Origin of the sequence: Clostridium sardiniense (assembly GCF_050584765.1) — a bacterium.
Lineage (GTDB): Bacteria > Bacillota > Clostridia > Clostridiales > Clostridiaceae > Clostridium > Clostridium sardiniense_A.
This window is the reverse complement of the sequence record NZ_JBNOOR010000002.1, coordinates 587,268-702,610: the sequence shown is the minus strand read 5'-3', so window position 1 is coordinate 702,610 and position 115,343 is coordinate 587,268. Positions and strand designations below refer to the sequence as shown.

At 28.6% G+C, this 115,343-nt stretch carries 86 protein-coding genes and 1 riboswitch (2 of these 87 cut by a window edge); of the genes, 82 read left to right on the top strand and 4 right to left on the bottom strand.

Annotation, left to right across the window (positions count from 1 at the left end):
* The 6 genes from ACQPUW_RS12920 to pulA all read left to right on the top strand — a co-directional run.
* A protein-coding gene (locus ACQPUW_RS12920; RefSeq protein ID WP_430837913.1) for a LacI family DNA-binding transcriptional regulator crosses the window boundary here: on the top strand, positions 1-10 show its final stretch. It extends 1,007 nt beyond the left edge of the window; 10 of the gene's 1,017 nt are visible here — the last part of the coding sequence; the start codon falls outside the window, past its left edge; the stop codon is at positions 8-10.
* Positions 11-33: 23 nt separating this feature from the next.
* Positions 34-2,154, top strand: a complete 2,121-nt coding sequence (locus ACQPUW_RS12915; RefSeq protein WP_430837912.1) for a TIM-barrel domain-containing protein — start codon at positions 34-36, stop codon at positions 2,152-2,154.
* Positions 2,155-2,169: 15 nt separating this feature from the next.
* On the top strand, positions 2,170-3,666 hold the full coding sequence (gene malQ, locus ACQPUW_RS12910) for a 4-alpha-glucanotransferase (protein ID WP_430837911.1): 1,497 nt from the start codon (positions 2,170-2,172) through the stop codon (positions 3,664-3,666).
* 3 nt (positions 3,667-3,669) lie between these two features.
* Complete coding sequence (locus ACQPUW_RS12905; RefSeq protein WP_430837910.1) at positions 3,670-6,030, top strand: glycogen/starch/alpha-glucan phosphorylase; 2,361 nt, start codon at positions 3,670-3,672, stop codon at positions 6,028-6,030.
* An 18-nt stretch (positions 6,031-6,048) separates the two neighbouring features.
* Complete coding sequence (locus ACQPUW_RS12900; protein WP_430837909.1) at positions 6,049-8,067, top strand: amylo-alpha-1,6-glucosidase; 2,019 nt, start codon at positions 6,049-6,051, stop codon at positions 8,065-8,067.
* 94 nt (positions 8,068-8,161) lie between these two features.
* Entirely contained in the window at positions 8,162-10,177 is a 2,016-nt protein-coding gene (gene pulA / locus ACQPUW_RS12895) for a type I pullulanase (RefSeq protein WP_430837908.1), read from the top strand.
* Positions 10,178-10,309: 132 nt separating this feature from the next.
* On the opposite strand, the gene ACQPUW_RS12890 is transcribed toward pulA, so the two are convergent.
* Complete coding sequence (locus ACQPUW_RS12890) at positions 10,310-11,002, bottom strand: DUF2628 domain-containing protein (RefSeq protein WP_430837907.1); 693 nt, start codon at positions 11,000-11,002, stop codon at positions 10,310-10,312.
* A gap of 187 nt (positions 11,003-11,189) precedes the next feature.
* Positions 11,190-12,374, bottom strand: a complete 1,185-nt coding sequence (locus tag ACQPUW_RS12885; protein WP_430837906.1) for a cation diffusion facilitator family transporter — start codon at positions 12,372-12,374, stop codon at positions 11,190-11,192.
* 344 nt (positions 12,375-12,718) lie between these two features.
* On the opposite strand from ACQPUW_RS12885, the gene ACQPUW_RS12880 reads away from it, so the two are divergent.
* The 21 genes from ACQPUW_RS12880 (at position 12,719) to dltC (ACQPUW_RS12780) (ending at position 45,278) form a co-directional block, all read left to right on the top strand.
* Positions 12,719-14,017 carry a M18 family aminopeptidase gene (locus tag ACQPUW_RS12880; protein ID WP_430837905.1) on the top strand — a complete coding sequence of 433 codons (1,299 nt, stop codon included), beginning with the start codon at positions 12,719-12,721 and terminating at the stop codon, positions 14,015-14,017.
* Between the two features lie 97 nt (positions 14,018-14,114).
* Positions 14,115-14,588, top strand: a complete 474-nt coding sequence (locus ACQPUW_RS12875) for a PepSY domain-containing protein (RefSeq protein ID WP_430837904.1) — start codon at positions 14,115-14,117, stop codon at positions 14,586-14,588.
* A gap of 77 nt (positions 14,589-14,665) precedes the next feature.
* Entirely contained in the window at positions 14,666-15,343 is a 678-nt protein-coding gene (locus ACQPUW_RS12870) for a response regulator transcription factor (protein ID WP_430837903.1), read from the top strand.
* Entirely contained in the window at positions 15,336-16,427 is a 1,092-nt protein-coding gene (locus tag ACQPUW_RS12865) for a sensor histidine kinase (protein ID WP_430837902.1), read from the top strand. The genes ACQPUW_RS12870 and ACQPUW_RS12865 overlap by 8 nt, the downstream gene beginning before the upstream one ends.
* Before the next feature lie 152 nt (positions 16,428-16,579).
* Positions 16,580-17,506 carry a DMT family transporter gene (locus ACQPUW_RS12860; RefSeq protein WP_430837901.1) on the top strand — a complete coding sequence of 309 codons (927 nt, stop codon included), beginning with the start codon at positions 16,580-16,582 and terminating at the stop codon, positions 17,504-17,506.
* Between the two features lie 46 nt (positions 17,507-17,552).
* Positions 17,553-18,830, top strand: a complete 1,278-nt coding sequence (locus ACQPUW_RS12855; RefSeq protein ID WP_430837900.1) for a serine dehydratase subunit alpha family protein — start codon at positions 17,553-17,555, stop codon at positions 18,828-18,830.
* Between the two features lie 333 nt (positions 18,831-19,163).
* Complete coding sequence (locus tag ACQPUW_RS12850) at positions 19,164-27,725, top strand: GH36-type glycosyl hydrolase domain-containing protein (protein ID WP_430837899.1); 8,562 nt, start codon at positions 19,164-19,166, stop codon at positions 27,723-27,725.
* Positions 27,726-28,191: 466 nt separating this feature from the next.
* A complete protein-coding gene (locus ACQPUW_RS12845; RefSeq protein ID WP_430837898.1) occupies positions 28,192-28,749 on the top strand; it encodes a glycerol-3-phosphate responsive antiterminator in 558 nt (185 codons plus the stop codon).
* Positions 28,750-28,901: 152 nt separating this feature from the next.
* Positions 28,902-30,398, top strand: coding sequence for a glycerol kinase GlpK (gene glpK, locus ACQPUW_RS12840; protein ID WP_430837897.1), 1,497 nt, complete (start codon positions 28,902-28,904; stop codon positions 30,396-30,398).
* A 324-nt stretch (positions 30,399-30,722) separates the two neighbouring features.
* Entirely contained in the window at positions 30,723-32,153 is a 1,431-nt protein-coding gene (locus ACQPUW_RS12835) for an NAD(P)/FAD-dependent oxidoreductase (protein WP_430837896.1), read from the top strand.
* An 11-nt stretch (positions 32,154-32,164) separates the two neighbouring features.
* A complete protein-coding gene (locus ACQPUW_RS12830; protein ID WP_430837895.1) occupies positions 32,165-33,406 on the top strand; it encodes an NAD(P)/FAD-dependent oxidoreductase in 1,242 nt (413 codons plus the stop codon).
* Positions 33,407-33,686: 280 nt separating this feature from the next.
* A complete protein-coding gene (locus ACQPUW_RS12825; protein WP_221858235.1) occupies positions 33,687-34,040 on the top strand; it encodes a DUF1667 domain-containing protein in 354 nt (117 codons plus the stop codon).
* 415 nt (positions 34,041-34,455) lie between these two features.
* Positions 34,456-35,667 (top strand): D-alanyl-lipoteichoic acid biosynthesis protein DltD, encoded by a 1,212-nt coding sequence (gene dltD, locus ACQPUW_RS12820; RefSeq protein WP_430837894.1) that lies wholly within the window; start codon positions 34,456-34,458, stop codon positions 35,665-35,667.
* 108 nt (positions 35,668-35,775) lie between these two features.
* On the top strand, positions 35,776-37,296 hold the full coding sequence (gene dltA, locus ACQPUW_RS12815) for a D-alanine--poly(phosphoribitol) ligase subunit DltA (protein WP_430837893.1): 1,521 nt from the start codon (positions 35,776-35,778) through the stop codon (positions 37,294-37,296).
* Positions 37,296-38,477 carry a D-alanyl-lipoteichoic acid biosynthesis protein DltB gene (gene dltB, locus ACQPUW_RS12810; RefSeq protein ID WP_430837892.1) on the top strand — a complete coding sequence of 394 codons (1,182 nt, stop codon included), beginning with the start codon at positions 37,296-37,298 and terminating at the stop codon, positions 38,475-38,477. The genes dltA (ACQPUW_RS12815) and dltB (ACQPUW_RS12810) overlap by 1 nt, the downstream gene beginning before the upstream one ends.
* 111 nt (positions 38,478-38,588) lie before the next feature.
* Positions 38,589-38,816: a D-alanine--poly(phosphoribitol) ligase subunit DltC gene (gene dltC / locus ACQPUW_RS12805; protein ID WP_430837891.1), complete on the top strand. Its 228-nt coding sequence runs from the start codon at positions 38,589-38,591 to the stop codon at positions 38,814-38,816.
* A 472-nt stretch (positions 38,817-39,288) separates the two neighbouring features.
* Complete coding sequence (gene dltD, locus ACQPUW_RS12800; RefSeq protein WP_430837890.1) at positions 39,289-40,497, top strand: D-alanyl-lipoteichoic acid biosynthesis protein DltD; 1,209 nt, start codon at positions 39,289-39,291, stop codon at positions 40,495-40,497.
* Between the two features lie 392 nt (positions 40,498-40,889).
* Positions 40,890-42,101 (top strand): D-alanyl-lipoteichoic acid biosynthesis protein DltD, encoded by a 1,212-nt coding sequence (dltD, locus tag ACQPUW_RS12795; RefSeq protein ID WP_430837889.1) that lies wholly within the window; start codon positions 40,890-40,892, stop codon positions 42,099-42,101.
* Between the two features lie 108 nt (positions 42,102-42,209).
* Positions 42,210-43,730 (top strand): D-alanine--poly(phosphoribitol) ligase subunit DltA, encoded by a 1,521-nt coding sequence (dltA, locus tag ACQPUW_RS12790; RefSeq protein WP_430837888.1) that lies wholly within the window; start codon positions 42,210-42,212, stop codon positions 43,728-43,730.
* Entirely contained in the window at positions 43,730-44,911 is a 1,182-nt protein-coding gene (gene dltB / locus ACQPUW_RS12785) for a D-alanyl-lipoteichoic acid biosynthesis protein DltB (RefSeq protein WP_430837887.1), read from the top strand. The genes dltA (ACQPUW_RS12790) and dltB (ACQPUW_RS12785) overlap by 1 nt, the downstream gene beginning before the upstream one ends.
* 139 nt (positions 44,912-45,050) lie before the next feature.
* The gene (gene dltC, locus ACQPUW_RS12780) at positions 45,051-45,278 is read left to right on the top strand and encodes a D-alanine--poly(phosphoribitol) ligase subunit DltC (RefSeq protein ID WP_204593141.1); all 228 of its coding nucleotides are present in this window, start codon (positions 45,051-45,053) and stop codon (positions 45,276-45,278) included.
* Between the two features lie 208 nt (positions 45,279-45,486).
* Here the strand turns inward: dltC (ACQPUW_RS12780) and ACQPUW_RS12775 are convergent, their stop codons facing one another.
* Positions 45,487-45,783, bottom strand: a complete 297-nt coding sequence (locus ACQPUW_RS12775) for a hypothetical protein (protein ID WP_430837886.1) — start codon at positions 45,781-45,783, stop codon at positions 45,487-45,489.
* Positions 45,784-45,934: 151 nt separating this feature from the next.
* Here ACQPUW_RS12775 and ACQPUW_RS12770 point away from each other — a divergent pair, with 151 nt between their 5' ends.
* The 7 genes from ACQPUW_RS12770 to ACQPUW_RS12740 all read left to right on the top strand — a co-directional run bounded on the left by ACQPUW_RS12770 (position 45,935) and on the right by ACQPUW_RS12740 (position 55,313).
* Positions 45,935-46,654: a MurR/RpiR family transcriptional regulator gene (locus ACQPUW_RS12770; protein ID WP_430837885.1), complete on the top strand. Its 720-nt coding sequence runs from the start codon at positions 45,935-45,937 to the stop codon at positions 46,652-46,654.
* A gap of 138 nt (positions 46,655-46,792) precedes the next feature.
* Entirely contained in the window at positions 46,793-48,232 is a 1,440-nt protein-coding gene (locus ACQPUW_RS12765; RefSeq protein WP_430837884.1) for a glycoside hydrolase family 1 protein, read from the top strand.
* 169 nt (positions 48,233-48,401) lie between these two features.
* Positions 48,402-49,763, top strand: coding sequence for a 6-phospho-beta-glucosidase (locus tag ACQPUW_RS12760; protein ID WP_430837883.1), 1,362 nt, complete (start codon positions 48,402-48,404; stop codon positions 49,761-49,763).
* A gap of 457 nt (positions 49,764-50,220) precedes the next feature.
* Positions 50,221-51,126: a TetR/AcrR family transcriptional regulator gene (locus tag ACQPUW_RS12755; protein WP_430837882.1), complete on the top strand. Its 906-nt coding sequence runs from the start codon at positions 50,221-50,223 to the stop codon at positions 51,124-51,126.
* A 6-nt stretch (positions 51,127-51,132) separates the two neighbouring features.
* A complete protein-coding gene (locus ACQPUW_RS12750; protein ID WP_430837881.1) occupies positions 51,133-52,554 on the top strand; it encodes an MDR family MFS transporter in 1,422 nt (473 codons plus the stop codon).
* 381 nt (positions 52,555-52,935) lie between these two features.
* Positions 52,936-53,523 carry an AAA family ATPase gene (locus ACQPUW_RS12745; protein WP_430837880.1) on the top strand — a complete coding sequence of 196 codons (588 nt, stop codon included), beginning with the start codon at positions 52,936-52,938 and terminating at the stop codon, positions 53,521-53,523.
* A 401-nt stretch (positions 53,524-53,924) separates the two neighbouring features.
* Positions 53,925-55,313: an aspartate ammonia-lyase gene (locus ACQPUW_RS12740; protein WP_430837879.1), complete on the top strand. Its 1,389-nt coding sequence runs from the start codon at positions 53,925-53,927 to the stop codon at positions 55,311-55,313.
* A gap of 153 nt (positions 55,314-55,466) precedes the next feature.
* On the opposite strand, the gene ACQPUW_RS12735 is transcribed toward ACQPUW_RS12740, so the two are convergent.
* Positions 55,467-57,077, bottom strand: a complete 1,611-nt coding sequence (locus ACQPUW_RS12735) for a sigma 54-interacting transcriptional regulator (protein ID WP_430837878.1) — start codon at positions 57,075-57,077, stop codon at positions 55,467-55,469.
* A 364-nt stretch (positions 57,078-57,441) separates the two neighbouring features.
* On the opposite strand from ACQPUW_RS12735, the gene ACQPUW_RS12730 reads away from it, so the two are divergent.
* From ACQPUW_RS12730 to ACQPUW_RS12495, 48 genes are all read left to right on the top strand, one after another.
* Positions 57,442-57,765 carry a PTS sugar transporter subunit IIB gene (locus ACQPUW_RS12730; protein ID WP_430837877.1) on the top strand — a complete coding sequence of 108 codons (324 nt, stop codon included), beginning with the start codon at positions 57,442-57,444 and terminating at the stop codon, positions 57,763-57,765.
* Between the two features lie 114 nt (positions 57,766-57,879).
* Entirely contained in the window at positions 57,880-59,232 is a 1,353-nt protein-coding gene (gene celB / locus ACQPUW_RS12725) for a PTS cellobiose transporter subunit IIC (RefSeq protein WP_430837876.1), read from the top strand.
* A gap of 65 nt (positions 59,233-59,297) precedes the next feature.
* Positions 59,298-59,819, top strand: a complete 522-nt coding sequence (locus ACQPUW_RS12720; RefSeq protein ID WP_221858252.1) for a GrdB-related putative oxidoreductase — start codon at positions 59,298-59,300, stop codon at positions 59,817-59,819.
* A gap of 53 nt (positions 59,820-59,872) precedes the next feature.
* Complete coding sequence (locus ACQPUW_RS12715; RefSeq protein WP_430837875.1) at positions 59,873-60,835, top strand: N(4)-(beta-N-acetylglucosaminyl)-L-asparaginase; 963 nt, start codon at positions 59,873-59,875, stop codon at positions 60,833-60,835.
* An 82-nt stretch (positions 60,836-60,917) separates the two neighbouring features.
* Positions 60,918-62,315, top strand: coding sequence for a dipeptidase PepV (pepV, locus tag ACQPUW_RS12710; protein WP_430837874.1), 1,398 nt, complete (start codon positions 60,918-60,920; stop codon positions 62,313-62,315).
* 276 nt (positions 62,316-62,591) lie between these two features.
* Entirely contained in the window at positions 62,592-63,743 is a 1,152-nt protein-coding gene (locus ACQPUW_RS12705) for an NAD(P)-dependent malic enzyme (protein ID WP_430837873.1), read from the top strand.
* Positions 63,744-64,219: 476 nt separating this feature from the next.
* Positions 64,220-70,060: an alpha-N-acetylglucosaminidase TIM-barrel domain-containing protein gene (locus tag ACQPUW_RS12700; protein WP_430837872.1), complete on the top strand. Its 5,841-nt coding sequence runs from the start codon at positions 64,220-64,222 to the stop codon at positions 70,058-70,060.
* 211 nt (positions 70,061-70,271) lie between these two features.
* Positions 70,272-70,460 carry a hypothetical protein gene (locus tag ACQPUW_RS12695; RefSeq protein ID WP_430837871.1) on the top strand — a complete coding sequence of 63 codons (189 nt, stop codon included), beginning with the start codon at positions 70,272-70,274 and terminating at the stop codon, positions 70,458-70,460.
* 238 nt (positions 70,461-70,698) lie between these two features.
* Positions 70,699-72,297 carry a peptide chain release factor 3 gene (locus tag ACQPUW_RS12690; RefSeq protein WP_430837870.1) on the top strand — a complete coding sequence of 533 codons (1,599 nt, stop codon included), beginning with the start codon at positions 70,699-70,701 and terminating at the stop codon, positions 72,295-72,297.
* 255 nt (positions 72,298-72,552) lie between these two features.
* Positions 72,553-74,355 (top strand): EAL domain-containing protein, encoded by a 1,803-nt coding sequence (locus ACQPUW_RS12685; RefSeq protein WP_430837869.1) that lies wholly within the window; start codon positions 72,553-72,555, stop codon positions 74,353-74,355.
* Positions 74,356-74,386: 31 nt separating this feature from the next.
* Positions 74,387-75,508, top strand: a complete 1,122-nt coding sequence (gene wecB, locus ACQPUW_RS12680; protein WP_430837868.1) for a non-hydrolyzing UDP-N-acetylglucosamine 2-epimerase — start codon at positions 74,387-74,389, stop codon at positions 75,506-75,508.
* Between the two features lie 286 nt (positions 75,509-75,794).
* Positions 75,795-76,508: a LytR/AlgR family response regulator transcription factor gene (locus ACQPUW_RS12675; protein WP_430837867.1), complete on the top strand. Its 714-nt coding sequence runs from the start codon at positions 75,795-75,797 to the stop codon at positions 76,506-76,508.
* An 18-nt stretch (positions 76,509-76,526) separates the two neighbouring features.
* Positions 76,527-77,858 carry a sensor histidine kinase gene (locus tag ACQPUW_RS12670; RefSeq protein WP_430837866.1) on the top strand — a complete coding sequence of 444 codons (1,332 nt, stop codon included), beginning with the start codon at positions 76,527-76,529 and terminating at the stop codon, positions 77,856-77,858.
* A gap of 296 nt (positions 77,859-78,154) precedes the next feature.
* A complete protein-coding gene (locus ACQPUW_RS12665; protein ID WP_430837865.1) occupies positions 78,155-78,670 on the top strand; it encodes a signal peptidase I in 516 nt (171 codons plus the stop codon).
* A gap of 25 nt (positions 78,671-78,695) precedes the next feature.
* Positions 78,696-79,292 (top strand): SipW-dependent-type signal peptide-containing protein, encoded by a 597-nt coding sequence (locus ACQPUW_RS12660; RefSeq protein ID WP_430837864.1) that lies wholly within the window; start codon positions 78,696-78,698, stop codon positions 79,290-79,292.
* A gap of 25 nt (positions 79,293-79,317) precedes the next feature.
* Entirely contained in the window at positions 79,318-79,977 is a 660-nt protein-coding gene (locus ACQPUW_RS12655; protein ID WP_430837863.1) for an LPXTG cell wall anchor domain-containing protein, read from the top strand.
* Positions 79,977-80,591 carry a hypothetical protein gene (locus tag ACQPUW_RS12650; RefSeq protein WP_430837862.1) on the top strand — a complete coding sequence of 205 codons (615 nt, stop codon included), beginning with the start codon at positions 79,977-79,979 and terminating at the stop codon, positions 80,589-80,591. The genes ACQPUW_RS12655 and ACQPUW_RS12650 overlap by 1 nt, the downstream gene beginning before the upstream one ends.
* Positions 80,592-80,603: 12 nt before the next feature.
* On the top strand, positions 80,604-82,229 hold the full coding sequence (locus ACQPUW_RS12645) for a vWA domain-containing protein (RefSeq protein WP_430837861.1): 1,626 nt from the start codon (positions 80,604-80,606) through the stop codon (positions 82,227-82,229).
* Positions 82,230-82,333: 104 nt separating this feature from the next.
* Positions 82,334-83,011: a class B sortase gene (gene srtB / locus ACQPUW_RS12640; RefSeq protein WP_430837860.1), complete on the top strand. Its 678-nt coding sequence runs from the start codon at positions 82,334-82,336 to the stop codon at positions 83,009-83,011.
* Between the two features lie 449 nt (positions 83,012-83,460).
* Positions 83,461-84,171, top strand: coding sequence for a YveK family protein (locus tag ACQPUW_RS12635; RefSeq protein WP_430837859.1), 711 nt, complete (start codon positions 83,461-83,463; stop codon positions 84,169-84,171).
* 9 nt (positions 84,172-84,180) lie between these two features.
* Positions 84,181-84,831, top strand: a complete 651-nt coding sequence (locus tag ACQPUW_RS12630; protein ID WP_430837858.1) for a CpsD/CapB family tyrosine-protein kinase — start codon at positions 84,181-84,183, stop codon at positions 84,829-84,831.
* Positions 84,832-84,844: 13 nt separating this feature from the next.
* Positions 84,845-85,603 (top strand): tyrosine-protein phosphatase, encoded by a 759-nt coding sequence (locus tag ACQPUW_RS12625; RefSeq protein ID WP_430837857.1) that lies wholly within the window; start codon positions 84,845-84,847, stop codon positions 85,601-85,603.
* A gap of 29 nt (positions 85,604-85,632) precedes the next feature.
* Positions 85,633-86,280, top strand: a complete 648-nt coding sequence (locus ACQPUW_RS12620; RefSeq protein WP_430837856.1) for a sugar transferase — start codon at positions 85,633-85,635, stop codon at positions 86,278-86,280.
* Positions 86,281-86,293: 13 nt separating this feature from the next.
* Entirely contained in the window at positions 86,294-87,340 is a 1,047-nt protein-coding gene (locus ACQPUW_RS12615; protein WP_430837855.1) for a mannose-1-phosphate guanylyltransferase, read from the top strand.
* Positions 87,341-87,361: 21 nt separating this feature from the next.
* A complete protein-coding gene (locus ACQPUW_RS12610) occupies positions 87,362-88,096 on the top strand; it encodes a WecB/TagA/CpsF family glycosyltransferase (RefSeq protein WP_430837854.1) in 735 nt (244 codons plus the stop codon).
* A gap of 12 nt (positions 88,097-88,108) precedes the next feature.
* Positions 88,109-88,609, top strand: coding sequence for a hypothetical protein (locus ACQPUW_RS12605; protein WP_430837853.1), 501 nt, complete (start codon positions 88,109-88,111; stop codon positions 88,607-88,609).
* A gap of 29 nt (positions 88,610-88,638) precedes the next feature.
* Positions 88,639-89,757, top strand: coding sequence for a glycosyltransferase family 4 protein (locus ACQPUW_RS12600; RefSeq protein WP_430837852.1), 1,119 nt, complete (start codon positions 88,639-88,641; stop codon positions 89,755-89,757).
* Positions 89,758-89,766: 9 nt separating this feature from the next.
* Positions 89,767-91,134 carry a hypothetical protein gene (locus tag ACQPUW_RS12595; protein WP_430837851.1) on the top strand — a complete coding sequence of 456 codons (1,368 nt, stop codon included), beginning with the start codon at positions 89,767-89,769 and terminating at the stop codon, positions 91,132-91,134.
* An 18-nt stretch (positions 91,135-91,152) separates the two neighbouring features.
* Positions 91,153-91,989 (top strand): glycosyltransferase family 2 protein, encoded by an 837-nt coding sequence (locus ACQPUW_RS12590; protein WP_430837850.1) that lies wholly within the window; start codon positions 91,153-91,155, stop codon positions 91,987-91,989.
* Between the two features lie 50 nt (positions 91,990-92,039).
* Positions 92,040-93,158 (top strand): glycosyltransferase, encoded by a 1,119-nt coding sequence (locus ACQPUW_RS12585; RefSeq protein WP_430837849.1) that lies wholly within the window; start codon positions 92,040-92,042, stop codon positions 93,156-93,158.
* Between the two features lie 35 nt (positions 93,159-93,193).
* Positions 93,194-94,366, top strand: a complete 1,173-nt coding sequence (locus tag ACQPUW_RS12580) for a glycosyltransferase family 4 protein (RefSeq protein WP_430837848.1) — start codon at positions 93,194-93,196, stop codon at positions 94,364-94,366.
* A 61-nt stretch (positions 94,367-94,427) separates the two neighbouring features.
* Positions 94,428-95,873 carry a flippase gene (locus ACQPUW_RS12575; RefSeq protein ID WP_430837847.1) on the top strand — a complete coding sequence of 482 codons (1,446 nt, stop codon included), beginning with the start codon at positions 94,428-94,430 and terminating at the stop codon, positions 95,871-95,873.
* 2 nt (positions 95,874-95,875) lie between these two features.
* A complete protein-coding gene (glf, locus tag ACQPUW_RS12570) occupies positions 95,876-96,979 on the top strand; it encodes a UDP-galactopyranose mutase (protein ID WP_430837846.1) in 1,104 nt (367 codons plus the stop codon).
* Positions 96,980-97,021: 42 nt separating this feature from the next.
* Positions 97,022-98,041, top strand: a complete 1,020-nt coding sequence (gene galE, locus ACQPUW_RS12565; protein ID WP_430837845.1) for a UDP-glucose 4-epimerase GalE — start codon at positions 97,022-97,024, stop codon at positions 98,039-98,041.
* Between the two features lie 11 nt (positions 98,042-98,052).
* Positions 98,053-98,922 (top strand): UTP--glucose-1-phosphate uridylyltransferase GalU, encoded by an 870-nt coding sequence (galU, locus tag ACQPUW_RS12560; protein ID WP_430837844.1) that lies wholly within the window; start codon positions 98,053-98,055, stop codon positions 98,920-98,922.
* A 113-nt stretch (positions 98,923-99,035) separates the two neighbouring features.
* A complete protein-coding gene (locus tag ACQPUW_RS12555; protein WP_430837843.1) occupies positions 99,036-100,754 on the top strand; it encodes a phospho-sugar mutase in 1,719 nt (572 codons plus the stop codon).
* A 151-nt stretch (positions 100,755-100,905) separates the two neighbouring features.
* Positions 100,906-101,547, top strand: coding sequence for a VanZ family protein (locus ACQPUW_RS12550; protein ID WP_430837842.1), 642 nt, complete (start codon positions 100,906-100,908; stop codon positions 101,545-101,547).
* Between the two features lie 148 nt (positions 101,548-101,695).
* A complete protein-coding gene (locus ACQPUW_RS12545; protein WP_430837841.1) occupies positions 101,696-104,380 on the top strand; it encodes an NADase-type glycan-binding domain-containing protein in 2,685 nt (894 codons plus the stop codon).
* Between the two features lie 320 nt (positions 104,381-104,700).
* Positions 104,701-104,801: riboswitch (purine riboswitch) on the top strand.
* 64 nt (positions 104,802-104,865) lie between these two features.
* Entirely contained in the window at positions 104,866-106,176 is a 1,311-nt protein-coding gene (locus tag ACQPUW_RS12540; protein WP_430837840.1) for an NCS2 family permease, read from the top strand.
* 347 nt (positions 106,177-106,523) lie between these two features.
* Positions 106,524-108,413 (top strand): polysaccharide biosynthesis protein, encoded by a 1,890-nt coding sequence (locus ACQPUW_RS12535; RefSeq protein WP_430837839.1) that lies wholly within the window; start codon positions 106,524-106,526, stop codon positions 108,411-108,413.
* A 41-nt stretch (positions 108,414-108,454) separates the two neighbouring features.
* The gene (locus ACQPUW_RS12530; RefSeq protein WP_430837838.1) at positions 108,455-109,609 is read left to right on the top strand and encodes a DegT/DnrJ/EryC1/StrS family aminotransferase; all 1,155 of its coding nucleotides are present in this window, start codon (positions 108,455-108,457) and stop codon (positions 109,607-109,609) included.
* 11 nt (positions 109,610-109,620) lie between these two features.
* Positions 109,621-110,220, top strand: a complete 600-nt coding sequence (locus ACQPUW_RS12525) for a sugar transferase (RefSeq protein ID WP_430837837.1) — start codon at positions 109,621-109,623, stop codon at positions 110,218-110,220.
* Between the two features lie 24 nt (positions 110,221-110,244).
* Entirely contained in the window at positions 110,245-110,925 is a 681-nt protein-coding gene (locus ACQPUW_RS12520; RefSeq protein ID WP_430837836.1) for a YveK family protein, read from the top strand.
* Positions 110,922-111,602: a CpsD/CapB family tyrosine-protein kinase gene (locus ACQPUW_RS12515; protein ID WP_430837835.1), complete on the top strand. Its 681-nt coding sequence runs from the start codon at positions 110,922-110,924 to the stop codon at positions 111,600-111,602. Before ACQPUW_RS12520 ends, ACQPUW_RS12515 begins: the two co-directional genes overlap by 4 nt.
* A 65-nt stretch (positions 111,603-111,667) precedes the next feature.
* On the top strand, positions 111,668-112,654 hold the full coding sequence (locus ACQPUW_RS12510; protein ID WP_430837834.1) for an ATP-grasp domain-containing protein: 987 nt from the start codon (positions 111,668-111,670) through the stop codon (positions 112,652-112,654).
* Positions 112,655-113,326 (top strand): HAD family hydrolase, encoded by a 672-nt coding sequence (locus tag ACQPUW_RS12505; protein ID WP_430837833.1) that lies wholly within the window; start codon positions 112,655-112,657, stop codon positions 113,324-113,326.
* Between the two features lie 11 nt (positions 113,327-113,337).
* A complete protein-coding gene (locus ACQPUW_RS12500) occupies positions 113,338-114,444 on the top strand; it encodes a glycosyltransferase (protein WP_430837832.1) in 1,107 nt (368 codons plus the stop codon).
* Between the two features lie 13 nt (positions 114,445-114,457).
* Positions 114,458-115,343, top strand: the 5' portion of a protein-coding gene (locus tag ACQPUW_RS12495) for a glycosyltransferase (RefSeq protein WP_430837831.1). 143 nt of this gene lie beyond the right edge of the window; the window shows 886 of its 1,029 coding nt (coding positions 1-886); its start codon is at positions 114,458-114,460; its stop codon lies beyond the right edge, outside the window.

Below are 115,343 nucleotides of genomic sequence, written 5' to 3'. Positions count from 1 at the left end.
AAGAATATAGTTTAGAGAGAGATGTGAGAATATATGAAGATAAGAAAATTTTCTTTCGGAAAGATAGTAGATTGTAATTCTGTTATTAAGAGTATAAAAGCAGAAGATGGAAATATACCATACTTTCATAATGATAATAGTAAGTTAATACTTAAGTTAGAAAAAGAAGATTTGGTTTATGGTCTTGGCGAAAATGTTAGAGGTATAAATAAGAGAGGTTGGATATTTGAAAGTTATTGTGCAGATGATCCAAACCATTCTCAGGATAAAAGATCACTATATGGTGCTCATAATTTCTTGATTATACATGGAGTAGATAGAAGTTTTGGAGTATTTATAGATACACCATCTAAGGTGAAATTTGATGTGGGTTACTCTAAGAATGAAGAATTATATATTGAAGTAGAAGGAAACAACTATGATTTATATATAATAGATGGTGATAATTTAAATGATATTTCAATGGCGTTTAGAGAACTTATAGGAGAAAGCTATGTTCCTCCTAAATGGGCATTTGGATATCAACAAAGTAGATGGAGTTATAAGGATGAAGAAGAAGTTAGAACTCTTGGTGATAAATTTAGGGAAAAGAATATTCCTATAGATTGTATATACTTAGATATAGACTATATGGAAAGGTTTAAAAATTTCACAGTAAACAGAGAAGCTTTTCCAAACTTTGAAGATATGGTATCTGATATGAAAAAGGATGGAATAAGATTAATTCCTATAATAGATGCAGGAGTTAAGATTGAAGAGGGCTATGATATTTATGAAGAGGGTGTAGAAAAAGGTTATTATTGCAAAGATAAAGATGGAAAACCTTTTGTAGCAGCAGTATGGCCAGGAAGAGTACATTTTCCAGATTTCTTAAATAGTGAAGCAAGGCTTTGGTTTGGAAAGAAGTATAAATGGTTAGTGGATAAGGGAATAGATGGTTTCTGGAATGATATGAATGAACCAGCTATATTCTATTCAGAAGAAGGACTAAAAAAGGCTTATGAAAAAGTAGAAGAAAGTAAAAGTAAGAATCTAGATATTTATAGTTTCTTTGCATTAAAAGATGCATTTACAGGACTAAGTAATAGCCAAGCTGATTATAATAGTTTCTATCATAATATGGACGGAAATATAATAAAGCATAACGATGTCCATAATTTATTTGGTCATAATATGACAAGATCAGCAGCAGAAGGTTTAGAAAGTATTGATAGTAATAAAAGATTTTTATTATTCTCAAGAGCATCATCAATAGGGATGCATAGATATGGAGGTATCTGGACTGGAGATAATACATCACTTTGGGAGCATTTAGAGATGAATGTAAAAATGATGCCAAATTTAAATATGTGCGGTTACCTTTATACAGGAGCAGATACAGGCGGTTTTGGAGGAAATTGTACTGAGGACCTAATGAAGAGATGGTTCCAATTTAGTATATTTACTCCACTATTTAGAAATCATTCAGCTATGGGAACAAGAAAGCAAGAACCGTTTGCTTTCGGAGAAGAAACAGAGGGTACACTTAAGAAACTTATAGAATTTAGATATGGATTTATTCCTTATTTATATAGTGAATATATGAAGGCAGCAATAAATAATGAACTTATGTTTAAACCATTAAGTTTTGAGTATAATGATGAAACTTCAAGAGGAATAGAAGATCAGGTACTTCTAGGTGATTCATTAATGCTTGCACCAATTATTAAGCAAAATGCTAAAGGTAGATATGTATATTTACCAGAAGATATGCTTATGGCAAAGGTAAAATCATTAGATGAAATTAAGTATGAAGTAATGGCTAAAGGACATAATTATATAGAAGCTGATATTGATGAGTTTATATTCTTTATAAGAAAAGATAAGATGCTAGTATTAGGAGATTCAGCAAAGAATGTAGAAAGTATAAAAAATGAAGAGTTAAATGTTATAGCATTCTTAGAAGATAGAGCAAATTATATCCTTTATGATGATGATGGAATGTCAAAAGAGTATATGAAGGGTGCATATAATAACATTAATATAGAAATAAAAAATGAAGATGGAGATATTAATGTAAATTGTAAAGTTGAAGGACAAACTGATGTAAAGAAACTAAATATTACAATAATATCAAAGGATAAAGATAACATTAAAAAGAGTTATGAATTTTAGGAGGGTATAAAAATTATGAGAAAGAGAAGTAGTGGGATATTAATGCATATCTCTTCTCTTCCAGGGAAATTTGGAATCGGTTCCGTTGGAGAAGAGGCTTATGAATTTGTAGATTTTCTTGTATCAGCAGGTCAAAAGTACTGGCAGATACTACCCCTTGGTCATACTAGCTATGGTGATTCACCTTATCAATGTTTCTCAGCTTTTGCTGGAAATCCACATTTTATAGATTTTAAAATATTATGTGATGAAGGACTTCTTAAAGAGGAAGATTATATTGATAAGAATTTCGGAGATGACCAAGAAGTAGTAGATTACGGATTAATATTTGAACTTAGAAATGAAATTCTTAAAAAAGCATATGAGAATTTTAAGAGTAAAGAATTAAATGGATATCAAGAATTTAGATATAAAAGATTTAAAGAAGAAAATAAATTCTGGCTTGAAGATTACAGTACTTATATGGCTATCAAAGAGCATTTTGGCTTAGTTTCATGGCAAGAATGGGATGAAGATATAAAAAATAGAGAAGAAAAAGCTCTTAATAAGTACAAAAAAGAACTTAAAGATAAAATAGAATATTATAACTTTATTCAATTTATATTCTTTAAGCAATGGAATGAGCTTAAGGAATATGCAAATTATAATGGAGTACAAATAATAGGTGATATTCCAATATATGTTGCAGAAGATAGTGCAGATATGTGGAGTAATCCAAAGATGTTTAAGGTAGATGAAGATAATACTCCAAAATTTGTAGCAGGATGTCCACCAGATGCTTTTGCAGTAACAGGTCAATTATGGGGGAATCCAATATATGACTGGGATGCTATGGATAAAGACGGATATAAATGGTGGATACTTAGAATAAGGGAAAGCTTCAAGCTTTATGACATGGTTAGAATAGATCATTTTAGAGGGTTTGAATCTTATTGGCAAGTACCTTATGGAGATGAAACAGCAGTAAATGGAGAATGGGTTAAAGGGCCTGGAATTAAACTATTTAATGCAATTAAAGAAGCTTTAGGCGATGTAAATATAATTGCAGAAGATTTAGGATTTATGACAAATGAGGTAATAGAATTTAGAAATGAGACTGGATTTCCTGGAATGAAGGTACTTCAATTTGGATTTGGTGGAGAAGATAGCACTGATTTACCTCATAACTATATAAATAATTCTGTAGCATATACAGGAACACATGATAATGATACAGTACTTGGATGGTTTGAGAATAATACTTCAAAAAAGGAAATAAAAAAAGCAAAGAAGTACTTATCCTTAAATGAAGAAGAGGGAGTAAGTTTTGGCTTTATAAGAGGTATTTGGAGATCAGTAAGCTTTTTATCAGTAGCAACTATGCAAGATTTATTAGATCTTGGTAGTGAAGCTAGAATGAATATACCTTCAACTCTAGGTGGAAACTGGGAGTGGAGAATAAAGTCAGGACAACTAACTAATGAATTAGCAAAAAAAATATACGATTTAACAAAGTTATATGGGAGGCTATAAAAGATGAGAGAAGAATTAAAAAAGAGCATGGAAAGAGAATTGAAAATTAGATATGGGGTAGGATTAGAGGATGCAGATGCAGGACAAATATTTTCAAGTCTTTCAGCAGCTTTAATGGAAACGGTAGTAGATAATTGGAATAATACACAAGAGGTTTATGAAGAAGGTAAACAAGCTTACTATTTCTCAGCAGAATATCTAATGGGAAGAGCACTTGGTAACAATCTAATAAGCTTAGGATTATATGAAGAGGTAGAAGAGTTACTTAAAGAATTAAATATAGATATAAATGTAATTGAAGAAGCAGAAGATGATGCAGCACTTGGTAACGGAGGTCTTGGAAGACTTGCTGCATGTTTTATGGATTCAGCGGCATCAATGGAAGTACCTTTAAGAGGTTATGGAATTAGATATTCAAATGGATTATTTAAACAATACTTTGAAGATGGATTCCAATATGAATGTGCAGATAACTGGTTAACTCATGGTGATCCTTGGAGCATAAGAAAGGATAAAGATGAGGTAATAGTTAAGTTTAAGGACATGGATGTTAAAGCAATTCCATACGATACACCTATAATCGGATATAAGAGTAAAAATATAAATACTTTAAGACTATGGAAGTGTGAACCAATAGAAGAGTTTAACTTTAATGCATTTAATGAAGGCAAATATGCTAAAGCAGTTGAACTTAAAAATAAAGCAGATGATATATCAAGAGTATTATATCCAAATGATGATATGAAAGCTGGAAAGTTATTAAGACTTAAGCAACAATACTTCTTAGTAAGTGCATCACTTCAAGATATAATTAGAAATCATATAAAACTTCATGGAGAAAACTTTGATGAACTTTATAAATATCATGCAGTTCAATTAAATGATACTCATCCAGTGCTTGCAATTCCAGAACTTATAAGAATCTTAGTAGATGATTATGGATTATCTTTTGATAAAGCACTTAATATAACAAAAGGAATATTTGCATACACTAATCACACAATATTAGCAGAAGCACTTGAGAAATGGGATAATAAATTAATGGTAGCTTTATTCCCAAGAATAGTGCAAATAATCAAGATGATTGATACAAGATTTATAAAAGAATTAAAGAAAAAGGGTTACTCAAAAGAAGATATAGAAGAATTTAGAATAGTTAAAGATGGAGTAACTAGAATGGCAAACCTTGCAATTTATGTAGGATTTGCAGTTAATGGTGTTGCAGAATTACACACTGATATACTAAAAGATACTGAACTTAATAATTGGTACAAGCTATATCCAGAGAAATTCCAAAATAAGACTAATGGAATAACTCCAAGAAGATGGCTTAGATTATGTAATAGACAATTATCTTCATTTATAACAGAACTTTTAGGAGATGAATCTTGGGTTAAAGATTTAGGAAAGCTTAAAGAACTTGAAAAGTTTAAAGATGATGAAGAAGTTTTAAATAGATTCATGGAAATAAAGCATGAAAAGAAAGAAGAACTTGCTAATTATATTAAAGAAACAGAAGGAATAGATATTGATCCAGACTCAATATTTGATATTCAAATAAAGAGATTACATGAGTACAAGAGACAATTATTAAATACATTATATGTATTAGATCTTTACTATAGATTAAAGAAAAATCCAAAACTTGATATTCCAAAGACAACATTTATATATGGAGCTAAGGCATTCCCAGGATATAGAAGAGCTAAAGCTATCGTTAAGTTTACTAATGAAGTTGCAAAGCTTATAAATAATGATAAAGATATAGATGGAAAAATAAAGGTTGTATTCGTAGAAAATTATAGAGTTTCTTATGCAGAAAAGTTATTCCCAGCAGCAGATATTTCAAAGCAAATTTCAACAGCTGGTAAGGAAGCATCAGGAACAGGTAACATGAAGTTTATGTTAAATGGAACTCCTACATTTGGTACTTATGATGGTGCAAATGTTGAAATAGTTAGAGAAAGTGGAGAAGAAAATAACTTTATTTTTGGACTAAGAGTTGAAGATATAGAAGCTTTAAAAGGAAAGTATGACTGCAAGAAGTTCTACAAAAAGGATCCTTCACTTAAGAAAGTAATAGATTCACTAATAGATGGAACATTTAGTGATGGAGGAACTGGATTATTTGAGGATTTATATAATTCATTAATTGAAGAAGGCGATGGATACTTCTTATTAGCAGACTTTGAAGCATTTAAAAAGGCTGAAGATGAAGTATTTAAGGCTTATAAAGATAAGAAGAGATGGGCTAAGATGTGCTTTGAAAATACTTGTAATGCAGGTACATTCTCTTCAGATAGAACTATATTAGAGTACAGCAAAGATATTTGGGAAATTAATCAGACTGAAAATACAAAGTAGTATTTAGGAGAATTTGTTATGAGATTTGGTAAAAATAGCTGTAAAAGTTATGAAAGAGGAATTGAAAAGGAATGGATGCTTTCAAATGGAAGAAGTGCTTTCTCAGGAAGTACTATGATAGGTGCAAATAGTAGAAAGTATCACGCTATATTAATAGCAGCACTTAAATCTCCAGATGAAAGATATATGATATTACCTAAAGTTTGTGAGAAATTTATTTCAAAAGGAATAGAATATCCATTAACAACAACTAAGTATAAGGATGAAGTTATTGAAGGTTATAAAAACCTTCAAAGCTTCTCATATAACGGGATACCAGAGTATACTTACTTTGTAAATGGAACTTCAATAAAGAAGAGAGTATTCTTAGAGCGAGGAAAAAACACAGCTGTAATAGAGTATTCAATTAAAGGAAATAAAGATGGTGGAGATCTTATACTTACTCCATGGTTTTCTTTTAGAAATCCAGGAGAACCAAGCAAGGATGAAAACCTTAAATTTAATAAGAGTGATTTAGATAATGGTTTTAATCTTATCCCAGAGCTTAAAAAGGATTTAAATATAAGATTATTTGTATCTGAGGGTGAAGTATCATCCAAAGAATCTAGTATAACTTCAGAAGTTTATTATGATGTAGATAAATCAACAGGTGATAAATATTTAGATAGATATTATGTTCCAGGAGATGTAACTATTAGTATTAGACCGCATGAAGAAAGAAAAGTATATTTAGTCTGTACTATTGAAAAAGATACAGAAATTAATGCTAAGGATATAGTTAAAAAAGAAGAAGAGAGAATTGAAAGTTTAAGAAATACTTTTGATGATGATAGAGTAATAGCAAAGTATCTCCCGATATCAGCAGATCATTTCATAGTTGATAGAGATTCAATAAATAGCAAAACTGTTCTTGCTGGATACCCATGGTTTTTAGATTGGGGAAGAGATACTATGATTGCATTAACTGGTGTAGGGATGTGTACAGGAAGACTTGATGATACTAAGGATATTTTAAGAAGTTTTAGTATATATGAGAAGAATGGATTAATTCCTAATATGTTCCCTGATTTTGGACAAGAACCTTTATATAATACAGTAGATGCATCACTTTGGTATATACATGCAGTATATATGTATTTATTATATAAAAATGATTCAAAGGAATTAAACTTTGTAAAAGAAGAATTATATGGAACTATAAAAAACATTATTAAAGCATATATGGAAGGGACAGACTTCTCAATAAAGATGGATGAAGATTCATTAATTATGGCAGGGGATGGGCTAGACCAAGTTACATGGATGGATGTAAGAGTTAATGGAATAGTTGTCACTCCAAGACATGGTAAGCCTGTAGAAATAAATGCTCTTTGGTATAATGCATTAAAAATAGCATCATTACTTGGTGAAAAATTTAATGATGAAGAGTATAAAGAGTATGAAAGTCTTGCAGCAAAAGTTAAGAATTCATTTAATGAAAAGTTCTGGAATGAAGATGAAGAATGCCTTTATGATGTAGTTAATAATATAGAAAGTGATCAGTCTATAAGACCAAATCAAGCATGGGCAATATCCCTTCCATTTACTATGCTTCCTAAAGAGAAGGAAATTAAAGTAATAGAAAAGATATATGATTATTTATATACTCCTTTTGGTCTTAGAAGTTTAAGTAAAGATCATGAAGATTATAAGCCAATTTATGAAGGTAAACTTATAGATAGAGATATGGCATATCATCAAGGAACAGTTTGGTCATTCCCAATAGGAGCATTTTTAAGTGGTTATTGCAGAGTACATGAGCACTCAGAAGAAGCTATAAAGTTTGTAGATGAAGCGCTTAAAGAAATGGAGATTCATATAGAAGATCAATGTCTTGGAGGAATAGCTGAGATATTTGATGGAGATTCTCCACATAATCCTAGAGGTTGTTATAACCAAGCTTGGGGTGTTGGTGAAGTTATAAGAGTATACTATGAGTGTATAAGAGGCAATAATAAAAGATTAGGAGAAGCAAGGAAGAATATATTTAATAAATAAAATAAAGTCCTATAATCATAAAGAGTAAAAAATTTATCTAATATGATTATAGGACTTTTAGGAATAAAGAGTTTGTTTAAGGATGTGAGGGTATATGAATATAAAAGAAATATATAATATGTATAGCGGAGATGAAAAAGCCAAGTTAAGAGATATATTTAACTCAAAAGAATTTGAAGAAAAGTATGGTTATGATTTAGAACTAGGAGCGATATATTCAAAAGATAAAACTATATTTAGATTATGGTCACCAGTAGCTTCGAAGGTAACATTACAATTATTTTATAAAGATGATCAGCTGAATAAGTTATGTAAACTTAAATCTATTGAGATGGAAGAAATAGATAATGTATGGACTTTAGAGAAAAATGGAGATTTAAATAAAGTTTATTATAGATATGAAATAGAAATAGGAGATAAGGTAAATATAGTTACAGATCCTTATTCAAAAGCTGTATCTGCTAATGGAGAATATTCAATGGTAGTAGATTTAGAAGAAACCAATCCAGTAGGTTGGAATAAGGATAAAAAGCCAGAATTTAAAGATCCAACTGATGCAATTATATATGAAATGCATATAAGGGATTTTACAATAGATGATAATTCAGGATCAAATTTTAAAGGTAAATATAGAGGTGTATGGGAGTCAAATACTAAAACCGATGGTGGAATAGCTACAGGAGTAGATCACTTAAAAGAACTTGGAATAACTCATGTACACTTACTTCCAACATTTGATTATAAATCAGTAGATGAAACAAAGTTAGATGAGCCGCAGTATAACTGGGGATATGACCCAGAACATTATAATTGCCCAGAAGGTTCATACTCAACTAATCCTTTTGATGGAGATATAAGAATAAAAGAATTTAAAGATATGGTATTAAATCTTCATAAAGAAGGTCTAAGAGTAGTTATGGATGTAGTTTATAATCACACATATGAATCAGAAAATTCATTGTTTAATAAAGTAGTACCATACTATTACTATAGAGAAGATGAAAATGGAAATCTTTCAGATGGTTCAGCTTGTGGAAATGAAACTGCATCAGATAGAAAAATGTTTAGAAAGTTTATGATAGATTCAGTAGTATACTGGGCGAAAGAGTATCATATCGATGGATTCAGATTTGATTTAATGGGCTTACATGATATTGAAACTATGAAGCTAATAAGAGAAGAACTTGATAAAATAGATAAATCTATAATTATTTATGGTGAAGGTTGGACTGGAGGAGATACTCCATTAGAAGAAAATGATAGAGCTTTAAAGAAGAATACAACTCAATACGAAAGGATTCAAATAGCGGCATTTAGTGATGATATAAGAGATGGTGTTAAGGGTGATGTATTTATTGAAGAAAAGCCAGGTTTCGTAAATGGAGGAGAAGACTTTGAAGAAACAATAAAATGTGGAATAGTAGCTTCAACAAATCATGATCAAATAGATTATTCAAAAGTTATATATTCAGATGAATTTTGGGCAAATGAGCCATATCAGACAGTTACTTATGCATCAGCACATGATAACTATACACTATGGGATAAGCTTTATATAACAGCTAGTGAAGAGCCTGAAGAAGAGCGTATAAAAATGAATAAACTAATTGCCACAATAATTCTAACTTCACAAGGTATATCATTTATTCATGCAGGTGAGGAATTCTTAAGAACTAAGGTTGATGAGAATGGCACTTTAATTGAAAATAGTTTTAAATCAAGTGATTTAGTCAATAGGTTGGATTGGGGTAGAAAAGAAGAATATAAAGATGTTTTCGAATACTACAAGGGACTTATAAATCTAAGAAAAAATCATAAAGCTTTTAGAATGAACACAACTGAAGATATAAGAGAAAATTTAAGGTTTTTAGATTTTAAAGAAAATAATGTTGTTTCATATATAATAAATGGTAGTGCATTAAATGATAAATTCAAAAAGATAATGGTTATATTAAATGGTAATAAAGATGAAGTAAAAGTAAAGCTTTCAGAAGGCATATGGAAACTAATTGCTAATGGAGAAAGAATCGATGAAGATGGAATTAATGAAGATATTTGCGATGAAATAATAGTAGATGGAAGAAGTGCAAATATATTAGTTATAGAATAAATAATGCAATAAATAAGAAGTGCTACAAAATTATTAGTAAATAGTTATGAGCACTTCTTATTTTTATATTTTAGTCAAAAGAAGGGATGTTATAAAAGCAACTTTAATTAGTTTTGTAACATCCCTTTAAAATTAAACTCCAAAGAAAAATGCTCCTAGTAATGATATAAAGACTAGAACAGTTAATATTACTATGAATGCAGTTATTCCAAATAAAACTAAAGGTGCAACGAGATTAGTACCACCATTAGTACTTAAACGTAAATAAAGTGCATCAGTACTTAAATTTTTAGAGTACTTTTTAATATTTCTTATCTTAGTTAATGAATCTTTTATATATATTTGATTTGCATATACTCCAACACCTATTCTTATAGCTAAGAAAGCTATTGGTGCAAAAGAACCTAAGAGAAATGACACTCCTAAATTAATTGCAAATAATATAGCAGCAATTTTGTACATTTTCCTATATAAAAGCCAATAAACCATTAAAAAGAATGCAGCCCAATTCCAAGAAGAAAACTTTTCATTATCCTTGTACATTTCCAATTTTTCTAAATAATACTCAGTATTTTTAGGTCCTATAAATGAAACAAATTCATCGGAAGTTATTTCATCATTATTTATGCTATTTTTATAAGAATTTTGATAATATGAACTACTATCTTGTCTCTTATTAAAATCATTATAGGAAGAGTCAAATTCATTTGATGCTTCTGATTCTTTAGCTTCATCTAAATGAATACATTCTTTGTTGGATTCACATAAAGGATTATTACATTTTCCATCAGTGCTCAGTTCGCTCCCACATTTTTCACAAAACATTGAATATCCCCCTTATTCAAATGATAACAAAGTTAGTATAACACACAGAAAACTTTAAAACAATTACAAATGTTCCTTTATATGTAATTAAAACTAATCAAAAAATACCTCATTAAGTAGAGTATAAATAATCATTTAACTAGTTCTACTTAACAAGGTATACTTAACTTAATTAAAAGGAATTTAACTAATCATTACTATAATCATGATCTACTGTTATTACACAATTATAATGAGGATGAATCTCCTTTATTGACTTAATTATATCCTTCTTTAGATCTTCTTCATCCATAACTTTACATAAAGCTTTTGAATTTACTACTATATCAAATATAAGATTTTTTTCATTTCCTTCTCCAACTATTCTAAAGTCATGCATTGATTTTATTAAAGGATTATATTTAATAATTTTATTTACTTCTTTATAAGCTGCATTAACTTCATCATCTGATAAGCATATAGGATCCATGTGAATAACTAAGTAAATATTTAATTTTTTAGATATCTCTCTTTCAGCTTTATCTATAATATTATGTATTTCCATAATATCAATATCTGATGGTATTTCAGCATGAGCTGAGGCCATACATCTACCTGGGCCATAGTTATGAACTATAAGGTCATGTACACCAGTTATATTATCATAAGATAACATCATAGTTTCTATATCTTTTACAAGTTCAGGATCTGGTGCTTCTCCAAGAAGTGGATTTATAGTTTCACGAACCAAAGAGAATCCAGAATAAACTATAAATAAAGCTACAACAATACCTATATACCCATCTATAGGGAATGTAGTGAATTTAGCTGCAAGTAAAGATATAGCAACGCATGTTGATGTGAATACATCTCCTAAAGCATCAACAGAAGCTGCTTTTAGTGCAGATGAATCTATTCTATTTCCAATAAATTTATTAAATCTTGAAAGCCAAAACTTAAGAAAAATTGAAATAATAAGTAATATAAATGGAACCCATTCAAACTTTATAGGTTCAGGATTTAATATCCTTTCAAAGGATGATCTTACAAATTGTAGTCCAACTAGCATAACCATAAATGCCACTACAAGAGCTGATAAATACTCCATTCTTCCATGGCCAAATGGATGTTTTTCATCTGCTGGCATATTAGCCATTTTAAAACCAGCTATAGTTATTACGGACGATCCTGCATCAGATAGGTTATTAAATGCATCTGCCGTTACTGCAATACTAGATACCAACATACCAACAGTAAATTTAATCATAAATAAGATAAGATTAACTATTATACCGATTATTCCGCCTAAGAAACCATAATTGTTACGGACATCTTTATCCTTTGTATTTTCATTATTTTTAATGAAGGTTTTTACTAAAAGATTTGAAAGCATTGAAATTTTCCCTCCAGTTTAAATTATATAATTTATTCTAACTTACTAACAAATATTAATCAAATTTATTTGGGTAAAATTACTATTTTACATAATGAGGAATATGATGTGATATAATTACTTTATGTAGAATGTAATAATTTTATATAGTTATTGATAACATAAATTACATTAAAATATTCATATGGAAATTTGTAAATAGTAGAATTACAAAGGTAGGCCTTTATTGTAAATTAGTAGAGTTTGAATAAAGTATTAAATGAACTATCATTACATCATATATATAATTAAATATGATAGAATGTATTTAATATAAATAGTGGAAAGTGTTAGGAGGAATTAACATGGAAAAGAAATTAGCACAAGAATTAATAGATTTTTTATATGAAAGTCCAACAGCTTATCATGCTGCATATTCAGTAAAGGATATATTAGATAAAGAAGGTTTTGAAGAAATATTTGAAAAAGATTCATGGAGCCTTAAAAAGGGTGGAAAATACTATTTAGTAAAAAATAACTCAGCAGTAATAGCTTTTAAAGTTGGTAATGGAGAAATCGAAAAAGATGGATTCAGACTTATAGGAGCGCATACAGATGCACCTGGATTTAAGATAAAACCAAATGCAGAAATGAAGACAGAAGACCATTATGTAAGATTAAACACAGAAGTATATGGTGGACCAATACTTTATACTTGGTTTGATAGACCACTTGGAGTAGCTGGAAGAGTAATTTTAAAAGGAAAATCACCTTTAAAGCCAGAAGTTAAATTAGTAAACATAAATAAGCCAGTATTAATAATACCAAGTATAGCTATTCACATGAATAGAACAGTTAATGAAGGATATAACTTCAATAGACAAAAGGATACTTTACCATTAGTAGGATTTGTAAATGAAGAGTTAGAAAAGAAAGGTTACTTAATGAGCCTTTTAACTAAAGAACTTGGAGTTTCAGAAGAGGAGATATTAGATTTTGATTTATTCTTATATGAATATGAAAAAGGATGCGTAATGGGAATAAATGAAGAGTTCATATCTGCTGGAAAATTAGATGATCAATGGATGGTATTTGCAGGAATAAAAGGATTAATAAATAGTACAGATATAGATTCAACAAAAGTAATGATTTGTATTGATAATGAAGAGATAGGAAGCTTAACTGCACAAGGTGCTCAATCAAATCTTATAAGAAGAACACTTGAAAGAATTACAATTGCTTTAGGTAAAAGTACTGAAGAATTCTTTAGAGCAGTTTCAAACTCATTAATGATTTCAGCTGACTTAGCTCATGCTGTACATCCAAACTTACCAGACAAACATGATCCAACAAATAGACCATTATTAGGTGCAGGTCCAGTCCTTAAAATAGCAGCTTCAGGAAGCTACTCAACAGAAGGTGTTGCAGCTGGTATATTTGAATCAGTATGCCAAGAAGCTAATGTACCAGTACAAAAATTTGTTAATAGATCAGATGTAAAGGGTGGAACAACAATAGGACCAATGTCAGCAGCTGACCTTTGTATACCAGTTGTAGATATGGGAGCACCACTTATAGGAATGCACTCAGTTAGAGAACTTGCATCTGTTAAAGATAACTTCTATACAGTAGAAGCATTTACAAAGTTCTTTAGCTTAAATTAGTTATATTAGAAAATTCTCATTTAATTTAAAGAGTATTTTAATTTCTCCTTGATATTATTAAGACATAAACTTAATGATTTCAAGGAGGATTTTTTAAATGGATGAAAACAAAAAGAAAAATGACGTTGAATATATAGAAGCAGAAAAGGTAGAACAAGTAGAGGAAACAAATAACTCAAATAGTGAATCAAATTTTGATGATAATACAAATAAAGGTTATAAAAAAGAAGATTTACTTAAAGAGGGAAAAAACAAAGTTAAAAATGGATTTAAAAAATACAAGAAAGTATTATTTTCTCTTATTGCACTAGTTGTTGTTAGTGGAGTGGCTGCAGGTGGAATTGCATTTAAAACTATAAAAGATTCAGAAAAGTATACATTAGATCAAGCGCAAACAATTGCACTAGAGCAGGTAAAAGGAACAGTTGTTAAGAGTGAAAGAGAGATAGATGACTTACATGTAGAATATAAATTCAAAATAAAAGATGAAAAGAATATGATTCAAAAAGTGACTGTTGATGGTGAAACAGGAGCTATAATAAAAATAAGTAATCCATTAATTGAGGATTAATATGAAAGTAGAGATGGATTTAAATCCATCTTTTTTCTTTTATAAAGTAAATTTATAGGATAGGAGGATACGTAGAAATGTATAAGGTACTTATAGTTGAAGATGAAGAGAATATGGTTTCATTTATACAGATGGAATTAAAATACGAAGGATATGAAGTTGATGTTGCAAATGATGGGAGACTTGCTGTAAGTATGGCTTTAGAAAATGATTATGATTTAATCCTTTTAGATTTAATGTTACCTGGAATAAATGGATTAGAGGTTTGTAGAAGAGTAAGAAAAGAAAAGGATACTCCAATTATTATGTTAACAGCAAGAGATAGTGTTATGGATAAAGTTACAGGGCTTCAAACTGGTGCAGATGATTATTTAGCTAAGCCATTTGCTATTGAAGAATTATTAGCTAGGATGGAAGTTATCTTTAGGAGAGTTACAAAACCTAACAAAGAAGCTGAGATGAAATTTAAAGATATATCATTAGATATTGAAGGTAGAATGGTCAGAAAAGATGATGAAATAATAGAGCTTACCAATACAGAATTTCAGTTACTACTAACCTTCATGAAAAATAAAAATAGGGTTTTAACTAGAGAAGTATTATTAAATAGTGCATGGGGATATAATTCAGAGGCTGAAACTAATATAGTTGATGTATATGTTAGATATGTTAGAAATAAATTAGATAAATCAGATAAGGAGAAATATATTCAAACAGTTAGAGGCGTTGGATATGTAATGAGGGATAATGATTAAAGAGAAGTATAAAAATCTACCTATCTTTTGGAAGATAACTGTAGGCTCTATTATAATCTTTATGATATTTTTGATTTTTATAACTATAGCTCAAGCTACTGTATTCTTTGAGTGGTTTTTTGATCATAAAAATAAGTATGGAATAGATCTTAAAATATTTGAAGATATATTCGAATCTTACGGGTATTTGATAATAATTACTACAATACTTGGCCTAATAATAAGTATTATAGGAGGTCTTATTATATCTAGAGTGCTACTTAGCAATATAAGAGAACTAACTAACACAATGAAGGAAATAAAAGATGAAGGAAGACTAGATAGAAGAGTAAAGGTTAGTAATAGCAATGATGAGATATCAAAACTTGGAATAGTTTTTAATTCATTAATGGATGATGTTGAAAATTCATTTAATAGAGAAAGAAGATTTGTTCAGGATGCTTCTCATGAACTTAGAACTCCATTAACTATAATAAAAGGACATTTATCATTATTAAATAGATGGGGAAAAGATGATAAAGAAGTATTAGATAAATCAATTAGGGCAAGTAGTGAAGAAGTTGATAGGTTAATAGTTCTAGTTAATGCTTTATTAGATATTTCAAAATTAGATAAAGTTGATGAAATGATAGAAGGAAATTGTAGTATAAGAGAAGTTACTGATAGTGTATTAAATGACTTTTCAGTAGTACATAAAGATTATAACATTACTTGTAATTATAATGGTTTAACTTTATTTCCTATGAAAGATTTGCACATAAAACAGCTACTAATAATTTTAATAGATAATGCAATTAAATATTCAAAGGATAGAAAAGATATAAAAATAGAATTTGAGAATAAATGTGGATATAGTATATTAACTGTTGAAGATTCAGGAATTGGAATACCTGAAAAAGATATACCTTTATTATTTGATAGATTTTATAGAGTAGATGAATCTAGAAATAGTAAAACTGGTGGGAATGGTCTTGGGCTTTCAATCGCACAGAGAATAGTAACAATTTATGGTGGTACTATATCTGTAGAGAGTAGACCTTCAGTAGGCTCAAAGTTTACTATTAAAATTCCAGAAAACAGATAAAATGAATACTTTTTACCCCCCTAAATAAAAAATATAATAAAAGTTGAAACAATTAATTGACAATGAAAATATAGATAATTAGAATGAGTAATTGGACATAGAAATTAGAAAGAAATTTTAATTACTAATAATATTATTTAGGGGGTAAATTTATGAAAAATTACAAGGGAATATTATTTGCGATTTTAGCATCAGTAGCTTTTGGCTTAATGCCTATATTTGCTAAGTTTGCGTATATAAATGGATCAAATCCTAATACAGTATTATTCTTTAGATTTGCAATAGCATCATTAGTATTACTAGTGTATTTATTATTCAAAAAGGTATCAATAAAAGTAACTAAAAAACAATTTTTATTACTTTTTCTTACAGGGATTATAGGATATACAATAACAACTCAAACATTATTTATGTCATATAATTACTTAGGTGCAGGACTAGCTACTACATTACATTTTATTTATCCAGTCTTTGTATGTATATTGGAATATGCTTTTTTTAAGCAAAAGATGAGCAGAAGTAAGTTGATTTCATTAATATTGGCAGGCTTTGGAGTTTATGCATTAATAGCATTTGAAAATAATACGTTAAGTGCTTTAGGGATATTTTTAGCATTATTCTCAGGAATATCTTATGGAGTCAATGTAATAATGTTAGCTATGAAACAAATTGCAGATATAGACAATAGAGTAATAACAATGTATATAACATTTGGAGCGGCAGTTGGAATGTTTATATATAGTCTTATAAATGGTTCATTGATTACAAAGATTACGATTAACTTAGGTATATCATATATCTTAATAGCTGTAATATCTACAATACTATCAATGATATTACTATTAAAAGGAATAGAGATGATTGGTGCTTCTTCAACATCAATTCTTGGAACTTTTGAGCCTATTGTTAGTATAATAATGGGAATTATATTATTTGGAGAAGAGCTTACTTTTGCACTTGTTATAGGAACAGTATTAATACTGATATCAACAATTATTTTAGCTAGAGATAAATCAGGAGATGAAACTATTGAGGAAATAATTGAAGAGAAGAATCATTCTATAGGTCTTCAAGGCTAAAAGTGCTATAATTAGGTCATAACATAGGGGAAGAGGGGAACAGATTATGAGAAGAGAATTTTTAGATATATTAAGTAAAGAAATACTTCCAGCAGAAGGATGTACAGAACCTATAGCAGTAGCCTATGCAGTTTCAATTGCGGTAGAAAATTTAGATGAGAAATTAAGTGATATAGAATTATTACTTAGTGCAAATATTATAAAAAATGCTTTAGGAGTTGGAATTCCTGGAACAGGAAAAGTAGGTATAGAAATAGCAGCTGCTTTAGGTGCTATTATAAAAAAATCAGATAAGAAGCTTGAAATATTATCAGATTTTTCTAAAGAACAATTAGAAGAAGCAAATAAGATTGTGGAAGATAAAATAATTAAAGTATTTCAAAAAGATACTTCCGAGAAACTTTATATAGAAGTAATTGCAAAAGGAGAACATGATATTTCTAAGGTTGTAATTGCAAAAGATCATACTAATGTTGTATTGATACAAAAAAATGAAGAGGTTATCTTAGATAATCAAGAAGACTCATTGGAAAAAGGAAGTAAAGATTCAAGTTGTGCAAGTGGCCTATCTATTGAAGAAATATATAATTTTGCAACTAATATGCCTTTTGAAGATATAAAGTTTATATTAGAGGGCGCTAATATGAATAGAAGAGTGTCAGATGAAGGATTAAAAGGTGGATACGGTTTAGAAGTTGGAAGTAAAATAATAGAAGACAAAGGCTTTAATCTATTTACAAATAATCTGGCAAATAGAGTAATTGCAGCAACAGCAGCAGCTTCAGATGCTAGAATGGATGGATGCTCAATGCCTATAATGACGACTGCTGGATCAGGAAATCAAGGAATTGCTTGTTCAATGCCAGTAGCTGAAACTGGAAAGGTATTAGAAAAGTCAGATGAAGATATTGCAAGAGCATTAATTATAAGTAACTTAATGACTATCCATATAAAAGAGTATATAGGAAGACTTTCACCTCTTTGTGGTGCAGGTATTGCAGGGGCAACAGGTGCTTGTTGTGGTATAACATATCTTTTAGGTGGAAGTCTTACTAATCTAAAGCATGCAGTAAATAATATGATATCAGATGTTATAGGCATGATATGTGATGGTGCTAAAAGTACATGTGCTTTAAAGATTGCAACAGCAACAAATGCTGCAATTCAATGTGCAACTCTTGCAATGAATAATATATCTCCATCATCAAAGGACGGAATAATTTTTGAAGATGCAGAAGATACAATAAAAAATATTGAAGTACTAGTTAAAGACGGATTAAGCAATGCAGATAACACAATACTAAATATAATGCTTAGAAAATAATATGATTTAAAAGTTATTCACTATATAAAGACTCAGTGCATAAAACAATTTTATGTTTTATGCACTGAGTCTTATTTTTTATCCACAGATATGTTAATTAGTATTCCTTTAAATGTTAATTTATATAGATAAATAAGAGAGTATATTAATGATTTATAACGTAATTTTATATTTTCAATATTAATTTATGCAGATAAATAAGTTAAGTATAGAGAGCTTATTTATAAATAAGAATAAAACTATTTTCATAATTAAATATTTATAGGTAATTATTTTTTAGTTTTTGGTAAAAACTATTGCTACAAGTAAAACTTTGCAAAGGAGAAGATTATAGTGGATAAAAACAATTCATTAAATTGCAGAAAGAACGTCATTAATGAGCTAAAGCTTAGTTTTATGAAAATAAAAGATACTTATAAGTATATTAAAGTTTTATCAAATGAGGGTGAAGAAATAATTGGTTCTGGAGAATGGCTTTTAGATAATATCTATCTTATTGAAAAGGAATATAAGGCTATAAGGACTAATATGCCAAGAGCGTATTTTGAAAATCTTGTTATAGAGGAAGAATCAAGTGGAAGGGTTCCTAGAATATTTATATTAGCTAGAGAAATGATAAGAGAAAATAAAGGAAGGGTTACAGAGGAAGAAGCAATATCTTTTATTCTAGAAAAAAATAAAAGACTTAATATGGGAGAATTATGGGCGTTTCCATTAATGCTTAGGGCAAGTCTTATAATAAATATTTCAAAGGTTACAGATGAATTAAAGAGTATATATAAGGATAGAAAAGAGGGAAGGGAACTAGCTTATAAAGTAATTTCAGTAAAGAATAATGAAAATAGATTAAATATCTTAGAAAAAATTAATGATAGGTCAAAAGTATTTACGGAAGAATTTTATAAAGTTTTAAAAGATAACTCTATTGAAGATGAAGAAGTATATAATATTGCCGTTTCTAAAGTGGATAAAGATAAGCAAGATAAAAACTTAATAAGAAGTTCTTTTATGGAAGGTTCATTAGAGGATACTATAGGGTCATCTATAGCATCTCTTAGAGAGATAGATGGGATAAATTGGAGAAGATTTTTTAGTGAGACATCAATAGTAGAAAAAACACTTATGAAGGATCCAGATAGAACTTATGGAAAAATGGATTTTAAGTCTAAGGATTATTATCGTCATAAAATAGAAAAGATATCTAGAAAATATAAAATCGAAGAAGAGTTGATTGCAGAAAAATTAGTATTTCTTGCAGAAAGAGCAAGGGAATCAGGAAAGATTGGATGTAAAAGTCATATTGGATATTATCTAATTGATGACGGTATAAGACAATTAAATAAAGAATTAGGTTCAAGAGTAAACATAAAGAACAAATTTAGTCCAAATATGTTCTGGCTTATAAATGTGATTGGAACACTACTTATAATTTTTATTGTCTTATCTCTAGGATATTTATCAGGTATTGAATATGAAAGACATCAGTATATTTTAGCTGGAATAATACTAATTATTCCGGCAAGTGAAATAGTTGTTAATATAATAAATTGGATTACATGCAAGATGGTTCCTATGAGGCACGTTCCCAAAATAGATTTGAGGAATGGAATAGGAGAGGCTCAAAAGAGTGTAGTTATAGTTCCAACCATTATAAACTCTATAAATAGTGCAAAAGAAATGGTAAAAAAATTAGAGGTAATATATCTTGCAAATAAAGAAGATAATTTATATTTTGCAATTCTCGCAGATTTTCCAGATAGTGATAATGAAATTAAAGAGAATGATAAGATAATTAATGAAATTACAATAAGAGAAATTAATAGATTAAATAGAAAGTATTGCATAGATACAGGGGATAAGTTTTTCTTCCTTAATAGACAAAGAATATATAATTCTCATGAGGGAGTATTTATGGGAAGGGAGAGAAAAAGGGGAAAGATAATGGAGTTTATTGCACTATTAAAGGGAGAAGAAAATGAACATACCTTTAATGTTATTAGTAGTTCTGTAGAAGAACTTAGAAGTGCAAAATACATAATAACACTAGATTCTGATACTTTTATGCCAAGAGGAGTTGTTAAAAAGCTTATAGGTGCGATGATGCATCCTCTAAATAGAGCAGTATATAAAGATAATGTTGTAAAAAGAGGATATACAATAATGCAACCTAAAGTTTCTATATCTTTAGAGAGTAAAAATAAAAGTGAATTCTCAAAGATTTTTGGTGGAGAAGGTGGTGTTGATGGATATTCAACAGCTTATTCAGATACGTATCAAGATTTATTTGGTGAAGGGTCATTTACAGGTAAGGGAATAATTGATATAGATGTATTCTATAGAGTATTAAAGGATGAAATTCATGAAAATAAAGTATTAAGTCATGATTTGCTAGAGGGGTGTTATACAAGGAGTGCTTTAGTTACAGATTGTGAGTTGATTGATAACTATCCATCCTCATATCTTGCAAGTGCAAAGAGATTACATAGATGGGTTAGAGGTGACTGGCAGCTATTACCATGGTTGTTTTCATCTAAATTATCTATGTTATCAAAATGGAAGATATTCGATAACTTAAGGAGAAGCTTACTGGCACCATCACTTATGATAGGAGTTGGAATTACACTTCTTTTATTAAATAGAGGAATAGAAGTAACTATTCTTTTATTCTTGGCTTTAATAATGCCATTATTATTTACTATTACAGACTTTGTAGTTACTCCTAAAAATAAATTAATTGGAACTATAAAAACATTAAGGCAGATAGTCTTTATTATAAGCTTTATACCTTATCAGACTTATATTATGATAGGTGCTATTTTAAAAGCATTATTTAGATTATTTATTTCTAAAAATCATTTATTAGAGTGGCAAACGGCTGAAGATGCCGAAAGAACAGTTAAAAATACAATTGGATATCACTATGAAAAAATGTGGTTTTCAGTAATAGCTGGAGCATTGTTTATAGTTATTAGTTTTAGGTCATCATTAATCCTTGGAGTGATTATAAGCATATTATCTATTGTATGGATTTTATCACCTGCATTAGCATATAAGATTAGTAAAATTCATAAAGAAGAAAAAGTTAATCTAAGTGATAATGAAAGAGACTACTTAAGATGTATAAGTAGAAGAACATGGGCATATTATGAGGATTTTGTAAATAGTGAAAATAATTATTTAGCACCAGATAATTATCAGGAGAAACCTTATAAGGGAGTTGCAAATAGAACATCACCAACTAATATGGGGATGGGACTTATATCCAATATAGTTGCATATGACTTAGGATATATACCTTTTGGAGAAGTTGTAGACAGAATAGAAAATATATTAAATGGAATGAATAAACTTGAAAAATATGAAGGTCATTATTTAAATTGGTATGATACAAAAACAGCAATGCCTTTGTGGCCTAGATATGTCTCAACAGTAGATAGTGGTAATTTGTTAGGTTATTTATGGGTTTTAAAGGAGACTCTGAAAGAATATAAGAAAAAACCATTAATAAGAAAAGAAGAACTTACTGGGCTAAAAGATATTTATAGAATTTTAAAGATAGATAGTGATGCTACACTGGAGAGGCTAGATAGAGAAGACGGAAAAGAATATATTCTAGTACTTGAAGATGAACTTAAAAAAGTTAAAAAAATAAAAGAAGAAAATAAAGATAGAGATGAAGAGTTTAAGTATTGGATAGATAAATTAGAAAATGAAATCAAAACCAAAATAGACTATGCAGATTATTTTTTTGATGGAGTAAACAAAATTTTATCAGAATATTTTAAGAAAAAAAGTCCATCTCTCTTAGAGCTTAAAGAAGAGATAAAAGGAATGGCAGAATACTCAGGAGAAGACTTTAAAAATATACTAAATGAAAAGATAATAGAATTAGAAAGCTTTGAAGATAGAGTAGATAATTTAATTTTAAATATAGAAAGTATAATGGATGAAATGAATTTTTCTATATTATATCAAAAGGATAGAGAACTATTCTCTATAGGTTATAACTTAGAAGAGGATTCTTTAGGTAATTCTTATTATGATTTATTAGCATCAGAAGCAAGAATTACATCATTCTTAGCAATAGCTAGAAATGAAGTTGATACTAGTCATTGGTTTAAGCTAGGTAGAGCAATGACTAATGCATTTAGAGGAAAAAGTTTAGTTTCATGGAGTGGAACTATGTTTGAATACTTTATGCCAAATCTTTTAATGAAAAGTTATAAGGGAACACTTTTAGACTTAACTTATAGATCAGTTATAAAAGCTCAAATTGCATTTGCTAGGAAGAAAAAGGTACCTTGGGGAATATCTGAATCAGCATATTATCAATTTGATATAGGAGAAAATTATCAATATAAAGCTTTTGGAGTGCCGGGAATAGGTTTAAAGAGAGGTCTTGAAGATGAGATAGTAGTATCACCATATTCAACTTTAATGGTATTACCTTGGGCAAAAGATAGATGTATAGAAAATTTAAAGTTACTAGAGAGTCAGGGGGCATTAGGAAGATATGGCTTTATAGAAGCTATTGATTTTACTCCAAATAGAATAAATAAAATATTAAGTGAGGAAGTAATATTAGATGATCAAACTGATGAAATAGTAGAAGAATTAGAAGATAAGCAAATAAATAAGCAAGTAAAAGTAGTAGATGATTATGAAGACTATGAAGAGAATGATACAGAAGGAAAGAGTCGTAGGATAAGGTCTGGGGGTAAAAAGGTTAAATGCTATATGGTTCATCATTTAGGTATGTCGTTCTTAAGCTTAGATAATATATTAAATGATAATATACTTCAAAAGAGATTTCATGATATACCAGAAATAAAGGCAACAGAGATATTACTCAAGGAAAAAGTCCCAGAATATATAACTTTCGAAAGAGATATAGAAGTTCATCATGAAAGAAAGAGACTTGAAACAGAGGACTTTGTAAAAAGAGTATATAAAGGTGCACTAAGAGATAATCCAGAAGTTTTATTATTATCAAATGGAACATTTTCAAGTATGATCACTTTAACAGGAAGTGGTTATTCTAAAAGAGGAGAAGAGCTTCTTTATAGATGGAAAGGAGATACTACATCAGATAGTAGTGGATTATTTTTCTATATAAAGAATCTAAATTCTAATGATTATTGGAGTGCTACTTATGAGCCTTGTAAGAGTGAAGGGGAAGATTACACTGTAGAATTCTCTATAGACAAAGGCGAATTTAGTAAAAAGGAAGGCTCTATAGAAAGCAAAATGGAGATAGTTGTATCACCGGAAGATAATTTAGATATTAGAAAGATAACATTAAGAAATACTGGTGACAAAGGAAGAAGTATAGAAATAACAAGTTATATGGAGATAACCTTAGCTAGCTTTGAAGGAGATTCTGCTCATCCAAGTTTTTCAAATCTTTTTATAGAAACTGAATATGATAATGAAAGCTCTACATTACTTGGAAAGAGAAGAGCTAGAGTACCAAGTGGAAAAGTACCATACATATTCCATAAGGCAATAACATCAAGTGATTTAGAAGGTTCAGCAAGTTATGAAACATCAAGAATTAATTTTATAGGTAGAAACAGAACTTTAAAGTCGCCAGTAGCACTAGATAATGATAATTCATTAAAAAATACTGTAGGAATAGTTTTAGATCCTATCATGAGTATAAGAAATGGAATCAGATTAGATGCAAATGAAGAGAAGGTAATATACTTTATAACAGGTGTAGCTGATGATAGAGAAGAAGCTATAAGAATAGCTAATGATTATAGCGATGTTAATAGGTTAGATTCAGTATTTAGAATTTATAATAAATCAATGCAAGTACAACTTAGAAATCTTGGTATTAAGTCATCACAAGCTAATATATATCAAAGCTTAGCTTCCTATATACTTTTCTTAAATGATGGAAGAGAAGATAGAGAAGAATATATAAGAAATATAAATAAGCACCAAAAGGACTTATGGGCTTATGGAATTTCTGGAGATATAAAAATTGCTATGCTTGTTGTCAAAGATGATGATGATATAGATATTATTAGGTCAATGATAAAAATGCATAATTACTTCATAAGCAAAGGTCTTAAAGTGGATTTAATAATATATAACCAGGAAGAATTAAGTTACGAACAGCCCCTTCAAAAGAGTATATTGCAATTAATAAATACCTTAAGTGATGGTGAAATTTTAAATAAGCCAGGTGGAATCTTTATTCATAATAAAGCCAGCATGAGTGAAGAGATAAGAGATTTTATAATTGGAATTTCATCTATATATATAAATAGTGAAAAAGGAACAATATTAACTCAAATGAAAGGGTTAGAAGAAAAGCGTGAAACTACAAGAAGACATAAGGAATTATCAGAAAACAATGTAACAAAGGTAGATATACATGATAATTCTATAGGAGGTAATGGTGATTATAATTATGATTTTGATAATAAAATATCTGATAATGATTATGAAGTAGGTAACCAGCATGAAGAAAACAATGAAATAGAAGAGATAAAGAAAAATTTAGATTTCTTTAATGGTTATGGTGGATTTGATAATAGTGATGGAAGTTATGTAATAATACTTGAAGATTATAATAATACACCAGCTCCGTGGATAAATGTAATTTCTAATGAAAACTTTGGATTCCATATATCAGAGATAGGTTCATCTCATACTTGGTGTGGAAATAGTAGAGAGAATAAGATAACACCTTGGAATAATGATTGGGTTCAAGATACTTTAGGTGAAGCTATATACGTTAGAGATAATAAGGATGGCAGATATTTCTCAATAACTCCTAAACCAGTTAGGGATGAAGGGACATATATAATTCGCCATAGCTTTGGATATTCAAGTTTTAAGCATACTTCATGTGGAATTAAGAGTACAATGACAACATTCTGTCCAAAGGAAGAAAGAGTTAAAATTCAAAAAGTTATATTAGAGAATACATCAGAAGAAGAAAGAGATATATCAGTATTTTACTATGCTCAGCTGGTTCTAGGAGTTTTAAACTACCAAACGGCTAGATATATAAGTACATATAATAAGGGAAATTACATATATGGTAAAAATCCTTACTCTGAATATTTTGGAAGATTAAAAGCTTATTCAACTATATTAGGAGGGGAAAGTTTAAGTTTCACTTGTGATAGAAGAGAATTTATCGGAATTTCTGGAAGTTTAGAAGAGCCACTAGGATTAAAATATGAAAACTTACAAGAGAGTTTTGGAAGTGTTCTAGACCCATGTTTAGTTACACAATGTAATATAAAGCTAAAGCCAGGAGAAACTAAAGAATTAATTATACTTTTAGGTGAAGAGGAAGATGAGAAAGGTATAGAAAAAATAATAGAAAAGTATAATAATGTATCAAATGCTGATGAAGAGTTAGATAGAGTTAAGAAATATTGGGGTGATTTCCTAGGAAATATAAGGGTAAAAACTCAAGATAAGTCGATGGATTACTTGTTAAACGGTTGGCTACTTTATCAAAATTATAGTTGTAGATATTTAGCTAGAACTGCATTTTATCAATCAGGAGGAGCATATGGATTTAGAGATCAACTTCAAGATTCAATGTCTATAGGGCTGATAGATCCTAAGATAACTAAAGATCAAATTATAAGAAGTGCATCAAGACAATATCTTGAAGGTGATGTACAACACTGGTGGCATCCTATAATAAATAGTGGAATAAGAACAAGATTCTCAGATGATTTATTATGGTTACCTTTTGTTACAGCTGAATATATAGATTTTACTGGAGACTACAGTATATTAAATGAAAAAGCACCTTATCTAGAGGATGAACCTTTAAGAGAAGGTGAAGATGAAAGATATACTATAGTAAATCAATCAAGAACAGAAGGAACTATATATGAGCATTGTATAAAAGCTATTGAAAGAGGATTAAGATTTGGTGATCATGGAATTCCATTAATGGGTAGTGGAGACTGGAATGATGGTATGAGTACAGTTGGAAATGAAGGAAAAGGAGAGAGTGTATGGCTTGGATGGTTCCTTTATAAGATACTAACAAGTTTTGAAGAGATATGTATTCATATGAATGATAATGAAAAGAAAGATAGATATATAAAAATGAAAGAATATATTAGAGAAAATCTCGAGAAGAATGCTTGGGATGGTGGCTGGTATAGAAGAGCATACTTTGATAATGGAATGCCATTAGGATCAAGAGAAAATGGAGAGTGTAAAATAGATTCATTAGCTCAAAGTTGGTCAATAATATCAGAAGGTGGCAATTTAGATAGAGCAAAGGAAGCTATGGAAGCTGTAGATAGAAACTTAGTTGATGAAAACCTGGCATTAATAAAACTTTTGGCACCACCTTTTGCAAACTCAAAAGAAGAGCCGGGGTATATAAAGGGATATGTTGCAGGTGTTAGAGAAAATGGTGGCCAATATACTCATGCAGCAACTTGGGTTATATTAGCACTTACAAAGCTTGGGATGGGAGATAAAGCTCTTAGATACTTTGATATGATAAATCCAATAAATCATACAAATACAGAATTAGAATGTAGAAGGTATAAGTTAGAACCATATGTTATGGCAGCAGATGTCTACATAAGAGAGCCTCATGGTGGTAGAGGTGGTTGGAGTTGGTATACTGGAACAGCTGGTTGGATGTATAAAGTTGGTCTTGAGAATATACTTGGATTTAAAGTTTATAGAGGGGAAGGTTATAAAATAACTCCTTGTGTTCCTAAGTCATGGAAGGAATTTGAGATAAATATAAATAGAGAGAAAGAAGAGTATAACATAAAAGTTATAAAATCAGATAAAGATAAAATAATTATAAATGGAAAAGAAATAGACGGAGATATAATACCAAAGAATTTAGGAAAAGCTAACATAGAGTTATATTACAAGGAAAAATAAATAAAATCAGCCTCTATAGATAAAAAGAGGCTGATTTTTATAATTTAAAAGTTAATATTTTATAAACAAATAAAAAAAACTAAAATAAATATAAAAAATGAACAAAAATATAATATTAAATAAGGATAAAAAAGTAATTTTTGTTAAATGATTATCAATCATTATGTAGAGAGGTGATTAAATGAGAGAATAAAATAAATTATTAGTATATAAATAGAGGCTTTTAATTATAGGTTTATGAATATGTGAGCATGTAATTCTTGAGATAATAAGAATAAAGATAATCTCTATAAATTATTAAATAATATGAAAATATATAAAATTATAAATATTTAATAAATTATTATAGAATAAAGAAAAATGTTAAAAATTTATCTAAATTGACAGGCAATTTTTAAAGTGCAATAATAAAAATAAATGAATAGTAAACATTTACAACAAAATATATTACATAGGGGACGTATTTATGAATTTTAGTGAAGTATTATCAGATAATCCGATTATAGCAGCAGTAAAAAATTTCGAAGAACTAAATATAGCAATAAACTCAAATATTGAGGTCATATTTGTTCTTTTTGGGGATATTTTAAATGTTAAGGAAATTAGTGAGATAATAAATGATAAAAATAAGATCGGAATTGTACATGTTGATTTAATTGATGGATTAAATCAGAAAGAAGCAGCAATTAAGTATTTAAGAAAAGAAACAAAGTTTAAAGGGATAATTAGTACAAAATCTCAAGCAATAAAACTAGCAAAAGAAAACGGATTTATTGCAATACAAAGGAGTTTTGTATTTGATACTATTTCACTTAAAAATGTAAAGAATCATTTAATATCAAATATAGATGCAATTGAAATTTTACCAGGATTAATTCCTAAAGTAATTGATAAAGTATCAAAAAGTACAAATAAGCCTATTATATGTGGAGGCCTTATAGAAACAAAGGACGAAGTAATGATGGCTTTAAGTTCAGGTGCCACATCCGTTTCTACAACAAAAAGAGAAATTTGGGACATGTAGTTTAACGCATTAATTAATCGATAGCGACTTCATTAGTTAATTAATAGCAAGTAATAACTAAATAAACTAATAAGAAACAAAGATATTAATTTTAATAAGGGAAAATTAATAGGAGATTGTTAAGATAAGTATTAAGTAGAGGTGTGTGTAGAATGGAAAAGTATATTATAGCCTTAGATCAAGGGACAACAAGTTCAAGAGCTATTATTTTTGATAATGAACAAAATATATTAGGAGTTAGCCAAAAAGAAATAACACAAATTTATCCTAAAGAAGGATGGGTTGAACATAATCCAATGGAAATATGGGCAACTCAATATGGAGTTCTTCAAGAAGTTATGGCAAAAACAAATATAACTCAAGAAGAAATAGCTGCAATAGGTATTACAAATCAAAGAGAAACTACAATTGTATGGGATAAGAAAACAGGGGAACCTGTATACAATGCAATTGTTTGGCAATGTAGAAGAACAGCTGCAATTTGTGATAAGCTTGAAAAAGATGGATTAAAAGATTATATAAAAGAATCTACAGGTCTTGTTTTGGATGCATATTTTTCAGGAACTAAAATAAAATGGATTTTAGATAACGTGGAAGGTGCAAGAGAAAAGGCTGAAAATGGAGAACTTTTATTTGGAACTGTTGATACATGGCTTGTTTGGAAGCTTACTGGTGGGAAAGTTCATATAACAGATTACACTAATGCTTCAAGAACAATGCTTTATAATATAAATACATTAGAGTGGGATGATAAGATGTTAGAAGTCTTAGATATACCTAAATCAATGTTACCAGAAGTGAAAAATTCTTCAGAGGTTTATGGATATACAAATCTTGGAGGAAAAGGCGGTTTTAGAGTGCCAATAGCTGGTATTGCTGGAGACCAACAAGCAGCTTTATTTGGACAGGCTTGTTTTACAAAAGGATCAGCTAAAAATACTTATGGTACAGGATGTTTCTTACTTATGAATACTGGTGAAGAAAAGATTGAAAGTAAAAATGGACTTTTAACTACAATAGCAATTGGTATTGATGGTAAGGTACAATATGCATTAGAAGGTTCAGTTTTTGTAGGTGGTGCAGTTATCCAATGGATTAGAGATGAGCTTATGCTTGTAAATGATGCACAAGATACTGAATATTTTGCAAAGAAGGTTAAAGACAATGGAGGAGTTTATGTAGTTCCTGCATTTGTTGGACTTGGTGCACCTCATTGGGATATGTATGCTAGAGGAGCTATATTTGGATTGACTAGAGGATCAAATAGAAATCATATAATTAGAGCAGCCCTTGAATCTATAGCATATCAATCAAAAGATGTTTTATATGCTATGGAAGAAGATGCAGGCTATAAGATAGAAAGTATAAAGGTTGATGGAGGAGCAAGTAAGAATGAATTCTTAATGCAATTCCAATCAGATATAACAGATAAAGAAGTTACAAGACCAATAATAACAGAAACAACTGCCCTTGGAGCGGCTTATTTAGCAGGACTTGCAGTTGGATACTGGAAAAGTAAAGATGAGATTGCTAAGTCATGGTATGTAAGTGAGACATACAAGCCAAATTTCTGTGATGAAGAAAGAAATAAACTATATTCAGGATGGAAAAAGGCAATTGAAAGAGTTAAAGGTTGGGAAGATCAATAAAATAAATGAAAATTTATGAAAACGATTGACAAGCCTTGAAAAATGTGATAGCATATAAATATAATCAAATACAAGTGTTGAGAGAGATAGAGTCAAGCACATAAATTAAGGATTAATAATCCTTGGTTTCTGCTTGGCTTTTTTTGTTCTGTATGCTTAAAGATTCAAGTTATCTTATAGCCCTTTAAAGTTTTAGGGATAAAGAAACATCAAAGAGAAAGAGCTACAAGATAACTACTTAGAGAAGTCGCTATCGCTAAGTTAATGAATGAAATATAAAATAACTTAATTATAAGAATTTAAATAATTCTAGGAGGTTTTAGTATGTATGATGTTGCAATTATAGGAGCAGGTGTTATAGGAGCTTCAATTTGTAGAGAACTTACAAAATATGATTTGAAGGTAGTAGTATTAGAAAAAGAAAATGATGTTTCAATGGGAACATCAAAAGCAAACTCAGCTATTGTCCATGCAGGTTATGATCCAAAGATTGGAACTTTAATGGCAAAGTACAATGTAAAAGGAAATGAAATGTTTGAGGAACTTTGCAAAGAACTAAGTGTACCATTTGAGAGAAATGGATCACTAGTATTAGCTTTCTCAGAAGAAGAAATGGATCATATAAAAGAATTATATGAAAATGGAACTAAAATTGGAGTTAAGGGATTAGAAATTCTAAACAAAGAACAAATATTAGAAATGGAGCCAAACATAAATGACGATGTAGTTGGAGCGTTACATGCACCAACAGGAGGAATCGTTGGACCATATGAATATACAATAGCATTAATGGAAAACGCTGTAGCAAATGGTGGTAAGCTTGAATTAAAAACTGAAGTTGAAAAGATAGAAAAAGTAAATGATATTTTTAAAATCACTTCTAAAGATGGAAAAGTAATTGAAGCAAAATATGTAATTAATGCAGCTGGTGTTCATGCGGATGAAATACATAATTTAATAGCTAAAGAAAGCTTCAAGATTATCCCAAGAAAAGGTGAATACTTTGTAATGGATAAGACTCAAGGAGAACTAGTAAATCATACATTATTCCAAGCTCCAACAAAACTTGGTAAGGGTATATTAGTAACTCCAACAGTTCATGGAAACCTATTAGTTGGACCAGATGCAGAAGACATAGATGATAAAGATGATACTAAAACTAAAGGTGATAGATTAGACTATATTAGAAATACATCAACTAAAACAACTACTAAGGTTAACTTTAGAGAATCAATAAGAAACTTTGCAGGACTTAGAGCTACTCCAGATAGAGGGGACTTTATAGTTGAAGAAGCTGCAGATGTTAAAAACTTTATAGATGTAGCTGGAATTAAGTCACCAGGACTTTCATCAGCACCAGCAATTGCAGAAGGTGTAGTTGAAATATTAGAAAACTGTGGTTTAGATTTAAAAGAAAATAAAGATTTCAATGGTAAAAGAGAAGAAATAATATTTATGGAACTTTCACCAGAAGAAAAAGCTGAAATTATTAAAAAGGATCCAAGATACGGAAAAATAATCTGTAGATGTGAAAGCATAACAGAAGGAGAAATAGTTGCAGCTATAGAAAGATGTTTTGGAAATATAACATTAGATGGTGTTAAGAGAAGATGTAGACCAGGAATGGGAAGATGCCAAGGTGGATTCTGTGGACCAAAAGTACAAGAAATAATAGCAAGAGAATTAGGAATCAAGATGGAAGATATTCATCAAGATAAAGACGGTTCATATATATTAGTAGGAAAAACAAAGTAGGAGGGATAGCTATGTACGATTTAATAGTAGTTGGAGGAGGTCCAGCAGGACTTGCAGCAGCTTATGAAGCTTATAGTGATGGAGTAAAGAAAATTTTAATTATAGAAAGAGATAACGAACTAGGTGGTATATTAAATCAATGTATCCATAATGGATTTGGATTACATACATTTAAAGAAGAGCTAACTGGTCCTGAATATGCACAAAGATTTATCAATATGTTACAAGATACAAATGTAGAAGTTAAGCTTGGAACAATGGTACTTGATATAGATGAAGATAAAAATGTTCATGCTATAAATCCCGAAGAAGGATATGTTGTATTAAAAGGAAAAGCAATTATTCTTGCAATGGGATGTAGAGAAAGAACAAGAGGAGCAATAAATATTCCAGGGGATAGACCTTCAGGAGTATTTACAGCAGGAGCTGCTCAAAGATATATAAATATGGAAGGTTTTATGCCAGGTAAAAAGGTTCTTATACTTGGATCTGGAGATATAGGACTTATAATGGCAAGAAGAATGACACTTGAAGGCGCAAAAGTTGAGGGTGTTGTAGAACTTATGCCATATTCAAATGGATTAAACAGAAACATAGTTCAATGTCTTGAAGACTATGATATACCACTATTCTTATCACATACTGTAACTGATATAGTAGGAAAAGAAAGATTAGAAAAGGTTATTATAGCTGAAGTTGATGAAAATAGAAGACCTATTAAAGGAACTGAAAAAGAATTTGATGTAGATACATTACTTCTTTCAGTTGGATTAATTCCAGAAAATGAGTTATCAGGAAAAGCTGGAATAGAAAAAGATATGAGAACAAATGGATTAATAGTATCAGAAAGCATGGAAACATCAATAGATGGTATATTTGCTTGTGGTAATGTAGTTCATGTTCATGATCTAGTTGACTTTGTTACTCAAGAATCAAAGCATGCTGGAAAATCAGCAGCTAAATACATCAAAGATGATCTTAAAAAAGGAGCTAGCATCAAAATAATTAATGGTCAAAATGTAAACTACACTGTACCTCAAAGAGTTACTGTAGATGCAATAGATGGAAGCATGACTGTATTTATGAGAGTAAATAATATCTATCATGATAAGGCTCTAGTAGTTAGAGAAGGAGATAAGGAAATAGCTTCATTTAAGAGAAAGCATCTTGCACCATCAGAAATGGAAAAGATAATTTTACCTAAAAAGCTTTTAGAAGGAGTTAAGGGAGACTTAACAATTTCTTTAGAATAGGTTTAATAATATAGCCAATTTAGTGGTCATTTCTTAGTGGTTACTCTTTAATTAATTTAATGATGACTGAGAAAAAAACAAAAATTCCCTAAACAAATAATGATATAATAAACAATCATCCATGATAACAGTGTGCAACAACCATTTAAAATAGGATATTTTAAACTACAATTTTTTATATAAGACAAACTTATTAAGAAATGACCAATAAATATATAATTTTAGAACATGTAAATAAGGATTTAATATAAATACTATATTATAGGACGGTGAATTTGATATGATCAAAGAATTAATTTGTATAAGTTGTCCAATGGGATGTCATCTAAAAGTAGATGTAGACAATAAGACAGTAGAAGGAAACACTTGTAAAAGAGGAGAAATATATGGATTAAATGAAGTTACAAATCCAGTTAGAGTTGTTACTTCAACAGTAAAGGTAAATGGAGGAGAACTTCCAGTAATACCTGTAAAGACAAATGGTGCAATACCTAAGCATTTAAATTTTGAATGCATGGATATAATAGGTGAAACTGTAATAGAAGCTCCAGTTAAAATGGGAGATGTTATTATAGAGAATGTGTTAGGAACTGGTGTTGATGTAGTTGCTAGCAGAAATATAGAATGTGCATAATTAAATTTTAATTATTAAATACACACTAACATAAAGCGTACCTCATAAGAGCAGTTTAAACTTGTTTTAATAGACAAGTTTAAACTGCTCTTCTTTTTTATCCTCTTTCCATTAACAATTGTAACAATTTTGACTTTTTTTTGTAATTGCATGTAAAGTCTAATTCATTTATAATAAATATGGCCATTGTAGAATGTGTATAAAATAACAGAAAATTACACTAATTTGTAAATAAATAATTATAATAGTAAATATTGTGTTGATATTATTTGTACATAAAAATACTAAGGGGTTATGCTAAATAAAAAAATCTAATATTTAAAACTAACTATATAAATATTAAATTTTTTATTTATTAAAATTATAGATTAATTATAATTTGTTTTCATTAAAGTCATTAAGAGGGGAGTAGGGGATGAAGAAATTATTATACTTTATAATACCAATATTTATAGGAGGAATTTTTGCTTTTGGATTAAATAAATTTTTAGATAAAGAAATAAGTAGTTTATATCAAAGTAAAAATTTAGTTCCACTTATGGGGGAGTATGGTTCAGATGCTAAAGATACAGGAGTTGGATTAAACAATCACTTTTTATCACAAGGAGATATAATGATGATTGGCGCATCCGATTTTATACATGAAACTAGACAGCATCCTGCATATTTCTTCAATACAAATAGAACAAAAAATAGAGCATTTACAGTAGGAAGATCTCTTACGCAAGAAGCACAAGATGCAATTACAATTGGAAGTATGGATACTAATATAAAAGATAAGAAAGTTGTTTTATTAGTAGCTTTATCATGGTTTGTATATCCAGAAGGGATTAGACCTAAGGATTTCCAAGCGAGATTTTCGCCTGGACAATTCTATGCTTTTTTAAATAATCCAGAAATATCAAAAGAGAATAAAAAGAAATTAGCTGATAGAGTTACAGACCTTTTAAAAGGAAGTGATGAATATAAAGCAGAAAGATTATATGCTATGCTTTATGATTCAGATACATTTATATCTAAAGCTGAAAAGGTTGCTTTATATCCATATTTTAAATTAAGAGAGGGTATGGTTTCTTTAAAAGAAAAAGGATTATTATATAAAAGACTTAAAAAGCTAGAAGATAAGACTCCAGAGGATGGAAAACAAGGTGATCCTATAGACTGGAAGAAGGAATATGATTTAGCTGTAGCAGATGCTAAAAAAAGAGTTGGAAATAATCCATATGGCGTTGATCAGAAGTATTATGATAAAACGTTAAAACCTAAAATAAAAGAATTGAAAAATAAGTATGCAAATGTAGATGTAGAAAATGCTAAAGAGATTGATGATTATAAATTCTTCTTAGATGTATGCGAAGACTTAGGAATAGAGCCAACTATAGTTATAATACCTGGTTTACCTAAATATTATGATTATACTGGAGTATCAGCAGAAAAGAGAGACGGGCTATATAATAAAATTTCTAATCTTGCAGAAGAGAAAGGATTTAATGTAATAAATACCAGTGATAGAGCTGGAGAGCAGTATTACATGAGAGATGTTATGCACATTGGAACGAAAGGATGGTTGGATGTTAGTGAAAAACTATATAAGCAATTTAATCAAGGACAAGTACCTAGTAAGTAGTATTGTTATAACAATAATTATAATAGCAGCAATATTAATAGTAACATTTGCACCATTTAAACAAATACCATTTATTTATAACGAATTTTAATCTAAGGGGATGTTAATATGGAAATAATTAAAGGGATTAAAAAGTATGCTAAGACTAATAGAATAGCTTTAAAATGTGATGGAGAAGAATTAACATATACAGATTTAGATAGATTTTCAGAAAGTATAGGAGCATATTTAAAAGAAAATCATAATGATAATACGCCTATAGTTATATATGGAAATAAAGATAACTTAATAATGGCTTGTATGATAGGAGCCTTAAAATCAGGAAGAGCCTATGTACCATTAGATATAAGTTTTCCAGTAGATAGAGTATTAAATGTAACTGAAGAGGTTAAGCCTAAGGTAGTATTTAACTTTAGTGATTTATCAGCAGATTCTTTTGGACAAGGTGTTAAAGTAATAGACCAAGAAGAACTTGAAGGAATAATCAAAGGTTATAGAGATGAAGTGATAATGGAAGAAGCATGGGTAAAGGAAGATGAAAATGCATATATCTTATTTACTTCAGGAAGTACAGGAAAGCCAAAGGGAGTACAAATAAGTAGCAACAATTTAGATAATTTCGTTGAATGGATAAGTGAATACTTAAACATTGATGGAAGTGAAAAAGTTATAATGAATCAAGCAGCATATTCATTTGACCTTTCAGTAACAACTATATATCCAGGATTAACTCATGGTGCTACATTATTCTCATTATCAAAGAAGACTTTAGCAGACTATAAAGAGTTATTTAAGCAATTAGATGAATCAAAGATGAATATTTGGGTTTCAACGCCATCATTTGCTGGAGTTTGTGTAACTGAAGCAAGCTTTAACAGTGAAATGTTAGAGAGCCTTGAATCAATGATATTCATAGGAGAAGTTCTTCCAAAAAATCTTTCAAAAGAGCTTATGGAAAGATTCCCTAGAACAAGAGTAATAAATGGATACGGGCCAACAGAAGCAACAGTTGGAATAAGTGCTAATGATATAACTAAAGAAATGCTTGATGATGAAAAGAGTCTTCCTGTTGGAACAGTTATGGAAACAACAAGAATTAGAATTGTTGATGAAAATGGAGAAGACGTGAAAGATGGAGAAAAAGGAGAAATTGTAATAATAGGAAAGTCAGTTTCTAAAGGATATTTTAGAAATGAAGAAAAGACTAATGAAGTATTCTATTATGATGATTTTAATGGAGAGAAGTTTAGAGCATATAAGACAGGGGATATGGCTTACATCTTAGATGAGAAGATATACTACTGTGGAAGAAAGGACTTCCAAATAAAGCTTAATGGATTCAGAATTGAAATAGAAGATATAGAAAACAACTTAAGAAAAGTTGAGAATGTAAGAAATGCAATAGTTCTTCCAATATACAAGGATGAAAAGATAGCTTATCTTCAAGGTATAGTGGAGCTTAAAGAAAAGAATGATTTAAGTAATTTAAAGAATGGTATGATGATTAAAAAGGGATTAGAGAAGTTTATTCCGGGATATATGATACCAAGAAGCATTAAGATAATAGAGGAATTTCCAACAAATATAAATGGAAAAATAGATAGAAAGAAACTTATGGAGGAAATGTAATGACTTTTTCACAATACGGAGATTATTTTTATCTATATATACTCCTATTAACGGCAATTCCTGCTATAGTTCTAGGGTTATGCGGTAAGAAGATAAAAATATATGGAATGATTGCAACTGCATTTATGATATTCCTTATAGTAGGAATAAATGTACAGCTTAAATTCCTATGTATATTTATTATATGGGAAACACTTATAGTATATGGATATCTATTTGTTAGAAGAAAAACAGATAGTAAGTTAATCTATAGAGTATTCTTATTTGCATCAATGTTACCGGTAATAATAAATAAGCTTTCACCACATTTTAAGGTGTTATTACCTGGAGCTAAGATTGGAATAATAGGGTTTATAGGGATATCTTACTTAAACTTTAGAGTAATTCAAATAGTAATTGAAATATTTGATGGGGCGATAACAGAAGTAAAGCCTAGTACATTCTTTTACTTTGTATTATTCTTCCCAACACTAAGTTCAGGACCTATTGATAGATCAAGAAGATTTGAGAAAGACTTGGATAAGGTAATACCAAAGGATGAATATATAAATTCATATTTAATTCCAGGACTTAAGAAGATTTTTATGGGGATTGGATATAAGTTCGTTATAGCTTTTGCAATAAATACACTAGTATTAACAAAGATAAAAATGGATCATATTACATTTTTAAGAGCATTAAGCTATATGTATGCGTATAGTCTTTATTTATTCTTTGATTTTGGTGGATACAGCCTTTTTGCTGTTGGGACAAGCTATATATTTGGAATAAAGGCACCAGATAACTTTGATAAGCCATTTATAAGTAAGGATATGAAAGAATTCTGGACAAGATGGCATATATCTCTTTCAAGATGGTTTGGGGATTACATATTCTCAAGATTTGTAATTAGTTCAATGAGAAAGAAAAGGTTCAAAAAGAGAGCTACAGCAGCACATGTTGCACAGATTATCACAATGCTTGTAATGGGATTTTGGCATGGATTAACTTGGTACTATATAGTTTATGGTATTTACCAAGGTGTAGTTTTAGTATTAACTGATATTTATCAAAAGAAATCAAAGTTCTATAAAGCTCATAAAAAGGAAAAGTGGTTCCAAGTTGTACAGATAGTAATAACATTTAACATAGCATGTTTTGGTCTATTAATATTCTCTGGATACTTCCATATGGTAAAGTAGAATTATAATATTTTATAGATTATCAAAATGAAATTCATGTACATTTTAATAGTAAATTATAAAATTAATAGATATAAAAAATTATATTTTAAGATAAGGAGATAGAAGAAAATGCAAGAACAAGTAATAGAGATTTTTGAAGAAGTAACTGGATGTGACGAAATAAGAGAGGATTTAGAGATGGATTTATTTGAAGCTGGACTTTTAGATTCACTTGCAATAATAGAAGTATTATTACAAATAGAAGAAAGACTAGGAATAAAACTTCAACCAACAGACCTTGAAAGAACAGATATGGCAACAGTTAATAATTTAGTAACATTTTTAGAGAGTAGATAATTAATTAAAAAAGGAATTATAATTAAAACCGACCTAGTTAATAGGTTGGTTTTTTGTAATTCTATAAATAAATATAGAGATTATTTTCATTTATAGAGTCATATTTTATAGGGACGTATGTACCTAGAAATATATTAGTTATTAGAGATTATATTATGGTAGTTAATTTAGGTAGGGAGCTTATGACTTAAACAATAGCTTTTGAGTGTAAAAAATAGGAGTAGAAATGGATAATTTGTAGAAATACTTTAAAAAAATTAGTTAATAATTTGTTAATTAGTTAAAGATGAAAATTAAGCAATACACTAAAAAACGGCTGTATTACTTGCTTATTTAATTTTAAAAAAATAAATTTTAGTATTTTTTAAGATGGTATTCATTATTTATTAAAAAGGATTAAATTTATGTAATTGATTGTTTTATATAATCGTAATATTATTTTTATTGTATTTTATTTAGATAGGAGTAATGTATGAAGAAGTTATTATATTTTATAATACCAATATTTATAGGTATAATTTTTATAGTTGGGTTAAATAAATTTTTGGATATTAAAATAGGTAATTTATATAAAAGCAAAGATATAACAATTCTTAAAAATGAGTATTCAACTAATATTAAAGATAAAAGTGTAATATTAGCAGATTATTTTCTTTCACAAAACAACATAATGATGATGGGGTCATCAGAGTTAAATCACGTAGTATCAAGGCAACATCCAACGAACTATTTTAATACTGATAGAAGTAAAACTCAAATTTTTACAATAGGACGACCATATACTCAGACTCTACAAGATACAATAATGCTTGGAAGTATGAATCCAAATATAAAAAATAAAAAGATTGTATTACTATTATCTATGCAATGGTTTATGGATAAAAATGGAGTTACACGAGCGCATTTTCAAAGTAGATTTTCACCAGAACAACTTTATACGTTTTTGGATAATAAGGATATAAGTAAAAAGAATAAAATGGAAATATCAGATAGGGTTGGAGAACTTCTAAAAGGAAGTGATGAGTATAAACCTGAGAGAGTATATGCAAACCTTTATGATTCTAATACGATGATATCAAAGATTGAAAGTGTAATACTATATCCATATTTTGAAGTTAGGAAAAATATGGTCAAAATTAAGGAGAAGGGATTACTATATAGGGCCCTTATGAAACTTCCAGATAAAACTTTAAATAAAAATAGAGAAAAGAAAATTAATTGGGAAAAAGAAAAAATAGAAGCTGTTAAAGAAGCAAAGCAAAAATCTAATGAAAACAATCTGAAAGTTTACAATGATTTTTATGACGTAATAAAGAAACAATACAAAAAATTAAAAAATAAATATACAAATGTAAATTTAATGGATTCAGAGGAGATGAAAGATTACCAAAGCTTCTTGAATTTGTGTGAAAATTTAAATATAAAACCTACTATAGTGGTTATACCAGCATCAAACTGGTACTATGATTATACCGGGATTCCTGATAAGGAAAGATATAAGTATTATGATAAAGTTACAGAAATGGCAAAGGCAAAAGGATTCGATGTTATGAATTTAAAAGACAAAGAGAATGTAGACTATTATTTACGAGATGCAATGCATCTTGGTCCGGTAGGGTGGCTAGACGTTAATGAGAAACTTTATAAAAAATACAATGATGGAGAAATGCTTAATAAATAACATACCCAAAATAGAAATGTAATTCTTTAAAATAATTCGAAACTAGTAAAATTTGTGAACTTAGAATACATAATAAGTTTATAGTGAAATATATAAAGAATTTAAAGTGCGAAATATAACGATTATAAATTAATATAGAGATAATTTATTGAAATAAGTTTAACAAAAAGTAAATGAAATAGTTAATAAAATGTTAAATTTTATTAGAGAGAATACCTGTTATATCAATGAAAATGGCGTTATTACTTAGGTGATTTATTAGAAAGTTAAAAAAATAGTATTTTTTAAGAAATTATTCATTATTTGTTAAAAAGGATTAAATTTATGTGATTGATTATCTTACATAATAGTAATACTATTTTTATTGAATTTTATTTAGAGAGGAGACAGGTATGAAGAAATTATTATATTTTATAATACCAGTACTTATAGGGGGGATTTTTGCTTTTGGTTTAAATAAGTTCTTAGATAATGAGATTAATAAACTTTATCAAAGCAAAAATCTAGTACCTCTTATGGGCGAATATGGCTCAGATATTAAAGATACAGGGGTAGCGCTGAATAATCATTTCTTATCACAAGGTGACATAATGATGATTGGAGCATCAGACCTTATACATGAAACAAGACAGCATCCTGCATATTTTTTCAATACGAATAGAACTAAGAATAGAGTATTTACAATAGGTAAATCTCTTACTCAGGAAGCACAAGATGCAATTACATTAGGAAGTATGGATCCTAAGATAAAAGATAAAAAAGTTGTATTATTAGTGGCGTTATCATGGTTTGTATATCCAGAAGGAATTAGACCTAAGGATTTTCAAGCAAGGTTTTCTCCAGGACAATTTTATGCTTTTTTAAATAATCCAGAAATATCTAATGAAAATAAAAAGAAATTAACAGAAAGAGTTAGCAAACTTTTAAAAGGTAGTGATGAGTATAAACCTGAAAGAGAGTATGCTATCCTTTATAATGCAGATACATTTACATCTAAAGTGGAAAAAGTGGCTTTATATCCTTACTTCAAGGTACGACAAAAAATGGTTACTTTAAAAGAAAAAGGGTTGCTATATACTAGATTAAAAAAACTTAAGGATAAAACACCAAAGGATGATAAGCCTGGAAAACCAATAAATTGGGAGAAGGAATATAACTTAGCGGTATCCGATGCTAAGAAAAGAGTTGGAGATAATCCATTTAAAGTCGATCAAAAATATTATGATAAAATTTTAAAACCACATCTTAAAAGTTTAAAAAATAAATATGCTAATGTAGATCCTTCAAATGCTAAAGAAATGAATGATTATGAATTTTTCTTAGATGTATGCCAAAATCTTGGAATAAAACCAACTATAGTTATAATACCTGGTTTACCTAAATATTATGATTATACTGGTGTTACAGAAAAGAAAAGAGATGAGGTATATAATAAGATTTCTAAACTTGCAGAAGACAAAGGGTTTAATGTTATAAATACAAGTGACAAAGCAGGTGAACTTTATTATATGAGAGATGTTATGCATATTGGAACGAAAGGATGGTTGGACGTTAGTGAAAAACTTTATAAAGAATATAATCAAGGACAAGTATCTAATAACTAGTATCGTTGTAACAATAGTTATAATAGCTGCAATATTAGTGTTTACATTTGCGCCATTTAAACAAATACCATTTATCTATAATGAATTTTAACTTAGGAGGATATTGATATGGAAATAATCAGAGGAATTAAAAAGTATGCTAAGACTAATAGAATAGCTTTAAAATGTGATGGAGAAGAATTAACATATACAGATTTAGATAGATTTTCAGAAAGTATAGGAGCATATTTAAAAGAAAATCATAATGATAATACTCCTATAGTTATATACGGAAATAAAGATAATTTAATAATGGCTTGTATGATAGGAGCATTAAAATCAGGAAGAGCTTATGTACCACTAGACATAAGTTTCCCATTAGATAGAGTACTAAACGTAACAGAAGAAGTTAAACCTAAGATAGTATTTAACTTTAGTACTTTAGAAAAAGAAGTTTTCGGAGAAGATGTTAAAGTAATTAATCAAGAAGAGCTTGAAAGAATAATTGAAGATTATAGAGATGAAATAATAATGGAAGAAGCATGGGTAAAGGAAGATGAGAATGCTTATATCTTATTTACTTCAGGAAGTACAGGAAAGCCTAAGGGGGTACAAATAAGTAGCAACAATTTAGATAATTTCGTTGAATGGATAAGTGAATACTTAAACATTGATGGAAGCGAAAAAGTTATAATGAATCAAGCTGCATATTCATTCGATCTTTCAGTAACAACTATATATCCAGGATTAACTCATGGTGCTACATTATTCTCATTATCAAAGAAGACATTAGCAGATTATAAAGAGTTATTTAAGCAATTAGATGAATCAAAGATGAATATATGGGTATCAACACCATCATTCGCTGGAGTTTGTGTAACTGAAGCAAGCTTTAATAGTGAAATGCTAGAGAACCTAGAATCAATGATATTTATAGGAGAAGTTCTTCCAAAGAATCTTTCAAAGGAGCTTATGGAAAGATTCCCAAGAACAAGAATAATAAATGGATATGGACCAACAGAAGCAACAGTTGGAATAAGCGCAAATGATATAACTGTAGAAATGCTAGAAGACGAAAAAAGCTTACCAGTTGGTACAGTTATGGAGACAACAAGAATTAGAGTTGTTGATGAAAATGGACAAGACGTAAAAGAAGGCGAAAAAGGTGAGGTTGTAATAATAGGAAAATCAGTTTCAAAGGGTTACTTCAAGAATGAAGAAAAGACTAATGAAGTGTTCTATTATGATGACTTTAACGGAGAAAAATTTAGAGCATATAAGACAGGGGATATGGCTTACATCTTAGATGAGAGAATATACTACTGTGGAAGAAAGGACTTCCAAATAAAGCTTAATGGATTCAGAATAGAAATAGAAGATATAGAAAACAACTTAAGAAAAGTTGATAATATAAGAAATGCAGTAGTTCTTCCAATATACAAGGATGAAAAAATTGCTTATCTTCAAGGAGTAGTAGAACTTAAAGAAAAGAATGATTTAAGTAATTTAAAGAATGGCATGATGATTAAAAAAGGATTAGAAAAATTTATACCAGGCTACATGATACCAAGAAATATTAAGATAATAGATAAGTTCCCAACAAACGTAAACGGAAAAATAGATAGAAAGAAACTTATGGAGGAAATGTAATGACTTTTTCACAATATGGAGATTATTTTTATCTATATATACTCCTATTAACAGCAATTCCTGCTATAGTTTTAGGGTTATGTGGTAAAAAGATAAAAATATATGGAATGATTGCAACTGCATTTATGATATTCCTTATAGTTGGAATAAATGTGCATTTTAAATTCCTGTGTATATTTATTATATGGGAAACACTTATAGTTTATGGTTACTTGTTTGTTAGAAGGAGAACAGAGAGCAAACTTGTATATAGAATATTCCTGTTTGCATCAATGCTTCCAGTAATAATAAATAAACTATCACCACACTTTAATGTATTATTCCCTCACGCAAAAATTGGGATAATAGGATTTATAGGAATATCTTATTTAAACTTTAGAGCTATTCAAATGGTTATAGAGATATATGATGGAGCAATAACAGAAGTAAAACCTAGTACATTCTTTTACTTTATATTATTCTTCCCAACATTAAGTTCAGGACCTATTGATAGATCAAGAAGATTTGAAAAAGATTTAGAAAAGAAAATACCAAAAGATGAATATATAAATGATTACTTAATGCCAGGTATTAAGAAAATAATTATGGGTGTTGGATATAAGTTTGTTATAGCATTTCTTATAAACACTTTATGGCTTACTAAAATTCATACAGATCATATAACATTCTTAAGAGCTTTAAGTTATATGTATGCTTATAGTTTATACTTATTCTTTGACTTTGGTGGATACAGCCTTTTCGCTGTTGGTACAAGTTATATATTTGGAATAAAGGCACCAGATAACTTTGATAAACCATTTATAAGTAAAGATATGAAAGAGTTCTGGACAAGATGGCATATATCACTTTCAAGATGGTTTGGAGATTACATATTCTCAAGATTTGTAATTAGTTCAATGAGAAAGAAGAGATTTAAAAAGAGAGCTACAGCAGCACATGTCGCTCAAATTATCACAATGCTCACAATGGGATTTTGGCATGGATTAACTTGGTATTACATAGTTTATGGTATTTACCAAGGTGTAGTTTTAGTATTAACTGATATCTATCAAAAGAAATCAAAGTTCTACAAATCACACAAAAAGGAAAAGTGGTTCCAAATTGTACAGATTGTTATAACATTCCATATAGCATGTTTTGGTCTGTTAATATTCTCAGGATACTTCCACATAGTGAAGTAAAATTTAAAGCTTAATAATTACTTAAAATAAATTTATGTAAATTTTATATAAACTTTATAGAAAAAAAAGATTTTATAGCTAAAATAGAAGAGAGAGATTTTTAAAGAATTAGATTTAAATATAAGGGAGATAGAGGAAAATGCAAGAACAAGTAATAGAAATTTTTGAAGAAGTAACTGGATGCGACGAAATAAGAGATGATTTAGAATTAAACTTATTTGAAGCTGGACTTTTAGATTCACTTGCAATAATAGAAGTATTATTACAAATAGAAGAAAGACTAGGAATAAAACTTCAACCAACAGATCTAGAAAGATCAGATATGGCAACTGTTAATAACCTAGTAGCATTCTTAGAAACTAGATAATTAATTTAAAAAGCAATTATAATTTTAAAACCTCAATCTGTTATAGATTGGGGTTTTATCTTATAATACTACTAATTTTCAATGCTCTTTACCAATTCAATATTTCTAATTTAAATGCAGAAAGAGAGTCCAATATTCTTATTTAAAATATTGGACTCTCTTTTATTGACGCGTAATTTGGTTATTTTAGTTTATACAGGATATTTAATTATTTATTATCTTGCACATCCCTATTTGTTCCTGTTACATCCTCAAAATCATTCATTTCATCTGCCATACTTTGAGTGTAGTCAAATTCTTGATTGGCAATATTTTGAGATACTATAGGATCACTAGCAGGATTAGGAATAGGTGTAATATCTCCATTTGGAGCTTTGCTTACCAGATCCTCATCATTAGGATGATAGCCTGTTCTTTCATCAGGAAGATATACGTTTGAGTACTCTTCATGAACTCTTGTAGCACTAGATATATCGCCGATTTTATGCTTCTTATTCTTATCCAATTTATATCGCCTCCTACAAAAATAGTTTTTGTAATTTAAATATATTAATACATGAATTATATAAATTTAATTATTTTACTCTAAGGATATTTGTATTAGAATAGGAATAAATATGGTAGTTTTCAAGAAAATAATAAAAGGAGAGTTATTTATGTTTGGAGTTAATGAAATAAAAAGTCTTAATGATTTAGAGTTTGGTGTTTATGATTACATAATGAAAAATAAAAATACTGTAATTTATATGAGAATAAGAGAACTTGCAGATGAAACTCATGTATCAACAACTACAATACTTAGGTTTTGTAAAAAATTTGGATGTGAGGGATTTTCTGAATTTAAAATTAAATTAAAAATGTTTTTAGAAGAAAATGAGAGTGTAAATATAAAGGATGATAAAAGTATAATAATAGAATTTTTAAATAGAGCCAATAATGATAATTTTAAAGAGGATTTAGAAGAAGCTGCAATTGCACTTAAGAAGGCTAAGTATGTCTTTTGTGTTGGGGTTGGAAGCTCAGGGGCTATGGCGAGCTATGCATCTAGATATTTTGCAGGCCTTGGGAAATTCTCTCTTTCAATAACAGATCCATATTATCCTACTGAAGGTATATATGCAGAAGGAAGTGTAACATTTGTATTCTCAGTATCAGGAGAGAACCCAAGTGCTATAACACATATAAATAGAATGAAAAGTGCAGGAGGAAAAATAATATCTATTACAAATAGTAAAAACTGTACTATAGCAAATTTTTCAGACATAAAGCTTGCATACTATGTTCCACAACAGAAGAGAGGAACCCATGAAGCAACAACTCAAATTCCTGTTTTATATATGATTGAAGATATAGGAAAAAGAATGATTAACATGTAACAGGATGTTTTATGTATAAAACATATTATTTAATGATGGTACATGTTTTTTAAGAGCATAATAGCATTTACTTAGTAAATTTTTGAAAATATAATTAGGGTATAAAAGCGGATGAGAAATTAGTTGGAGGTAGTAGGAATGCTTTATGAAAAGTTAGATGGATTTAAAGAAGATTTTTTATGGGGATCAGCGTCAGCAGCATATCAAGTTGAAGGTGCACATGATGCAGATGGAAAAGGACCTTCAATATGGGATGAATATGTTAAGATTCCAGGGAATACTTTTAAGAATACAAATGGTAATGTAGCAGTAGACCACTACAATAGATATAAAGAAGATGTTAAGCTTATGGCTGACATGGGGCTTAAAGCTTATAGATTTTCAATTTCATGGCCTAGAGTATTCAAAAAGGGTAGAGGAGAAGTTAACGAAGAAGGCTTAAAGTTCTATGATAATTTAATAAATGAATTAATAAAACATAATATTGAACCAATAATTACAATATATCATTGGGATTTACCACAAGCACTTCAAGACCTTTATAAGGGATGGGAGTCTAGAGAAATAATAGATGATTTTAATAATTACTGCATAACTTTATATAAGAGATTTGGAGATAGAGTTAAGTATTGGGTTACATTAAATGAACAAAATATATTTATAGGCCTTGGATATAGATTAGCACTTCATCCACCAAAGGTAAGAAACTTCAAAAGGATGATACAAGCAAACCATATTGCAAGTTTAGCTAATGCAAAAGCAATAAAATCATTCAGAGAATATGTTAAAGATGGTAAGATAGGACCAAGTTTTGCTCTATCACCTAATTATGCATATTCATGTAAATCAAAAGATGTACTTGCAATGGAAAATGCAGAAGAATTTAATGTTCATTGGTGGCTTGATGTTTACTGCAGAGGAGAGTATCCAAAAGCAGCGTTTAGATACATGGAAAGAATGGGGCTTGAACCAATTATAGAAGAAGGAGATATGGAACTTCTTAAAGAAGGTGCTCCAGATTTTATGGGTGTTAATTATTATCAAACAACAACAGTTGAAATGAATCCATTAGAAGGTGGAGTTGATGATAGTGGTACATTTAATACTACAGGTAAAAAAGGAACATCTAAAGACACTGGAATTCCAGGAGTATTTAAAACAATAAAAAATCCAAATCTTGAAGCTACAAATTGGGATTGGGAAATTGATCCTGAAGGTTTAAGAATAGGTATGAGGAGAATAACAAGCAGGTATAATCTTCCAATACTTATAACTGAAAATGGATTAGGAGAATACGACAAATTAGAAAATGGAGAAATCCATGATGAATATAGAATTGAGTATTTAAAGAAACATATAGAAGCGTGTAAAGAGGCAATAAATGATGGTGTTGATTTACTTGGATATTGTACATGGTCCTTTACAGATCTTCTAAGTTGGCTTAATGGATACCAAAAGAGATATGGTTTTGTTTATGTTGATAGAGATGAAAATGATGAAAAAGAGATGAAGAGATATAAGAAAGATAGTTTCTATTGGTACAAGAAAGTTATAGAAACTAATGGAGAAGAACTTTAAATTAATAATTTGAAAAATAATTATTATCAAGGTGAATCTGTTATTACTGTACAGATGAAATATAATTTAATAATTTGAGAAAGCTTTTATAGCTTTCTCTTATATATAAAATTTAGAAAACGTTTAAAATATTATGCTATATGCAAATTTAATAAAGTGGGTGGAATATATGAGTAAAAAAGGTCTTAAAATTGTAACTATTGGTGGAGGATCAAGTTATACTCCAGAATTAGTAGAAGGTATATTAAAAAGATATGATGAAATGCCAGTATCAGAATATTGGTTAGTTGATATTGAAGATGGAAAAGAGAAGCTTGAAATAGTGGGAGCACTTGCAAAGAGAATGGTAGAAAAAGCTGGAGTTCCTATGGAAATTCATTTAACTCTTGATAGAAGAGAAGCTTTAAAAGATGCTGACTTTGTAACAACTCAATTAAGAGTAGGTCTTTTAAAAGCAAGAGCTAAAGATGAGAGAATTCCTTTAAGCCATGGATTCTTAGGACAAGAAACAAACGGACCAGGTGGACTATTTAAAGCATTAAGAACAGTTCCTGTAATTTTAGATATAGCTAAAGATATAAGTGAACTTTGTCCAAATGCATGGCTTATAAACTTTACAAATCCAGCAGGAATCGTAACAGAAGCATTACTTAGATATGGAGTTCATAAGAAAGTTGTTGGTGTTTGTAATGTACCAATAGGAATGGAGTTTGCGATTGCAGAGACTTTAGGTGTAGATAAAGATAGAATACAAGTAGATTTTGCAGGACTTAATCATATGGTTTATGCAGAAAGAGCATACTTAGATGGAAAAGATGTAAGCAATGAAGTAATTGAAAAGATGATATTCTCAGAAGATGAGCATAGTATGGCAAATATAAAAGCTTTAGGATGGGATGCAGCATTTATAAGAGCCTTTGGTGTAATGCCATGTCCATATCATAGATACTATTATAAAAAGAGAGACATGCTTTCAGATGAATTAAAAGAATATGAAGAAGGCAAAACAAGAGCAGAAGTTGTAATGAAGCTTGAAGAAAGATTATTTGAGCTTTATAAGGATAAAGACTTAGATGTAAAACCTGAAGAACTTTCAAAAAGAGGGGGAGCACATTACTCAGATGTAGCTTGTAATGTTATAAATGGTATATATAATGACAAGAGAAATGTAGTTGCTGTAAATACAAAGAATAATGGAAAGCTTAAACAATTTGATGATGATTCAGCAATTGAAGTAAGCTGTTATATTACAAAGGATGGTCCAGTACCAGTTGAGACAGTTGGAGAACTTCCAATAGCAGCTCAAGGATTAACATCTCAAATAAAAGCGTTTGAAAGATTAGCAGCAGAGGCAGCTTATACAGGAGATTACAATACAGCACTTCTAGCTATGGTAACTAATCCACTAGTTGGTGATGATATAAGAGGAAGAAAGTTATTAAATGATATGCTAGTTGCACATAAGAAGTATTTACCTCAATTCTCTAAAGCAATAGAAGCAATTGAGAAGGTTAACTTAGCAGAGTTCTAATAGTGTTAATAGAAATTGAGCTTTAAACCTAAAAGTTTTAAATTAGTATAGTATAGAATTACTTGTCTACTATAAAATAATGTATGGTTTAAATAGAGAAAATTAAAAGTGAGATAGTGTAAAAAAGGAGGAATTATTCCTCCTTTTTTGTTTTGAAGGATATAAAAGTTAGAACTTTTGGAATCTTTCAAAAGGGAGCAATATAGTTTTAAAATAAAGTAGTAGCTTTATGAGAGGTAATTATTAAATACAAAAAATGAATTTGAAATGTAAATTAAAAACAATTAATTTATATTATAGAAATTTAGATAAAAATGATGTGAATTAAATGTTAATTAGGTGGCTAACTAATTGACTCTAAATATTTAAAGTAATATAATCTCATAATGAAAACTATATAGTTTTTATAAAAACCGCATAGTTTTTATAAATAAATTATAAATATGGAGATAATAGGTTGGATTTAATTAATGAGAAAAAAGAGGAAATAATCAATACAGCAACATATTTATTCTCTAAAAAAGGATATATGTCAACATCTGTTCAAGATATTGCTAAAGCATGCAATATTTCAAAAGCTACGATTTATAAATGCTTTAATTCTAAAGAAGATATACTAATTGAGATAATAAAATCTTTTAATAACCAAATGATGAGACTTATTGGAGAAGTTGATCTTAACAAAGATCTATCGCCTATGGATAAGTATGAAGAAAAAATATATGTATTATTTAAACATTTTTCAGTTGATAGGGAATTCTCTTTGATGATGGCTCAGAATGAGTCAATCAAAAAAGAAGATAGTGTAAGAAGTATAATTTTATCTAACAAGATTTATATGACAAATCAATTGAAAGATATATTAATTGAAGCATATGGAGAAAGTATAAAATCAATAGTTTGGGATATAACATTATGTTTAAAAGGTATGATTAAAGAATTTGTAGTTATATTTGCAATCAGAGAGATTGCAACAGGGAACTATAGAGATATAGCAAAATTTATAGTAAGTTCAACTACAGCTCTTATAAATAAACATAAAGAAGATAAACCACTTATACCATTAGATATTACAGAAGCTTTCACTAAGAATGATAAATTTAATTTGGATTTAGAATATTTAAGAAAAGAGTGGAAATTTAAAATAGCAAAAATAAGATCAATAGTATTAACATCATCTTCATTAATGGATAGAGAAAAAGTATTAGAAGCAATAACCTTATTAGAGCTAGAAGGTTTAAAGGAAAATAGCAATAAAGTAATTATTGAAGCATTAATAATGTACATAAGCAATAATGAGGAATTGAAAGAGCATGCTAATTATTTGAAGCATATATGGAACGGAATAAAAACGAAAGGATAAAATTTTATGAGTGAAGAAAACATAAGAGAAAAGAAAAAATTTAACCCGATACTTATATCAGCGGTATTTTTAATTGGAGGTTTTGTATCATTTTTAAATGGTACACTTATTACAACAGCACTTCCAACAATAATGAAAGATTTAAATATATCACCAACAACAGGACAGTGGCTTACAACAGCATTTATGCTAGTTACTGGAATAATGATTCCATGTACAGCCTATCTAATTGATAGATTTTCAACTAGAAAATTATTTTTTGCATCAATGGGATTATTCACACTAGGTACAATACTTGGAGGATTTTCTAATAGTTTTAATATGTTACTTGTAGCTAGAATTATACAAGCGGCAGGTGCTGGTATAATAATGCCACTTATGCAAACAGTATTTTTAGTTATATATCCAAAGGAAAAAAGAGGATTAGCTATGGGTGTTGTAGGTATAATAATTGCCTTTGCACCAGCTATAGGACCAACACTTGCAGGAATTATAGTAGATAGTCATCCTTGGAGAGATTTATTCCACTTAATAACACCTATATGTATTATTGATTTAGTATTTGCATTTTTTGCACTTAAGAATGTAAAAGAATCAAATAAAATAAAATTAGATATTATATCAGTAATTACATCAACTTTAGGTTTTGGAGGATTATTACTTGGATTTAGTAACGCAGGTACTGATGGATGGGAAAATGCAAAAGTATTAATTCCATTAATAATAGGTATAGTTTCACTTGTTATATTTACATGGAAACAACTTTCAAGCAAGAAGCCAATGTTAAACTTAAGAGTATTTAAGAGTATGACATTCACATATACAACAATAATAATAATGATAGCATATGCTGGACTTGTTTCAGCAGAGTTAATATTACCAATGTATATTCAAATGGCAAGAGGATATTCAGCACTTGATTCAGGACTTATGCTTATGCCGGGTGCAATAATAATGGGAATAATGAACCCTATAACAGGTAAGTTATTTGATAAATTTGGAGCAAGACTTCTTTCAATAATTGGATTAACACTTTTAACAGCTGGTACATTTGGATTATCATTCTTAGGTGCTGATACAAAGATTGAACTTATAACATTTGCATATTCAGTTCGTCTTTTAGGTATGGCAATGTTTATGATGCCTTTGACTACAGCTGGTTTAAACTCATTAAGCAAAGAAGATTTATCACACGGAACTGCTGTAAATAATACAATGAGACAAGTTGCAGGTTCAATTGGTACTGCAATATTAGTTACATTAATGACTAAAGCAGCTTTAAACTCAGGAATATTAAATCCACAACTTGCACAAGTACATGGAATGAATATTGCCTTTGCTGCATCAGGAGTACTTACATTAATTTCATTAATTATAGCAGTATTTGTTGTTAAGAAAAAACCAAAAGAAGATGCTAAAGCTAATTAATAAATAAATTAATTAATATTAGAAGAATATAAACACAAAATAGTCTATTGAAGAATAACTATAAAAGGTGAATTTGTCTAATATAAAAAGAATCTAAATATAAGATACAAACATAAGATGAAAATATTTAGATGCGGAAAAAGACAAAATTAATTCACGCAAATATTTATATATAAAAATATTTATATATAAAGAAAAAATTACTTAAATCATAATTAGAGGGAGTAGCAACTGTCATATCTTGCTACTCCCTCTAATTGCGAATTTTATTGAAAATTGTCGGTCAAACTGATATAATGATTTTGTTTTCAAAATTTAGAAAATAAAAAACAATAATATTACCTTATGGTGGTAATGTAATTAGTTTGAAGGAGAGATTATATGCCGATAAGAATAGCCATCTTAGGTGGTCCAAGATGTGGAAAGACTACATTAATACAACAACTTTATGTTGATTTAAAAATAAGAGATTTAAATGTTGGAGTAGCAACGGAGTATAGCACTGATTACTTAAGAGATAAAGGTATGATAGAAACTATCGCAGAACAATATGGTATATATTTAGGACAAGCACAATTAGAAGAAAGCTTAAATGAATTTGATTATGCAATAACAGACTATGCAACTTTTGTGCCTTACATATATGGTAGATTTATGTTAGGTGATAAAAAGAGAACAGTGAAAGAAATAGAGATACTTAAAGATTTATATATACTAGCATTAAGAGATTTGCCAAAGTATGATTACATATTCTTTGTACCAAGAGAGTTTGGATACGCAAAGGATGGAGTAAGATGGCAAGATGAAGATATGGCGGAATCAATAGATAAAGCGATCTTAAGTTTCTTAGAAGCTGAAAATGTTAAGTTTGAAACTATAACAGGATCAACTAAGGAAAGATCAGAAAAGATTCTTAAGATTATTGGAGTAGAAGATATAGAAGTAAAGGCTGCAATGCCACAAAAATAATTTTAGAAAGACATGTTTATTAAATTTTTTAATAAAGATGTCTTTTATTTTAGGCTATATATTTATAATACCTGTGATTGATATAAAGAGAATTTAAGATGTTAAAATTATAGAGCAAGGAAATATAATAATGAAATTTATATAAAAAAGTAGTGTTCATTAAGATAGTGAATACTACTTTTTTATATTAATACTAGAAGATTTAATGATATTGTGTGATTATATAGTCTGAATAAGTGTGAAGATATTTATATAAAATTATATCTACTGTATTTAGATTCTAAGAAACCTCCTTAAAAGCTTTAAAAACAGAATTCACACAGATTATGGCATGAGAGTTGCTATTAATATAAACATAGATAAGAGAAATTTATCATAAGTGATATTGGAGGGTTTTTAAGATGGAATTTAGAGTAGAGAAGGATTCTATTGGAAGTAAAAAGGTACCAAAGGATGTTTATTATGGAGTTCAAAGTTTAAGAGGACATGAAAACTTTAGAATAAGCGGCATGAATTTAGAGGAATCATTTATAAGAAGTTTAGCGTTAGTTAAGAAGGCTTGTGCTATTACAAACTGTGAAGTGGGAGAGCTTGAAGATAAGCTTAAGGATGGAATAGTTAAAGCTTGCGATGAAATTATAAATGGAAATTATATAGATCAATTTATATTAGATCCAATACAAGGGGGAGCTGGAACATCAACTAATATGAATATGAACGAAGTTTTAGCGAATCTTGCCAATGAAATCTTAGGTTATGAAAAAGGACTTCAATATCCAGTTCATCCAAATGACCACGTTAATATGGGTCAGTCAACAAATGATGTAATTCCAACAGCTGGACTTATTAATTGTCATGGCTTATTAGAATATTGTTTAGAGGAATTAAGAAATTTTGAAAAGGCTCTTTTAAATAAGGGAAAAGAATTTGAAGATGTAATTAAAATGGGAAGAACAGAAATGCAAGATGCAGTTCCAATAAGCTTAGGTTCAGAATTTATTGCATATGGTAGAGCTATAAGAAGAGATATAAATAGATTAGAATTAAGACAAAAGGAATTATTAAAAGTTAACCTTGGTGGAACAGCAGTAGGTACAGGAATAAATGCAAATCCAAATTATATAAAAAAAGTTGTAGGTAACTTAAGGTTGTTAAGTGAACTTAATATAACTCAAGCTGAAGATTTGATAGATGCAACTCAAAATGCAGATACAATTGCAGCTCTTTCTTCAGATTTAAAGGTATGTGCAGTTAATTTAAGCAAGATATCAGGAGATCTAATTCTTATGTCATCAGGACCAAGAACAGGATTTTCAGAGATCAATCTTCCTGCAAAGCAAAATGGTTCTTCAATAATGCCAGGTAAAGTTAATCCTGTAATGCCAGAGCTATTAAAGCAAATAGCTTTTCAAATAATAGGTAATGATACAACAGTAACGCTTGCTGCAAGTTCAGGGCAATTAGAGCTTAATGCTTTTTATCCAATAATACTTTTAAATGTATTCCAATCAATCAGAATTTTAACTAATGGAGTTCATACTTTAACAGAGAATTGCATAAATGGAGTAGAGGCTAATGAGGAAAGATGTAAAGAACTTGTGGAAAAGAGTATAGGAATAGTTACTGCCTTTGCACCAAGTCTTGGCTATGAAAAGGCTGCATTTATTGCAAAGAAAGCACTTAAACTTAATAGAAATATTAAGGAAGTTATAAAAGAGGAATTAGGACTTAGTGATGAAGAGATAACTAAGACACTTAATATAGATAAGATGGTTAAAATAAGTGGGTAAATTAGATTATTAAAACTAATTAATAAGACTATTTAGATCTTCATGTAAAGTTAACTATAGACAATTAAATAAATTTAATATATAAAAGTTAGTAAATAAAGTGGAAGTTAATCTAATTAAATAGATTAGCCTCCATTTTATTTTTTTATAATATTAATCTTCAGTTCTATCAGTTTGTCTATTACTTACATAAATTGCTATAAGCATAATTAATATAAATTCAGATGCAGGGAAATAAAGATTTAAATTATCTTCAATTATATTAGTATATGATGTTGCAAGTTTATATTCTTCAGGAAATTGACTCTTCAATCTGTTATGAAGGTTTACTGTAGCTAATGTTATAAGGCTCATTCTATCGTAGATTAAATCTATATGAATATTAAATAGTGTTTCATATAATTTAAACTTAAAGAATTTTTCTATATTTTTATCAAATTCATATAGTTTATTATTTGTTTCATCAAAAGTTGCATATGAAAAGTTATATCTGTAATTTTCAGAATGCTTTTCTATACAAGCTAAATATTCTTCTAATATTTTATTATAATCAGAAGCACTTGAATTTTTACTTGAAGCTAGTATTTCGCTTTTATTGATTAAATTTTTATAAGCTGTAAATATTGCATGCTTTTGATTTTGGAATGAATGACTAGTTATTTTAGTGTTATCATCATAAATAAAGAATCTATTTATAGCATCCAATGCACCTAAAACAGCTCTTTCTTCAATTAAAGGGTTAGATAATTTATGTCTTACTTCCTTTGGAAGATCAGGACTATTTATTTTAATATGTTTTTTATTATTTATAAAATAATCAGTATATGCATTTGCAACTGCAAGCTTTATATCATTTTTAAGTTGTCCTACATTGTATGGACAATCATAAGATAAGAAGCAAAGTAGTGAATTATAAGATATGTACACTGGTTTATTTAAGTTGTGGCTTTCTTCCTTTAAGAATGTCTCAATTAAAGTAAGCCTTTCTTCAAGACTTCTCTCATGAAGGTTTGGTATTTTAATCTTTATAGATATTCTTCTTAAAAATGTGCTAAGTAATGTTTGGCTTATATCTTCATTTGTAGCGCATATTATCCTAACTGATGACTTTATTTTTTTGGAGACTTCCCCAAATCTTCTAAAATACCCTGTATCCATGAATAAGAATAACATTTCTTGTCCTTCACTAGGTAAGTTATGTATTTCATCCAAAAATAATATTCCACCATCTGCTTTTTCAATAAGTCCTACTCTATCTTCAGTAGCTCCAGTAAATGTGCCTTTCTTTACACCAAATAAATGTGAGCTTAATAGCTGAACATTATTTGAGTAGTCAGAGCAATTAAAGTGTATAAAAGGAATATCCTTATCTTTAAAAAATGAAACTGCATAGTCATGCATAAGTTTTGCAAGCATGGATTTACCAGAGCCAGTTTCACCAATGATTAGAGAGTTCATACCAGTTGGAGGATATAAAATAGCAGTTTTAGCAAGTTTTGTTGCTTCAGTTAGTGATGGATAAAGATAGGAAAGTCTATCAAGAGATGATCTTAAATTAAAATCTATATTATTTGGATTTTTAAGATAGTATTTTACTGGTCTTGTAGAATTTTTAAAAAGTCGTTCCTCCTTTACTAATCTATTTAAATTTTTACTTATGTTTGAGCGCTCTATATTTAAAGCATCGCAAACATCTTGTGTTGTTACCCCATTACCTTTGTCTAGTTTCTCAATAGTCTCATAAACTAAATCGACTCTTTTCAAATTGTTCACCCCTAATACCTTTTAATATATTTGTTTTATCAGTATATTCTTTATAATTACTTTTTAAAATATTTAGCGTAATATCAATTAATGTATTTATTTTATGTCACTATTGTTTAAAATAAGTATTTTAATCTTATTTAGTGTGTTTAAAATAAGGAAAATTTACATTATTATGTATTATTCTAATGCACACTCTATAGAAAATCAATGGTTATTGAAAAGGATATCATAAATAATGGCTAAAATAGGTCATTTATAGATATTGAAAAAAGTTGGCATGGTAATTGCTCTTAATATAGGCATAAGTAAATAAAATATTAAAATATCAAAAAATTTATCAAAATCTAAGGGGGAATTATAAATGAAAAAAATATTTTTATTCTGTGACGCAGGTATGTCAACAAGTTTATTAGTTTCAAAAATGCAAGAGGTTGTAAAAAAACATAACCTAGACATACATATTGAAGCAAATCCGTGTGTTAAAGCTCATGCATTAATTCAAGATCAAAGACCTGATTGTGTATTACTTGGACCACAAGTAAGATTTATGCTTAGAAAAATGCAAGAAGAGTGTGAGCCATTAGGAATACCAGTTGACGCAATAAATGCAGCTGATTATGGAGTTATGGACGGAGAAAAAGTATTAAAGCATGCAATTAAATTAATCAAGAAAGCTTCAAAGTAATTTGCTAAAGGACAAGGTAAAAGAATCATTAATAGATAAAGCAATATTTGAAGTGAAAATGGTTAAGGTTTACTGGGTATAATAGCAAGATTTAATATTGAGAGGGGAATAAAAATGAACTTTTTTATGAAAAAGCTTGAGAAAATATTAATGCCTATGGCAGAAGTTATAGGTAGAAATAAATATTTAATAGCTATAAGAGATGGTTTCTTGGTTTCAACACCACTTTTAATCATAGGATCAATTTTCTTACTTATAGCAAACTTCCCAATTCCAGGATGGAATGACTGGGTAGCACAATTCTTAGGAGAAGGATGGGCAGCTAAGCTTACAACACCAGTTGCAGCAACATTTGATATTATGACAATATTAGCTGTAATGGGTATAGCTTATAGCTTAGCAAGACAGTTAGATATTGATGCAATTCAAGCATCAGCAACAGCTATAGTGGCATTCTTTATTGTAACTCCTTATAAGATTGATTTCACTCCAAAAGGAGAAGATGTAAGTTATATTGTTAAAGGTATTCCACTAGATTGGGTTGGTTCTAAAGGATTATTCCTTGGAATGATAGTTGCCCTTGTTTCAGTTACTATATTTGCAAAGATTCTTAAAAAGGGTTGGGTAATTAAATTACCTGCTGGTGTTCCACCAACAGTTTCAAGATCATTTGAAGCATTAATACCAGCTGGAATAGTTATTTTAATATTCTTCTTAGTAAATTATATATTTGCAGCAACAGCTTACGAGACAATACACAACTTTGTATTTAAGATGCTACAAGTACCACTATTAAAATTAGGTAATACACTGCCAGCAATGATTATTGCATATTTATTCTTACATGGATTCTGGTTCTTTGGAATCAATGGATCAAGTGTTGTTGGAGCGGTATTTAACCCAGTATTAAAGGCATTATCAGTAGAAAATTTAGATGCTTTCCAAGCAGGACAAGAGATTCCAAACATTATAACAGGACAGTTCCAAGATATGTTTGCAACTTTTGGGGGAGCAGGAAGTACGTTATCATTACTTATTGCAATTCTTTTAGTATGTAAAAGCCAAAGAGTTACTAAGATTGGTAAACTTTCATTCTTACCAGGGGTATTTGGTATAAATGAACCAATTATATTTGGTCTACCAATCATGCTTAATCCAATAATGCTTGCACCATTTGTTTTAATACCAACAATCAATATAATTATTTCATATTTTGCAATGTTAAGTGGTCTTGTACCTTATACTAATGGGGTTCAAATTCCATGGACAACACCACCAGTTATTTCAGGTTTCTTAGTTTCAGGATGGCAAGGTTCAGTTCTTCAGATCTTATTAATAATTTTAGGTGTAGTAATATACATTCCATTTATAAAAGCTATTGATAACCAATACTTAAAAGAAGAACATGGAGCATTAAACTCTGAAGAAGATGATGATGATATAGATTTTGATGATTTAGAGTTATAGAATTTAGGGATTTTAAATTAGAATATTTAGATAAGATATAAATGTTTAGGAGGAGAGATAGAGCAATGGTTAAAGTATTATTAGTATTAAATCATGTACAAGCCGGAATGGGAAGTGATGAAAACGCAGATCTACCACCAGCTGGAAAAAAATCAATAATAGGACCAGGAAAAATGATGGAGCCTTATTTCAAAGAAATGGACGGGGAGATAGTTGCTACTTTGTATTGTGGAGATTTATATTATCAAAACAATGAAGAAGAAGTAAAGAAGAAGTTTGTAGCAATGGCGAAGAAGTTAAGTCCAGATGTAGTAGTATGTGGGCCAGCTCTTCACTATCCTAACTTTGGAGAAATGGCAGGGGGACTTGCTGAAGAAATAAATAATAAATCAGATATACCAGCATTTGCGGCTATGTCTTTAGAAAATCCAGCAACAGAAAAATATAAAGATAAAGTTATAGTTGTAAAAACACCTAAAAAAGGTGGAGTTGGATTAAATCAATCAATAGAAAATATCTGCAAGATGGCAGTTAAGCTTGCTAAAAAAGAAAATGTAGAAGATTTAAAAAGAGAAGTATGTTTTTAGAATAAAAGAAGTAAAACGATAGTAGAAAAGCAGTAGAAGTGGAGGAGTTTATTATGAAATGGGCTATGATAGCAACGTGGAGAATGGCAGTTGAGGGAATAACAGAAGCATCAGAAGATCTTAAAAAGGGTGGGTTTGCAGGAGATGCAATAGAAAAGGCGATAAAAGCTGTTGAGGATTTCCCTTACTATAAATCAGTAGGATTTGGTGGACTTCCAAATGAAAATTGTGAAGTAGAACTAGATGCTGCATATATGGATGGAGACACTCTTTCAATAGGTGCAGTTGGAGGAATTAAAGATTTTAAGAATCCAATAAGTATCGCAAGAAAGCTTAGTGAAGAAAGATTTAATTGTTTCTTAGTTGGAGATGGTGCAGAAGAATATGCACATAAAGAAGGCTTTAAAAGAGAGAATATGCTTACAGATAGAGCGAAGAGATATTACACAAAGAGAAGAAAAGAAACAATTGAAAAAGGATTAAGTCCATATGATGGTCATGACACCGTTGGTATGATAGCTGTAGATAAGGAAGGAAAGATGGTAGCTGGTACATCAACTAGTGGACTTTTCATGAAGAGAAGAGGAAGAGTTGGGGATTCACCAGTATCAGGTTCAGGCTTCTACTGTGATAGTGAAGTTGGTGGAGCATCAGCAACTGGTCTTGGAGAAGATTTAATGAAGGGTTGTATTTCATATGAAATAGTTAGGCTTATGAAAGAAGGAATGCATCCTCAAGAAGCTTGTGATAAGGCAGTTCAAGAATTAAATGACAAGCTTGTAAAAAGAAGAGGAAAGTCAGGAGATCTTTCACTAGTAGCTCTTAACAACAAAGGTGAGTGGGGAGTTGCAACTAATATAGTAGGGTTCTCATTCTCAGTTGTATCAGAAGATGAAGAGCCAACAGTATATGTTTGTAATGAAATGAAAGATGGAAAAACAACTTACGAAAAAGCTTCAGAAGAGTGGCTTGATGCTTATCTTAAGAGAATAAAATCACCAATAACTTTTGACTAATAACTAATTAATCATTAAAGTCTTAAGTTAAAAGCTTTAAACTAAGAATATCAAAAATTATGGTATCTAAGTTTAAGTAATTATGAAAGAAGATGAGAGATTAGATATGAAAAGTATAAATAAAGCAAGTCTAAAGAGAGAATTTAATGAGAAGGTTTTAGAATATAGAGAAGAACTTTTAGAGAGCATAAAAAGATTAGTTCAAATAAGCAGTGTTGAAGGGATAAAGACTTCAGATGCACCTTTTGGAGAGAAGCCTAAAAGAGCATTGGAAGAAGCTTTAAAGATATCAGAAGAATTGGGGTTTAGAACGAAAAATATAGGAAATGCAATTGGGTATGCAGAGTACGGTGAAGGGGAAGACTATATTGCAGTTATTGGGCATGTAGATGTAGTTCCAGAGGGAGAAGGGTGGACTTATCCTCCCTTTGACCTATCAATTAAAGATGAAAAAATATTTGGTAGAGGTGTCCTAGACAATAAAGGACCTATAATGGCAGCTCTTTATGGGATGAAAATAATAAAGGAGTTAGATCTTGATATTTCAAAGAAGATAAGGGTAATCTTTGGGACAAATGAAGAAACAGGATTTAAAGATATTCCTTATTATTTAAAAGAAGAGAAGTCACCAATTATGGGATTTACTCCAGATTGTAAGTATCCTGCAGTATATGGGGAGAGAGGGATACTTGATGTAACTATATGGAGCAATTCAATTAAAGATTGTGTTATAAAAGGTATAAAAGGTAACTTTAGAAATAATATGGTACCAGATTTTGCTGAGATAGAAGTGACTAGAAAAGAATCTCTAGAGGGAGAAAATCTAAATTGGCAAACTGAGATTTTAGAAAAGATAAGTGTTAAGGGATCACAAGCACCAGGCAATGCCCCAGAGACAGGGGAAAATGCTGTTACAACATTATGTAAAACTATAAATGGCATAGGTAAAGGGATTTTTAGTGGGGAATTAAAGAATTTTATAGAGTTTGTTTATAAAAACTTTCATGAGAATCATTCTTTAGAGAAGATTGGAATAGAGTGCAAAGATGATATATCGGGAAGCTTAGTAATAAATCCTTATAAGCTATCTCTTAATGAAGATAAAGTAGGATTATCAGTTGTATTTAGATATCCAATTACTTATACTTACGAAGATATGATGGGTATAATTAAAGAAATCATAAATGAAGGATATGAAATAACTGAAAATAGAAGAATGGATTCAGTATGTTTTGATAAGGATCATGAACTTCTTAAAAAGTTACAAGAATCCTATGAAGAAGTAACTGGATTTGATGGAACACCAGTAACTACTACAGGGGGAACTTATGCTAAGGTATTCCCTAATATAGTAGCATTTGGGCCATCTTTTCCAGGACAAAAGGGAATAGCTCATAATAAAGATGAATACATGGATATTAGCGATTTACTTCTTAATACAGAAATTTTTACAAATGCAATCTACAATTTAGCGAAATAACTTAAAGTTGCCTTGAGGAGAGTAAAGATATACTCTGCTTCAAGGCAATTTATATATAATATATAATTTCTATTTATAAGAAAATGGTCATGTTAATGAATTTAAGTTTCAGGTATAAGAATATATTTACATTAATGAATTTAAGTTTTGAGTGCAATAATAGATATAAGATTTTTTTATAGATATAAAGTTTCTTATAATATTATGAAATATTGTATTTTAAAGGATTGTAATGTAATATATTAGAAAAGATTATGGTAAAAGGAGAGAATTAGAATGAATATATATGAAGAAGCATTAGAATTTCATAAAGAGCTTAGAGGAAAGCTTGAAATCAAATCAAGAGTTAAGGTAAATGATGAGAAGGATTTAAGCTTAGCCTATACACCTGGAGTTGCAGAGCCTTGCAGAAAGATTCACGAAAATAAAGAATTAGTAAATACATATACAAGAAAGTGGAATACGGTAGCTGTTGTTTCAGATGGTACAGCAGTACTTGGACTTGGAGATATTGGGCCAGAGGCAGCATTACCTGTAATGGAAGGGAAGAGTGTACTATTTAAAGAGTTTGGAGATGTTGATGCAATTCCGATAGTTTTAGATACAAAGGATGTAGATGAAATTGTTGAAACTGTAGTTAGAATGGCTCCTACTTTTGGTGGAATAAACTTAGAAGATATTTCAGGACCACGTTGCTTTGAGATAGAAAGGAAGCTTCAAGAAAGATTAGATATTCCAGTATTCCATGATGATCAACACGGTACGGCTATAGTTGTTTTATCAGCATTAATTAATGCTTTAAAAGTTGTAGATAAGAATAAAGAAGACATAAAAATTGTTATAAATGGTGCAGGGGCGGCAGGATGTGCAATAGCAAAGCTTCTTTTATCATGGGGAGCTAAAAATATTGTTATGTGCAACATAAATGGAGTACTTCATAGAGATATGGAACAAGAAAGTGATATCCATAGAGAACTTGTTAAAGTTACAAACTTAAACAATGAAAAGGGTGGACTTTCTGATGTAATAAAGAATGCTGATGTATTTATTGGAGTTTCAGCTGGTAATGTTCTTTCAAAAGAAATGGTTAAGACTATGAATAAAGATGCTATAGTTTTTGCTATGGCAAATCCAGTACCAGAGATATTCCCAGAAGATGCAAAGGCTGCTGGTGCTAGGGTAGTTGGTACAGGGCGTTCAGACTTTAAGAATCAAATTAATAATGTATTAGCTTTCCCTGGTATGTTTAGAGGAGCACTTGATGGTGGTGCTAAGAAAATAACAGAAGAAATGAAGCTTGCAGCAGCATTTGCTATTGCAGATTCAGTTAAGCCTAATGAGCTTTCAGAAGATTATATTATGCCAAAACCATTTGATAGAGATGTTCAAATAAAAGTGGCAGAAGAGGTTAGAAAAGCAGTTAAATAGATTAATAAATAAGTCTATTTAGGTATAAATACTGGAGTAATCTTTGTTCAAAACACTTAATAGATTAATAAGATAACTTAAATGGATTTAATAGTATGGATAAAATAAGAGCATTAAGATAAATGAATAATAGATAAAACAAATAAGCTACCTAAATTGGATAATAAATAACTTAGTTAGATTGACAATAAGTAAAATAAATAATGTAACTATATAAAATAAATAAAACAAAGTGAATACAAATAAAAAGTTAATATTGTTAATTAAAAATGAAAAGAATGTCAATAAATGATTGACTATGGTAAAAATATGAAATATAATCAAAATATAGAAAATGAATAATAATTGAAAACGAAAGCGTGCTACCATGAAAAATGGGCATAAGCTAAAAAAGATATATTACTATCTTTTTTAGCTTTTTTTTATGCCTAAATTACATTAATTTACAAAAATACACTCAAAAGGGGAGAATATCAATGAAAAACGTCAAGAAACTTGTTAGTAGGGCAGTGGCATTAACAATAGTAACAGGACTTATAGGGAATGCTCCATTAATAGCAAAAGCAGATATTAAGAAAGGGAATATTAAAGAGGGCTTTACCGTAACAGCTAAAAGCAATACAAATGGACATGATGTTAACTTAGCTATGGATGGAGATAAATCTACTTACTGGGAATCTTCAAATCATTATAGATGGATTGAAATCGATTTAAATGGAACGTATAGCTTATCAGAAATTAAGATATTTAATAAATTAGAAGGATACTATAACTACAATATATATGCTTCTTCAGATGGAGAAAATTTCATTAAAGTAGCGGAAAAGAGTGATTTAAGTCCAGCTAAAGCAGAAGGAGATTCTCATAATCTAGGAAATATGTCAGCTTCAAAGATTAGAGTGGATGTAACTTTTAGCTCTGCCTCTAATAACTCAAACATTGCAGAAGTTGAAATTTATGGAGAAAAAGTATCTAATGAAAAGCCAGCTGATAAGCCAATTTCAGTAACTAATTTTAATGATACAAAATGGTCAGAAGAATATAATAATTTTACAAATGATAAATCTTATGCTAATGAAAAAACTATAAAAGAAATGTCAAACATGGTTGGAAGAGTTATAGGAGATGAGTATAAGGACAAGTTTAAATTTGAAGTAAGAAAAGCTACATCAACAGGAAATGATGTTTTTGAAATTGAAGATTCTAAGGATGGAAAGATAGTAATAAGAGGGAATGATGGAGTCTCACTAGCATCAGGTTTTAATTATTACTTAAAGAATTATTGTAATGTAATGTACAACCCTATGATGGGATCAAATTTAAATATGCCGGAGAAGTTGCCTAAAGTTTCAGAGAAGATAGTTATTGATACGCCATATGAACATAGATACGCACTAAATTTTTGTACTTATTCATACACAATGGCATTCTGGGATTGGGATGAGTATGAAGCATTTTTAGATTGGGCTGCAATGAGCGGTTATAATTTAGTTTTAGATATAGTAGGACAAGAAGAAGTTTTAAGAAGGACTTTAAATGAATTTGGATATTCTGATGAAGAAGTAAAAGAGTTTATATCAGGACCTGCTTATTTTGCTTGGTTTTATATGCAGAATATGACTAGTTTTGGAGGACCACTTCCAGACAATTGGTTTGAAGAGAGAGCCGAACTTGGAAGAAAGATGCACGATAGAATGCAAACTTATGGAATAAACCCAGTTCTTCAAGGGTATTCAGGTATGGTGCCATTAGATTTTAAAGAAAAAAATAAAGATGCTGAAATATTACCACAAGGTGAGTGGTGTGGATTCGATAGACCTAATATGCTTAAAACTTTTGTAGAGGATGGTCAAAGAGATTATTTCGCAGAAGTTGCAGATGTGTTCTACGAAAAGCAAAAAGAAGTATTTGGAGATGTAACAGATTATTATGCAGTTGACCCATTCCATGAAGGTGGAAACACTGGAGGAATTGATGAGGGAAGAATTTACGGAACAATTCAAGAAAAGATGATTGAACACGATAAAGATTCAATTTGGGTTATACAGCATTGGCAAGGAAATCCATCTAATAATAAAGTAAATGGATTAAAAAATAAAGATCAAGCCCTAATTTTAGATTTGAATTCAGAATTAAATCCAGGATATAAAAGATTTGATGACTTAGGATTACCGTGGGTTTGGAATATGCTTCATAACTTTGGAGGAAGAATGGGTCTTGATGGACAACCAGAGAGAATAGCAAACAATATACAAGATGCATATGCAGAATCAAAGAATATGAAGGGGATAGGAATTACACCAGAGGCAATAAATAATAGTCCAATAGTTTATGAATTACTTAGTGATATGATATGGACTAGAGATAAAGTTGATTTTAAAGATTGGACTTATAAATATATTGAAAGAAGATATGGAAAAGAGAATGAGAATATAAAAGAAGCTTGGGATATACTTCTAGAAACAGCTTATAACAAAAGGAATGATTACTATCAAGGGGCAGCAGAATCAATTATAAACTCAAGACCAGACTTTACAATAAACAGTGCATCAACTTGGGGAAATAACAAGATTCCATATGACAAGAAGGAATTTGAAAAGGCATTAGAATTATTTATAAAGGCTTATGATGAATTAAAGGACAGTGAGGCATTTATATATGACTTCTTAGATGTTGCAAAGCAAGTACTTGCAAATTCATCTCAAGAATATCACAAAGAAATGGTAAATGCTTATAAGAAGAAGGATTTAGCTAAATTTGAGAAGATATCTACTCAATTCTTAGAACTTATAAGATTACAAGAGAGAATATTATCTACAAGTCCTGAATTCTTAGTTGGAAATTGGATAGAAGATTCAAGAACAATGCTTGAGGGTGCTGATGATTGGACAAAGGATTTATTTGAATTTAATGCAAGAGCTCTTATAACAACTTGGGGTGACTACAAGAATGGTAGTTTAAAGGATTATTCAAATAGACAGTGGGCTGGTTTAACCGGAGACTTATATCTTAAGAGATGGGAAACTTGGATTAATGGTTTAACTGAAGAATTAAAAACTGGAAAGAAAGCTCCATCAATAAATTGGCATAAGATGGAGTATGAGTGGGCAGTTCAAAAGACAAGTGAAGAAAAGTATTATCCAACTGAAGGCTCAGGAGAGAATTTAAGTGAGCTTGCAACCATAGCTATGGAGAAATTCTCTGTAACAAACATGGAAAAATTCTTAGGAGAGAGTGGAAGTGTATCAGAGAAGGTTAATATAGCTTTAGGAAAAACAGTTGAAAGTAGCGTACCTACTAATAGTGAATATCCAACTAAAAATCTTACTGATGGAAATACAGGTACATCATGGATCGCAAATGGAGTTACATGGCCAGCAAGTTTAACTTTAGACCTTGAAAAATCATATAACGTAGATGGAATCCAAGTTGCCTTTAATCAAGCAGCTGGAGGCTTCCCTATAACTTATAACGTTGAAGTATTTAGTGGAGGTAAATGGACTAAGATTGCAGAAAAGACAGAAGGAACAGTTACAGGAACTGTAAATATAGATTATAAAGGTAGTGCTGAGAAAGTTAGGGTTAATTTAAACAGTACTGATAAAAATTTAGTTCCAGAATTAACAGAAATAGTGGTATATGAAAGTGAAGAAGAAAAAGTAAATTACGAAAATGTTGCATTAGGTAAACCGGTAACTGGAACTAATGCACAAGGGGGAAGTGCTTTATCAAATATTACAGACGGAAAAGAAGATACACTGTGGATAGCAGATGGAGGTAAGATACCATCAGAAGTAACTATAGATTTAACTGATTCTGAATATATTGAAAAAGTTCAATTAGTATTTGAAAAGTCAGGGTTACCATTTAAATTTAAGGTGGAATCTATAGATAAGGATGGAAATAAGAAGGTAATATTAGATAAAACTAATAATGATGAAGCTCTTGAAGGAACGTATGAAATACCTGTAAATGATAATATAAAAAATATAAAGGTATCATTTACTGGCAAGGCAAATGTTGGTGAATGGCCAGGAGCTTGGCCTGCAATTGCAGAGGTTAAGGCATTAAGACCAGTAAAAGAAGAAATTGAATCTGTAAATGTTGCTTTAAATAAGAAAGTAACAGGAAGTAATTCAGAAGGTGGAAAGCCATTATCAAATATAACAGATGGAGATGAAAATACTATATGGGTTGCAAGTGGTGGTGCAATGCCAGCAGAAGCAAATGTAGATTTAGGGAAGGAATACTTTGTTGAAAATTTAGAATTAGTATTTGAAAAGGCTGGATTACCATTTAAATTTAAGGTAGAGGTTATAGATGGAAATGGAAATAGAAGTACTGTTTTAGATAAGACAAACAATAATGAAGTATTGGAGAAATCGTACGTTATTCCAGTAAATAAAAATATAACAAACACAATAGTAACAATAACAGGTAAAGCACAAGTTGGAAATGCTCAAGGAGCTTGGCCTGCAATTGCTGAAATAAAGGCATATTCAAAGCCAGAAAATGTTGCTATTAACTCAGCTATTACTCCAAATGTTGATGGTAAGATGAATCCTTTAGTAGATGGTGATGCTAAAACTTCAGTTTCATTGATAAATGGAGATGCAAAAGAGTATGTAATTAAGTTAGATAAAAAAGCAGATATTTCTGCAATAGAAACAATAAAAAGCTCAAATGAGGCCCTAAAGTATAAGATAGAATATACAAGTGATAATGAAAACTGGAAGACTATAGTTGATAAATTATCAAATGATAAAAATGTAGAAAGTAATTTGGATATGTTATCTCAATCAGTTCTTGCAAGTGCAATAAGAGTTACTTATGGAAATGAGAATATTACTTTAAATGAGTTGAAGGTTTATAAGGCAGATGTAACTGGATCATTAGTAAGCTATATAGAAAAGGTTCAAAAGATATATGATAGTGCAAAGGTTGGAGAATTCTCTGGAGAATATAGTAAGGACTCAAAAGATCTTTTAGGAAATGCTATAAATTCTGCTAAGGAGGCTTCAAAGAGAGGTCTAAATTCAGAAGAAGTAGGACAAGAAATAGATAAACTTAAAGAAGCATTAAAAGAGTTCTATAAAGGCAAAGTTACAATTAATAGAATAAATTTAGCATCATTAATAAGTAATGTTGAATATGTATTAGATAATATAGATACTGAGAAGTTAAATAAGTTAACAGAAGAAGAGAGAAGTATAATAAATGACAAAATAAATGCATTGAAGACAGAAAAGGATAATGCAGTAAAAGTATATGAAAAGGTTAAGGTTACTCAAAAGGAAATTGATAGTTCATATGATGAATTAAACAAAGTATTAGATGGTTACATTGAAGTAGCTGATGCAGAAGATGGATATAACTCTATATTAGGCATAGCTAAAGAAAAACTTAAAAACGCAGTAGTTGGTGAAGGTGAAGGTCAGCATTCTAAAGAATCAGTAGATGAATTAAAAGCAGCAATAGAAAAATCAGAGAAAGAGTTTAAAACAGCAGAAAGTTCTGAGCAAATTAAAGAAATAACGAGGACTCTAAAAGCTGAATTAGATAAGTTTGAAGAGGGCGTGCATGTTGTAAATAAAGATGCATTAAAGAATATTATAGATGAAGGGAGAAAGGAGCTTGAAGGAGCTTCTGGAATATATACTCCATCTGCAATAAAAAAATATAAGGAATCTATAGATGTTGCAACTAAGGTATTAAATGATAAAAATGCGAGTCAAAGTAAAGTTGATGAAGCTATAAAAGAGTTATTAGAAGCTCAAAGTGAATTCAATAAGTCATTAATTGTAAATAAGGATAATTTAAAATCATTAATAATAAAGGCAAAAGAACTTATTAATGATCTTAAAAAATATGAGGGTACAGATAATGTAATAAAGAAGATAGAAGATTGTATATTAGAAGCTGAAAAAGTATGCAATAATGATGATATAGGATCAGAAGAAGTCAAAAAGATTACAGATAAATTGAATGATATTATAAAGGTTGGAGAAGATAAGTTATCAGAGCTTCAACAAAATAATGGTAATAATCCAGGAGAAGATAATAAACCTGGGGATGGAGATAATAATCCAGGAGAGGATAACAAACCAGGTGATGGAAGCAATAATCCAGGAGACGGAAATAACAAGCCAGATGACGGAGACAATAAGCCGGGAAGTGGAAATAATAAACCTGGTAATGAAACTAATAATCCAAATGATATTCCAAGCACAGGAGGACAAATTCCAACTATGGGTCTTATCTTAGGAGGAATAATGACAGCAGCTGGAGCATTCTTAATAAAGAAAAAGAGAGACTAATAATTTACTTTAGTTTAGAGCTTAATGTAGGCTAATCTTGAACATTTATAACATTTTATAAATAAAGGATTAATTAACTCATATAAGCATTTACTGAAAATTATGGGAGTATTATATTATTTATAAGAAGATATTTTATCGTTTATAAAAATAATTTATTACTTATAAAAAGATACTATACATAATTAGTGAATGTGAGGGAGCTAAGAATATGAGTAAAGATAGGCATGAGGAGTACAAAGAACACAAAGAACATGAAAAACAAACATCACATAAGCATGTTAATTCAAGGCCAGAAGAAAGCAAAGAACAAATAGCTATACACAAAATAGTAATAGTCGTTGCAGTAATAGTGGTTGTTGTATTTGCATTTATGTCTTTAATTGGAGTTATGCCTTAAAATAACTATTTATAAATTAAAGCATCTAAGCTTATTTTTAAAATATAAGTTTAGGTGCTTTTTTATATGGCAAGATTATAGAATAAGGATATTAAAATAAATAATGTAAAATGTAAATTATAGGTGTATATTGTCAGACCAAATTATATACAGAAGTCCAAATACTATGTTATAATCGAGAGTGGATTATAATATTTGTAAATAAAACTAGATTAACATAAATTAAGGAGGAAAAATCTTGGCTGATTTAAGAAATGAAATAGAAAAAAGAAGAACCTTTGCAATTATATCTCACCCAGATGCTGGTAAGACAACATTAACAGAAAAATTCCTATTATACGGAGGAGCTATAAGACTTGCAGGTTCAGTTAAGGCAAGAAAAGCATCAAAGCATGCAGTTTCTGACTGGATGGAAATAGAAAAACAAAGAGGAATATCAGTTACTTCATCAGTTATGCAATTTAACTATGAAGGACACTGTATAAATATATTAGATACTCCAGGTCACCAAGACTTCTCAGAGGATACATATAGAACTCTTATGGCAGCAGATTCAGCTGTAATGGTAGTTGATGCAGCTAAAGGGGTCGAAGAACAAACAAAGAAGCTTTTCCATGTATGTTCACTTAGAGAAATGCCAATATTTACTTTTGTAAATAAGATGGATAGAGAAGCTCAAGATCCATTCCAATTACTAGAAGATATTGAGAATGAACTTGGAATAAAAACATACCCAATGAACTGGCCTATAGGTTCAGGTAAAGAATTTAAAGGGGTATATGAAAGAGACAATAAGAGAATCATAGCCTTTACAGGTGGAGAACACGGACAAAAAGAAGTTAAGGCAATTGATGGAGATGTAGATGATCCTAAATTCAAAGAAATATTAGGAGAAGCTCTTCATGAAAAGTTAATGGAAGATATAGAGCTTTTAGATATTGCAGGAGACGAATTTGATGTAGAGAAAGTAAGAGAAGGACAATTAACACCAGTATTCTTTGGATCAGCTCTTACAAACTTTGGTGTTGAACCATTCTTAGAGCATTTCTTAGAAATGACAACATCACCTCTTGGAAGAAGTTCATCTATAGGTGAAATAGATCCATTTGATGATAATTTCTCAGCATTCGTATTTAAGATACAAGCGAACATGAATAAAGCACATAGAGATAGAATAGCATTTATGAGAATTTGCTCAGGTAAATTTGAAAAAGGTAAAGACTACTATCATATGCAACAAGGTAAGAAGATTAAGCTTGCAGAGCCACAACAATTTATGGCACAAGATAGAGAAATAGTTGAAGAGGCCTATGCTGGAGATATAATTGGTGTATTTGATCCAGGTGTATTCTCAATTGGAGATACTATCTGTACACCTTCAAAGAAATTCACATTTGCAGGAATACCAGCTTTCGCACCAGAACATTATGCAAGAGTTAGACCAGTTGACACAATGAAGAGAAAGCAATTCGTTAAAGGGGTAACTCAAATAGCTCAAGAAGGAGCAATCCAAGTATTTAAAGAGCTACACATTGGTATGGAAGAAATCATAGTTGGTGTTGTTGGTGTACTTCAATTTGAAGTTTTAGAGTATAGATTAAAGAATGAATATAACGTTGATATAAAGATGGAAAGACTTCCATATAGATTCGTAAGATGGATTGAAAATGATGGAAACATTGATGTAGATAAATTAAATCTTACATCAGATACTAAGAAGGTTAAGGATCTAAAAGATAGAAGCTTACTTATTTTCCAAAACACTTGGGGAATATCTTGGGCATTAGATCATAATAAAGGAATTGTATTATCAGATGTAGGTAAGTCAGAAGACTAAAACACAAGAGCGGTTAGGTGATATACAAGGCTAAAATATAAAAGTAGTTAGGTAAAACATAAGACTAAAATATAAAGGTATTTAGATAAGACAGAAGAACACAAAAAATAATCAAGTCATGGAGTTAAAAAAAGAGCAATTTAGTAATGGAGATAATTTACTAGATAGTTTATGTGATGTTGGTTAGTTAGAATATAACAATAATTTAGTGTGTGGTATAAAAGGGTTAATTAAATATTTGAGGGGATGAAGTGTGTGGAATCTTTAATTATTATGCAAACTGGGAATTTGCAGGATAATACAGTTATATTAATATTGTTTTGTCTGGTTTTAGCTCTCATCTGGATATTTATTATGGTGATGAATAAAGATACAAATAGAAAGTATGAAATAATAAGACGAGAGTTAGATACTTTAGTTAGAAAAAACGAAAATATAGATATAGTAACTGCAAAGATAAAAAGTGAAAGAGTTAATTCACAAAAGAATTTCAAGCTTCTTTATGATAAATCAAGCGATATTATAACTTTAAATGATTTCTTAAAAGCAATATCAATTTCAAGAGAAGAGTTTAATAGACTTATAGATTCATCTAAAAAAGAAGAACATTTTGAATTTGAGTATTCAGTAAAAGATGAGGGTGTAGAGCGATTTGTTAGGGCATATGCTCACATAATAAGTAATAATAGAGTTGATATTATCTTAACTGATATAACTTATGAAAGAATTGGAGATATTACCTATAAGATTGATGAAGGAATAGATCCACTAACAGGACTTATTAATAGGAATAATTACAAAAGAGAGATAAAAAAGCTTATTGATGATTATAGATTTTCATATGGTGCTTTTTTATTTATAGATATAGATGAATTCCAAACATACAACAAGATTTATGGACATGAATTTGGAGACGAAGTTATTAAAGCTTTCGCTGCAAGACTTAAAGGCTATAGTGATGAGAAGACAGTAGTTTTTAGATTTGTGGGAGATCAATTTGGAGTTTATAGACATGGATTTAATAAAAGAAAAGATATGGAATCTTTTTTTAATGATATAAAGACTAGATTAACTATAAATACTTTAATAAATAATACTGAAGTTAATATAACTTGCTCAATAGGGATATCTATTTTAAGTTTTGACGTTGCAACAGAAGATGGCCTTTATAAATATGCTGAGTTTGCAATGCAAGAAGCTAAAAAGATTAGAAAACCTTCAGAGACAACTTTAAATTACTTTAATAAAAATCAGTATGAAAAGTATAAAAAGATAAATAAAAAGCAGCTAAGATTACAAAAGGTTATAGATGATAGGAAGTATTATAGTATATTCCAGCCAATTGTAAATTTAGATGATATGAGTCTTTATGGAATAGAGGGGCTAACCCGTATTAAAGATAGAACTTATAGGAGCATAGTTGATTTTTTAGATATAGCAAAAGAAAAGGGATTAGAAGATTATGCATCAATGAAATTTGGCGTTAATGTTTATAAGGATTATATAAGATCTTCTTTCTACAATAAAATTAAGATATTTATAAATGTTAATTTTAGTGAGATGAATGACGATGATGGATATAGATATGTAGCTGAAACAAAGAATGAGCTTAAAAATATTGGTGTGGATACGGATAGTATTGATAACCATACGAATATAGTTGTAGAATTTTCTGAGAGAACATCCTATAATGTGGATGAAAAAGTAGAAAATATGCTTAATAAATATAGGCAGCAAAATATTCAAATAGCAATTGATGACTTTGGAGCTGGATATGCAAATGAGTCTTTAATTCTTAAAATGAAACCAGATATAGTAAAGTTAGATAAAGAACTTATTTCTAATATAGATAAAGATGAGTACACTAAAACAGTAACAACAAATATAATAACAATGCTTAAAAAACTTGGAGTTAAGATTGTTGCAGAGGGTATAGAGACAAAGGAAGAATTCGATTTTGTTAGAGCCTTAGGTGTTGACTTTGGTCAAGGATGCTATATTCAAAAACCAACTAAAATAGAAGAAATAAAATTAGACTATAGTGAAATAATAAAATAGGCTAAATATAATATAAGGATGGTAGATTATTATGAAACCTATAAAAGTATTATCAGTCTTTGGAACAAGACCAGAAGGAATAAAGATGTGTCCTTTAGTTAAGGCACTTGAAAGAGATGATAGATTTGAATCAATAGTTTGTGATACAGCACAACATAGAGATATGTTAGATACTGTACTTGAGATATTTGATGTACAGCAAGACTATGATTTAGATATAATGGCACATGGCCAAACAATAATAGATATATCAACTAAGGTTTTAAAAGGAGTAGATGAAGTAATTAAAAAGTGTACTCCAGATATAGTTCTAGTTCATGGAGATACTTCAACAACATTAAATGTAGCACTTGCTGCATTTTATAATAAAGTTCCAGTAGGACACGTTGAAGCCGGACTTAGAACATATGATATATATTCACCATTTCCTGAGGAAGCAAATAGAAAATTAACTGGTAGCATTGCAACAATGCACTTTGCACCAACAGAAACTAATAGAGATAATCTTCTAAGTGAAGGGGTAAATTCTGATAATATATTCATAACGGGAAATACAGTAATAGATGCACTTTTAAGTGTAATAGATGAAAATTTAGTATTCGAACAAGAAGTATTAAATGATATAAATTACAAGAATAAAGATGTAATATTACTTACTACTCATAGAAGAGAAAATTGGGGAGAGCCAATGGAAAATATCTTTAAAGCTATGATAAAGTTAGTTGAAGAAAATGAAAGAGTTGAAGTTATATTCCCAATGCACAAAAATCCTGCAATAAGAGAACTTGCACATAATTATTTTGATAAATATAAAGGAAGAGTTCATCTTATAGAACCTCTAGAATATGTTGAGTTTGCAAATCTTATGTCAAGAGTTAAGCTTATAATGACAGATTCAGGCGGAATACAAGAGGAAGCACCAACTCTTGGAAAGCCAGTTATGGTACTTAGAACAGAAACAGAAAGACCAGAAGCAGTAGAAGCAGGAACTATAAAACTTGCAGGAGTAGAAACTGATAATATATATAATGAAGCAAAAGAACTTCTAACAAATAAAGAAGCTTACGAAAAGATGGCACATGCTGCAAATCCATATGGTGATGGAAAGGCATGTATCAGAATATTAGATGAAATAAATAAATATTTTAATTAAAGAAAATCCTTCTAATTATCTACATAATAATTAGAAGGGTTTTTTCTTTTGTTTCAAAATTGTAAAATTTCACAAAAAAACATAAAGATAGATAAAATGTGTTGTTTGATACAAAAGTATAGCTGTTAAGTACAAAATAATAAAAATAAACAAAGTTTATTATATAATTTTAAATATTAACCATACAATTTTAAGTGTTAACTATTTGGTGAATATTTAAAAGGGTAATTTATGATATATAATGGAATTTAGATGTGTTTGGTAATAAACAGAAGGGAGAAAAAGCATGGTTAACATTGCTATATGTGATGATCAAATGTATGATCGCAAAAATTTAAAGTGCATATTAGAGAGTTTAGCTATAAGAAATAATATTATATTAAAAGTGGAAGAATTTAAGTCAGGTAATGAACTTTTAAGTGTTTATGAAAGAGATACGCCAAGATATGATGTAATATTTTTAGATATGATCCTTGGTGATTCAAATGGAATAGAAATTGCAAAAAGAATTATAGAGATTAATAAAGGAGTAAAATTTATAATTCTAAGTAGTAGCAAAGAATTCATATTAGATGGATATGAGATATCAGCAGTTAACTATATATTAAAACCGCCTTCTATTGATAGAATTGAAAAAGAATTGCTTAGAGCAATAGAGATAAAGGATAGTAATGAAGAATTTTATGAAGTAAATAAAAATGGAAGTAAATTATTATTAAAGTTAAATAATATATATTGCTTAGAAGTTGATCATAGAAAGATAAATGTATATAAAAAAGATATTGTTATTGATTATTACGAAAAGCTAGAAAATGTTGAGAGAGATCTAAAAGATAAAGGCTTTAAAAGGTGTCATAGAAGTTATGTTATAAATATATCTAAGATAAAAGAATTTAAAAGTAATGAAGTAATACTTTTAAATGGACAAGTAGTTCCAGTTGGTAGGAAATATAAAGAGGACTTAAAAGAGTCTTTCTTTAATTACTTGAAAATGGCATAAGAAAAGGAAAAGTTAGAAATGGTAGAAGAGAATGCTCTATTTTTAATAGTAAGTATTTTTATATTTGTATATAATATATTGATTATAAATAGATTAAAAGATGATTTGAACTTCCTTAGTAAAATTAACATATATACTTTTATGACATTAACAATGCTATTATCTTTAAGGTGTATTTATTATGATAAGTATATAGATATGATTATATTATTTTTTGTTATTTCACTAAATATAGTTACTTTATTTACAAAAAATAGTAAAGGCGTTGTATTGCTTTTATCAGGAATAATACCTATTAATATAATTAATCTTCAAAATATAATGTTCTCATTTTACGAATTAATTACAAATAATAGTGTAAGAGAGATTAGTAGTAATATACAAAGCTTAAATAAGACAGTAACTATAGTTTTATATATTGCTTTCGTTATAATAACTATTAGAGGTATAGGTAATATAATAATTACTAATAGTGAAGATATAGAAAAGAGCTTTGAAAATGAAGGTGATCTAGGAAAAAAGCTTATAATGATATTTTTCTATATGGTTAATGTAGGACTTGTTCATTATCTTTATATATTAGATAATTATAGTAGATTTTCATTATTTGTAGCACTTTGCTCTGTAATTAATTTATTAATTAGTTGGTTCATAATGAGAAATGCAATAGTTAAGGGGAGTGCAAAGGGGTTTGAAGAAAAGAGTGATATATTAAATGAGCAAATAAAAAATCAATACAATCACTATGTTGAACTTGAAAAATATTATAGTGAAATATTTAGAATAAAACATGATATGAATAATCATAATAATATAATCACAGTTCTTCTTCAAAATGAAGAGTATGATGAACTAAAAAGATATATGAATAAATATAATGAAAATATTACTGATTTAGAGAGCGATATTTTAATTTGTAAAAATAAAATAATAGATGCTATATGTTTAAGTAAAAAGAGCATATGTAAAGAAAAAGGTATATATATAAAGTTTGATATTAAAGTTCCAGAAGAGATTAGTATAGATGATTTAGCTTTATGCGCTATATATGGAAATTTATTAGATAATGCAATAGAAGCTTGTGATAGAATAAGTGATAAGAATAGGGATAAGTTTATAGATATTAAATCTAAAATATCAAAGGGATATTTAACTATAGAATTAATAAATTCAAAGGAGGATATATCTATAAAGAAAAATAACAAGTTTATAACTTTAAAGAAGGATAAAAAGTATCATGGAATAGGACTTAAAAGTATACAAAGGAGTGTTAATAAATATAAGGGAGAAGTTATTCTAAAGGATAAAGGCAAAGTTTTTGAAACGAATATAATGGTTAAATGTGAGTAGATTAAAAGAGTTAACATAAGGGTGTCATTATGTTAACTCTTTTTTGATGAAAGAATTCGAATTATAACATTATAATGAATAGTACTATTTAATTATAGATATGCTATAAATAATAGGAATTATAAACAAAAATTAAATTAGAATTTTAAAAACATCAATAAAAATATATTAGTTTTTATTGGTGTTTTTTTGTTATTCATGACGAATTATATGTTGTTAATTACAAATATATTGTTACAAATATTAATAAATGATAAAAATATAGAGAAAAAAGTTTCAAAAGTAATGGTGATTAAATGAGTGGGAATGGTAAATCAAAATTAGTTAAGAATATTATCTCGTATATTGTTATAGCGATAGTATTTCTTTTTATGATTATATCAATTTTAAGTAATATAGGAATATTTGGATATAAGTTTTATGATGTCTTAACAGGAAGTATGAGTCCAACAATAAAGGCTGGAAGCCTTATTGTTGTGAAGGAAATAGATGATACTGAGATAAAAGAAGGGGATATTATAACCTTTAAAGGAAATAGTACAAGCAATATAACAACACATAGAGTTGTTGAGGTAATAGAAGAGAATAAGAATATTAAATTCCAAACAAAAGGAGATGCTAACGATGTTTTAGATCCTATGCTTATTGATGGAAATCTTTTGGTTGGAAAGGTAGTATTTGATATTCCTTATATGGGGAAGGTTATGAGCTTTATAAATCAATATAGAGTAATCATAGTCATTTTAATAATAGCTTATTTATGTTTTGGCACATGTTATAAGGGGGCTAAGGCAGTTAAAAATAGAAATTAATTTAAAGTTATGGAGGGGTTTTTTTATGGGAAAGAAAAAAATTATAGGGCTATGTTTAGCAGTAGGATTAATGGTTGGTGTAGTTGGGGGATCACTTGCGTGGTTTACTGATAAGGCTTCAGTTACTAATAACTTTGCAACACAAGGTAATGGAGAAAGCCAATCTAGTGGAATAGAAATACAAGAAGTATTTGATGATGTTTTAGCAGGAAAGGTTTTACCAGGAACTGATGTAAACAAAGATGCTAAGGTGAAAAATACAGCTAGTTATGATCAACTTATCAGAGTTAACTTTGAAAAAGTATGGACAACAAACACAGATGGTAAGGGTTTAGATCTTAATCTTATAGAATTAAAATATCAAAATTTAACTGAAACACTTGAAGCTAATAAATGGATTGATGGTAAAGATGGATACTTCTATTATAATGGAGTTGTTAAACCTAATGTAGCTACAGAATATCTTTTAGATAGTGTTAAGTTAAGCTCTGATGCTAACAGAAATTACGAAGGTGTAGGATATGATGTAATAGTTCATGCAGAAGGTATACAAGCTGCGAATGGAGCAGTAAGTGATGCTTGGGAAACTGCACCGGATGCTATAAAGAATTTAGGAAAATAATATTAAAAAATAAAGGAGTGAAATGATGAAGAATATTTTTAAAATATTAGTAGTATCTTTATCACTTCTTTTAATGAATGGAACTATAGGGGATGCAACGGAGCTTGCACCCCCTAATGTTGAATTAGAGGGAAATGCTGATGGAATAGTATATATTCCTGGCAATGAGCCTTTTTTAGAATTTAAAGGTATGGTTCCAGGAGATAAAATAAAAAGAAGTTTGGTATTGAGTAATAAATTTACAGATTCTTATGAAATATTCGTAAGAGCTGAAAGAATAAGTGAAAAAGAAGAATATGATTTACTAGAAAAGTTAAAGATGAAGATAGATTATGATAGTAAAACATTACATGAAGGTGATGCTACAGGTGAGCAAAGTATAGCTACTAATGTTTCACTTGGAAAAATAAATCCAGGGGAAAGTAAGGAATTAGTAGCAGAAGTAGAACTTGATGGACAGAGTACAGGAAATGAATATAAAAATAAATCTGGAGATGTTAAATGGATATTTACAGCTGTAAGAACTCCAATAGAAGACGAATCTATAGGGGGAGCGACTTCAGATAATAATCAATCAAGTAAACCGCCAAAAACAGGAGATAATGGGATACTAGGATATTTAATAGCTATTGCTTCATGCTTTGTTGTATTTAAGGTAGTTAATAGAAAGGGGAGGAAGGCATAATGAAGAAAAGTAAGTTGATTATATGTTCAGTAATTGGAATCACAATGCTATTCCCAGGAGGATTAATTACAAAGGTATATGCTCAAGGCAAAGAAATAGTTGGATGGTTTAGAAATTTTGATAGCAAAACAAATGAATTTGGTGTAGCTAATATAGATGTTGAGATTGAAGAAGAGTTTAAGCCTCCTGCTGAGTGGGATGGAAGTTCTCATACCAAAGTAGTTAAGGTTCAAAATAATAGTACTGGACCTGCTCTTATAAGAGTTAGTATACAGAAAAGATGGGTTGATAGTGATGGAAAATCATGGGCAGGAGATACAAATTTCATTAACCTAAATTTCTCAGAATATGAGGGAAATCTTTGGGTTGATGGAGGAGATGGATACTTCTATTACAATGAAATATTAGCTAAAGATGAAGTTACTCAGGAAATATTAGATTCTGTAATACTTGAAATTCCTGAGAAGTTAAAGGACAGGTATGTTGGTAAAAAGGTAATTGTTGATGTAAAGACTGAAGCAGTTCAAGCGACAGTTGATGGATATAATGCAGCTTGGAAAAGTCTAAATGATGAAATAAAGACTATGTTAAATGCTTTATGTAATAAAGGATAGGGAGGTAGCTATATGGGAAAAAAGAAAAGGAAATTTAGATTTAAAAAAATGGCTATAGCTCTAGCTTTTATATTATGTAACTGCTTTTTAATAACTGCAATGGCAGAGCCATATAGTCAAGCTAATAATAGTAAGAAAGATAAAATTAATAAAGAACTAGTAGAGCATGGTATCAAAAATAGTAAGACAGCAACACCAACAGAAGTTGAGGGAGAATATGAAATAGAATTAAGGGTTTCAGGAACTCCAACAACCAAAACTGTTCCTGTGGATATAGTAATGATAATGGATACATCAGGTAGTATGGAAGATGATATGAAGGAACTTAAAACTGCTATGAAAAATTTCACTAGTAAAATACTTGATAAAAAAACAGGAGTAAAAGATTCACAAATATCAGTAATTGAATTTGCAAGTACTGCAGATGTTATTCATGGGTTTTCTGATAATGCAGAAAGTATAAATAAAGTTATAGATAAGACTGATGATGGTGGAGCTACAAATGCTGAAGTCGCTTGGGAAAAAGCAGATACTCAACTAGCTAAAGCAAGAACAAATGCAAATAAATATGTTTTATTCTTTACTGATGGATTACCAAATAGAACTGTAAATGGTAAAGGAGATGCTGTCGAGAAAGCTGTATCTGCTTATAATAATGTTGTTAAAAAATACAGTGGAATTAATGCGTACTCAATAGGGCTTATAAGAAATATAAGTGATAAAAAGGATAAAGAAAAGGCAAGAAATTTCTTGAAACGAGTGCAAAATCAAGAATCAGGACCTCATTTTATAGAAGGAAAAGAAATAAATTTAGATGAGATATATAAGAAAATTGCAGACAATATAAAAACAGATTCATCCATGGCAAATAATGCAATTTTAACAGATGAAGTTACAAAAGAGTTTGAAATTATAAATGGTGGAGCTGATGCTAAAGTATATAAGCCATTAGAAGGTGGAAAAGAGGAGTTGCTAAATATAAAACCAACAGTAATTGGAAATAAGCTTTCTTGGAATCTTGGAAATGTGGGTACTGAAGGTAGAATAATTAGATTTAAGATTAGGCTTAAAGATGAGTATTATGGAATTGGTGATGATAAGATACCAACAAATGTAAAAGCTACTATGGATTATAAAGATCCATTAGGAGCTGATAAGACAATAACTTTTGAGAAACCAACAGTAAATGTACCTTATAAGAAAGGGAAAATTACAATTATAAAAGAAGTTAAGAATAATACAGGTCTAACAGCTCCTACAGATGATAACTTTAATATTTCATTAATTGGAAAAGAAAATATAGGTGAGTATGCTGTTGAGCTAAAGGCTGGAGAAACAAAGACTTTAAATTTCACCTTAAAGCATAGTACTGCAAATGTATCAGAAGAAAACCTAAAATCCAAAGATTTCTTAAATATTGGAGAATACGATATAAGAGAAATAGTCCCAATGAATTATGAGATTGAAGGTATATATGTAAGTGGTACTAAACTAAATAAAGATATGATAAAAGCTAATAAATTTACAATAGATAATACAAATAATGATATTACAATTAAAGTTGTAAATAAGTACGTAAATGATAAATATTTCTACGATAAAGCTGAAAAGGAAAATGTGTTAGAACTTAAAAAATAAGTTAGAACTAAAGCTAATTGTAAGAGTAAATAACTCTTTTTAAATAAGCTCTGAAAATTCAGAGCTTATTTTTTATAAACTATTAGATTAAGGAGGATGTTATTATGAAAAAGGCTATAAATATATTGCTTCTAATAGCAATAATCTTTTCTTTATATAAGGTTGTAACAAAAATAGTTGATTATAATAAAAGTAAAAGTACATATGAAGAAATTCAAGAAGTAAAAAGCGATAGTATTGATTTCGGTAAAGAACTGATGAAAATAAATGAAGATTATAAGATGTGGATAGAGATACCTAATACAAATATAAATTATCCAGTTGTACAAGGAAAAGATAATGATTTTTATTTGAAACACGATTTTTATAAGAAAGAAAGTAGCTCAGGGGCTATTTTTATAGATTACAAAAATAACATAGATAGAGATGAAAATATAGTAATATATGGCCATAATATGAAAAATAAAAGTATGTTTCAAAATCTTATGAAATTTAAAGATGAAGAGTTTTGGAATAAAAATAATGAAATTATTTTAACTATAGATGGAAAAGAATATGAATATGAAGTATTTTCAGTTTATGTAAATGATGCAAATAACGTAGAATTTAAATTCGATTTTAAAAATGATGATGTGTATTTTAAATATTTAGAAGAAATCAAAGAAAAATCTATTTTCAATAGAGATATAGATATTACAAGTAATAAGAAAATGATAACTTTAAGCACATGTAGTTATGAGAATGATGATGATAGGCTGGTTATTCATGGAAAACAAAAATAGGAAGGGAGTATTAAAAATTTTAATACTCTCTTTCTTTTATTAAAAGCAAAATATAAGCTGCTTATTAAAAACGTTATAAAAAACGTTATAAAAATTATAATATATTAAATATATTAATTAATTATTTCGCTAAGTTGAATAACTAGTTTAATTTAATTAAATAAAATGATGAAAAAGAGGAGGTTTAGTATATAAATTTCAAAATTAAAGTAATTAAGTTTAAGAGATTGGATGGAAATTAATATAATAAATATATATAATTTTCCAAAATAGTCAACAAATAATGAATATAATGTAAAAAAATATGAAATATATTTGAAGTGAATATAAGGGGGAAAGAAAAAAAGGTATTTTATGCTATAATTACTTAGGAATTGTAAAAAAACACATAAGGTATTAAAAGTGTGAAATTATGATAAAAGATGAAATATCAAGATGGGGGAAAGTGAATGAAGGAAGAAAATATAAATATTAGCGAAATATTAGATGCTCTAAAGAAGAGATATAAGATGATTATTGCAGTAACTTTAGCATTTACAATAATTGCTGTAATTGTTAGCTTCTTTGTGATTAAACCAAAGTATGAAGTAACGACTAAATTATTTATAGGAAAGCAAGAAAGTAAAACAGAAAAATATGATAGCAATGATGTAATGATGTATCAAAAGCTTCTTACTACATATGCAGAAATTATTAAAACTGATGATTTAATGACAAATGCGCTTAAGAAGGGAAATATAGATGAAAAGACTAAAGATGTAGAGGAAAGTTTAAAGGTTACACCTAGAGCTGATACTCAAATATTAGAGATTTCTTATACTGGAACTAATGAAGCAGAAGCTGTAAAAATAGTTAAAAATGTTACTGATGAATTCATAAAGGAATCTAAGAAACTTATTCCAAATGGAAATATTCAGGTTATAGAGAAGGCAAAGATTCCTGAAAAACCAGTTAGTCCAAATAAGAAGCTTAACATAATGATAGCATTTGTACTTGGACTTATGGTTAGCATTGGGGCAGCGCTTATTCTAGAATTTATGGATAACACATATAAATCAAGGGAAGAAGTTGAGAAAGATTTAAATGTACCAGTACTTGGAGTTATACCAGAATTGGATTCAGAAGAACCAAGTGATAGAAGAACAAAACATAGAAAGTAAGGTGAGAAGATGTTTATAGTTGAGGAGAAACCAAAATCAATACCAGCAGAAAGTTATAGAGTATTAAGAACGAATATTCAATACTCATCAGTTGATAAAAAGATTAATAAAATATTAGTTACAAGTTCAGAGCCAGGAGAGGGAAAGTCAACTACATCAGGTAATCTTGCCTTTACATTTGCTCAAGATGAAAAGAAAGTATTACTTATAGATTGTGATTTAAGAAAGGCAAGTATACATAAGAAGTTTAGAATTTCTAATAATATAGGACTTTCAGATGTGATTTTAGATAAGGGTAAATTAGAAAAAGCGATAGTAAAGAGAAATGATTATTTAGATATATTACCCGCTGGGAAAGTACCTCCTAATCCTTCAGAACTTTTAGGGTCAAAAGCATTAGAAAATCTGCTAAATGAATTAGGTGAAAAATATGATGTAGTAATATTAGATACACCTCCACTTCATGCAGTAACTGATGCTCAGATACTTTCAACTAAGGTTGATGGGGTAATCCTTGTAGTTAGAGCAGAGAAGACTAAGAAGGAGTCAGTAATTGATGCTAAGGCATCTTTAGATAAGGTACATGCGAATATTTTAGGGACTGTATTAAATGGTGGAGAGCGTAGTAAGGGAAAATACTACTACTATTATGGAAATTAACTAGGAGGTATTTATGATAGATATCCATTCTCACATATTACCAGGAATAGATGATGGACCAAAAAAATTAGAAATGTCCTTAGATATGATAAGAAGATCATATGAAGAAGGAACTAGAGATATAGTGGCAACTCCTCACTTTAGGAGAGGTTGTTTTGATACGCCTTATAGTGAAGTTAAGAAAATAGTTAGCTATTTTAATGAATTAGTAAAAGGTGAGGAATTAGATATAAATATTCATTATGGACAAGAAGTTTATTATTCAGATAGGATAATTGAAGATTTAGAGGAAGATCTTATAGGAACTATAAATGGTGGACAATATATGCTTGTAGAATTTCCTATGAGAAAGATTCCAAGTGAAGCTGTGGACTATATGTATGAGCTAAGACTTAGAGGAATTACTCCAATAATAGCTCATCCAGAGAGATATTCAGAAGTTATAAAGAATGCTGAGGTATTAAATCCTTTTATAGAAGAAGGTTGTCTTTTTCAACTTAATGCAGGGAGTATAAGAGGATTCTTTGGAAAGGATGTTAAGAAGACGGCAGAAGTTCTTATAAAAAATAGTGTTTACTCTTTTATTGGAAGTGATGCTCATAATAACAGCAGTAGAAATACTGGTATTAAGGAAGAGTATAAGGAAGTATTAAAAAAAAATAAAGACTTAGAGGATATATTCTTAGAGAGTTCTAAAAGAATTTTAAATAATGAGGATATTAAATTTGAAGGAAAGATGATAAAGAAGAAAAAGGGGCTTTTCTTTAGATAATAAGTAACGAATGATAGGGGGAATATGTTTTGGAGAAAGCAGAAGAAAGAAGTATTGTGGAAGAAAAAAACACTACTTTATATAATATAACTAAAAGATCCATAGATATAATTGGATCATTACTTGGAATTATATGTCTTAGCCCGATATTTTTATTAGTCGGTATATTAATAAAAAAGGAATCAAAAGGTCCAATTATATTCTCTCAAGACAGGATTGGTAAGGATAATACAAAATTTAAGATGTATAAATTTAGATCAATGGTTCAAAATGCTGAAGAGTTAAAAGCTAAATTGCAAGAGCAAAATGAAATGTCAGGTCCAATGTTTAAGATGAGGGAAGATCCTAGAGTGACTAAGATTGGAAAGTTTATTAGAAAGACAAGTATTGATGAACTACCTCAGCTTATAAATGTACTTAAGGGGGATATGAGTCTTGTTGGTCCTAGACCATCATTACCTAAAGAAGTGTCAGAATTTAAACCTTGGATGATGGAAAGACTTGAAGTGAAACCGGGACTTACATGCTATTGGCAGGTATCAGGACGTAATAATATAGATTTTGAAGATTGGATGAATCTTGATATAAGATATGTAAGAGAAAGAAATACTTTAACTGATATAAAGTTAATTTTCAAGACAGTTTTTGTACTGTTTGGAGATGAAAATGCTAGATAGGGGATGAAATAATATGTTATGTGCTTTAATCATGGCAGGAGGTAAAGGTACAAGGTTTTGGCCTTTATCAACGGAGGAAAGACCAAAGCAATTCTTGAATCTTATTGGTGATGACACCATGATACAAATGACTATTAATAGAATAAAGCCAATAATACCTATAGAAAGAATATTTATATGTACTGGTGAAAGGTATGTATCTTTAGTTAAGGAACAATTACCTGAACTTCCAGAAAGAAATATAATTGTAGAGCCAGAAGGAAGAAATACAGCTCCATGTATAGCTTTATCAGCGCTAGTTATAAAGAAATATTATAAAGATGCGACAATGGTAGTATTGCCTTCAGATCATCTAATAAAAGATGAGGATAGATTTAGAAATATAATATTAGATGGGGAAGAGCATTTAAAAGAAAATAGTAATGCTATTCTTACACTTGGAATGACTCCAAATAGACCTGAAACAGGATATGGGTATATTAAGTTTACTGATAATAAAGCAAATATTAATGAGAGTGAAGTTATAAAGGTAGAAAAGTTTGTTGAGAAACCAAGTTTAGAAGTTGCTAAGGAATATTTAGAAGATGGTTCATATCTTTGGAATGGTGGTATGTTTATATGGACAGTAGAGAATATAATAACACAAATAAGGGAATTTAGTCCAAGGACATATGATGTATTAAAAGAAATAGAAATTGTAGAGGAAGATGAACTTCAAGAAATTATAAATAAAAATTATAAAGAGACTGAAGCAATTTCAGTAGACTATGCAGTACTTGAAAAATCAAATAATATATATGTAATTCCAAGTGACATAAATTGGGATGATATAGGAACTTGGAAGTCAGTTGAAAGATATAAAGAAAAAGATATAGATAATAATATAGTAACTGAGAATGTAAAAGTAATTGAGTCGAAATCAAATATGGCTATAAATAATAACAAGAAAATTGTAATGATAGGAATAGAAGATACTATGACTGTTGAAACAGATGATGCAATATTTATAGTTAATAAAGATTATATGGATAATCTAAGAGATTATAAAGAAGTTTTATAATAAATAGAAAGTGTTGATAAGATGAGTAGAATCAAATGTCTTAATATAGAAGTAGATAATTTAACTATGGATGAAGCTATTAATGAGGTGGATAGATTAATACAAAAAAAGGTGCCAAGCTATGTAGTTACTCCAAATGTTGATCATATAGTTAAATTAGAAAAAGATGAAGAATTTAAAAATGTGTATAAAGATGCAGATCTAATATTGACAGATGGTATGCCTTTAATATGGATATCAAAATTAAAAGGAAATCCAATAAAAGAAAAAGTATCAGGATCAGATCTTTTTCCTAAAGTATGCGAGTTAGCTAATGATAAAGGATATAGCATATTTTTATTAGGAGCAGCAGAAGGAGTTGCAGATAAGGCAGCTGCCAACTTAATGGAAAAGTATAAAGGGTTGAATATAGTTGGTACATATTCACCAAGCTATGGATTTGAAAATAAAGATGATGAAATAGAAAAAATAATTAATATATTAAATAGATGCAAACCTGACATATTGGCAGTTGGGCTTGGAGCACCAAAGCAAGAAAAATTTTTATATAAGTATAAATATAAACTAAATATTCCAGTATCATTAGCAATAGGTGCAAGTATAGATTTTGAAGCTGGAAATATAAATAGGTCACCTAAATGGATGCAAAAATCTGGACTAGAGTGGTTTTATAGATTATGTAAAGAACCAAGGAGAATGTTTAAAAGATATATAATTGATGATTTGAAAATAATAAAATTAATAAATAAATATTAAAGTGAGGTAAGTATGTTTGAAAAACTAAAAGAAGATGCCAAGGTGAATAATTATAGAATAACTCCAATTTTTATATTATTCATATATAGGCTAGGAAATGAGATTTACTATTCAAAAATAAATAAAGTTATAAAAAAAATTATTTTAATATTTATTAAAGTTTTTCAAAAAGTATTTATTGATATTGTTTTTGGTATTGAAATTAATTATGAATCCATAATAGGAAAAGGAATGCGAATAGTACACCCAAAAGAAATAATTATAGCGAGTAGTGCTAAAGTAGGAGAATATTGTACTGTATTTAATGGAGTTACAGTTGGAACAAATGAGCATTCAAAAAAAAGTTTAGCGGCGACTATAGGGAATAATGTGTATATAGGAACCGGTGGGAAAATTATTGGTCAAATAATTATAGGGGATAATTGTAAAATAGGAGCTAATGCAGTGGTATTTAAGAACATAAAGGAAAATACTACAGTTGTTAGTGAGCAAAGAATAATTGAGAAATCCTAATTGCAATATTATGAAAGGATATAAAATTGATGAAAATACTTTTGGATTTAACAAGTCTTAATGATAATTTTTCAGGTATTGAGAGATTTACTTTAAATATAAGTAAATCTTTAATTATTAATGATTTTGAAAATGAGTATATACTTATATTTAAAAATGAAATATATAAAGACTTTAAAGATATTATAAATAAAAAGAATGTTAAAGTTAAAGTTATAAAAGGGAAAAACAAATTAATAACAACTCAAATAATATTACCATTAAAATTATATAAAATTAAAGCAGATAAATATATATTTTTGGCATTTCCAGCACCAATTTTATTTTTTAGAAAAGGAATAATAAATGCAATTCATGACATGACTGCATGGTTATTTCCAGAAACCATGTCTAAAAAAGGACTAATTCTATTTAAACTTTTAATTAGAAAGGCAATAATAAATAGTGAAAGAATAATAACAGTTTCACAAAGTTCTAAAAGAGATATAAATAAAATATTTAATAAAAATAATATTCCGATAGATATTATTTTTAATGGGATAGATGAAAAATTTATCGATTTTAAGTTTGACTTGGATGTGGCTAATGAGGTGTCTAAGAAGTATAATTTGAATTTTAAATATATTTTATGCTTAGGGACTATAGAACCTAGAAAAAATATAATGTTATTAATAGATTCATACATAGAACTAAAAAAGGAATATGGAATTAATTTAAAATTGGTTTTAGTTGGTAGAAAGGGATGGAAGTATAATAATATAATAAACAAGATAAAAGAAAATAATCTTGAGGAAGATATTATATTTACAGGATTTGTAGATGATGAAGATTTACCATATGTATATAATATGGCAGAATTATTTGTGTTTCCATCTATTTATGAAGGATTTGGGATACCTATAATAGAGGCGATGTCAGTAGGTGTTCCAGTAATTGGTGCTAATACTTCATCTATACCAGAAGTTTTGGAAGGTAATGGAATGTTATTTGAAAATAACAATAAAGAAAATTTAAAATTAAAAATAATGGAATTATTGAATATGAGCAATGAAGATAAAAAAGGAATTATTAGCAATGGATATATTAGAGCTAAAGATTTTTGTTGGAAAGAAGAAGCTAATAAATTACTTAGGAATTTAGAGAGGTGAATTTAAGATATGAATAAGAGTATTAATTTTTTAAATTTATCTTTACTTTTAGTAGGTATTGTAGCAAGTGTATTAAATAAAGAATCAATATACGTAGCGTTATTTCTGATAAATATTATTTTTTATATGCTTTCTAATATTGATGATATTACATTTTTACTTTATTCTTTTTTAATTCCATCAAAAGCATTACAATTCTTAGCTGTTTTGATTGTAATATTAATATTATTAATAAAGAAAAATAAAGTAAGCTATTATAAAAGAACAAATATAATAATTATATTTTTAATATATATTTTAATACAGTCTTTATTTGATGTATTAATTCATGAAGGTAGTTTTTTAGCTTTAATATTAGAGTTTTCTATTTATTCGATATATTTTGTTTGCATATATTTAATAATAAATAAAGCTTCACTCATTAACTATAAGCTAATTAAAAATTTAGAAATTATAGTTGTAGTTGAAGCTATAATAGGAATAACTCAATTCATTATTTCAAAACAGTTTGGAGATTCTATTAGAGGTTCTTTTATTAGTGCGCATTATTATGGAATATTTTTAGCGTTATGGATATTTTACTATACAAAATATTTAATTAATGATACCCAAAAAGCAAATAAAATTCATGTAATATTTAATTATATGCTAGTAATTATTATGTTTGTAATGAATGACGCAAAGCATGTATATGCAATTTTTATAGTGGCTTTAATTATATATTATTTTATTAAGAAAGTATCCAAAAAAAATGTTGTTGTTATTTCAGGAGTTTTTATATTATTAATTATCATTTTGGGGGTTAATGTATTTAAAATTAATTCAGTGCAAAATAAATTAAATAAAGAAATTCCAGATGTATCTCAATATGTGTACAACCCAAGATATAATCAAAAATATATTTTTTTTGATAGAACTTTTAATACATTAGAGGGATATAAATTTTTTATAGGAGAAGGGTTAGGCCAGTACAGTTCACAAGCTTCAAACTATATAGCTTATAATGGTTTTTACCATGAAGATATAGGAGAAAGAGATAAATATTTCAAATCATTTATAAGTAAAGACTATAGATATAATATACAAGACTTAATGATAGGAAGTTATATGAGAAACATACATAATACAAGCTTTGTTTTAAGTTTTCCGTTACAAAGCTTTATATCTATATTTGCAGAGATAGGATTTATAGGTTTTATTTTTATGTTATTAGTATTCAAAAGTTATATAAAGGACTATGAAGATTCTATAATTATAATATTTTTTATAATTATATCTATATTTGATATATATTTTGAAGTTCCAAGTGTATTTATGATGATGAATTTATTTATATTACTTCCTTATAAATATAATATAAGGAATGAAAGACAATAAAATAAAAAGGAGGAAAAAATGAAATATTCTATTATTATAGCAACGATAAATAGAAGTAATTTGATAAATAAATGTATAGAATCTGTTATGTTACAGAGTTATAAGAATTATGAAATTATAGTAGTAGATCAGAGTAGCGATACAAAAACGAAAAAAATAGTAGAAAAATATGATGATGTAAGATATATAAATATAATGCCAAATGGATTATCAAATGCTAGAAATATTGGAGTAAAGTTTGCTAAAGGTGATTATATATGTTTATTGGATGATGATGCTGAATATGATAAAAATTTTTTAGAAAATATAAATGGATTTTTAAGTAATAATAAGGTAGCAATCATTGGTGGAAAAGTAAAGGATAAAATAACAGGACAAGTATTTTTAAAAGAGATGAATGATTCAATTATAAAATTGACTGAGGATATTATAGAAAATTATCTTGTAAGCTCAGCTCTTGTAATTGACTCAAAATTATTAAGTATGGTAAATGGATTTGATGAGAAATTTGGAGCAGGATCTAAATATGGGTCTGCTGAAGAGACTGATTTAATACTAAGAATTTATTATAAGGACAATAATATTTATTATTATCCAGATGCTATAGTATACCATCCTTATGAGGAAAAAGAGGACGTTAAGTTAAGTAAAATTTATTCTTATGGGGTTGGATATGGGGCATTAGTTAAAAAACATAGTACTATATATAAAAATAAAGTTATTAAGAAAAAGTATAATATAAAAATTATTAAACAAGTTATAGCAATAATATCTTTTAATATTATTAAATTAGATAGAACGAAAGTTCATTTAAATAGATTAAAGGGAATTATAAATGGATATAAAACTTATTAATTAAAATATTTATTTAATTATAAGAAGAATTAATAAAAGTGGTGAAATATTTGAGAGAAAAGAAAAAAATATTAATAGTACAGGAAACACTCGAAGGTGGTGGAGCTGAAAAAGTATTAATAGATATTCTAAATAACATAGAATATTCAAAATATGATGTAGATTTGCTTTTAATAAAGAATACTGGTGTATATATAGATCAGATAAATAAAAATGTTAATAAAAAATATATATATAATAAAAGTAAAATATTAATTTTAGATAAAATAAAGGATAAAATATTTAAAAAAATAATTGTTAAATATTTTTGCAATTTTATCATTAAAAATAAAATAGACTCTAATTATTATGCAGAAATTGCATTTTTGGAGGGCCCTTCATCACAAGTAGTTTCAAAAATAAAGAGTAATAATGTTAAAAAGATCGGGTGGGTTCATACAGATTTAAGAAGATTAAGAAGAATAGAAATGGAAGAGGAAAAAACAATATATAACCAATTCGATAAAATAATATGTGTTTCAAATGAGGTTAGAAATGCTTTAATATCGCTATATCCTTTTACAGAAGATAAGTCAACTGTAATATATAATCTTATAGATATAGAAAAGATAAAAAAAAGAGCAAAAGAAAAAATTAAATTTAAATTTGATGGTAAAAATATAGTATCTGTGGGAAGACTCATAGAGTCTAAAAGGTTTGATTTAATAATAAGAGCTCATAAGGAAGTTATTGATAGAGGTATAAAACATAATCTTATAATTTTAGGAGAAGGTCCATTAAAACATGATTTAATTGAATTAACTAAAAATTTAGGCGTAAGCGATTCTGTCAAGTTTTTTGGTTTTGTTAAAAATCCATACCCATATATAGCAAAATCAGATATATATATTATGGCTTCAGATTATGAAGGACTGCCATTAGTTATCTGTGAAGCTTTAGCATTGAATAGGTTAATAATTTCAACAGATTGTACTGGACCATCAGAGTTATTAAATAATGGGGCTGGCATATTGGTTAAATGTGGAGAATACAAAGAAATTTCTGAAAATATAATTAGAGTATTTGAGGATCATACTTTATATAAAAGCTATATAAGTAAAACTATTGAGCCAATAAAATTATTTGAAAGTAATTATATAATGAAAAAAATATATAATGCGATTGATTAGTAAAGTAAATATTTTATTATTTTAGGAGGATAATTTTGAAAACTATAATATATATAAGAGATAAAGTCAACAAGAGGTCAGGAGGTCCAGCAGGGTACTTATATAATCTTTTTGATGGAGTAAAAAAAAATAATATAAAAAATATAAAATTATTTGAAGATTATAATTCTGGAACTTATATAAATAAACAAAATAAAGTGAAAAAAAGTCTAGTAAATATAATTAAACATAAATTACCAATTATTTACGAGAACAAATTGATTAATCAAGAAAAAAATTCAGAAGAAGTACATATAGATGAAGATTGCAATTTTATACATTTTCATAATGTGAAAGATATAGTTAGGTATAAAAAGGGCAATAAAAAAAATATTAAATTAATTTTAACATCACATTCACCAGAGGCTCCATCACAGGAACAGGTGAATAGTTTGAGAGCTTCTCTTAAAACAAATTATAAGTTTGTTAAACTTAAAAAATTTTTATATAGAAACTATGATATAAAGGCGTTTGAATTAGCAGATTATATAATATTTCCTTCAGAGGAATCAATGGATCCATATAAAGAAACTATTAATGGATTTGAAAAATTAATAAAAAATAAGAACTTAGAATTTATGATGAGTGGTGTTGAAAAATTACAATTTAAGTTAGATAGAGAAGCATTCAGAAATAAATATAATATTCCAGATGATGCATTTCTAATATCTTATATAGGAAGACATAATAAAGTTAAAGGATTCGATATATTAAAAATAATCATAAAAAAGCTTTGGGAAAAAGGCATGAATGTTTATGTTGTAACTGGTGGAATTGGAGATATAGAGCCTTTAAAAAATGAAAAATGGATTGATATAGGATGGACAGATGATCCAGGATCCATTGTAAATTCATCAGATTTATTTATATTGCCTAATAGAAGAACTTACTTCGATTTGGTTCTACTTGAAGTTTTATCAATAGGAGTACCTGTTATTGCATCAAATACTGGTGGAAACAAAACAGTTTCAAAGTACACTGATGGGATAAGTTTATTTGATTTAGATAATATTGATTTAGTTGTGAAGGAGATAGAAGGATTAGGAAGTAATAAAGAAAAATTAAATATGATGAAAATGGCCAATTTAGAATGTTATTACAAAAATTTCACAACAGAAAAGTTTGCAGAAAGATATAATAATTTGTTAAAAAAATTATATCGAGATTAAAGATATTTTGATATAAATAATGAGTTAGTATAAAAATAATATGAATTAGTGAGAAAGATATATGAGTTTAAAAAAAAATTTTTTATATAATACAATTTATCAAATGTTTATAATAATTATTCCAATAATAACAGTACCTTATATATCAAGAATATTAGGTCCTGATGGGGTTGGATTATATTCATATACAGCTTCATATGCTCAGTATTTTGTTTTATTTGGTATGATAGGGATTTCTTTATACGGAAATAGACAAGTAGCATATAGCAAAAATAATAGAAAAAATTTATCTGAAGAATTTTGGAATATTTATTGTTTGCAATTTATTACAACTATACTTGCTTTAATTATATATATAGTATTATTTTGTATAATAAATAACAACAATAAAGCTATATATTTGATTCAATCTATAATAGTATTATCAACAGTTTTCGATATATCTTGGTTTTTTATTGGATATGAAGATATGAAAAGTGTTGTAGTAAGGAATACTATAGTAAAAATATTAGGTGTATTTTGTGTGTTTATCTTTGTAAAAGAACAATCAGATGTTTGGAAATATGCAATAATAATGTCTGGAAGTAATTTTATAGGGCAAATTATAATGTGGCTAAACTTAAAAGATAAAATTGATTTTTATAAACCGAAACTTGAAAATTCAATTAAACATTTAAAACCTGCTTTAGCACTTTTTATATCTCAGTTAGCGATTCAAGTATATACATTATTAGATAAAACTATGTTAGGATATATGGTTGGAGTTGGAGAAGTAGGATTATATGAAAATTCGCAGAAAACAATAAAACTAGCACTTACTTTAATAACATCACTTGGAGTAGTAATGCTTCCTAGAATGAGCGCATTGTATTCAGAAGGAAATATTAAAAAAATAAAAGAGATGATAAATAAATCATTTAGCTTTGTTAATTTTATGGCTTTTCCAATGGTATTTGGACTTATAGCTATATCTACTACATTTTCATTATGGTTTTATGGACAAGCATTTGATGGAATAGATATTTTGTTAAAAGCTGGTTCTGTTTTAATGATTGTTATAGGATGGAGCAACATATTAGGAATACAGGTTATGTTACCTATGAAAAAAGAAAAGCAGTTTACAATCTCTGTTATAATTGGCGCTATAGTAAATTTTATTCTAAATATATTACTTATAAATAAATTTCAGTCTGTAGGTACAACAGTTGCTTCTGTATTAGCTGAATTTGCTGTAACATCTACACAAGTATATTTTTTAAGAAATTTTATTGATGTAAAAGGAATAATAAAAACGATAATAAAACCTATGATAGGATCTATTTTTATGTTTATAATACTAATACTTATATTACCTATGTTTAAGATTGGTTTTATATGGACAATTATAGAAGTTGTTATTGGATCTGTAACATATATGATTATTATGTATTTATTTAAAGATCAATTTTTAATAGAAGTAATGAATTTGTTAAAAACAAAATTTAAAAAGGATAGGGGAAGAATTTAATAATGAAAAAATATGATTATGTTATAGTCGGAGCAGGATTGTTTGGATCAACTTTTGCATATGAAGCAAATAAAAGAGGAAAGAAATGTTTAGTAATAGATAAAAGGAAACATATAGGAGGAAATGTTTATTGTGAAAATGTGGAAGGTGTAAATGTACATAAATATGGTGCACATATATTCCATACAAGTAATAAAGAAGTATGGGATTATGTAAATAGTTTTGCTGAATTTAATAGATATACAAATTCTCCAGTTGCAAATTATAAAGGAGAGCTTTATAATCTTCCATTTAATATGAATACATTTTATCAATTATGGAAGATAAAAACTCCAAAAGAAGCTATGAATAAAATTGAAGAGCAAAAGAAAGATGCTAATATATTAGAACCCCAAAATTTGGAGGAGCAAGCAATAAGTTTAGTAGGATATGATATATATGAAAAATTAATTAAAGGTTATACAGAAAAGCAATGGGGACAAAAAGCTAATGAACTTCCAGCATTTATAATAAAAAGATTACCAGTAAGATTTACTTTTGATAATAATTATTTTAATGATAGCTATCAAGGAATTCCTATTGGTGGATATAATAAAATAATAGAAAAAATGTTAACTGGAATAGAAGTAAAACTTGGGATAGATTTTTTGAGAAATAGAAAAGAATTAGAAAGTTTAGCTGATAAAATAGTATTTACAGGAATGATTGATGAATTTTACAATTACAAGTTTGGAACATTAGAATACAGAAGCTTAAGATTTGAAAATGAAGTATTAGATGAAGAAAATCACCAAGGAAATGCTGTGATTAATTATACAGAGTATGAAATACCTTATACAAGAATAATAGAGCATAAGCATTTTGAAAATTGCGATTCTAAGAAAACAGTAATAACTAAAGAATATCCAGAAACTTGGAACAAAGGTGATGAACCTTATTATCCAGTGAATAATGAAAGAAATAATGAAATTTATAAAAAGTATAAAGAATTAGCTAATAAAGAAGAAAATGTTATATTTGGTGGTAGACTTGCAGAATACAAATATTATGATATGCATAATGTTATTGAAAGAGCGTTAGAATGTGTGAATAAAGAGTTTGATTAGAATACGGTTAAGGAGCATTTAAAATTTGGAGGGGGTAGAATAATGAATATATTAGTGACTGGTGGAATAGGATATATAGGTAGTCATACAATAATAGAATTATTAAAAGATAACAATAATAATATTATTGTTATTGATAATTTAATTAATAGCAGAATAGAAGTAAAAGATATTATAGAAAAAATTTCAGGTAGAAAGATAAAATTTTATAATATTGATTTAGTTGATTTTAATAGCGTTAATGAGATATTTAATAAAGAAGATATTGATTCAGTAATACATTTTGCAGCGTTAAAGGCAGTTGGAGAATCAGTAGAAAGACCATTAGAATATTATAATAACAATATTATAGGAACATTGAATCTTCTAACAGTGATGAAAAATCATAATGTAAAGAAATTTATATTTAGTTCTTCAGCAACTGTATATGGAGATAGTGATATTATGCCAGTACATGAAGGATTGCCTATAATGTCAGCCACTAATCCATATGGTAGAACAAAGACAATGATAGAAGATATTTTAGGAGATATTTATATATCAGATAGTTCATGGGAAATAGTGCTTCTTAGATATTTTAATCCAGTCGGGGCTCATAAGAGTGGACTTATTGGTGAGTTACCAAATGGAATACCAAGTAATCTTATGCCATATGTATCAAAAGTTGCTGATGGAGAGTTAGAGTATGTAAGAGTTTTTGGAAATGATTATGATACACCTGACGGAACAGGAGTAAGAGACTATATACATGTTGTTGATTTAGCAAAAGGGCATGTATTAGCTATGAAGAAGTTGAAAGACGGTTCTGGTTTAAATACTTATAATTTGGGAACAGGACAAGGTTATTCAGTTTTAGAAATTATAAATGCATTTTCTAAAGCATCTGGTAAAAAAATACCTTATAAAATAGTTGATAGAAGAGCTGGAGATATAGCTACAAGTTATGCAGATCCAAGTAAAGCTAAAAAAGAACTTGGATGGTGTGCAGAAAAAAATCTAGATGATATGTGTAAAGATTTTTGGAGATGGCAATGCACAGGTATGAAAAATTTCAATAATTAAGGAGCACTTAGGTGAATAAAAAAATAAGAAAAGCAATAATACCAGCAGCAGGTCTTGGGACTAGGTTTTTACCTGCAACAAAAGCACAGCCAAAGGAAATGCTTCCAATAGTTGATAAACCAACAATTCAATACATTATAGAAGAGGCAATAGCTTCAGGCATTGAAGAAATACTTATAATAACAGGAAGAAGCAAAAAATGCATAGAAGATCATTTTGATAGATCAATAGAGCTTGAATTAGAGCTTAAAAAATCAGGAAAAGAAGAAATGCTTGAAATGGTTGAAGATATATCAAACATGGCAGATATATACTATATAAGGCAAAAGGAGCCTAAAGGACTTGGACATGCTATAAGTTGTGCTAAAACTTTCGTAGGAGATGAACCTTTTGCAATATTACTTGGTGATGATATTGTATATAATGATGAAAAGCCATGTTTAAAGCAACTTATTGATTGTTATGACGAGTATAAGACAAGTGTTTTAGGAGTACAAACTGTTCCAGAAGAAAATGTATGCAAATATGGAATCGTTGATGGAATAGAAATAGAAGATAGGGTATGTAAAGTTAAAGGGTTGGTAGAGAAGCCAAAGGTAGAAGAGGCACCATCTAATATTGCAATACTTGGAAGATATATAGTTACACCTAAAATATTTGAGATTTTAGAAAGAACTAAGCCCGGTAAAGGTAATGAAATACAACTTACAGATGCATTACTTGAACTTATCAATGAAGAAGCAATGTATGCATATAACTTTGAAGGCAGAAGATATGATGTTGGAGATAAACTTGGATTCTTAGAGGCAACAGTTGAATACGCACTAAGAAGAGAAGATTTAAAAGAAGGGTTTACTGATTATTTAAAAGGTATACTATAAATAATAGAACATTAAATGCTTAACTAAATTACTACCTCAAAGGTATTAAACAGAAATAAGTTGTTTATAGCTTTGAGGTATTTTAGACTGAAAAGAGTGCAGGAGGGTTAACAGTGAATTACAAAAATAAATATAATAATTGGTTAGAAAACGATTTATTTGATGAGAGTACAAAAAATGAACTTAAAGGAATAAAAGAAGAGAAAGAAATAGAAGACAGATTCTATAAGGATTTAGAATTTGGAACAGGTGGACTTAGAGGAGTAATAGGTGCTGGATCTAATAGACTTAACATATATACAGTAGGTAGAGCTACAGAAGGACTAGCTAGATATTTAAAAGATAAATACAAAGAAGATGTATCAGTAAGTATTGCATACGATTCAAGAAATATGTCACCAGAGTTTGCAGAAACTGCAGCACTTGTACTTGCTGCAAATGGAATAAAGGCAACTCTTTTTGAAAGTCTTAGACCAACTCCAGAGTTATCATTTACAGTAAGAGAACTTAAGAGCAAAGCTGGAATAGTACTTACAGCTTCACATAATCCAAAGGAATACAATGGATACAAGGTGTATGGAGAAGATGGTTGTCAAATAACAGATGAAGCTGCAAATGCAATAATAAGTGAGATAAATAATATTGATTATAATGATATTAAAAAAATATCAAGAGATGAAGCTTTAGAAAAGGAACTACTTAACATAATAGGAGAAGAAGTAGATAAGAAATTTATAGATACTTTAAAGGGTCATACTATAAGAAAAGATTTAGTGAAAGAAAATGCTAAAGATTTAAAGATTATCTATACTCCAATACATGGTACGGGCTTAATGCCAGTAACTAGAATATTAAAAGAGCTTGGATATGAAAATCTACACGTAGTAAAAGAGCAAGAAAAGCCAGATGGAAATTTCCCGACAGCTTCATATCCAAATCCAGAGGATCCAAAAGTATTTAAGATTGCCCTTGACATGGCAAAGGAATTAAATCCAGATATTATATTTGGAACAGATCCAGATGCTGATAGAATAGGAGCGGTAGTTAAAGATTCTAAAGGAGAATATCAAATACTTACAGGAAATCAAATGGGAGTTTTACTTACTCACTACATATTAGATTCTTATAAGGAATTAAATAATCTTCCTGAAAATGGTGCTATAATTAAAACTATAGTTACTACAGAAATGGTAAGAAATATATGTAAAGATTATAATGTAGAGCTTTTTGATGTGCTTACAGGATTTAAATATATTGGAGAGATGATGACAGGCTTTGAAAATACAAATAGCAGTACATTCTTATTTGGTTTTGAAGAAAGTTATGGATGTCTATTTGGGGACCATGCAAGAGATAAGGATGCAGTTATTGCAGCTCAAATGATTGCTGAAATGACTCTTTACTATAAGAGCAAAGGGCTAAGTCTTTATGAAGGCTTCATAAACCTTTGTGAAAAATATGGATACTACAAAGAAAACTTAATTTCTATTGAACTTAAAGGTAAAGAAGGACAAGAAAAGATTAAAGATTGCTTAGATACTTTAAGAGAAAACCCTATTAAAGAGATAAATGGAGTAAGGGTTAAGACTTTCTTTGATTATAAAGAATCAATAGAAAAAGACTTAGAATCAGGAGAAGTAAAAGAAGTTAAGTTACCTAAATCTAATGTTCTTAAATATATCTTAGAGGACGGTTCATGGTTTGTTGTAAGACCATCAGGAACTGAACCTAAAATGAAGGTATACTTAGCAGTAGTTGGATTTGACTTAGAAGATTCTAATAAAAAAGCTATAGAATTTGAAAAGAATATAATGAAAAATATAGAAATTTAAATATTATAAAAAGCAGCACTTATTATTATTTTGGTGCTGCTTTAATTATTTAAAGTAGATAATAACAAACTTCTTAAATATATGGCAATAACATTGAAATGTTACAATATGGGATTATAATTAAAAGATAGTAATAAAAGGGAGGAATAATATGAGTAGTGACAGAGATGAAGATATGAGTGAAAAAAGAGTAAGAAGAATTAATAAGAATAATAAATCACCTAATATAAATAAAGATATATTTATGGTTGTGTCAGTAATTATCTCTACCATAATTAATATAAAGTTTCTTATACCTTTCTGGGGGAGGCTTGGATATCAAAGAAACATATTTATTCAATCTATATTTATAACTCTTACAGCAGTTATAATATATGTTGTTTTAAATATAATTGTAAATAAAGAAAAACTATTAAGTCATGCAGATAATTTTATGATTATATATATATTATTTTTACTGGGCGTTACATTTTTTAAGAATAATTTGTATTCAATGCAATTTGTATTTAATCCCTTTAGTACAATTTTTGAATTATTAAAAGGAGATATGAGTTTTGCACTTATAAATATATTTGGAAATTTGCTTATGTATGTACCAGTTGGTATATATATTAGGTACAAGACAAGCCGTGAAACTAAAGTACTTATAATATTATTTCTAATATACATTCTTATAGTTGAGTTTACGCAAGGTATAACTAAGACTGGAACTTGTGATATGAATGATGTGCTTATGAATACAATTGGATTTATAATTGGTATGAAGCTATACGATACCACTTTAAAAGTATAAGTTTAAATAAAAAATCACTTACTTAAATTAAAATATTTTTGTAAGTGATTTTTTTATTTTATAGTTTTTTAAACTTACTGCATATATGTAAATTGAAAGAAACTTTATTTAGGATAACTATAAAATATATTAAAAGGAGCGTTAAAATATGCAAAGCATAATTCTTGGATACTCTCAAGAGAAAGCAATTGAATATGGATTAGATTTAAAAGATCTTATGATACTTAGGTTTATTTTTAACTTTATAAATAGTAACTCACTACATACAAGAGTTATAGATGGTATTAAGTTTTTCTACATTCGTTCATCTTATATAATAGAGCAACTACCAATGCTTGAGATAAAAAGCAAAGATGTTTTAAGACGTAGAATAAAGAAATTAATAGATCTTAAGCTTTTAGATTATAGATTATGTCAAGATGAAGGGGGATATACCTTCTATAGATTAGGAGAGAATTATGAGGATTTAATATTTAAGAGTAATTGCAAGGATAATAATATCAATAATGATGAAGAAGAAAAAGAAGATGAATTTAAAAATGAAGAAGAAATGGAAGAGAAGAATGGTGATGAACTTCAAGATGAAGATCAAAGAGAAGATGGGGACAGAAATGAAATTCAAAATAAAGCGAAAAATTTTTGCATAAAAGGAGACGATAAAAATTTAGATAGGGGGTATGAATTTAACAAGATAGCTACCGACTCAAAATCAGTACCAAAGAATACTAATGCTATAAATACTAAAGAGAAAGATATAAAAAAATATATATACAAAAAAGAATTGAGATACGGATGTAAAGTATATAATTTTTCCAGAAATAACATGGTAAAATTTATGAATTTTGTTATAATATATTATCGTAACACTGTAAATTGTGCAAAGGGGAGCATTTTACGAAAGATAAAAGATAAGGAGAACAGTATGATAAAATTTAATTTTTTAGGGGACGTAATAATAATATCGGAAGGGAGGGAGCGATTTAATTTATTAGAGATAGCATATAAAAATTTAGCATTTAGAGCAGTAAAAGAATTTATACACACATATAAAATAGAAAATGAAAATCTAGATGATGCAGAGAATATAAAAAGTCAAATAGATAACATAATTTTAAAATATGCAAATGAGACTGTTGGAGTTTTAGTTGATAGGAAGATATTTAATGTTGATTTAGATGCATTTATGGACAAGTATTATGGAAAATATTTAGAAGAATTTACACATACATTTAAAGAAATTCAAGATAAGCATTTAGATATGCCTAGCCATAAAGAAGCTAATAACTCAGAAGTTTTAGATGATTTATCTATAGCATTAGTTCATGCAATCTATAACATGAGATATGCATTAGGATATGCTTTAAAGGAATGTCTAGGAGAAGATATTGAAGAGGTAAATGATAAGGATAAAAAAGAAGCTAAATCAATATTTAATAATATAAAAAATAGAGATATAGATGTTAAGGATAAAATCCAATTATTAAAGAAGATAATTTATTTAAATCCATATATGAAAGAAGTATATGATTATGCTGTAAGTGAATTTGGTGATAAGGGTGGAGAAATACAAGAGATAGCTAAGAATTTCAATATTCATCTAAACTTAGAATCAGAAGCCTTAGTTGAAGGAAAAGTAAAGGCAGAAATAGAAGAGGGAATAAATAGCACAGAGATAGATAATAAAAACATAGACAATAAAGACATAAATAATATAGATGTAGACAATAAAGATATAAAGAATATAGATAACACAGAAATAGATAATGTAGAAAGTCTTAAAAATACTATCGATAAACTAAAGAATAGTGAAGTTAAAAGTAATTTATTAGAAGATAATTTAAATAAATTAAGTGATGCTTTAGATGAACTTGCAAAGAGAGAAAGAACAGTAGAAGAGATTACATATAAAACAATAGAAGAAGCAGAGATTGCAAAAAATGAATCATTACATATGGAAAAATTATTAGCTAAGGCTAATAAAAGTAGCAAAAAAGAGTTATTAAATGCAAAAAATAAAATATTAGAACTTAATACATCAACAGATATATGGAAAAGTTATGTTGATAAAATAGATAAAAATATAGAAAAAATAAAAAGAAAAAACAGGATAATAACTGTAGCAATTACATCATTAGTTATTTTGTGCATAATAGTTTCAGGAGTAACATTTAAAATAGTTAGTGATAAAAATGAAGCAAAACTTCAAGCTGAAAAGATTGCTAAAGAAGCTAAAAAGGCGGATGAAAGCAAAACTCAAGCAGATAAATCTAAAGAAAATAGTTCTAGTGATTCAAAGAAAGAAAATGAAAGTACTAATAAAAATAAAGAAGGGTTACCTACTAAAGTAAATAATATAAACAGTACGGAAGCTGTTGTAACGGATAATGGTAAGATGAGAAATTTAAAGGTTGATAATGCAGTAGCTACATCAACATTAATAGATAATACAGGAACGAATTACTCACCATTAAATGTTGTAGATCATAAAAGTAACACTATATGGGCAGAGGGTTCCCTTGGCCCAGGAGTAAATGATACTTTAAGTCTTTATTTTTTTGGAGATGCTGCTGTTAGTAAGATATATATGATCAATGGATCAGCTAAATCAGAAAGACTATATTATGCAAATAATAGAGTAAAGACTTTAAGAGTAGACTTTTCTTATGGTGAGAGTAAAATAGTTACATTAAATGATGGAGTTTTAGGGGAGCAGGAAATAGATTTAGGTGCTCCTATAAAAACAGAGTCCATTAAATTAACTATATTATCTGTATATAAGGGAAATCAATATGATGATACTTGTATATCAGAAGTGAGACCTGTTGGATATTAATTAATGAATGTTGAATCTTAAATACTATAATTATGATAAAGTAGCCTATAAAAGAAAAGAATTTTTATAAAAGTGGATTCAATATCATTGGTGATGGGATGCTGAAAAGAGAACATTTATAAAATATAAGTACACCCAGTTAGGTGGATATAGTTAAAAATTATATCTACTTAACTGGGTGTTTTTTACATCAAATAATATGTATATTATTTGATTATATATGGAACAAAATATATTAAAAAAATAAATCATAAAAATAACAATACGAACATTGACAAAGGTGAATATATATAATATTATGTAAATATACGAAAGATATTTAAAAAATAAACGTTAATTATCGTATAATATCAGAATATGGTCTGATAGTCTCTACCAAGTCACCGTAAATGACTTGACTACGATTTTTCTAAAGGGTAACCCTTAGATGAATCCTAAAAGATACGATAAAGAAAAAGCTTTAAAGTACTAAAGGAGGATATAAGATGAATTTTATTTCAAAATATTTTAATTTTGAAAAGAGAGGTGCTAGTTTTAAAGGAGAAATAATAGGTGGACTTACAACATTTATTACAATGTCATATGTCTTATTTGTTAATCCAGATATTCTAGGAGCCGCAGGAATGGATAAAAATAGTGTCTTTGTTGCAACAGCATTAGCGGCAGCAGTTGGTACACTAATAATGGGTATATATGCTAAATTCCCAATGGCACTTGCGCCAGGGATGGGACTTAATGCATTCTTTGCATTTACTGTTTGTGGAGAGATGGGTATTCCATGGGAAGTTGCTATTTCAGGAGTTTTACTTTCCGGAATTATATTTATAATAATATCAGTAACAGGACTTCGTGAACTTATAATTAAAGCAATTCCACAAAACTTAAAATATGCAGTTAGTGCAGGTATAGGATTATTTATAGCTTTTGTTGGTCTTAAGGGATCAGGAATTATAGTTGCAGATGCTTCAACACTTGTTAAAATTGGAGATTTAACAAATCCTAAAGTTTTACTTGCTGTATTTGGACTTTTAGTAACAGCTATATTACTTGCTAGAAAAGTAAAAATTGCTATATTTGTTGGAATGGGATGTACAGTAATTGCTGGTATTATATTTGGATTAATTGGAACACCAGAAGCTATAGTTGCACCAATTCCATCATTAGAATCAACATTTGGCGTAGCTATTAAAAATTTAGGACAAGTATTTAATCCTCAAATGTTAATGGTTGTATTTACAATGTTATTTATGGATTTCTTTGATACAGCAGGAACACTAGTGGCTGTTGGGTCAAAGGTAGGTTTAGTGAAAGAAGATGGATCAATTGAAAACGGATCAAAGGCATTACTTTCAGATTCAGTTGCAACATGCGTTGGAGCAGTATTTGGAACAACTAATACAACTTCATACATTGAATCATTATCAGGTGCTTCAGTTGGAGCAAGAACAGGATTTTCAAGTGTTATAGTTGCTGGAATGTTTTTACTTTCAATGTTCTTCTCACCACTTTTAGCAGTTGTAACTCCAGAAGTTACAGCACCAGCATTAATAATTGTTGGATCTCTTATGTGTTCATCTCTTGCAGATATAAACTGGAAAGATCCAGAAATTGCAATACCAGCATTTTTAATAGTTATTTTAATGCCACTATCTTATAGTATTGCTATAGGAATAGCATTTGGATTCTGTACTTATGTTGTATTAATGATGTTTAAAGGTAAGTTTAAGGAAATACATCCTGTAATGTATACTTTAGCAGTATTATTTACTTTCTACTTTGCTTTTGGAATAGCATAACATAATTTTAAAATTTAATATTTAATGATTATATTAAAAACCTTAGTTATTTTACTAAGGTTTTTTTATTTTTTAAAAATAAAAATAAAATGGTTTATATAATAAAATTTAATAAAAATAAAAAAATACATGTATATGTAAAACAAATATATTCATCTTAAAAGTTAAAATAAAATTTTGTAGAAAGATTTTTGTTAAAATTTATCAAGATATATGTTAAAATTTATTGTGTTAGAAATTTCCTGATTTGATTAAATTAAACAAAATTTAATTTAAAAGTATAAAATGTAAAATATAGTTTTGCGCAGTTGATGAATAGGGAAATAGCAATAAATAGGGGAAGAATGATGAATAAAATAAGAAGATGGAGAGTACCAATATTAATAATATTAGATATTATATCAATAAATTTAGCATACTTTTTTACATTATTTATTAGGTTCGAAACTGGTATTCCAGAAAGTTATATATCTGGATATGGTAAAAAGATGTTAATAGTAGTAATTATTTATTTAATTCCATTAGCTATATTTAAAATGTATAGAAGTCTTTGGAGTAATGCTGGAATAGATGAATTTGTAAATGGGGTATTAGCTTGTATTGTGGGTACACTGATAAAGTGTATATTTAATATTATATTCGATTTTGAGATTTCTTTTTCTATGCAAATAGCAAGTGCGGCATTTATATTTGTCTTAATAATAGGCTTAAGACTTTCTTATAGAATATATAGACGTATTATGATATTTGGAATTATAAAGAATTTAAAACATAAGAAAAGAGTATTAGTTATTGGTGCAGGTTCTTGTGGGCATATCGTAATTGATGAAATGTTTAATAATAAAGAGATAGATATGATTCCTATGGGAGTAATAGATGATAACAAAAATAAAAAAGGTACATTTTTAAGAGGAGTAAAGGTTCTAGGAAATAGAAATGATATACAAAGAATAGCTAAAGAAAAAAAGGTAGATTTAATAATAATTGCAATATCAAAAATTTCAGCAAAAAATAAAAAAGAGATTATAAAAATATGTCAGCAGACAAACGTAAAGGTAAAAGTTATACCTGGAGTTTATGAAATAATAGATGGAAAAGTTAATCTTACAAAAATGAGAGATGTAAATTTAAAAGATTTACTTGGCAGAGAAGAGATAAAATTAGATAAAGCTGACGTAGAGGTTTATCTAAAAGATAAGGTCGTTTTAGTGACAGGAGGGGGAGGCTCTATAGGGTCAGAGCTTTGTAGGCAAATTGCAAACTTTAATCCTAAGAAGCTTTTAATATTAGATATTTATGAAAATAATGCATATGATCTTCAAAACGAATTAAATAGATCTTTTCCTAATGTGGATAAATTTGTGATCATAGCATCAGTAAGAGATAAGCATAGAATGGAAAGAGTATTTAAAAAGTACAAACCTCAAGTTGTTTTCCATGCAGCAGCACATAAGCATGTACCATTAATGGAGGATAACCCAGAAGAAGCAATAAAAAATAATGTTGTTGGAACACTAAATACAGCAGAGTTAGCAAGTATTTATGGAGTACAAAGATTTGTACTTATTTCAACAGATAAAGCAGTAAACCCAACAAATATTATGGGAGCAAGTAAAAGACTTTGTGAGATGATAATCCAAGGGTTAGATAAAAAAAGTAAGACAGAATTCGTTGCAGTAAGGTTTGGAAATGTTCTTGGAAGTAATGGGTCAGTTATACCATTATTTAAGAAACAAATAAAAGAAGGAGGCCCTATTACTTTAACTCATAAAGAGATAACTAGATATTTTATGCTTATACCAGAAGCAGCACAACTTGTCCTTCAAGCTGGTGCATATGCTAAAGGTGGAGAAATATTTGTATTAGATATGGGAACACCTGTAAAAATATATAATTTAGCAAAAGAGCTTATAAAGCTTTCAGGACTTAAGCCATATAAAGATATAGATATAGAAATTACTGGACTTAGACAAGGAGAAAAACTTTACGAAGAACTGCTTATGAACGAAGAAGGACTTGAAAAAACACCTCATGAAAAAATATTTATAGGAAAGCCAGGCGATTTTAATATAAAAGAAATAAAAAGGAGTATATCAGAATTATTGGTGATTACTCTAAATGAAAGTGAAGATTCAATCAGAGAAAAGATGAAGGAAATAGTTCCAACATATGTAGAGGTAGAAGAAAAAAATAATGTAGAAAAAGAAATAGCTATAGAGATGAAGTTAGATATATAGGAATAAAACTTAAATCAAGTCATGGTATAGGAGGAAATAATTTGGATAGGCAGATAAAGAATAAAAGAATATATTTAGCATCTCCCCATATAGGAACTTTAGAGAGAGAGTTTGTAGATGAGGCATTTAATACAAATTGGATAGCACCACTTGGTGAAAATGTAAATAATTTTGAAAAGGAAGTAGCAGAGTATATAGGATCAGAAAATGCCATTGCATTAACATCGGGCACATCAGCTATTCATATGGCTCTTAAAGCAACCGGAATAAAAAGGGGAGATAGGGTTTTCTGTTCATCACTTACTTTTGTAGCAAGTTGTAACCCTATTATATATGAAAATGGGGAACCAGTATTTATAGATTCAGAATATGATTCTTGGAATATGTGTCCAAAAGCTTTAGAAAAAGCATTTATTGAATGTGAAAGAGAAGGTAAGCTTCCTAGAGCTTTAATAATAGTACATCTTTACGGACAAGCAGCAAATATGGAACCTATAAAGGATCTTTGTAAGAAATATAACTGCAAAATAATTGAAGATGCAGCTGAGGCACTGGGGGCAAAGTATAAAGAAAAATATTTAGGTTCAATTGGTGATTATGGAATATTCTCATTTAATGGGAACAAGATAATAACTACTTCAGGTGGTGGAATGCTTGTATCTAATAATAAAGAAATGATAGATAAAGTCAGGTTCTGGAGTACCCAATCTAGAGAAAATGAAAGACATTATGAGCATAAAGAACTTGGATACAATTACAGAATGAGTAATATAGTAGCGGGAATAGGAAGAGGCCAACTTAGAGTTCTAGATGAAAGAATAAATAAGAAAAAAGAGATTTTTAATTTATATAAAGAAGCGTTTAAGGATATAAGAGAAATAGAAATGATGCCTATATGCAATTATGGAGAAGCTAATTATTGGTTAAGTGCAATGACAATAAAAGAAAATTCAAAGGTTACTCCATTGGATATTATATTAGCTTTAGAGAATGAAAATATTGAAGCAAGGCCTATATGGAAGCCGATGCACATACAACCATTTTATAAAAATTATAAATTCTTTAGTATTAAAGAAAATGGTGCTTCTGTATCAGAAGATATCTTTAAAAGAGGATTGTGCCTTCCGTCAGATACTAAAAATACAAAAGAGGACATGGAAAGAATAATTAATATAATAAAAAATTTATTTAAGTAATGGAGGAGCGTATGAATATAGTAAAGAGAAGTTTTGATATTATATTTTCACTCATGGTTTTAATAATTTTATCTCCAATATTTTTAATAATAGCCATACTTGTAAGAATTAATCTTGGAGGTCCTGTATTCTTTACACAAGAGAGAATTGGAATTTATAATAGACCATTTAAAATGTATAAGTTTAGAACCATGAAGGATATAAAAGATTCAAATGGAAACTTGCTTTCAGATAATGAGAGATTAACTAAATTTGGAAAGGTTTTAAGAAGTACAAGCTTAGATGAACTTCCAGAGTTCTTAAATATTATAAGAGGTGAAATGAGTTTAATAGGTCCAAGACCATTACTAGTAGAGTACCTTCCTTTATATAACGGAGAGCAAATAAAAAGACATAATATGCTTCCAGGAATTACAGGATGGGCACAAATTAATGGAAGAAACAATATATCTTGGGCAGAAAAATTTAAATTAGATGTATGGTATGTAGATAACTGGAGCTTGAAACTTGATATAAAGATATTCTTTTTAACAATAATCAAAGTAATAAAGCGAGAAGATATAAATCAAGGATTATCAGTTACTATGGAATTTTTTAATGGTAGTAACTAATGAGTAGATTCAAAGGAGGATAAAATGGAAGACAAAACTTTTGAACTTAATCAAATAGTATATATATTAAAAAAACGTTACAAGGTACTAATATTAAGCATATTATTAATTACTGGAATTGCAGCTATATATGCTTTTAAAAGTATGAAACCTTCCTATCAAGCAACAATAAAGATATTTGCAGGTAAGTCAGATGATATACAAGGCAATTATTCGCAAGGAGACCTATCAACTTATGCTGGACTTGTAAATACATATATTCAATTAATAAGAACTGATGATTTTATGAATAAAGTAATAGATAAGGCTGGACTTAATATGTCTCCAAGTCAACTTTTATCAGGTGTTGCATTTTTAACATCTGAAAACACTCCAATATTTGATATAAGCTATGTATCAGGAGATTACGAAACAGCAGAGAAAGTAGTTAAAACTATAGCAGATGAATTTGCAGTAGGAGTAAGAGAAATAATATTAAATACTCATACAAAAGTTATAGATAATGTAAAAGTTATTACTAGAAATCCGAACAGAATTAAATTTATTTCATTTGGATTTTTTATTGGATTAATAGTAGGAATAGGAATGATTTTCTTTATAGATTATTTAGATGACACTATTAAAGGAAAGAAGGAGCTTGAAAAAATCTTGCCTATACCAGTACTTGGTGAGCTTCCATTTGAAAAGGAGATGATGAAGAAGTGATTTTCACAAAGAAATTTCCAAAATCTATTACGGCAGAATGCTACAGGAATATAAGAACGAGTTTAGAATATTCATCTATAGATAGAAAATTAAGGACAATAGTTATAACTAGCTCGGAAGCAGGGGAGGGTAAGTCTACAGTTGCTAGCAATTTAGCCTATATATTATCACAGGGAGGAAAAAGGATTATTCTAATAGATTGTGATCTTAGAAAACCTAGTCTTCATAGGAAGTTTGGTGAGTCTAATGAGAAAGGATTAACTGGATACTTAATAGGAAAATATTCTTTAGATGATGCAGTTAAAGAAATAGATGATAATTTACATCTCTTAACATCTGGAAATATACCACCAAATCCAGCAGAAGTTATAGCTTCAAGAGGAATGGAAGAGCTAATAGAAGAACTTAAGTATCATTATGAACACATAATACTAGATACACCACCAGTTAGAGCTGTAACAGATGGACAGATACTTGCAGGGAAAAGTGATGGAACTGTACTTGTTGTAATGGCAGAGAAAACAAAGAGTGACTCAATAATGCAAGGATATAAAGAGCTTGAAAAAGTAAGGGCAAGAGTACTTGGGACAATTATAAATGGAGCTTCAACAGATAGAAGAGAGGCTTATTATTATGATTATTCAACTAATAGCAGAAGAAAGAAAAAAAATAAATAGTAAACATTAGTATGGTATATGAATGCAAGTTTTATTATAGATTTTCAAGGAGTAGAAAGTAAGTTATGAGTAAGGATATAGAAGTAAATATATTAATTTTAAGTGCAGGTAGAAGAGTAGAATTAGTGAAAAATTTTAGAGAGGCAAGCGAAATTGCTAAAGTTAAGAGTCAAATTATTACAGCTGATTTATCAGATATGGCACCGGCAACTTATTTTTCGGATAAAAATTATAGAATACCTAAAATAGGAACAGAAAATTATATAAATTCAATAATAGAAATATGTAAAAAAGAAAATATAAAGCTAATAGTACCAACTATAGATACAGAATTGGTTATACTTTCAGAGAATAAAGAACTAATAGAAGAGGCAACAAACTCTAAGGTGTTAATATCATCTAAGAAAGTAATTAATATATGTAGAAATAAAATTAATACATATAATTTTTTTGAGAAGAATGGATTTAAAGTTCCCAAATATATCACTAAAAAAGATATTGAAGATGGTAATTATAAATTTCCACTTTTTATTAAGCCTGTTGATGGAAGTTCAAGTAAAAATACATTTAAGATATCAAATTATAGTGAACTAAAATTTTTTATGAAGTATATAGATAATCCTATGGTGCAAGAATTTATAGAAGGTAAAGAATATACGATAGATATATTTATAGACTTTGATGGAAATGTAATAACAATAGTTCCAAGAGAGCGGATTGACACAAGAGGAGGAGAGATATCAAAAGGGAAAATTGTTAAAGATATAGATTTAATTGAGGAAGCTAAAAAAGTTATAGATATTCTAAAACCAATTGGAAGCATAACTGTTCAGTGCATTAAGACAAAACGAGGCATTGAATTTATAGAGATAAATCCTAGGTTTGGAGGAGGTGCACCTATGAGTATAAAGGCTGGAGCTAATTCACCACTAAATCTATATAAATTATTATTAGGTGAAAAACTTAAATATAATGAAGATTATTTAGATAACATAACATCACTAAGATTTGATGAATCAATATTTTTAAATGAAAAAGGTGAGTTAATTTAAATGATTAAAGCAATAATATTTGATTTAGATGATACCTTAATTTCGGAAGAAGAGTATATAAAAAGTGGTTTTAAATTTATATCAAATAAAATTGGAGAAAAATATAAATTACCTATAGATGAAGTATTCAGTAAAATGATGAATCTATTTTATAAAAATTCTAAAAATGTATTTAATAGAGTATTGGATTATTACGAAATTGATTATGATAAAGAAACTGTAGAATTTCTTATAAAAGAATATAGACAGCATAATCCTAATATAAAATTTTATGAAGATGTTGTGGAAATACTGAGCAAGTTAAAAATAAATGGGTATAAACTTGGAATTATAACAGATGGATATAAAGAAACACAGATTAGGAAAATTGATGCTTTATCATGCAAAAGGTTCTTTGACGAAATAATAATTACAGACGAGCTTGGAAAAGAATTTTGGAAACCTCATGAAAGAGCATATAAGTTAATGGCAAAGAAATTAAATGTAGAACTGAAGGAAATGTTATATATAGGAGATAATCTGAAAAAGGATTTTATAACTGCTAATAAATTGGGAATATATACATGTAGAATTATTAGAGAAAATAGCATTTACGCTGATTTAAAGATAAGTAAAGAATATTTTGCTAATGTAGAATTCAAAGAATTAACTGATATATTTAAGTATATATAATGGAGAAAATTATGAAGAAAATATTATATGTTACAACTGTTAGTAGTACTATAAATGTATTTTTGATACCACATATAAATAGATTGATAGCTGAAGGATATAAAGTAGATATAGCTTGTAGTATAGACCAATCTATATCAAAAAATATGTTAAATAGTGTTAAATTACACAAGATAAATTTTTCTAGAAATCCATTAAATATAAAAAATATAATGGCTTTTAAAGAAATGAAATTATTACAAAATATTGAAAAGTATGATGTGATTCATGTTCATACTCCAGTAGCATCATTTATAACAAGAGCAGCACTAAAAAATTATAAAGTAAAAGTTATATACACATCTCATGGATTTCATTTCTATAAAGGGTCACCAAAAATTAATTGGATAATATATTATCCAATAGAGAAAATAGCTGCAAAATGGACAGATAGAATTATAACTATAAATAATGAAGATTTAGAACATGCCAGAGGGTTTAAATTAAGAAATCATGGTGATGTGTATTTAATGAATGGAGTAGGCATAGATCCTGATAAGTATATAGTTAAAGATTTTAATAAAGAGATATATAGAGAAAAAATAGGGGTTATGAAAGATAATTTTATGATATTAATCTTGGCTGAATTAAATAAAAATAAAAATCATATGCAAATTATAAAAGCCTTAAGTAATATGAATAATAAGTCAAAAATTAAAGTTATATGTGCAGGAAAAGGCCCTTTAGAAAATAAACTAAAAAAGAAAATTAAAAAATTAGGACTAGAGAATAATATAAAATTTATAGGATTTAGAGATGATGTTAAAGAGCTTATAGAATGTTGTGATTGCATAGCATTATTCTCTAAAAGAGAAGGTCTTGGGAAATGCTTATTAGAAGGTATGATTGCCAAGAAAGTATTGATTTCCACAAATACTAGAGGCGCAAGTACAATTATAAAAAACCAAGAAAATGGTTTTTTGGTTGATTTAGATGATTACCAAAATACAATTGAAGTAATTAATAGTTTGATAGATAACAAATTCTTAGTTAAGAGTATAACTAAGAATTCAGAAAAAAATATTAGCAAGTATTTATTAGAAAATGTATTGAAACAGGTAGTAGAATATCACAAATAGTATGGGGATAATTATGAAAAAGATTTTACATGTAACTATGAGTAATGCTTATGGTGGAGCAGAGACAGTAATATTTTCAATAATAGAGAATTTAAAAAAAAATAATGAATTTTATTATATGTGCCCTAAGGGAAATATAGAAGAAATTCTAAAAAGAAAAAATATAAATTATAAAACAATAAAAATAAAGGAATTAAAGAAAAATATTAAAAGCTTAGATGTTGATATTATACATGCACATGACTTTAAAGCAAGTATATTATGTAGTTTATATAAAGGGGAAAAAAATATAATATCACATTTGCATACAGATCATGATTGGCTTAAAAAGTTTAGTTTAAAGTCTTTAATTTATCTAATTGCATCAATAAAATTTAATAAAATAATTATAGTTTCTAAGTCTATGACAAATAATACTTGGTTCTATAAATTTATAAAGAAGAAAGTTGATATATTAATAAATCCTGTAGATAAATCTGAAATAGAAAATCTTTCGAGAGTAGAGGAAATAAATAAAAATTATGACATAGCTTTTTTAGGCAGATTATCAGATTATAAAGATCCTTTAAGATTTATAGATATAGTTAAATTAATAAAAAATGAAAAAGCAGATATAAAGGCAATAATAATAGGTGATGGAGAACTTAAACATGAATGTATAAAAAAAATAGAAGATAATAATTTGAAGAAAAATATTTATATGTCTGGATTTTTGGAAAATCCATTTCCTATAATTAAAAAAAGCAAAATTTTAGTAATGCCATCAAAAGCTGAGGCATTAGGTTTATCAGCAATGCAATCGATGGTGTTAGGAAAGCCAGTAGTAGCATCTAATGTAGGAGGATTAAAAGATTTTATAAATAGATTTAATGGAAATTTATGTGTGGGTAATAATGAAT

Bases quoted from the DNA above. Each gene is read 5' to 3' on its own strand.
- ACQPUW_RS12750 (WP_430837881.1), top strand. From the start codon at position 51,133: ATGAGTGAAGAAAACATAAGAGAAAAGAAAAAATTTAACCCGATACTT.
- dltA (WP_430837888.1), top strand. From the start codon at position 42,210: ATGGAAATAATCAGAGGAATTAAAAAGTATGCTAAGACTAATAGAATA.
- ACQPUW_RS12675 (WP_430837867.1), top strand. From the start codon at position 75,795: ATGGTTAACATTGCTATATGTGATGATCAAATGTATGATCGCAAAAAT.
- ACQPUW_RS12655 (WP_430837863.1), top strand. From the start codon at position 79,318: ATGAAGAATATTTTTAAAATATTAGTAGTATCTTTATCACTTCTTTTA.
- ACQPUW_RS12865 (WP_430837902.1), top strand. From the start codon at position 15,336: ATGATTAAAGAGAAGTATAAAAATCTACCTATCTTTTGGAAGATAACT.
- ACQPUW_RS12535 (WP_430837839.1), top strand. From the start codon at position 106,524: ATGAATAAAATAAGAAGATGGAGAGTACCAATATTAATAATATTAGAT.
- ACQPUW_RS12835 (WP_430837896.1), top strand. From the start codon at position 30,723: ATGTATGATGTTGCAATTATAGGAGCAGGTGTTATAGGAGCTTCAATT.
- ACQPUW_RS12770 (WP_430837885.1), top strand. From the start codon at position 45,935: ATGTTTGGAGTTAATGAAATAAAAAGTCTTAATGATTTAGAGTTTGGT.
- dltB (WP_430837892.1), top strand. From the start codon at position 37,296: ATGACTTTTTCACAATACGGAGATTATTTTTATCTATATATACTCCTA.
- ACQPUW_RS12595 (WP_430837851.1), top strand. From the start codon at position 89,767: ATGAATAAGAGTATTAATTTTTTAAATTTATCTTTACTTTTAGTAGGT.
- ACQPUW_RS12575 (WP_430837847.1), top strand. From the start codon at position 94,428: ATGAGTTTAAAAAAAAATTTTTTATATAATACAATTTATCAAATGTTT.
- ACQPUW_RS12635 (WP_430837859.1), top strand. From the start codon at position 83,461: ATGAAGGAAGAAAATATAAATATTAGCGAAATATTAGATGCTCTAAAG.
- dltA (WP_430837893.1), top strand. From the start codon at position 35,776: ATGGAAATAATTAAAGGGATTAAAAAGTATGCTAAGACTAATAGAATA.
- ACQPUW_RS12905 (WP_430837910.1), top strand. From the start codon at position 3,670: ATGAGAGAAGAATTAAAAAAGAGCATGGAAAGAGAATTGAAAATTAGA.
- ACQPUW_RS12520 (WP_430837836.1), top strand. From the start codon at position 110,245: ATGGAAGACAAAACTTTTGAACTTAATCAAATAGTATATATATTAAAA.
- ACQPUW_RS12715 (WP_430837875.1), top strand. From the start codon at position 59,873: ATGAAATGGGCTATGATAGCAACGTGGAGAATGGCAGTTGAGGGAATA.
- ACQPUW_RS12630 (WP_430837858.1), top strand. From the start codon at position 84,181: ATGTTTATAGTTGAGGAGAAACCAAAATCAATACCAGCAGAAAGTTAT.
- ACQPUW_RS12500 (WP_430837832.1), top strand. From the start codon at position 113,338: ATGAAGAAAATATTATATGTTACAACTGTTAGTAGTACTATAAATGTA.
- ACQPUW_RS12610 (WP_430837854.1), top strand. From the start codon at position 87,362: ATGAGTAGAATCAAATGTCTTAATATAGAAGTAGATAATTTAACTATG.
- ACQPUW_RS12720 (WP_221858252.1), top strand. From the start codon at position 59,298: ATGGTTAAAGTATTATTAGTATTAAATCATGTACAAGCCGGAATGGGA.
- ACQPUW_RS12605 (WP_430837853.1), top strand. From the start codon at position 88,109: ATGTTTGAAAAACTAAAAGAAGATGCCAAGGTGAATAATTATAGAATA.
- dltD (WP_430837890.1), top strand. From the start codon at position 39,289: ATGAAGAAGTTATTATATTTTATAATACCAATATTTATAGGTATAATT.
- glf (WP_430837846.1), top strand. From the start codon at position 95,876: ATGAAAAAATATGATTATGTTATAGTCGGAGCAGGATTGTTTGGATCA.
- ACQPUW_RS12730 (WP_430837877.1), top strand. From the start codon at position 57,442: ATGAAAAAAATATTTTTATTCTGTGACGCAGGTATGTCAACAAGTTTA.
- galE (WP_430837845.1), top strand. From the start codon at position 97,022: ATGAATATATTAGTGACTGGTGGAATAGGATATATAGGTAGTCATACA.
- ACQPUW_RS12830 (WP_430837895.1), top strand. From the start codon at position 32,165: ATGTACGATTTAATAGTAGTTGGAGGAGGTCCAGCAGGACTTGCAGCA.
- ACQPUW_RS12855 (WP_430837900.1), top strand. From the start codon at position 17,553: ATGAGAAGAGAATTTTTAGATATATTAAGTAAAGAAATACTTCCAGCA.
- ACQPUW_RS12505 (WP_430837833.1), top strand. From the start codon at position 112,655: ATGATTAAAGCAATAATATTTGATTTAGATGATACCTTAATTTCGGAA.
- ACQPUW_RS12545 (WP_430837841.1), top strand. From the start codon at position 101,696: ATGCAAAGCATAATTCTTGGATACTCTCAAGAGAAAGCAATTGAATAT.
- glpK (WP_430837897.1), top strand. From the start codon at position 28,902: ATGGAAAAGTATATTATAGCCTTAGATCAAGGGACAACAAGTTCAAGA.
- ACQPUW_RS12880 (WP_430837905.1), top strand. From the start codon at position 12,719: ATGGAAAAGAAATTAGCACAAGAATTAATAGATTTTTTATATGAAAGT.
- ACQPUW_RS12740 (WP_430837879.1), top strand. From the start codon at position 53,925: ATGGAATTTAGAGTAGAGAAGGATTCTATTGGAAGTAAAAAGGTACCA.
- ACQPUW_RS12765 (WP_430837884.1), top strand. From the start codon at position 46,793: ATGCTTTATGAAAAGTTAGATGGATTTAAAGAAGATTTTTTATGGGGA.
- ACQPUW_RS12600 (WP_430837852.1), top strand. From the start codon at position 88,639: ATGAAAATACTTTTGGATTTAACAAGTCTTAATGATAATTTTTCAGGT.
- ACQPUW_RS12900 (WP_430837909.1), top strand. From the start codon at position 6,049: ATGAGATTTGGTAAAAATAGCTGTAAAAGTTATGAAAGAGGAATTGAA.
- ACQPUW_RS12525 (WP_430837837.1), top strand. From the start codon at position 109,621: ATGAATATAGTAAAGAGAAGTTTTGATATTATATTTTCACTCATGGTT.
- ACQPUW_RS12645 (WP_430837861.1), top strand. From the start codon at position 80,604: ATGGGAAAAAAGAAAAGGAAATTTAGATTTAAAAAAATGGCTATAGCT.
- pulA (WP_430837908.1), top strand. From the start codon at position 8,162: ATGAATATAAAAGAAATATATAATATGTATAGCGGAGATGAAAAAGCC.
- ACQPUW_RS12705 (WP_430837873.1), top strand. From the start codon at position 62,592: ATGAATATATATGAAGAAGCATTAGAATTTCATAAAGAGCTTAGAGGA.
- ACQPUW_RS12885 (WP_430837906.1), bottom strand. From the start codon at position 12,374: ATGCTTTCAAATCTTTTAGTAAAAACCTTCATTAAAAATAATGAAAAT.
- ACQPUW_RS12825 (WP_221858235.1), top strand. From the start codon at position 33,687: ATGATCAAAGAATTAATTTGTATAAGTTGTCCAATGGGATGTCATCTA.
- ACQPUW_RS12915 (WP_430837912.1), top strand. From the start codon at position 34: ATGAAGATAAGAAAATTTTCTTTCGGAAAGATAGTAGATTGTAATTCT.
- ACQPUW_RS12625 (WP_430837857.1), top strand. From the start codon at position 84,845: ATGATAGATATCCATTCTCACATATTACCAGGAATAGATGATGGACCA.
- pepV (WP_430837874.1), top strand. From the start codon at position 60,918: ATGAAAGAAGATGAGAGATTAGATATGAAAAGTATAAATAAAGCAAGT.
- dltB (WP_430837887.1), top strand. From the start codon at position 43,730: ATGACTTTTTCACAATATGGAGATTATTTTTATCTATATATACTCCTA.
- celB (WP_430837876.1), top strand. From the start codon at position 57,880: ATGAACTTTTTTATGAAAAAGCTTGAGAAAATATTAATGCCTATGGCA.
- ACQPUW_RS12590 (WP_430837850.1), top strand. From the start codon at position 91,153: ATGAAATATTCTATTATTATAGCAACGATAAATAGAAGTAATTTGATA.
- ACQPUW_RS12670 (WP_430837866.1), top strand. From the start codon at position 76,527: ATGGTAGAAGAGAATGCTCTATTTTTAATAGTAAGTATTTTTATATTT.
- ACQPUW_RS12875 (WP_430837904.1), top strand. From the start codon at position 14,115: ATGGATGAAAACAAAAAGAAAAATGACGTTGAATATATAGAAGCAGAA.
- malQ (WP_430837911.1), top strand. From the start codon at position 2,170: ATGAGAAAGAGAAGTAGTGGGATATTAATGCATATCTCTTCTCTTCCA.
- ACQPUW_RS12615 (WP_430837855.1), top strand. From the start codon at position 86,294: ATGTTATGTGCTTTAATCATGGCAGGAGGTAAAGGTACAAGGTTTTGG.
- ACQPUW_RS12890 (WP_430837907.1), bottom strand. From the start codon at position 11,002: ATGTTTTGTGAAAAATGTGGGAGCGAACTGAGCACTGATGGAAAATGT.
- ACQPUW_RS12650 (WP_430837862.1), top strand. From the start codon at position 79,977: ATGAAGAAAAGTAAGTTGATTATATGTTCAGTAATTGGAATCACAATG.
- srtB (WP_430837860.1), top strand. From the start codon at position 82,334: ATGAAAAAGGCTATAAATATATTGCTTCTAATAGCAATAATCTTTTCT.
- dltC (WP_204593141.1), top strand. From the start codon at position 45,051: ATGCAAGAACAAGTAATAGAAATTTTTGAAGAAGTAACTGGATGCGAC.
- ACQPUW_RS12550 (WP_430837842.1), top strand. From the start codon at position 100,906: ATGAGTAGTGACAGAGATGAAGATATGAGTGAAAAAAGAGTAAGAAGA.
- dltD (WP_430837894.1), top strand. From the start codon at position 34,456: ATGAAGAAATTATTATACTTTATAATACCAATATTTATAGGAGGAATT.
- ACQPUW_RS12745 (WP_430837880.1), top strand. From the start codon at position 52,936: ATGCCGATAAGAATAGCCATCTTAGGTGGTCCAAGATGTGGAAAGACT.
- ACQPUW_RS12540 (WP_430837840.1), top strand. From the start codon at position 104,866: ATGAATTTTATTTCAAAATATTTTAATTTTGAAAAGAGAGGTGCTAGT.
- ACQPUW_RS12860 (WP_430837901.1), top strand. From the start codon at position 16,580: ATGAAAAATTACAAGGGAATATTATTTGCGATTTTAGCATCAGTAGCT.
- ACQPUW_RS12660 (WP_430837864.1), top strand. From the start codon at position 78,696: ATGGGAAAGAAAAAAATTATAGGGCTATGTTTAGCAGTAGGATTAATG.
- ACQPUW_RS12510 (WP_430837834.1), top strand. From the start codon at position 111,668: ATGAGTAAGGATATAGAAGTAAATATATTAATTTTAAGTGCAGGTAGA.
- ACQPUW_RS12870 (WP_430837903.1), top strand. From the start codon at position 14,666: ATGTATAAGGTACTTATAGTTGAAGATGAAGAGAATATGGTTTCATTT.
- ACQPUW_RS12845 (WP_430837898.1), top strand. From the start codon at position 28,192: ATGAATTTTAGTGAAGTATTATCAGATAATCCGATTATAGCAGCAGTA.
- dltC (WP_430837891.1), top strand. From the start codon at position 38,589: ATGCAAGAACAAGTAATAGAGATTTTTGAAGAAGTAACTGGATGTGAC.
- ACQPUW_RS12695 (WP_430837871.1), top strand. From the start codon at position 70,272: ATGAGTAAAGATAGGCATGAGGAGTACAAAGAACACAAAGAACATGAA.
- wecB (WP_430837868.1), top strand. From the start codon at position 74,387: ATGAAACCTATAAAAGTATTATCAGTCTTTGGAACAAGACCAGAAGGA.
- ACQPUW_RS12760 (WP_430837883.1), top strand. From the start codon at position 48,402: ATGAGTAAAAAAGGTCTTAAAATTGTAACTATTGGTGGAGGATCAAGT.
- ACQPUW_RS12700 (WP_430837872.1), top strand. From the start codon at position 64,220: ATGAAAAACGTCAAGAAACTTGTTAGTAGGGCAGTGGCATTAACAATA.
- ACQPUW_RS12665 (WP_430837865.1), top strand. From the start codon at position 78,155: ATGAGTGGGAATGGTAAATCAAAATTAGTTAAGAATATTATCTCGTAT.
- dltD (WP_430837889.1), top strand. From the start codon at position 40,890: ATGAAGAAATTATTATATTTTATAATACCAGTACTTATAGGGGGGATT.